The 115,343-nt window shown below is 60.7% G+C and carries 99 protein-coding genes and 2 tRNA genes (1 of these 101 running past the window's edge); 53 read left to right on the top strand and 48 right to left on the bottom strand.

Going from position 1 to position 115,343, the window contains the following annotated elements; translation table 11 throughout:
* On the bottom strand, window positions 1-294 hold the start of the coding sequence (locus tag V5E99_RS17380) for an HDOD domain-containing protein (protein WP_499803538.1). Its footprint begins 1,245 nt before the window's first position; only the first 294 of its 1,539 coding nucleotides appear in the window; the start codon lies at window positions 292-294; its stop codon lies beyond the left edge, outside the window.
* A 166-nt stretch (window positions 295-460) separates the two neighbouring features.
* Between V5E99_RS17380 and motA the strand changes: the two genes are divergently transcribed.
* From motA to V5E99_RS17365, 3 genes are all read left to right on the top strand, one after another.
* Window positions 461-1,312 carry a flagellar motor stator protein MotA gene (gene motA, locus V5E99_RS17375; RefSeq protein WP_499803537.1) on the top strand — a complete coding sequence of 284 codons (852 nt, stop codon included), beginning with the start codon at window positions 461-463 and terminating at the stop codon, window positions 1,310-1,312.
* A 3-nt stretch (window positions 1,313-1,315) separates the two neighbouring features.
* Entirely contained in the window at window positions 1,316-2,356 is a 1,041-nt protein-coding gene (gene motB / locus V5E99_RS17370; protein ID WP_499803536.1) for a flagellar motor protein MotB, read from the top strand.
* A 1,342-nt stretch (window positions 2,357-3,698) separates the two neighbouring features.
* Complete coding sequence (locus V5E99_RS17365; protein ID WP_499803535.1) at window positions 3,699-3,968, top strand: hypothetical protein; 270 nt, start codon at window positions 3,699-3,701, stop codon at window positions 3,966-3,968.
* A gap of 157 nt (window positions 3,969-4,125) precedes the next feature.
* Here the strand turns inward: V5E99_RS17365 and rsgA are convergent, their stop codons facing one another.
* Complete coding sequence (gene rsgA, locus V5E99_RS17360) at window positions 4,126-5,157, bottom strand: small ribosomal subunit biogenesis GTPase RsgA (protein ID WP_123510832.1); 1,032 nt, start codon at window positions 5,155-5,157, stop codon at window positions 4,126-4,128.
* Between the two features lie 107 nt (window positions 5,158-5,264).
* Here rsgA and orn point away from each other — a divergent pair, with 107 nt between their 5' ends.
* Window positions 5,265-5,807 carry an oligoribonuclease gene (orn, locus tag V5E99_RS17355; RefSeq protein ID WP_499803534.1) on the top strand — a complete coding sequence of 181 codons (543 nt, stop codon included), beginning with the start codon at window positions 5,265-5,267 and terminating at the stop codon, window positions 5,805-5,807.
* A 175-nt stretch (window positions 5,808-5,982) separates the two neighbouring features.
* Window positions 5,983-6,594, top strand: a complete 612-nt coding sequence (locus V5E99_RS17350; RefSeq protein ID WP_008153267.1) for a trimeric intracellular cation channel family protein — start codon at window positions 5,983-5,985, stop codon at window positions 6,592-6,594.
* A gap of 118 nt (window positions 6,595-6,712) precedes the next feature.
* Here V5E99_RS17350 and queG read toward each other — a convergent pair whose 3' ends face one another.
* On the bottom strand, window positions 6,713-7,777 hold the full coding sequence (gene queG / locus V5E99_RS17345; protein WP_499803533.1) for a tRNA epoxyqueuosine(34) reductase QueG: 1,065 nt from the start codon (window positions 7,775-7,777) through the stop codon (window positions 6,713-6,715).
* 63 nt (window positions 7,778-7,840) lie between these two features.
* On the opposite strand from queG, the gene V5E99_RS17340 reads away from it, so the two are divergent.
* From V5E99_RS17340 to V5E99_RS17285, 12 genes are all read left to right on the top strand, one after another.
* Window positions 7,841-9,340, top strand: a complete 1,500-nt coding sequence (locus V5E99_RS17340; RefSeq protein WP_499803532.1) for an NAD(P)H-hydrate dehydratase — start codon at window positions 7,841-7,843, stop codon at window positions 9,338-9,340.
* Window positions 9,328-9,798 carry a tRNA (adenosine(37)-N6)-threonylcarbamoyltransferase complex ATPase subunit type 1 TsaE gene (tsaE, locus tag V5E99_RS17335; RefSeq protein ID WP_213940951.1) on the top strand — a complete coding sequence of 157 codons (471 nt, stop codon included), beginning with the start codon at window positions 9,328-9,330 and terminating at the stop codon, window positions 9,796-9,798. The genes V5E99_RS17340 and tsaE overlap by 13 nt, the downstream gene beginning before the upstream one ends.
* 15 nt (window positions 9,799-9,813) lie before the next feature.
* Window positions 9,814-11,229: an N-acetylmuramoyl-L-alanine amidase gene (locus V5E99_RS17330; protein ID WP_499803531.1), complete on the top strand. Its 1,416-nt coding sequence runs from the start codon at window positions 9,814-9,816 to the stop codon at window positions 11,227-11,229.
* Window positions 11,226-13,136 carry a DNA mismatch repair endonuclease MutL gene (mutL, locus tag V5E99_RS17325; protein ID WP_499803530.1) on the top strand — a complete coding sequence of 637 codons (1,911 nt, stop codon included), beginning with the start codon at window positions 11,226-11,228 and terminating at the stop codon, window positions 13,134-13,136. Before V5E99_RS17330 ends, mutL begins: the two co-directional genes overlap by 4 nt.
* A complete protein-coding gene (gene miaA / locus V5E99_RS17320) occupies window positions 13,136-14,107 on the top strand; it encodes a tRNA (adenosine(37)-N6)-dimethylallyltransferase MiaA (protein WP_499803529.1) in 972 nt (323 codons plus the stop codon). The genes mutL and miaA overlap by 1 nt, the downstream gene beginning before the upstream one ends.
* Before the next feature lie 93 nt (window positions 14,108-14,200).
* Window positions 14,201-14,461, top strand: coding sequence for an RNA chaperone Hfq (gene hfq, locus V5E99_RS17315; protein WP_499803528.1), 261 nt, complete (start codon window positions 14,201-14,203; stop codon window positions 14,459-14,461).
* Between the two features lie 12 nt (window positions 14,462-14,473).
* Entirely contained in the window at window positions 14,474-15,775 is a 1,302-nt protein-coding gene (gene hflX, locus V5E99_RS17310) for a ribosome rescue GTPase HflX (RefSeq protein WP_499803527.1), read from the top strand.
* A 96-nt stretch (window positions 15,776-15,871) separates the two neighbouring features.
* Window positions 15,872-17,044, top strand: a complete 1,173-nt coding sequence (hflK, locus tag V5E99_RS17305) for an FtsH protease activity modulator HflK (protein WP_499803526.1) — start codon at window positions 15,872-15,874, stop codon at window positions 17,042-17,044.
* Complete coding sequence (gene hflC / locus V5E99_RS17300) at window positions 17,044-17,913, top strand: protease modulator HflC (protein WP_499803525.1); 870 nt, start codon at window positions 17,044-17,046, stop codon at window positions 17,911-17,913. The genes hflK and hflC overlap by 1 nt, the downstream gene beginning before the upstream one ends.
* A 315-nt stretch (window positions 17,914-18,228) precedes the next feature.
* The gene (locus V5E99_RS17295) at window positions 18,229-19,416 is read left to right on the top strand and encodes an ATP phosphoribosyltransferase regulatory subunit (protein WP_201200135.1); all 1,188 of its coding nucleotides are present in this window, start codon (window positions 18,229-18,231) and stop codon (window positions 19,414-19,416) included.
* Between the two features lie 54 nt (window positions 19,417-19,470).
* Window positions 19,471-20,763, top strand: coding sequence for an adenylosuccinate synthase (locus V5E99_RS17290; protein WP_499803524.1), 1,293 nt, complete (start codon window positions 19,471-19,473; stop codon window positions 20,761-20,763).
* 139 nt (window positions 20,764-20,902) lie between these two features.
* The gene (locus V5E99_RS17285) at window positions 20,903-22,837 is read left to right on the top strand and encodes a methyl-accepting chemotaxis protein (RefSeq protein ID WP_499803523.1); all 1,935 of its coding nucleotides are present in this window, start codon (window positions 20,903-20,905) and stop codon (window positions 22,835-22,837) included.
* Between the two features lie 88 nt (window positions 22,838-22,925).
* Here V5E99_RS17285 and V5E99_RS17280 read toward each other — a convergent pair whose 3' ends face one another.
* The 4 genes from V5E99_RS17280 to V5E99_RS17265 form a co-directional block, all read right to left on the bottom strand.
* A complete protein-coding gene (locus tag V5E99_RS17280; RefSeq protein WP_499803522.1) occupies window positions 22,926-24,482 on the bottom strand; it encodes an ABC transporter permease in 1,557 nt (518 codons plus the stop codon).
* A complete protein-coding gene (locus V5E99_RS17275) occupies window positions 24,482-25,492 on the bottom strand; it encodes an extracellular solute-binding protein (protein ID WP_499803521.1) in 1,011 nt (336 codons plus the stop codon). Before V5E99_RS17275 ends, V5E99_RS17280 begins: the two co-directional genes overlap by 1 nt.
* Window positions 25,493-25,804: 312 nt before the next feature.
* Window positions 25,805-25,891 (bottom strand) — tRNA-Leu (locus V5E99_RS17270).
* A gap of 166 nt (window positions 25,892-26,057) precedes the next feature.
* Window positions 26,058-26,144 (bottom strand) — tRNA-Leu (locus tag V5E99_RS17265).
* 226 nt (window positions 26,145-26,370) lie between these two features.
* Between V5E99_RS17265 and rnr the strand changes: the two genes are divergently transcribed.
* The 12 genes from rnr to V5E99_RS17205 all read left to right on the top strand — a co-directional run bounded on the left by rnr (window position 26,371) and on the right by V5E99_RS17205 (window position 43,746).
* On the top strand, window positions 26,371-28,992 hold the full coding sequence (rnr, locus tag V5E99_RS17260) for a ribonuclease R (protein ID WP_499803520.1): 2,622 nt from the start codon (window positions 26,371-26,373) through the stop codon (window positions 28,990-28,992).
* Complete coding sequence (gene rlmB / locus V5E99_RS17255) at window positions 28,989-29,750, top strand: 23S rRNA (guanosine(2251)-2'-O)-methyltransferase RlmB (RefSeq protein WP_499803519.1); 762 nt, start codon at window positions 28,989-28,991, stop codon at window positions 29,748-29,750. The genes rnr and rlmB overlap by 4 nt, the downstream gene beginning before the upstream one ends.
* 331 nt (window positions 29,751-30,081) lie before the next feature.
* The gene (rpsF, locus tag V5E99_RS17250; RefSeq protein ID WP_007939579.1) at window positions 30,082-30,504 is read left to right on the top strand and encodes a 30S ribosomal protein S6; all 423 of its coding nucleotides are present in this window, start codon (window positions 30,082-30,084) and stop codon (window positions 30,502-30,504) included.
* 28 nt (window positions 30,505-30,532) lie between these two features.
* Window positions 30,533-30,763: a 30S ribosomal protein S18 gene (gene rpsR, locus V5E99_RS17245; protein ID WP_002551829.1), complete on the top strand. Its 231-nt coding sequence runs from the start codon at window positions 30,533-30,535 to the stop codon at window positions 30,761-30,763.
* Between the two features lie 36 nt (window positions 30,764-30,799).
* On the top strand, window positions 30,800-31,693 hold the full coding sequence (locus V5E99_RS17240) for a hypothetical protein (RefSeq protein WP_499803518.1): 894 nt from the start codon (window positions 30,800-30,802) through the stop codon (window positions 31,691-31,693).
* A 19-nt stretch (window positions 31,694-31,712) separates the two neighbouring features.
* A complete protein-coding gene (gene rplI, locus V5E99_RS17235; protein ID WP_054044100.1) occupies window positions 31,713-32,159 on the top strand; it encodes a 50S ribosomal protein L9 in 447 nt (148 codons plus the stop codon).
* Window positions 32,160-32,277: 118 nt separating this feature from the next.
* The gene (gene dnaB / locus V5E99_RS17230; protein WP_499803589.1) at window positions 32,278-33,663 is read left to right on the top strand and encodes a replicative DNA helicase; all 1,386 of its coding nucleotides are present in this window, start codon (window positions 32,278-32,280) and stop codon (window positions 33,661-33,663) included.
* A 218-nt stretch (window positions 33,664-33,881) separates the two neighbouring features.
* Window positions 33,882-36,188, top strand: coding sequence for a YgiQ family radical SAM protein (locus V5E99_RS17225; protein ID WP_499803517.1), 2,307 nt, complete (start codon window positions 33,882-33,884; stop codon window positions 36,186-36,188).
* Window positions 36,189-36,491: 303 nt separating this feature from the next.
* The gene (locus tag V5E99_RS17220; protein WP_499803516.1) at window positions 36,492-39,767 is read left to right on the top strand and encodes a transglutaminase family protein; all 3,276 of its coding nucleotides are present in this window, start codon (window positions 36,492-36,494) and stop codon (window positions 39,765-39,767) included.
* 88 nt (window positions 39,768-39,855) lie between these two features.
* Window positions 39,856-42,342, top strand: a complete 2,487-nt coding sequence (locus tag V5E99_RS17215) for a circularly permuted type 2 ATP-grasp protein (protein ID WP_499803515.1) — start codon at window positions 39,856-39,858, stop codon at window positions 42,340-42,342.
* Window positions 42,342-43,232, top strand: a complete 891-nt coding sequence (locus V5E99_RS17210; RefSeq protein ID WP_499803514.1) for a transglutaminase family protein — start codon at window positions 42,342-42,344, stop codon at window positions 43,230-43,232. Before V5E99_RS17215 ends, V5E99_RS17210 begins: the two co-directional genes overlap by 1 nt.
* A 136-nt stretch (window positions 43,233-43,368) precedes the next feature.
* Window positions 43,369-43,746, top strand: coding sequence for an NUDIX hydrolase (locus V5E99_RS17205; protein ID WP_499803513.1), 378 nt, complete (start codon window positions 43,369-43,371; stop codon window positions 43,744-43,746).
* Between the two features lie 73 nt (window positions 43,747-43,819).
* Here V5E99_RS17205 and V5E99_RS17200 read toward each other — a convergent pair whose 3' ends face one another.
* Both V5E99_RS17200 and V5E99_RS17195 read right to left on the bottom strand, forming a co-directional pair.
* The gene (locus V5E99_RS17200; RefSeq protein ID WP_018928487.1) at window positions 43,820-44,011 is read right to left on the bottom strand and encodes a hypothetical protein; all 192 of its coding nucleotides are present in this window, start codon (window positions 44,009-44,011) and stop codon (window positions 43,820-43,822) included.
* 68 nt (window positions 44,012-44,079) lie between these two features.
* Window positions 44,080-44,661 carry a cytokinin riboside 5'-monophosphate phosphoribohydrolase gene (locus V5E99_RS17195; protein WP_499803588.1) on the bottom strand — a complete coding sequence of 194 codons (582 nt, stop codon included), beginning with the start codon at window positions 44,659-44,661 and terminating at the stop codon, window positions 44,080-44,082.
* Between the two features lie 349 nt (window positions 44,662-45,010).
* Between V5E99_RS17195 and azu the strand changes: the two genes are divergently transcribed.
* A complete protein-coding gene (azu, locus tag V5E99_RS17190; RefSeq protein ID WP_499803512.1) occupies window positions 45,011-45,457 on the top strand; it encodes an azurin in 447 nt (148 codons plus the stop codon).
* Window positions 45,458-45,643: 186 nt separating this feature from the next.
* Window positions 45,644-46,774 carry a hypothetical protein gene (locus V5E99_RS17185; RefSeq protein ID WP_499803511.1) on the top strand — a complete coding sequence of 377 codons (1,131 nt, stop codon included), beginning with the start codon at window positions 45,644-45,646 and terminating at the stop codon, window positions 46,772-46,774.
* A 56-nt stretch (window positions 46,775-46,830) separates the two neighbouring features.
* Here V5E99_RS17185 and nadE read toward each other — a convergent pair whose 3' ends face one another.
* From nadE to V5E99_RS17170, 3 genes are all read right to left on the bottom strand, one after another.
* Window positions 46,831-47,658, bottom strand: a complete 828-nt coding sequence (gene nadE, locus V5E99_RS17180; RefSeq protein ID WP_499803510.1) for an NAD(+) synthase — start codon at window positions 47,656-47,658, stop codon at window positions 46,831-46,833.
* A gap of 4 nt (window positions 47,659-47,662) precedes the next feature.
* The gene (pncB, locus tag V5E99_RS17175; protein WP_499803509.1) at window positions 47,663-48,886 is read right to left on the bottom strand and encodes a nicotinate phosphoribosyltransferase; all 1,224 of its coding nucleotides are present in this window, start codon (window positions 48,884-48,886) and stop codon (window positions 47,663-47,665) included.
* Between the two features lie 226 nt (window positions 48,887-49,112).
* Entirely contained in the window at window positions 49,113-50,015 is a 903-nt protein-coding gene (locus V5E99_RS17170) for a LysR family transcriptional regulator (protein ID WP_499803508.1), read from the bottom strand.
* A 174-nt stretch (window positions 50,016-50,189) separates the two neighbouring features.
* Here V5E99_RS17170 and amaB point away from each other — a divergent pair, with 174 nt between their 5' ends.
* The 9 genes from amaB to V5E99_RS17125 all read left to right on the top strand — a co-directional run bounded on the left by amaB (window position 50,190) and on the right by V5E99_RS17125 (window position 61,385).
* Entirely contained in the window at window positions 50,190-51,680 is a 1,491-nt protein-coding gene (amaB, locus tag V5E99_RS17165) for an L-piperidine-6-carboxylate dehydrogenase (RefSeq protein ID WP_499803507.1), read from the top strand.
* Window positions 51,681-51,815: 135 nt separating this feature from the next.
* On the top strand, window positions 51,816-53,099 hold the full coding sequence (gene amaA, locus V5E99_RS17160; protein ID WP_499803506.1) for an L-pipecolate oxidase: 1,284 nt from the start codon (window positions 51,816-51,818) through the stop codon (window positions 53,097-53,099).
* 363 nt (window positions 53,100-53,462) lie between these two features.
* Window positions 53,463-54,596 (top strand): branched-chain amino acid ABC transporter substrate-binding protein, encoded by a 1,134-nt coding sequence (locus V5E99_RS17155; protein WP_499803505.1) that lies wholly within the window; start codon window positions 53,463-53,465, stop codon window positions 54,594-54,596.
* A 167-nt stretch (window positions 54,597-54,763) separates the two neighbouring features.
* The gene (locus V5E99_RS17150; protein WP_027921961.1) at window positions 54,764-55,678 is read left to right on the top strand and encodes an ABC transporter permease subunit; all 915 of its coding nucleotides are present in this window, start codon (window positions 54,764-54,766) and stop codon (window positions 55,676-55,678) included.
* 3 nt (window positions 55,679-55,681) lie between these two features.
* Window positions 55,682-56,965, top strand: coding sequence for a high-affinity branched-chain amino acid ABC transporter permease LivM (gene livM, locus V5E99_RS17145; protein ID WP_499803504.1), 1,284 nt, complete (start codon window positions 55,682-55,684; stop codon window positions 56,963-56,965).
* Window positions 56,962-57,834, top strand: coding sequence for an ABC transporter ATP-binding protein (locus tag V5E99_RS17140; RefSeq protein WP_499803503.1), 873 nt, complete (start codon window positions 56,962-56,964; stop codon window positions 57,832-57,834). Before livM ends, V5E99_RS17140 begins: the two co-directional genes overlap by 4 nt.
* An 8-nt stretch (window positions 57,835-57,842) precedes the next feature.
* Window positions 57,843-58,547, top strand: coding sequence for an ABC transporter ATP-binding protein (locus tag V5E99_RS17135; protein ID WP_499803587.1), 705 nt, complete (start codon window positions 57,843-57,845; stop codon window positions 58,545-58,547).
* 960 nt (window positions 58,548-59,507) lie between these two features.
* Complete coding sequence (locus V5E99_RS17130) at window positions 59,508-60,278, top strand: SDR family oxidoreductase (RefSeq protein ID WP_499803502.1); 771 nt, start codon at window positions 59,508-59,510, stop codon at window positions 60,276-60,278.
* A 201-nt stretch (window positions 60,279-60,479) separates the two neighbouring features.
* Window positions 60,480-61,385, top strand: a complete 906-nt coding sequence (locus V5E99_RS17125; protein WP_499803501.1) for a cation diffusion facilitator family transporter — start codon at window positions 60,480-60,482, stop codon at window positions 61,383-61,385.
* 131 nt (window positions 61,386-61,516) lie between these two features.
* On the opposite strand, the gene V5E99_RS17120 is transcribed toward V5E99_RS17125, so the two are convergent.
* The 7 genes from V5E99_RS17120 to V5E99_RS17090 form a co-directional block, all read right to left on the bottom strand.
* Window positions 61,517-62,653 (bottom strand): AGE family epimerase/isomerase, encoded by a 1,137-nt coding sequence (locus V5E99_RS17120; protein ID WP_499803500.1) that lies wholly within the window; start codon window positions 62,651-62,653, stop codon window positions 61,517-61,519.
* 201 nt (window positions 62,654-62,854) lie between these two features.
* A complete protein-coding gene (locus V5E99_RS17115) occupies window positions 62,855-63,427 on the bottom strand; it encodes a HupE/UreJ family protein (RefSeq protein ID WP_499803499.1) in 573 nt (190 codons plus the stop codon).
* A 29-nt stretch (window positions 63,428-63,456) separates the two neighbouring features.
* Window positions 63,457-64,071 (bottom strand): urease accessory protein UreG, encoded by a 615-nt coding sequence (gene ureG / locus V5E99_RS17110; RefSeq protein WP_499803498.1) that lies wholly within the window; start codon window positions 64,069-64,071, stop codon window positions 63,457-63,459.
* 22 nt (window positions 64,072-64,093) lie between these two features.
* Window positions 64,094-64,768: an urease accessory protein UreF gene (locus V5E99_RS17105; protein ID WP_499803497.1), complete on the bottom strand. Its 675-nt coding sequence runs from the start codon at window positions 64,766-64,768 to the stop codon at window positions 64,094-64,096.
* Window positions 64,765-65,265, bottom strand: a complete 501-nt coding sequence (gene ureE, locus V5E99_RS17100; RefSeq protein WP_499803496.1) for an urease accessory protein UreE — start codon at window positions 65,263-65,265, stop codon at window positions 64,765-64,767. The genes V5E99_RS17105 and ureE overlap by 4 nt, the downstream gene beginning before the upstream one ends.
* A gap of 252 nt (window positions 65,266-65,517) precedes the next feature.
* A complete protein-coding gene (locus V5E99_RS17095; RefSeq protein ID WP_499803495.1) occupies window positions 65,518-66,150 on the bottom strand; it encodes a TetR family transcriptional regulator in 633 nt (210 codons plus the stop codon).
* A gap of 156 nt (window positions 66,151-66,306) precedes the next feature.
* Window positions 66,307-66,735 (bottom strand): hypothetical protein, encoded by a 429-nt coding sequence (locus V5E99_RS17090; protein ID WP_499803494.1) that lies wholly within the window; start codon window positions 66,733-66,735, stop codon window positions 66,307-66,309.
* A 386-nt stretch (window positions 66,736-67,121) separates the two neighbouring features.
* Here V5E99_RS17090 and V5E99_RS17085 point away from each other — a divergent pair, with 386 nt between their 5' ends.
* Window positions 67,122-69,197, top strand: a complete 2,076-nt coding sequence (locus V5E99_RS17085; RefSeq protein WP_499803493.1) for an AsmA family protein — start codon at window positions 67,122-67,124, stop codon at window positions 69,195-69,197.
* 97 nt (window positions 69,198-69,294) lie between these two features.
* Here the strand turns inward: V5E99_RS17085 and V5E99_RS17080 are convergent, their stop codons facing one another.
* Complete coding sequence (locus tag V5E99_RS17080; protein WP_499803492.1) at window positions 69,295-69,825, bottom strand: ferritin-like domain-containing protein; 531 nt, start codon at window positions 69,823-69,825, stop codon at window positions 69,295-69,297.
* A 260-nt stretch (window positions 69,826-70,085) separates the two neighbouring features.
* On the opposite strand from V5E99_RS17080, the gene V5E99_RS17075 reads away from it, so the two are divergent.
* Entirely contained in the window at window positions 70,086-70,976 is an 891-nt protein-coding gene (locus V5E99_RS17075) for an alpha/beta fold hydrolase (RefSeq protein ID WP_499803491.1), read from the top strand.
* A gap of 91 nt (window positions 70,977-71,067) precedes the next feature.
* Here the strand turns inward: V5E99_RS17075 and V5E99_RS17070 are convergent, their stop codons facing one another.
* On the bottom strand, window positions 71,068-71,955 hold the full coding sequence (locus V5E99_RS17070) for a DMT family transporter (RefSeq protein WP_499803490.1): 888 nt from the start codon (window positions 71,953-71,955) through the stop codon (window positions 71,068-71,070).
* A gap of 98 nt (window positions 71,956-72,053) precedes the next feature.
* Between V5E99_RS17070 and V5E99_RS17065 the strand changes: the two genes are divergently transcribed.
* The 3 genes from V5E99_RS17065 (at window position 72,054) to V5E99_RS17055 (ending at window position 74,406) form a co-directional block, all read left to right on the top strand.
* On the top strand, window positions 72,054-72,842 hold the full coding sequence (locus V5E99_RS17065; RefSeq protein WP_499803489.1) for an AraC family transcriptional regulator: 789 nt from the start codon (window positions 72,054-72,056) through the stop codon (window positions 72,840-72,842).
* Between the two features lie 72 nt (window positions 72,843-72,914).
* Window positions 72,915-73,220, top strand: a complete 306-nt coding sequence (locus V5E99_RS17060) for a PsiF family protein (RefSeq protein ID WP_499803488.1) — start codon at window positions 72,915-72,917, stop codon at window positions 73,218-73,220.
* A 172-nt stretch (window positions 73,221-73,392) separates the two neighbouring features.
* Window positions 73,393-74,406, top strand: coding sequence for an AI-2E family transporter (locus V5E99_RS17055; RefSeq protein WP_499803487.1), 1,014 nt, complete (start codon window positions 73,393-73,395; stop codon window positions 74,404-74,406).
* 110 nt (window positions 74,407-74,516) lie between these two features.
* Here the strand turns inward: V5E99_RS17055 and V5E99_RS17050 are convergent, their stop codons facing one another.
* Window positions 74,517-75,791: an Hsp70 family protein gene (locus tag V5E99_RS17050; RefSeq protein ID WP_499803486.1), complete on the bottom strand. Its 1,275-nt coding sequence runs from the start codon at window positions 75,789-75,791 to the stop codon at window positions 74,517-74,519.
* A 298-nt stretch (window positions 75,792-76,089) separates the two neighbouring features.
* Between V5E99_RS17050 and V5E99_RS17045 the strand changes: the two genes are divergently transcribed.
* A complete protein-coding gene (locus tag V5E99_RS17045) occupies window positions 76,090-77,046 on the top strand; it encodes a DnaJ C-terminal domain-containing protein (protein WP_499803485.1) in 957 nt (318 codons plus the stop codon).
* Window positions 77,047-77,073: 27 nt separating this feature from the next.
* Window positions 77,074-77,379 carry a chaperone modulator CbpM gene (locus V5E99_RS17040; protein ID WP_499803484.1) on the top strand — a complete coding sequence of 102 codons (306 nt, stop codon included), beginning with the start codon at window positions 77,074-77,076 and terminating at the stop codon, window positions 77,377-77,379.
* A 149-nt stretch (window positions 77,380-77,528) separates the two neighbouring features.
* Here the strand turns inward: V5E99_RS17040 and V5E99_RS17035 are convergent, their stop codons facing one another.
* Entirely contained in the window at window positions 77,529-78,653 is a 1,125-nt protein-coding gene (locus V5E99_RS17035) for a sensor histidine kinase (protein ID WP_499803483.1), read from the bottom strand.
* A gap of 233 nt (window positions 78,654-78,886) precedes the next feature.
* Here V5E99_RS17035 and V5E99_RS17030 point away from each other — a divergent pair, with 233 nt between their 5' ends.
* Window positions 78,887-84,151, top strand: a complete 5,265-nt coding sequence (locus V5E99_RS17030) for an NEL-type E3 ubiquitin ligase domain-containing protein (protein WP_499803482.1) — start codon at window positions 78,887-78,889, stop codon at window positions 84,149-84,151.
* Window positions 84,152-84,206: 55 nt separating this feature from the next.
* On the opposite strand, the gene ureC is transcribed toward V5E99_RS17030, so the two are convergent.
* From ureC to cbiE, 25 genes are all read right to left on the bottom strand, one after another.
* Entirely contained in the window at window positions 84,207-85,913 is a 1,707-nt protein-coding gene (gene ureC / locus V5E99_RS17025) for an urease subunit alpha (protein WP_499803586.1), read from the bottom strand.
* A gap of 147 nt (window positions 85,914-86,060) precedes the next feature.
* Window positions 86,061-86,366, bottom strand: coding sequence for an urease subunit beta (locus V5E99_RS17020; RefSeq protein WP_030128285.1), 306 nt, complete (start codon window positions 86,364-86,366; stop codon window positions 86,061-86,063).
* Complete coding sequence (locus V5E99_RS17015) at window positions 86,363-86,899, bottom strand: GNAT family N-acetyltransferase (RefSeq protein WP_499803481.1); 537 nt, start codon at window positions 86,897-86,899, stop codon at window positions 86,363-86,365. The genes V5E99_RS17020 and V5E99_RS17015 overlap by 4 nt, the downstream gene beginning before the upstream one ends.
* A 6-nt stretch (window positions 86,900-86,905) precedes the next feature.
* The gene (locus V5E99_RS17010) at window positions 86,906-87,439 is read right to left on the bottom strand and encodes a GNAT family N-acetyltransferase (RefSeq protein ID WP_499803479.1); all 534 of its coding nucleotides are present in this window, start codon (window positions 87,437-87,439) and stop codon (window positions 86,906-86,908) included.
* Between the two features lie 9 nt (window positions 87,440-87,448).
* A complete protein-coding gene (ureA, locus tag V5E99_RS17005) occupies window positions 87,449-87,751 on the bottom strand; it encodes an urease subunit gamma (protein ID WP_033055605.1) in 303 nt (100 codons plus the stop codon).
* Between the two features lie 149 nt (window positions 87,752-87,900).
* Window positions 87,901-88,740, bottom strand: a complete 840-nt coding sequence (locus tag V5E99_RS17000) for an urease accessory protein UreD (protein WP_499803478.1) — start codon at window positions 88,738-88,740, stop codon at window positions 87,901-87,903.
* 30 nt (window positions 88,741-88,770) lie between these two features.
* Window positions 88,771-89,469, bottom strand: a complete 699-nt coding sequence (gene urtE / locus V5E99_RS16995; protein WP_169371835.1) for an urea ABC transporter ATP-binding subunit UrtE — start codon at window positions 89,467-89,469, stop codon at window positions 88,771-88,773.
* Window positions 89,470-89,656: 187 nt separating this feature from the next.
* A complete protein-coding gene (urtD, locus tag V5E99_RS16990; RefSeq protein ID WP_499803477.1) occupies window positions 89,657-90,499 on the bottom strand; it encodes an urea ABC transporter ATP-binding protein UrtD in 843 nt (280 codons plus the stop codon).
* A gap of 23 nt (window positions 90,500-90,522) precedes the next feature.
* The gene (gene urtC, locus V5E99_RS16985) at window positions 90,523-91,602 is read right to left on the bottom strand and encodes an urea ABC transporter permease subunit UrtC (protein WP_499803476.1); all 1,080 of its coding nucleotides are present in this window, start codon (window positions 91,600-91,602) and stop codon (window positions 90,523-90,525) included.
* Window positions 91,602-93,098 (bottom strand): urea ABC transporter permease subunit UrtB, encoded by a 1,497-nt coding sequence (gene urtB / locus V5E99_RS16980; protein WP_499803475.1) that lies wholly within the window; start codon window positions 93,096-93,098, stop codon window positions 91,602-91,604. The genes urtC and urtB overlap by 1 nt, the downstream gene beginning before the upstream one ends.
* 131 nt (window positions 93,099-93,229) lie before the next feature.
* Window positions 93,230-94,495 carry an urea ABC transporter substrate-binding protein gene (gene urtA / locus V5E99_RS16975; RefSeq protein WP_499803474.1) on the bottom strand — a complete coding sequence of 422 codons (1,266 nt, stop codon included), beginning with the start codon at window positions 94,493-94,495 and terminating at the stop codon, window positions 93,230-93,232.
* Window positions 94,496-94,850: 355 nt separating this feature from the next.
* Window positions 94,851-95,861 (bottom strand): FecCD family ABC transporter permease, encoded by a 1,011-nt coding sequence (locus V5E99_RS16970; RefSeq protein WP_499803473.1) that lies wholly within the window; start codon window positions 95,859-95,861, stop codon window positions 94,851-94,853.
* Window positions 95,858-96,805 carry an ABC transporter substrate-binding protein gene (locus V5E99_RS16965; RefSeq protein WP_499803472.1) on the bottom strand — a complete coding sequence of 316 codons (948 nt, stop codon included), beginning with the start codon at window positions 96,803-96,805 and terminating at the stop codon, window positions 95,858-95,860. Before V5E99_RS16965 ends, V5E99_RS16970 begins: the two co-directional genes overlap by 4 nt.
* On the bottom strand, window positions 96,802-97,590 hold the full coding sequence (locus V5E99_RS16960; RefSeq protein ID WP_499803471.1) for an ABC transporter ATP-binding protein: 789 nt from the start codon (window positions 97,588-97,590) through the stop codon (window positions 96,802-96,804). Before V5E99_RS16960 ends, V5E99_RS16965 begins: the two co-directional genes overlap by 4 nt.
* Before the next feature lie 140 nt (window positions 97,591-97,730).
* Window positions 97,731-99,851: a TonB-dependent receptor gene (locus V5E99_RS16955; RefSeq protein ID WP_499803470.1), complete on the bottom strand. Its 2,121-nt coding sequence runs from the start codon at window positions 99,849-99,851 to the stop codon at window positions 97,731-97,733.
* A gap of 151 nt (window positions 99,852-100,002) precedes the next feature.
* Entirely contained in the window at window positions 100,003-101,382 is a 1,380-nt protein-coding gene (locus V5E99_RS16950; protein ID WP_499803469.1) for a PepSY-associated TM helix domain-containing protein, read from the bottom strand.
* 165 nt (window positions 101,383-101,547) lie between these two features.
* Window positions 101,548-103,623 (bottom strand): TonB-dependent copper receptor, encoded by a 2,076-nt coding sequence (locus V5E99_RS16945; RefSeq protein WP_499803468.1) that lies wholly within the window; start codon window positions 103,621-103,623, stop codon window positions 101,548-101,550.
* Between the two features lie 162 nt (window positions 103,624-103,785).
* A complete protein-coding gene (locus tag V5E99_RS16940; RefSeq protein ID WP_499803467.1) occupies window positions 103,786-104,214 on the bottom strand; it encodes a DUF2946 domain-containing protein in 429 nt (142 codons plus the stop codon).
* Between the two features lie 21 nt (window positions 104,215-104,235).
* The gene (locus tag V5E99_RS16935) at window positions 104,236-104,715 is read right to left on the bottom strand and encodes a copper chaperone PCu(A)C (protein ID WP_499803466.1); all 480 of its coding nucleotides are present in this window, start codon (window positions 104,713-104,715) and stop codon (window positions 104,236-104,238) included.
* A gap of 48 nt (window positions 104,716-104,763) precedes the next feature.
* Window positions 104,764-105,162, bottom strand: coding sequence for a DUF2946 domain-containing protein (locus V5E99_RS16930; RefSeq protein WP_499803465.1), 399 nt, complete (start codon window positions 105,160-105,162; stop codon window positions 104,764-104,766).
* Window positions 105,163-105,260: 98 nt separating this feature from the next.
* On the bottom strand, window positions 105,261-105,551 hold the full coding sequence (locus V5E99_RS16925; protein ID WP_499803464.1) for an addiction module antidote protein: 291 nt from the start codon (window positions 105,549-105,551) through the stop codon (window positions 105,261-105,263).
* A 3-nt stretch (window positions 105,552-105,554) separates the two neighbouring features.
* Entirely contained in the window at window positions 105,555-105,857 is a 303-nt protein-coding gene (locus V5E99_RS16920) for a type II toxin-antitoxin system RelE/ParE family toxin (RefSeq protein ID WP_499803463.1), read from the bottom strand.
* Between the two features lie 190 nt (window positions 105,858-106,047).
* Window positions 106,048-106,770, bottom strand: a complete 723-nt coding sequence (locus tag V5E99_RS16915) for a cobalt-precorrin-6A reductase (protein ID WP_499803462.1) — start codon at window positions 106,768-106,770, stop codon at window positions 106,048-106,050.
* Window positions 106,767-107,864, bottom strand: a complete 1,098-nt coding sequence (locus tag V5E99_RS16910; RefSeq protein WP_499803461.1) for a cobalt-precorrin-5B (C(1))-methyltransferase — start codon at window positions 107,862-107,864, stop codon at window positions 106,767-106,769. The genes V5E99_RS16915 and V5E99_RS16910 overlap by 4 nt, the downstream gene beginning before the upstream one ends.
* On the bottom strand, window positions 107,857-109,068 hold the full coding sequence (gene cbiE, locus V5E99_RS16905) for a precorrin-6y C5,15-methyltransferase (decarboxylating) subunit CbiE (protein WP_499803460.1): 1,212 nt from the start codon (window positions 109,066-109,068) through the stop codon (window positions 107,857-107,859). Before cbiE ends, V5E99_RS16910 begins: the two co-directional genes overlap by 8 nt.
* 144 nt (window positions 109,069-109,212) lie before the next feature.
* Between cbiE and cobG the strand changes: the two genes are divergently transcribed.
* The 5 genes from cobG to V5E99_RS16880 all read left to right on the top strand — a co-directional run.
* On the top strand, window positions 109,213-110,520 hold the full coding sequence (gene cobG / locus V5E99_RS16900) for a precorrin-3B synthase (RefSeq protein WP_499803459.1): 1,308 nt from the start codon (window positions 109,213-109,215) through the stop codon (window positions 110,518-110,520).
* Complete coding sequence (locus tag V5E99_RS16895; protein ID WP_201255641.1) at window positions 110,513-111,139, top strand: precorrin-8X methylmutase; 627 nt, start codon at window positions 110,513-110,515, stop codon at window positions 111,137-111,139. Before cobG ends, V5E99_RS16895 begins: the two co-directional genes overlap by 8 nt.
* A complete protein-coding gene (locus V5E99_RS16890) occupies window positions 111,136-111,870 on the top strand; it encodes a precorrin-2 C(20)-methyltransferase (protein ID WP_499803458.1) in 735 nt (244 codons plus the stop codon). The genes V5E99_RS16895 and V5E99_RS16890 overlap by 4 nt, the downstream gene beginning before the upstream one ends.
* Entirely contained in the window at window positions 111,858-113,573 is a 1,716-nt protein-coding gene (gene cobJ, locus V5E99_RS16885) for a precorrin-3B C(17)-methyltransferase (protein WP_499803457.1), read from the top strand. The genes V5E99_RS16890 and cobJ overlap by 13 nt, the downstream gene beginning before the upstream one ends.
* Window positions 113,574-113,921: 348 nt before the next feature.
* The coding region (locus V5E99_RS16880) for a TcdA/TcdB catalytic glycosyltransferase domain-containing protein (protein ID WP_499803456.1) at window positions 113,922-115,343 on the top strand (1,422 nt) is incomplete at its 3' end.

The following is a 115,343-nucleotide window of genomic DNA, read 5'->3' as shown; positions in this document are numbered from 1 at the left end:
TTCTTCGGCGCGCTTCAAACCGAGGCGATTGAGCGCCACTTCGAGATTTTCCGCAGGCTCGGTCATGCTGCCATGGGTGTGGCGGTTGGCCTCGCGAATCACGCTCAAGGCCAGGGCCGGGCTGTCCTGAATCAGGTCGGCGATGTCGCGCAACGAGCTGCGGTTATTGCGAATGGCAGAGCAGACACGGTCGTGACTCTCTTGCGGAACCGGCAGGCGCACGCCATCGAGAAGCTTGACCCAGCCTTCAAGAGTGGTCGGTTTTTGGGTTGGAACGTTCGTTTCGTAAGCCATGGCTGGACAGGATCATCATTGGCTGTAAACACGCCCGGCGCGGGCTAAATTGGCTTTTCGCCTGAACTGGCTATAGTCTGGCGCAGTTTTGCCGATAAGTAGAAGAAGAGATTTTTTAACTTCCGAATATGACCTTGAACCCGACTCAGTAAGTACTCTCCTACCTATGGCTAAAATTATCGGCATCATCGTCGTATTCGCGAGCGTGCTCGGCGGATACGTGCTCTCCCACGGCAAGATTGCCGCCCTGATCCAGCCCTTCGAGGTGATGATCATCGGTGGTGCGGCCCTTGGCGCATTCCTGCAGGCCAACCCCGGTTACATGACCATGCACGTGCTCAAGAAATCCTTGGGCATGTTCAGTTCGCGCTTTAGCCACACCTTCTACCTCGAAGTGCTGGGCCTGATCTACGAGATCCTCAACAAGAGCCGCCGCGAAGGCATGATGGCCATTGAAGGCGACATCGAAGATGCCTCGGCCAGCCCGATCTTCGCCAAGTACCCGTCGGTGATCAAAGACGAACGCATGACCGCGTTCATCTGCGACTACTTGCGCATCATGTCCTCCGGCAACATGGCGCCCCATGAGCTGGAGGGCCTGTTCGACATGGAGCTCTACAGCCTCAAGGAAGACCTGGAACACCCCTCCCACGCGGTGAACGGTATCGCCGACGCCATGCCCGGCTTCGGTATCGTGGCGGCGGTATTGGGGATCGTGGTGACCATGGCCTCCCTGGGCGAAGGCGATCAGAAGGCCATTGGTATGCACGTGGGTGCGGCACTGGTCGGGACCTTCTTCGGTATTCTCGCGGCGTACGGTTTCTTCGGTCCGCTGGCCCACTCCCTGGCCCACGATGCCAAGGAAGAACTGAACGTCTACGAAGCCATCAAAGCCTCGCTGGTCGCCTCGGCGTCCGGCATGCCGCCATCGCTGGCGGTGGAGTTCGGGCGCAAGGTTCTGTATCCGGCGCACCGTCCTAGCTTCGCTGAGCTGGAACAAGCGGTTCGCGGTCGTTAAGTCATGGAAAATAACCAGCCGATAATCATCAAGCGCGTCAAGCGCATCGCCGGCGGGCATCACGGGGGCGCCTGGAAAATCGCCTTCGCTGACTTCGCGACGGCGATGATGGCGTTCTTCCTGGTGTTGTGGCTGCTGTCCACCGCCACGCCGGAACAGAAGATCGCCATCGCCGGTTACTTCAAAGACCCGGTCGGCTTCTCCGAAAGCGGCACGCCGTACATCATCGACCTGGGCGGCACGCCGACCCTGGCGCCGGAGAACACCCTCAACCCCGAGGTGAAATCCCAGCCGCAGCCGGACAAAGTGACCGTCGACACCGATCAGGTCGAAGGCATGGCCGAGCAGGTCGAGAAAGAACGCCTGGAACTGCTGCTGCAAGAACTGCAAAACAAGGTCGAAGAAAATCCGCAACTGCAGAAGTTCAAGGACCAGATCCTGTTCGAGATCACGCCGAACGGCTTGCGCATCCAGATCATGGACGCAGACAACCGGCCGATGTTCGACTCGGGCTCGGCGCGTCTGAAGCCGTACTTCGAAGACATCCTGCTGGCCATGGCCGACACCATTAAAGCGGTGCCGAACAAGATCAGCATCAGCGGCCACACCGACGCCAAGCCGTACACCGGCACCGGTGATTTCGGTAACTGGGAATTGTCGGCCAACCGTGCCAACGCGGCTCGCCGCGCCTTGGTGGCCGGTAGTTATCCGGACTCGCAGGTGGCGCGGGTGGTCGGTTATGCCTCGTCGGCGTTGTTCGATCGGGAGCATCCGTTTAACCCGGTCAACCGTCGTATCGACATCGTCGTGCTGACCAAGAAGGCCCAGGCCGCCATCGAAGGTTCGCAAGGTGCAGAACCGACGCCGACACCGGGGCAGGGCGCTCCGGGTGAGGCACCGCCAGCACCGGCCGACCCGAATGCCTTGCCGGCGGACAAACAACCGGTGCCGGCCCATGAGCTTCGCGAGCGGTTGAATCTGTTCGAGGATGCGGCGCCGAAGCCGGGTGATCCGGCCAAACCGGCAGAACCGCCGAAGAAGTAAGGCACAACAATCAAGCCGACAGCGATGTCGGCTTTTTTGTGGGGTTTTCATTTTCAGCGTGGGCACGATCCCTGTAGGAGCGAGGCTTGCCCGCGAAGACGGCTTGGTAGCCGACCCATCTTTTGCAGATGTACATCGAACACTTTGTGCGAGCTTGCTCGCGATGGCTTTGTGTCAGGCGGCGGAGATTTTAAGGCTGGTGTACATATCCATTCCTGCGGTAACGGCCGCCTAGGGTTTCGCTCTTACAGCGAGTCACTTTGGAAAAGCCCCAAAGTAACCAAAGCGCTCTTGCCCCTGTCGTTCGGTGCCTCGCCCAGGCTCGGCATGCCCTCGCTCCGGTCCTGCTCCGTGGGCCCGCCGCCATCGGCCATTCATGGCCGGGGGCGGCTAACCCGGCATCCTTGCCGGGTTGCCCACTACGCAGAACCTCCACTCGGCCTCTCGAGGGGGCGTGCACCGCAACCGCACCGCGAGGCGGCCTGAGAGCCGACCTGACTGCGGGGCGCGCGTTCTCCTGATCCATTTTCAGCGTGGGCACAGTCCCTGTGGGAGCGGGCTTGCTCGCGAAGGCGGCCTGGTAGCCGACCTGTCTCTTGCAGATGTGCACCGATCAAATTGTGGGAGCGAGCTTGCTCGCGAATGCTTTTTGTCAGGCGACGAGGATTGTGAGGGTGGTGTACATATCCATTCCTGCGGTAACGGCCGCCTAGGGTTTCGCTCTTACAGCGAGTCACTTTGGAAAAGCCCCAAAGTAACCAAAGCGCTCTTGCCCCTTTCGTTCGGTGCCTCGCCCAGGCTCGGCATGCCCTCGCTCCGGTCCTGCTCCGTGGGCCCGCCGCCATCGGCCATCCATGGCCGGGGGCGGCTAACCCGGCCTCCATGCCGGGTTGCCCACTACGCAGAACCTCCACTCGGCCTCTCGAGGGGGCGTGTACCGCAACCACACCCCGAGGCGGCCTGAGAGCCGACCTGACTGCGGGGCGCGCGTTCTCCTGATCCATTTTCAGCGTGGGCACGACCCCTGTAGGAGCGAGGCTTGCCCGCGAAGACGGCTTGGTAGCCGACCCATCTTTTGCAGATGTACATCGATCGAGGTGGGAGCGAGCCTGCTCGCGAAGGCGGCCTGATAGCCGACCTGATGTTTGGGGTGTGTGTTTTCCTGTTGGAAGCGGTTTGCTGGTGAGATTGGGAGTTGTAGGAACGGTCTGAAATTGCGTTCCGGGGTTCTCAGTCGTGCAGGCTTCTGCCTATAGTTTCGCCATCGCCGACAAGTTGGTGATCGACTTTAGCCGGTCGAAATTCAGATGAACCTTTCGACAATCAACGGAGTTTTGACCCCATGGCTAAGTACCACCCGCTCCAAGGCAATTTCAGCGTCGGCCCGACGCTGTACATCGACACCGAAGCTAAAGTTTCCGACCTCCTCGAAACCGCCACCCACCGAATCAAAGCCGCCCGCAATCTGCTCAACAGCGTCACCTGCCTGTGCATCAAAGACGCCGAAGGTCACGACCTGGAGCATTTCGCCAATGCTGCGCATATGTTGATTCAGGATGGCTGTGACGCCTTGGATGCGTTGGGTTGGAAGCTGGAAAAAGCAGTGCTATGAAAACCAGAAAGCCGCGAGATGATCGCGGCTTTTTGGTGTGGCACTTAAACCCCTGTGGGAGCGGGCTTGCTCGCGAAAGCGGTAGGTCAGTCAACGGTGATGTTGAAGCTGATGGCCCCTTCGCGAGCAAGCTCGCTCCCACAGGTTTTGTGGCGGTCTAGTAACTGGTTTCCGGCAGGCTGGCGATGATCGACCGATAGCTATTCATCCGCTGCTGCTGCACACGCCCGTCTTCCAACGCCTTGAGCAGTGCACATCCCGGTTCACGATCATGTTTGCAGTCGCGGAAGCGGCAAGTACCGATCAAATCATTGAACTCGATGAAACCCGCTTCAACGTCGGCACGGCTGACGTGGCCCAGGCCGAATTCGCGGATGCCCGGGGAGTCGATCAGTTCGCCGCCGCCCGGGAAGTGGAACAGTCGCGCGGTGGTCGTGGTGTGCGTGCCCTGGCCGGACAGTTCGGACAACGGGCCGACGCGGGTTTCGACTTCCGGCAGCAGGCTGTTGACCAGCGACGATTTACCGACGCCGGACTGACCAACGAACACGCTGATGCGCCCGTCCAGTTGCTCCTGCAATTGCTCCATGCCGTTGCCGTGGTGGGCCGACACTTCCAGCACCGGGTAGCCGAGCGTGCGGTAGACCGCGAGCAAGGCATTCAGGGCCGGGGCGTTCTGTTCGTCGATCAGGTCGAATTTGTTGAGCAGCAACAGCGGACGAATCCCGGCGTGCTCAGCAGCGACCAGATAACGGTCGATCAGGTTGGCGTGGGGCTCGGGCAGCGGGGCGAAGACGATGACGATCATGTCGACGTTGGCCGCTACGGGTTTGAGCTGGCCACGGCTGTCCGGGCGGCAGAGTTCAGTTTTGCGCGGCAGTTGCGCCACGATCACACCGATGCCCTGGTTGCCGGCACGCCAGACCACCTGATCGCCGGTCACCAGCGCGGGCAGGTTGGCGCGCAAGTGGCAGCGGAACACCTGGCCGGCCAAATCGCCATCGAGGGCTTCGACTTCGACCTGCACACCGAAGTGCGCGATCACAAGGCCCGTCTGTTCCGGACCCAGGTCGCCGCCCTCAAGTGCCTCGACAGCCGAGGACTCGCGTTTGGCGGCGCGGGCAGCGCGTTCGCCCTGAATCTTTTCGATGCGCCAGTTTTGACGACGATTGAGTTGGCGTTTGGCCATGGGTGTTCCGTATCAAGAATGCAGCGATTAGGTAAAACGGCCGCGAGTTTAGCACGCCCCGCGACTTGCCTAGGCTAAACTGCGCAGCATTGCCTAGGAGCCGACACATGCAAAACCCGCAGAATCTGATCTGGATCGACCTGGAAATGACCGGTCTGAACCCTGATACCGACGTCATCATCGAGATGGCGACCATTGTCACCGACAGTGACCTGAACACTTTGGCTGAAGGCCCGGTGATCGCCATTCATCACAGCGACGCGATCCTCGCGGGCATGGACGAGTGGAACACCCGTCAACACGGCGGTTCGGGCCTGACTCAACGGGTTCGCGACAGCCGCATCAGCATGGCCGAAGCCGAAGCCGAGACCATCGCCTTCCTGGAAAAATGGGTGCCGAAGGGCAAGTCGCCGATCTGTGGCAACAGCATCTGCCAGGACCGTCGCTTCCTTTATACGCACATGAAAGCCCTGGAAAGCTACTTCCACTACCGCAACCTCGACGTGTCGACCCTCAAAGAGTTGGCCGCACGCTGGGCGCCGGACGTGCGCGACAGCTTCAAAAAGGGCAGCACGCACCTGGCCCTGGACGACATCCGCGAATCGATCGCCGAGCTGCAGCACTACCGCAAGCATTTCATCAAGTTCTGACGTTAGAACACGACCCCCGTAGGAGCTGCCGCAGGCTGCGATCTTTTGATCTTGAAAATCAAAATCAAAAGATCGCAGCCTGCGGCAGCTCCTACGGGGGTCTCGTTTCGGCTGCCCTCTTTTGGTGCCGCCGCGAAATGGCTAGACTGCGCGCCTTCCTGCCAGGACCGCCACCATGTTGCTGATGCTCTACCTGATCGCCATTACCGCCGAAGCCATGACCGGTGCCCTGTCCGCTGGCCGTCGCGGCATGGACTGGTTTGGCGTGGTGTTGATCGCCTGCGTTACGGCATTGGGCGGCGGCTCGGTGCGCGACGTACTGCTCGGCCATTACCCGCTGACGTGGGTCAAACACCCGGAATACCTGGTGTTGACCTCGGTCGCGGCGATGTTCACGGTCTTCGCCGCCCGCTGGATGCGTCACTTGCGTTCGCTGTTCCTGGTGCTCGACGCCGTGGGCCTGGTGGCGTTCACGCTAATCGGCTGCATGACCGCCCTGGAAATGGGCCACGGCATGCTGGTGGCGTCCGTCAGCGGCGTGATCACCGGAGTGTTTGGCGGCATCCTGCGCGACATCTTTTGCAACGACATCCCGCTGATCTTCCGTCGTGAGCTCTACGCCAGCGTCTCGTTCGCGGCGGCATGGTGCTACATGCTCTGCATTTATCTGCAATTACCCGGCGAGCAGGCGATTTTGATCACGCTATTCGGTGGCTTCTTGCTGCGATTGCTGGCGATCCGCTTTCACTGGGAAATGCCAAAATTCGTCTACAACGACGAAGCCTGAACCACGCCCAGCCCCCGCAGGACTGTATGACTGTAGGAGCTGTCGAGTAAAACGAGGCTGCGATCTTTTGACCTTGTTTTTAAGATCAAGATCAAAAGATCGCAGCCTTCGGCAGCTCCTACGCCACGCCGTGTTGTTTCAGGGCCCACTCGACATGTTCACGGACCAATTCCGACGGGTATTCCCTGCGCGCCTTCAACGCCTCCAACACCGGAATACTCGACGGCGCATTGCCCAGCCCGACTGCCAAATTGCGCAACCAACGCTCATAACCGGCCCGGCGTAACGGCGAACCTTCGGTGCTGCTGAGAAACCGCTCCTCGTCCCACATGAACAGTTCTGCCAGTTCAGCGTTGTCCAGGTTATGCCGTGGCTTGAAATCGCTTTCCCCGGACGGACGGGCGAAGCGGTTCCACGGGCAGACGATCTGGCAGTCGTCGCAGCCGAACACCCGGTTGCCGATCAACGGTCGCAAGTCTTCCGGGATCGCACTTTTCAGTTCGATGGTCAGGTAGGAAATGCAGCGCCGGGCGTCGAGCACATAAGGGCCGACGAAGGCGTTGGTCGGGCAAATGTCCAGGCACGCGGTGCAGCGGCCGCAGTGTTCGGTGCTGTGGGGCGGGTCTTCGGGCAGCGGCAGGTCAACAAAGAGTTCGCTGAGGAAGAAGTAACTGCCAGCCTTGCGATTCAAGACCAGGGTGTTTTTGCCGATCCAGCCAAGACCGGCCTTCTCGGCGATGGCTTTTTCCAGCACCGGGGCGCTGTCGACGAAAGCGCGGAAACCGAAGGGGCCGATCTCGGCCTGAATTTTATCCGCCAGTTGCTGCACACGTTTACGGATCAATTTGTGGTAATCGCGGCCCAAGGCATAACGGGACACGTAGGCTTTTTCCGGTTGGGCGAGTAATTGCGCCATTTGCGTGTCGCCGGGCAGGTAGTCCATGCGCAGGGAAACTACACGCAGCGTACCGGGCACCAGCTCTTCCGGATGCGAGCGTTTGCTGCCGTGGGCGCCCATGTAGTCCATTTCGCCGTGGTAGCCGGCGGCGAGCCAGCGCTCCAGGTGCTGCTCATGCTCGGCGAGGTCCAGGCCGCTGATGCCGACTTGCTGAAAGCCCAGCTCGCGGCCCCAGTCCTTGATGGATTGGGCGAGGGCAGGCAGGTCTGTGGTAATTGCGGGCATGAGGCGAGAGAAACCGGAGCTGAGGTGCGTATAATTCTGCCAGACATCGGAGCCCGAAGACGTATGCCGCACACTAAAGATGATTTACCCGACGCGCTGTACAGCGCCGCGCAAGTGCGAGGGCTCGATGCGAGCCTGATCGCGGCTGGCACGCCGGGCTTCGAATTGATGCAGCGCGCGGCCCGGGCAACCTGGCGCGCGCTGGTTCGCCAATGGCCGACGGCCAGCGAACTGACCGTGCTGGCCGGACACGGCAATAACGCGGGTGACGGTTATCTGGTTGCGCTGCTCGCCCATCGGGCCGGGTGGCAGGTTCAAGTGCTGGCGGTCGGTGAGCCCTCGCGTTTGCAGGGTGATGCCGCGTTGGCTTATGCCGAAGCTACTTCCGAAAAAGTCTCTATAGAAGCCTGGAGCGCCAGCGCCGAACTGCGCGGCGTCGTGCTGGATGCGTTGCTCGGCACCGGCCTGACCGGCGAAGTGCGTGAGCCTTTCGCCAGCGCCATCGCCGCAATCAACACCAGCGGTTTGCCGGTCGCGGCGGTGGATATCCCGTCGGGGCTGTGTGCCGATACCGGTCGCATTCTCGGCGCAGCCGTTCGGGCTGATCTCACGGTGACCTTCATTGGTCTGAAGTTGGGGCTTTTCACCGGTGATGCGGCGGATGTGGTTGGTGAGTTGGTCTTTAACGATCTGCACGCCGATCCGCAGCTGATCGAGAGCGCTGCCATCACTGCCCGACGTCTGACGACCGGTAATCTTCCACGTCTGGGCACTCGGCCGCCCACCTCCCATAAAGGCAAGTTCGGCCATGTGCTGCTGATCGGCGGTGATCGCGGATTTGGCGGCGCGATCCTGTTGAGCACGCAAAGTGCGTTGCGCAGCGGCGCGGGCATGGTGTCTGTCGCCACGCGCAGCGAGCACGTCGCGGCGGCGTTGGCGAGAATCCCGGAAGCCATGGTGCTGGGCACTTCGTCGGCTAATCAGTTGATGGGTTTGTTGGAAAAAGTTTCCGTGTTGGTGGTAGGGCCGGGGCTCGGTCAGGGCGGTTGGGGGCGCAGTCTACTGTCCGCCGCTGCCAACGCGCCGCTACCGCAAGTCTGGGACGCCGATGCGTTGAATATGCTGGCCGAAGAGCAAGTAAGCTTGCCCAAGGATTGCGTGATCACCCCGCATCCGGGCGAAGCGGCGCGTTTGCTCGGGATCAGCACCGCCCAAGTCCAGGCTGATCGCCCTGCCGCCGCTCACGCGTTGAGCAAAAAATACACCGCCGTCGTGATTCTGAAAGGCGCCGGCAGCCTGATCGCCAGCCCTGATGGGCGCCTGGCGGTGTGTCATCAGGGCCATCCAGCGATGGCCACGGCGGGTTTGGGCGATGTGCTGGCCGGTCTGGTCGGTGCGTTGCTGGCCCAGGGCATGGCGGCGTTCGATGCCGCTTGCCTGGCGGTCTGGCTGCACGCCAATGCCGGCGCGCAACAAGGTAAATCGGGCCGTGGGCTGGCGGCCAGTGATCTGATCCCGGCCATTCGTCAGTTGTTGGAGGAGCAAGCACCGTGTCTGAAGTAACCCTGTACCTGGCTGATGAAGAGGCGATGACCGCATTCGGTGCTCGCATAGCGCAAACCACCCAAGGGCATGGTCTGATTTTTCTTGAAGGTGATCTGGGCGCAGGGAAAACCACGCTGTCCCGGGGCATCATCCGTGGCCTGGGGCATGTGGGGGCGGTAAAAAGTCCGACGTTCACTTTGGTCGAACCCTACGAGATCGGCGACATCCGCGCTTTCCATTTCGACCTGTATCGACTGGTCGATCCGGAAGAGCTGGAGTACCTCGGCATCCGCGATTACTTCGACGACGATGCCATGTGTCTGATCGAATGGCCCCAGAAGGGTGCAGGCTTTTTGCCAAAGCCCGACCTGACCATTACCATTAGCCCGCAAGACAGCGGGCGTTCGCTGAAAATTTTGTCCCAGGGCTCGCGTGGCGAGTCGTGGTGTGCCGCTTTGGCATTGGAATCCAATTAAATGATGGGGTCAGGTATGCGCTTTCGCGCGATGGTAGCTGCCGTAGGATTGTTGTTTTTGGCGGTGACCGTCGACGCTGTGGCCGATTCGAAGGTCAACAGCGTTCGCCTGTGGCGAGCTCCGGATAACACACGACTGGTGTTCGACCTCACGGGGCCGGTGCAGCACAGCGTTTTCACCCTGACCTCCCCGGATCGGCTGGTCATCGACATCAACGGCGCGACCCTCGGCGCGCCGCTCAAGGTCAACACTTCCAACACCCCGATTACCGCCATGCGTTCGGCCCAGCGCACGCCGACCGACCTGCGGGTGGTCATCGACCTGAAAAAAGCCGTCACGCCGAAAAGCTTCGTCCTGCCGCCAAACGCCCAGTATGGCAATCGCCTGGTGGTCGATCTGTTTGATAGCGCCGAAGCCGCCGCCCCGATTCCGCCGACGCCGACCAACGTCGCGACCGTGGACCCGGTGCCGGTCACTCCAATCGATCCGCCGGTAAAACTGCCGCCCGCTCCGGCCGGCAAGCGCGACATCATTGTGGTGATCGATGCCGGCCACGGCGGCGAAGACCCGGGTGCTTCGGGTTCGCGTGGTCAGCATGAGAAAGACCTGGTACTGGCCATCGCCCGTGAATTGCAGCGTCAGGTCAACGGCATGAAAGGCTTCCGCGCCGAGCTGACCCGTACCGGTGACTACTTCATCCCGTTGCGTGGCCGTACCGAAATCGCCCGCAAGAAAGGCGCCGACCTGTTCGTCTCGATCCACGCCGACGCTGCGCCTTCTGCGGCGGCTTTCGGCGCATCGGTGTTTGCCTTGTCTGATCGCGGCGCGACCTCTGAGACCGCCCGTTGGCTGGCCGACAGCGAAAACCGTTCTGACTTGATCGGTGGCGCCGGCAGCGTCAGCCTCGACGACAAGGACCGGATGCTGGCGGGCGTGTTGCTCGACCTGTCGATGACCGCTTCACTGACGTCCAGCCTGAACGTTGGCCAGAAAGTCTTGAGCAACATCAGCCGGGTCACGCCGTTGCACAAACAACGGGTGGAGCAAGCCGGGTTTATGGTGCTGAAATCGCCGGATATTCCGTCGATCCTGGTGGAAACCGGGTTTATCTCCAACGCCAACGAAGCGGCGAAGTTGTCCGGTGCGAGCCACCAGCAGGCCCTGGCGCGTTCGATCAGCGCCGGTGTTCGCCAGTTCTTCCAGCAGAATCCACCTCCGGGCACCTACATTGCCTGGCTGCGTGATTCCGGCAAGATCGCCCAAGGCCCGCGCGACCATCGTGTCAGCCCGGGCGAGACACTGGCGATGATTGCCGTGCGTTACCAGGTGTCTCCGGCGACCCTGCGCAGCGCCAACAACCTGAAAAGCGATGAGCTTAAAATCGGCCAGACCTTGACGATTCCTGGCACCGAACTGGCGGCTAAAGAATGAACCAGGTGCTGACCAGTACCGCTCGCATCGAGCTGCTCAGCCCGCGACTGGCGAACCAGATTGCCGCCGGTGAGGTGGTTGAGCGCCCGGCATCGGTGATCAAGGAGCTGCTGGAAAACAGCCTCGACTCCGGCGCCCGGCGTATCGATGTCGATGTCGAGCAGGGCGGCGTGAAGCTGTTGCGGGTGCGCGACGATGGCAGTGGCATTTCCGCCGATGACCTGCCGCTGGCGCTGGCGCGACACGCCACCAGCAAGATTCGCAACCTTGAAGACCTTGAACAGGTGATGAGCCTCGGGTTTCGCGGCGAGGCCCTGGCGTCGATCAGCTCCGTGGCGCGCCTGACCCTGACGTCCCGCACCAAGGACGCCGATCAGGCCTGGCAAGTCGAAACCGAAGGCCGGGACATGGCGCCCCGGGTGCAACCGGCGGCTCACCCGGTGGGCACCTCGGTGGAAGTGCGCGACCTGTTCTTCAACACCCCGGCCCGGCGCAAGTTTCTCAAAACCGAAAAAACCGAATTCGATCACCTGCAAGAAGTGATCAAGCGCCTGGCCCTGGCGCGTTTCGACGTGGCGTTTCATTTGCGCCACAACGGCAAGACCATCCTCAGCCTGCACGAGGCCCACGACGACGCGGCCCGTGCCCGGCGTGTGGCGGCGATTTGCGGCTCGGGGTTCCTGGAGCAGGCGCTGCCAATCGAAATCGAGCGCAATGGCCTGCATTTGTGGGGCTGGGTCGGGTTGCCGACGTTCAACCGCAGCCAGGCCGACTTGCAGTATTTCTTTGTGAATGGCCGTGCGGTGCGCGACAAACTGGTGGCCCACGCGGTACGCCAGGCCTATCGCGATGTGCTGTTCAACGGCCGCCACCCGACGTTCGTGCTGTTTTTCGAAGTCGATCCGGCGGGCGTGGACGTCAACGTGCACCCGACCAAACACGAAGTGCGTTTCCGTGACGGGCGCATGGTCCACGATTTCCTCTACGGCACGTTGCACCGCGCCTTGGGCGATGTGCGGCCGGAAGATCATCTGGCCGCGCCGGTTGCGACGGCTATCGTCCGGCCGACCGGGCTCGACGCCGGTGAGTTCGGCCCCCAAGGCGAAATGCGCCTGGCGGCCAATGCGTTGCTGGAACAGCCTCAAGGGCAGCCGACCTTTAATACGGCGGCGGGCTCGGGCGCTGGCGCCGGTTATCAATATCAGTACACGCCAAAGCCTCAGTCCGGCGTGCCGGTTGCTGAAGCGCAAGCGGCGTATCGCGAGTTTTTCGCGCCGTTGCCGGAAGCCAATGCGGTTGCGTTACCGGCCGGGCAGGACGACATTCCGCCGCTGGGTTATGCGCTGGCGCAGCTCAAGGGCATCTATATCCTCTCGGAAAATGCCCAAGGCCTGGTGCTGGTGGACATGCACGCCGCCCACGAGCGGATCATGTACGAACGCTTGAAAGTCGCCATGGCCAGCGAAGGCCTGAGCGGCCAGCCGCTGTTGGTGCCCGAATCCCTGGCCGTGAGCCAGCGCGAAGCCGATTGCGCCGAAGAGAACGTGGCATGGTTCCAGCGCCTGGGCTTTGAATTGCAACGCCTCGGCCCGGAAACCCTGGCGATCCGGCAGATCCCGGCGTTGCTCAAGCAGGCGGAAGCCAACCGTTTGGTCAGCGACGTACTGGCCGACCTGATGGAATACGGCACCAGCGACCGGATTCAGGCACACCTCAATGAATTGCTCGGCACCATGGCCTGCCACGGCGCGATCCGGGCCAATCGGCGTCTGGCGTTGCCGGAAATGAATGGCCTGCTGCGGGACATGGAAAACACCGAACGCAGCGGACAATGCAACCATGGCCGACCGACCTGGACCCAATTGGGCCTGGACGATCTGGACAAACTGTTCTTGCGCGGTCGTTGATGAGCCAGCTCCCTCCAGCGATTTTCCTGATGGGCCCGACCGCTGCGGGCAAGACCGACCTGGCCATTGAACTGACCAAGGTCCTGCCGTGCGAGCTGATCAGTGTCGATTCGGCGCTGGTCTATCGCGGCATGGACATCGGCACCGCCAAGCCTTCCAAAGAGCTGCTGGCGGAATTTCCGCACCGTTTGATCGATATTCTCGACCCGGCGGAAAGCTATTCCGCAGCGGATTTTCGTCGTGATGCCCTTGAAGCCATGGCCGAGATCACTTCGCGCGGGAAAATTCCGCTGCTTGTAGGCGGCACGATGCTCTACTACAAGGCTTTGGTCGAAGGCCTGGCGGAAATGCCGGCGGCTGAACCGGAGGTTCGCGCGCACATCGAAGAAGAGGCTGCACGCCTTGGCTGGCAAGCCCTGCACGACCAATTGGCAGTGATTGACCCGGTCTCGGCGGCGCGAATTCACCCGAACGATCCCCAGCGCCTGAGTCGAGCGCTGGAAGTTTATCGCGTGAGCGGTCAGAGCATGACCGAGCTGCGCCTGCGACAATCTGCGCAAAGTACTGAAGCAGCCGCTTCGGGACTGCAACAATTGCCCTATACTGTCGCGAACTTGGCCATCGCTCCGGCAAATCGCCAGGTGCTGCATGAGCGCATTAAACAAAGATTCACAAATATGTTGGAACAGGGATTCATCGACGAGGTCGTAGCCCTGCGTACGAGAAGTGACCTGCATTCAGGGTTGCCGTCTATACGCGCTGTAGGGTACCGACAAGTCTGGGATTACCTGGATGGCAAGCTGACGCAAGCCGAGATGCAGGAGCGTGGAATCATTGCCACGCGCCAATTGGCAAAGCGCCAGTTCACCTGGCTGCGCAGTTGGGCTGATTTACACTGGTTGGACAGCCTCGATTGCGACAATCTGCCGCGCGCCTTGAAATACCTCGGGACCATCTCCATATTGAGCTGAGTCCTTGCAATTGCCGTCTATCCTTGGGGGTGTGACGGCCGAAGCCATCTGATTACCTATTTTTTATATTGAATCCTTAAAGGAGTGCGGCACATGTCAAAAGGGCATTCGCTACAAGACCCTTACTTGAATACTTTACGTAAAGAGAAAGTTGGGGTGTCCATCTACCTGGTTAACGGGATCAAACTGCAAGGCACGATCGAGTCTTTCGACCAGTTCGTTATCCTGCTGAAAAACACCGTCAGCCAGATGGTTTACAAGCACGCTATCTCGACAGTGGTACCGGTTCGTCCAATTCGCCTGCCTAGCGCAGCTGAATCCGAAGCAAGTGACGCTGAGCCAGGTAACGCCTGATAGGAGTCTCCTTTGTTCTTTGAGCGCCACGGTGGTGGTGAACGAGTGATCCTTGTTCACTTGGACGGACAGGACCCTGAGGCGCGCGAAGATCCGCAGGAGTTTCAGGAATTGGCTAATTCGGCAGGCGCCGAGACCGTTGCGTTTTTTAACGTGCCGCGTCATCGGCCAACCGCCAAATTCCTGATTGGCAGCGGCAAGGTCGAGGAGCTGCGCGACCTGGTCCATGCCGAAAAGGCCGATCTGGTCATCTTCAATCACATCCTCACGCCCAGTCAGGAACGTAACCTCGAACGTGTTTTCGAGTGTCGCGTGATCGACCGTACCGGTCTGATTCTCGATATTTTCGCCCAGCGCGCCCGTACCCATGAAGGCAAGCTCCAGGTCGAACTGGCTCAGCTTGATCACATGAGCACCCGGCTGGTTCGAGGCTGGACCCACCTTGAGCGTCAGGGTGGCGGTATCGGTATGCGTGGTCCGGGTGAAACCCAGCTGGAAACCGACCGCCGTTTGCTGCGGGTTCGCCTGCGACAGATCAAGGGCCGGCTGGAAAAAGTGCGCAGTCAGCGCGAGCAGTCGCGACGCGGCCGTACCCGTGCGGATATTCCTACCGTGTCTCTGGTGGGGTATACCAACGCCGGCAAATCCACGCTCTTCAATAACGTGACGAAATCCGACGTGTACGCGGCTGACCAGTTGTTCGCCACGCTGGACCCGACCTTGCGCCGTCTGGAACTGGACGACCTGGGGCCGATTGTCCTCGCCGACACAGTGGGTTTCATCCGCCACTTGCCGCACAAACTGGTCGAGGCATTTCGGTCTACGCTCGAAGAGTCGAGCAACTCGGACTTGCTGTTGCACGTGATTGATGCGGCCGAACCGGATCGCATGTTGCAGATCGAGCAGGTGATGGTGGTGCTGGGCGAGATCGGAGCCCAGGACTTGCCGATCCTCGAGGTCTATAACAAACTCGATTTGCTTGAAGGCGTTGAGCCACAAATCCAGCGCGACGAAAACGGCAAGCCCCAACGGGTCTGGCTGTCGGCGCGCGATGGCACGGGTCTGGAATTGCTTGAGCAAGCCATTGCCGAGTTGCTGGGTGGTGATTTGTTTGTGGGCACCTTGCGCTTGCCGCAACGTTTTGCTCGACTGCGTGCGCAGTTTTTCGAACTTGGTGCGGTGCAGAAAGAAGAACACGACGAAGAAGGCACCTGTCTGCTGGCCGTTCGCTTGCCTCGAATCGAGTTGAATCGACTGGTTAGTCGCGAAGGTCTGCAGCCGGTGGATTTCATCGAGCAACACACTTTGCAATAAAAGCCTCAAAAAGCGGTTGTGCCGCGGTGACGGGCATTCTGTAGCATTGGTCGGCGCGCCGTGGGTGCGTCTTTGCTTTATCAGATGGAGAGCGCTATGGCTTGGAATGAGCCGGGTGGCAACTCGAATAATCAGGACCCTTGGGGTGGCAAGCGCCGTAATAACGGCGACCGCAAGGGACCACCGGATCTCGACGAGGCCTTCCGAAAGCTGCAGGAAAGCCTGAACGGGTTGTTCGGTGGTGGTAAAAAACGCGGTGATGACGGCGGTGGTTCGGGCAAGAGTGGCGGCTTCGGCGGCCTGCTCGGCATCGGCCTGGTCGTGCTGGCGGCCGTGTGGCTGTACAGCGCGGTCTACGTGGTCGACGAGCAGGAGCAAGCCGTCGTGCTGCGCTTCGGCAAGTACTACGAAACCGTCGGCCCGGGCCTGAACATCTACTTCCCGCCGATCGACAAGAAGTACATGGAAAACGTGACGCGTGAGCGTTCGTACACCAAGCAGGGCCAGATGCTGACCGAAGACGAGAACATCGTCGAAGTGCCGCTGACCGTGCAGTACAAGATCAGCAACCTGCAGGATTTCGTGCTGAACGTCGATCAGCCGGAAATCAGCTTGCAGCAAGCGACCGACAGCGCCTTGCGCCATGTGGTGGGTTCCACCGCCATGGACCAGGTCCTGACCGAAGGTCGTGAGTTGATGGCCAGCGAAATCAAGGAGCGTCTGCAACGCTTCCTCGATACCTATCGCACCGGTATTACCGTCACCCAGGTCAACGTACAGAACGCAGCGGCACCGCGTGAAGTCCAGGAAGCCTTCGATGACGTGATCCGCGCCCGTGAAGACGAGCAGCGTTCGCGCAACCAGGCTGAAACCTACGCCAACGGCGTCGTGCCGGAAGCCCGTGGTCAGGCCCAGCGTATCCTTGAAGATGCCAACGGCTACCGTGACGAAACGGTATCGCGCGCCAAGGGTGAAGCGGATCGCTTTACCAAACTGGTGGCCGAGTACCGTAAAGCTCCTGAAGTCACCCGCGAGCGTCTGTACCTGGACACCATGCAGGAAGTCTTCACCAACACCAGCAAGGTTCTCGTGACCGGCAACAAGAATGGCCAGAGCAATCTGCTGTACTTGCCGCTGGACAAGATGATCGACAGCGGTCGCAGCACCGGCGCCCCGGTAACGGGCGCGGCAGCCAGCAGCAATGAAGCGAATGCGCGTGCAGCAGCGGATCTGCAACAACAGCAAGCACGTACCAGGGAGAGTCGCTGATGAGCAATAAATCGCTGATCGCCCTTATTGTCGGCGTCGTCGTGGCGATCGCTGCCTGGAACTGCTTCTACATCGTGGCTCAGACCGAGCGTGCGGTGTTGCTGCAGTTCGGTCGCGTGGTCCAGGCTGATGTTCAGCCGGGTCTGCATGTGAAAGTGCCTTACGTTAACCAGGTGCGTAAATTCGACGCACGTCTGATGACGCTGGATGCACCGACGCAACGCTTCCTGACGCTGGAAAAGAAAGCCGTCATGGTCGATGCCTTCGCCAAGTGGCGCGTGAAAGATGCCGAGCGCTTCTACACCGCGACCTCCGGCCTCAAGCAGATTGCCGACGAGCGTCTTTCCCGTCGTCTGGAATCGGGCCTGCGTGACCAGTTCGGTAAACGCACCCTGCATGAAGTGGTTTCCGGTGAACGTGACGCGCTGATGGCTGACATCACCGCTTCGCTGAACAAGATGGCGGAAAAAGAGCTGGGCATCGAAGTGGTCGATGTTCGGGTCAAGGCCATCGACCTGCCGAAAGAAGTCAACCGCAGCGTGTTCGAGCGTATGAGCACCGAGCGTGAGCGTGAAGCTCGCGAGCACCGCGCCAAGGGTAACGAGCTGGCTGAAGGCATCCGTGCCGACGCCGATCGTCAACGCCGCGTGTTGCTGGCCGAAGCCTATCGTGAATCCGAAGAGGTTCGCGGTGACGGTGATGCCCAGGCTGCTGCGATCTACTCCAAGGCTTACGGCCAGGATCAGGAGTTCTACGGTTTCTACCGTAGCCTGCGTGCCTACCGTGAAAGCTTCGCGAACAAAACCGACGTCATGGTCCTCGACCCAAGCAGCGACTTCTTCCGTTACCTGGAAAAAGCCAAGCCTTGATACGACGTTGACCTGAATCATCCCCCGCCTGGCGGCTAAAACCTGCGGCGGGGTGATCCTTTGGGAAAACGTGTGTATGATGCGGCAGCCGGGAAATTCCCGGCTTTTTTGCGTCTGCACGTTTGATTGCGGTTTTTAAGCAGGCGCCCGAGTTGAATGACTCGACAGGTTTTTCGAGGAAAGTGATTGGCGAAGCCGGTTTCAGGCTTTTCGCCACGTCGTTCATGCGCGTGGTTTGCGCATGAGCCGATCATTTTCTGCTTCACTCAAGGCTCGGCCGAGGGCTGGCCGCCCGGATCATAGGGGAATGGCGTAATGGCGACGGTAGACCGCTGGCTGCTGCCAGATGGCATCGAAGAAGTACTGCCACCAGAAGCGGCGCGCATTGAAGTAGCGCGCCGTCAGGTGTTGGATCTGTTCCAGAGCTGGGGTTACGAGTTTGTCGTGACTCCCCATATCGAGTACCTGGAATCCCTGCTGACCGGCGCGGGCCAGGACCTGGATCTGCGTACCTTCAAGGTCATCGACCCGCAATCGGGCCGGCAGATGGGGTTCCGGGCGGACATCACGCCGCAAGTGGCGCGCATCGATGCGCACACCCTGCGTCGCGAAGGTCCGAGCCGTCTGTGCTATGCGGGCAGCGTGCTGCATGCTCAACCGCGTGCCTTGTCGTCGTCGCGCAGCCCGATCCAGTTGGGCGCCGAGTTGTACGGCGATGCCAGCCCGAGCAGCGATGTGGAAGTCATCAGCCTGATGCTGGCCATGCTGCAACTGGCCGACGTGCCGGACGTGCACATGGACCTCGGGCATGTCGGCATCTACCGTGGTTTGGCTCGCGCCGCCGGTTTGTCCGGTGAAGTCGAGCAACAGTTGTTCGACGCATTGCAACGCAAGGCCATCGACGAGGTCATTACCTTGACCGAAGGCCTGCCCGCCGATTTGTCGGGCATGCTGCGTGCGCTGGTCGACCTGTGTGGCGGCCGTGAAGTGTTGAGCGCTGCCCGTGAGCGTCTGGCCAATGCGCCGGCGCCGGTGCTGGCTGCGCTGGAAGACTTGTTGGCGATTGCCGACCGTCTGTCCACACGCTTCCCGGAACTGCCGCTTTATTTCGACCTGGGCGAGTTGCGCGGCTATCACTACCACACCGGTGTGGTGTTCGCGGTGTTTGTACCGGGTGTTGGCCAGTCCATTGCCCAGGGCGGTCGTTACGACGACATCGGCGCTGACTTCGGTCGCGCCCGTCCGGCAACCGGCTTCTCCACCGATTTGAAAACCCTGGTGACCCTGGGGCGTGCTGAGATCGAGCTACCGTCTGGCGGTATCTGGATGCCTGACAGTACGGATGCGGCACTCTGGCAGCAGGTTTGCCAGTTGCGCAGTGAGGGTCAGCGTGTCGTTCAGGCTTTGCCTGGGCAACCATTGGCCGCCGCCCGTGAAGCGGACTGCGACCGGCAATTGATTCAGCAGAACGGGCTTTGGCAAGTATTGCCGCTGGCTTCTTGAGTTTTCCTGCCGGCGGCTGCCGGCACCAAGTTTGCGCGAATGAGGACAAGTGTTATGGGTAAGAATGTCGTAGTCCTGGGCACCCAATGGGGTGATGAGGGCAAAGGCAAGATCGTTGATCTGCTGACCGAACATGCTGCCGCCGTAGTGCGCTACCAAGGTGGCCACAACGCGGGTCACACCCTGGTGATCGACGGCGAGAAAACCGTCTTGCACCTGATCCCGTCGGGCGTGCTGCGCGAAGGCGTGCAGTGCCTGATCGGCAACGGCGTGGTGGTTGCACCAGACGCTCTGTTGCGCGAGATCATCAAGCTGGAAGAGAAAGGTGTACCGGTGCGCGAGCGCCTGCGTATCAGCCCTTCCTGCCCGCTGATCCTGTCCTACCACGTCGCGCTGGACCAGGCCCGTGAAAAGGCCCGTGGCGAGCTGAAGATCGGCACCACCGGTCGTGGCATCGGCCCGGCTTACGAAGACAAAGTTGCCCGTCGCGGCCTGCGCATCGGTGACCTGTTCCATCGTGAACGTTTCGCCGCCAAGCTGGGCGAGTTGCTGGATTACCACAACTTCGTCCTGGTCAATTATTACAAAGAGCCAGCCATCGACTTCCAGAAAACACTCGACGAGTGCATGGAATACGCCAAGCTGCTCAAGCCGATGATGCTCGACGTCACCGCCGAGCTGCACGAGCTGCGCCGCGCTGGCAAAGACATCATGTTCGAAGGTGCCCAAGGCTCCCTGCTGGACATCGACCACGGTACTTACCCGTACGTCACCAGCTCCAACACCACCGCGGGCGGCATTGCCACCGGTTCGGGTTTCGGTCCGATGTACCTGGATTACATCCTCGGCATCACCAAGGCCTACACCACTCGCGTCGGTTCGGGTCCGTTCCCGACTGAGCTGTTCGACGACGTTGGTGCGTTCCTGGCCAAGCGTGGCCACGAGTTCGGCGCTACCACCGGCCGTGCCCGTCGTTGCGGCTGGTTCGATGCCGTCATCCTGCGTCGCGCTATCGACGTCAACAGCATCTCGGGCCTATGCCTGACCAAGCTGGACGTGCTGGACGGTCTGGAAACCATCAACATCTGTGTTGGCTACAAGAACCAGGATGGTGCAGTGATCGACGCACCGACCGACGCCGACAGCTACATCGGCCTCGAACCTGTGTACGAAGAGATGCCAGGCTGGACCGAATCCACCGTCGGTGCCAAGACCCTTGAAGAGCTGCCGCAAGCCGCTCGCAACTACATCAAACGCGTCGAAGAGTTGGTCGGTGCGCCGATTGACATTATTTCGACGGGCCCGGACCGCAACGAAACCATCGTTCTGCGTCACCCGTTCGCTTAATAAGTCGTTGATGTAAAACACAAAGGCCCCTTAATCGGGGCCTTTGTCGTTTATGCCTGTTGGGCGGCACGACCCTTGCTGTGATTATCGCTTCTGGCGTGCCATCAATTTAATGGCGTCAAAGCAGAGGGATATTCCCGTGTCAGCCATTCTCTCACTGTTACAAAGCCGACTTCTGCGGCCCGTGTTCGTTACCCTTGGTATCGCCCTTTTGGTGCAAGTGCTGGTGGCCGTCGCCCTGACCCGGAGCACAGTCACTGCGCTGGAAGCCGACTTGGGTGTGCGCCTGGGTGCCGACAGTCAAAAACTCTCTGGCGAACTGGAGCAGGCGGGGCGTGAAGTCACGTCGAGCCTCGACAGCTTGTCCACCAATACCCGTCAGCGACTCGCCGCCGGTCTTTCTTCGCGTCTGAAGGACGAACAGGCGCAGTTGCGTACGACATTGGAAAAAGACCTGAAGGACTCCGCCAATGATATGGCGCAGCTTCTGGCCTCGGTCGCCCCCCGCGCCATGTGGGACAGCGACGTTCCAACCTTGTCCGAATTCGCTCGTCGGGCCCAGCGCAATCCGAACGTGTTGTTCGTGATCTACGACGATGCCACCGGCCAGCACCTGACGCGCTATTTGAATCGCGAGAACCCGATCAACAAAGCGCTGCTGGAAAAAGGCCAGGGCGAACGCGCACTGGACAAAGTGCTGGATGCGGCGAAGAACGATCCGTCGGTCTACTACCTCGAAGCTTCAATCAGCCCCAATGGCGTGGAGATCGGCAAGGTCCTGATGGGCGTCTCCACCGCGTCCGTGGAAGTTGATCTGGCGGCCCTCGACAAGCGCTTCACCGCGCTGATTGCCAGCAGTGATCAGCTGGTCGGCGACAGCCTCAAAGGCGCGGCGGCGGACAGTGCGGCCGCGATGGGCGCGCGTCTGAAATCGGCGCAGTCCACGGCATCTGAAATGCAGGCCAACACCACCAGCACCGTGCAGGAAGCGGCGGGCACCTTGCGCTGGCGCATCGGCATGGGCCTGGCGGGCGTGGGTTTCGGCGTGTTGCTGTTGCTGGCGATAGTGTTGGGTCACCGGGTGGTTAACCGCTTGAAGATGCTGATCAGCGCCATGGACGATCTGGCGGCGGGTGAGGGCGACCTGACCAAGCGCGTGCAGATCAGCAGCAAGGACGAAATCGGCGATATGGCCTCGGCGGTCAATCGCTTTGTGGATAAGTTACAGCCGATCGTCCGTGAGGCGGGCGATGTGGCTCAGCGTACCGGCGTGGAAATCGGCGCCATGACCTTGCGCAATGCCGGGGCTGATGCGGCGGCCGGTATGCAGCGTGATGAAGTGGCCGAGAGCCTGCGGGCGTTGTCGCAGATGGCCGATGAGGCGCAGTCCGAAAGCCATGCGATGCAGGCAGCCTTGCAGCAAGTGGTGGACATTCGTTCGGCCACCGATGAAAACACTCGGACCTCGGCGAAGGTCGGCAGTCTGATCGAGGCGTTGGCCGGGCAAGTCGACACCGGGGCGAAGGTGATCGAGCGTCTGGCGCAGCAAAGTGAACAGATTGAAGTGGTGCTGACGGTGATTCACGGGATCGCCGAGCAAACCAACCTGCTGGCGCTGAACGCGGCCATCGAAGCGGCGCGGGCCGGCGAGACCGGTCGCGGCTTTGCCGTGGTAGCGGACGAAGTGCGGGCGCTGGCGAGCAAGACTCAGAGCTCAACCGGCGATATCCAGGCGCACATCGTTGCCTTGCAGCAAGGGGCGCGTGAGGCGGTGGCGGCGATTGGTCAGGCCGGGCGTCAGGCGAGCGAAGGGTTGCTGGTGTTGCGTGACAGCGCACGGTTGCAGCAATCGGTGCAGGTCTCGGTCGAGCAGGTGCATGCGGCGATTGGTCTGGCGACCCAGGCAGCGGCGCATCAGGCGCAGGGTGCGCAGGCTGTGCGGGGGCGGGTTGAAACCATTCATGCTCAGGCTGAGAAAGCGGCTCAGGCAGTGGTGGAGACCACGGCCAGCGGCAAGGTGCTGGATGGGTTGGCGGCGCAGTTGAAGGCGAGCCTGGGGCAGTTCAGGGCCTGAGATCAAAAGATCGCAGCCTTCGGCAGCTCCTACGTGGGGATTCGCATTTCCCTGTAGGAGCTGCCGAAGGCTGCGATCTTTTGCTTTATCAACGGCTCAAATACATCCGCGTCGTTAACAGGTACACCGGCAACCCCGACACCAGAATCAACAGCGCCGCATAAGGCGCTGCCGCCGCAAACTCCACGTTCGCGGTATGCGCCCAGACTTCCGTCGCCAGGGTGTTCAACCCGGTTGGGCTCAATAGCAGCGTTGCCGTCAGCTCCTTCATCGCATCCAGAAACACCAACGCAAACGCCGCACCCAATGCCGGAAAGATAATCGGCAAGGTCACCCGGCAAAACGCACTGAACGACGACGCACCCAGCGTGCGAGCGGCCTCTTCCAGTTGCGGTGCAGCCTTGTTCAGCGCGGTGCGAATCGGTGCTTGAGCCAGCGGCAGAAACAGCAACGCATAAGCAATCAGCAACAACATCGACGTCTGGTACAGCGCCGGCACATAGTGCAGGGCGAAATACACCAGGGTCAGGGCAATCACCAGGCCTGGCAGCGCGTGCAGCAGATACGGCAAACGCTCGGCCCAAATCGCCAGTTGACCTTTGTAGCGCACCACCAGCAGCCCCACGGGCACCGCCAGCACCAGACACAATGCCGCGCCGCCCAGCGAGAGCGCCAGTGACGACAACAGCGCTTCGCTGATCGCCGCCACCGGGAACGCTGCTGACGAGCCGACCGCCAGCCAGTACGCCAGCATCCCCAAGGGAATGCCGCTACCAATGATCGCCAGTGCCAGGCAATAAATCTGTCCAGCCGCTGCCCAGGGCCCCAATCGAACCTGTTCCGCACGCCGCGCCGCGCCCTGGCCGGTGCGCACATGACGACCTTTGCCGCGTATCCGCAACTCAAGCCACAGCAGCACCAGACACAGCGCCAGCAGTACGGCCGAAAGCATGGCGGCATTGGCGTTGCTGAATTCCAGTTCGAATTGCTGATAGATCGCCGTGGTGAACGTCTGCAAGCCGATGATCGACAGCGCGCCGAACTCCACCAGCATGTGCAACGCAATCAGCAGCGAGCCGGCCAACAGCGACGGCCAGAGTAGCGGCAGGGTGATCCGGAAAAACACGCCCCAGCGATTCTGCCCCAGGGTGCGGGCGGACTCTTCCAGCGACGGATCAAGATTGCGCAGCGTCGCCGCCACCGGCAGAAACACCAGCGGATACTTGGACAGGGTCATCACCAGAATCGCCCCACCCAAACCTTCGAAATGCGCGCTGAGGGACACCCAGGTAAAGCTGCTGACAAACGCGGGCACGGCGAACGGCAGGCAGAGGATCACGCCCCAGATTCGCCGGCCCTTCAGATTGCTGCGTTCCAGTAGCCATGCCAGCGACAAACCGATCACGCCGCACGCCAGGGTCACGCCAATCATCAACGACAGCGTGTTGCGCAGCAGGCCAAACACATACGGTCGCCACAGCAAATGCAACGCCTCGGCCCAGCCTGCTTGCCAGGCCTTGAGCCCGACATAGGCCAACGGCAACAGGCTGAGGGCTACCAGCAATAACACCGGCAGCACCAGCCAGATCGACGGCCGTTTGCGCCGAGGTGTGTAGCCCCCGCGAGCGGATAGCGAGGCGCTCATCAGTTCAAGCCAACGTCACGTTCCAGGTCCAGGGCTTCTTCGGCGTTGCCGAGGTCGGCCGGAGTGACTTTCGGCGCTTCAAGTTCGTTGAACGGCTTGAGTCCGCGATCCGATTCCATGCCGTTGTGCAGCGGGTATTCGGCGGTGGTCTGGGTGATTACGCGCTGACCTTCTTCGCTGGCCATGTAGGCGAGCAATTGCTGGGCTTCTTTTGGATGTTTGCTGGATTTCAGCACGGCAGCGCTGGAAACGGTGATTAGGCCGCCGACGTCGCCACCTGTGAAGTAATGCAGTTTCGAGTCGAGCTGGCCTTTTTCGCGTTGCAGGGCGAACCAGTAATAGTTGTTCACCAGCACCGTCGCGACTTCACCGTTTTCCACGGCTTTGAGGGCAACCATGTTGTTGCTGTAGACCTTGCCGAAGGCGCGCAGGCCGGTCAGCCATTCTTCGGCGGCGTCCATTCCGTGGGTCTTGATGATCGCCACGGCCTGCTCTTGGAACGCGCCGCTGCTTGGCACGAAGCCGACTTTGCCTTGCCATTTCGGATCGGAGAACTCCATCACCGATTTAGGCAGGTCTTTTTCGTCGACCAGTTTCGGGTTGAAGGCGACCACGCGGACCCGGGCGGTGATGCCGATCCAGGTGCCATTGCCTGCGACGTAATCCTTTGGCAGGACGGCGAGGGTGGCGGCGTCGGTCTGGGCCAGCAAGCCTTGTTCGCCGAGTTTGTTCAGCGGCGGCGATTCTTCGGTGTAGATCACGTCAGCGGGGGAGCGATCGCCTTCTTCGACGACCTGGCTGGCGAGCTGGTTGCTGCTGCCCTTGCGCACGTTAACGTGAATCCCGGTCTTGGCTTCAAAGGCTTTGGCGACGGCATCGCCGACTTCTTTGTGTTGACCGTTATAGAGGGTCAGGGAAGCCGTGTCGGCGGCTTGGGTGAGGGGAGTGGCGAGAGCCAGGCCGAGGAGGGTAGAGATCAGGCCACGGCGCAGGGTATTTCGAAACATCATTCGCAGGGTTCCTCACTGTCGCATTGCAAAAACTTGCAACAATGATAAACGATATTGTTTCTCAAGTGCGCCTTGCGGGGCTGGCGAGGCTCTGCTAGAGCGGCCAGTGTTGATCCCCGTAGGAGCTGCCGAAGGCTGCGATCTTTTGACTTTGATCTTTTTACAAATAACATCAAGATCAAAAGATCGCAGCCTTCGGCAGCTCCTACGGGAGGTGGGTCTTTATCTTGGTGGGATTTTTGAACGCCAGAAACGCAAAAACCCGCTTTCGCGGGTTTTTGTGAAATTTCAGATCGACTCTGAAATTTGAATTGGTGCCCAGAAGAAGACTCGAACTTCCACGACCTTGCGGTCACCAGCACCTGAAGCTGGCGTGTCTACCAATTTCACCATCTGGGCAGTATCAGCAACGTTGCCGCTGTTGATGTGGCGCACTATACGGAGAGCTTTTAAATCTGTAAACCCCTGATTTAGTTTTAATAAATCAGAAGCTTAGAATGCAAAAAACCCGCTTTCGCGGGTTTTTGTGTGAGCCTTGAAATTGATCTAATCTCAAGCTCGAAATTGGTGCCCAGAAGAAGACTCGAACTTCCACGACCTTGCGGTCACCAGCACCTGAAGCTGGCGTGTCTACCAATTTCACCATCTGGGCAGTATCGGCAGCGCTAGTGCGTCGTCGATGGCGCGCACTATACGGAGCGTCTTTTTAACTGTAAACCCCTGAGGTCAAAAAAACCTGGAATATTTCGCCAGTGGCATTTAATTCAGCTTCGCGGTGTCAATAAAGGGCTTTAGATGGGCTGTCACAGCCTGAAATTTCCCGTTTCATTACGCCTATGCCAAACTAACCCGCATATAGACAAGGTGAAAACTCTCTAATGGCCGATTGGCAGTCCCTCGATCCCGAGGCCGCTCGTGAAGCGGAAAAATATGAAAACCCTATTCCTAGCCGCGAACTGATCCTTCAGCACCTTGCTGATCGAGGTTCGCCTGCTAACCGCGAGCAACTGGTCGAAGAGTTTGGTCTGACCACAGAAGACCAGATCGAAGCCCTGCGCCGCCGCCTGCGCGCCATGGAGCGCGACGCTCAACTCATCTATACCCGTCGCGGCACTTATGCGCCGGTGGACAAGCTCGACCTGATCCTGGGCCGCATCAGCGGTCACCGTGACGGTTTCGGCTTCCTCGTCCCGGACGACGGCAGTGACGACCTGTTCATGAGCCCGGCGCAAATGCGCCTGGTGTTCGACGGCGACCGTGCCCTGGCGCGGGTTTCCGGCCTGGACCGTCGCGGTCGCCGCGAAGGCATGATCGTCGAAGTGGTGTCCCGTGCTCACGAGACCATCGTCGGCCGTTACTTCGAAGAGGGCGGTATCGGCTTCGTGGTCGCGGATAACCCGAAGATCCAGCAAGAAGTGCTGGTCACCCCGGGCCGCAACGCCAACGCGCAGATCGGTCAATTCGTCGAAGTGAAGATCACTCACTGGCCGACGCCACGCTTCCAGCCGCAAGGCGACGTGGTTGAAGTCGTGGGTAACTACATGGCGCCGGGCATGGAAATCGACGTTGCCCTGCGCGCGTACGATATCCCGCACGTATGGCCTGAGGCGGTGTTGAAAGAAGCCGCCAAGCTCAAGCCTGAAGTCGAAGAGAAAGACAAAGAGAAGCGCATCGACCTGCGCCATCTGCCGTTCGTGACCATCGACGGTGAAGATGCGCGCGACTTCGATGACGCTGTTTACTGCGAATCCAAGCCCGGCAAGCTGCGCCTGTTCTCCGGTGGCTGGAAGTTGTACGTGGCGATTGCCGACGTCTCCAGTTACGTGAAGATCGGTTCGGCCCTGGACAACGAATCCCAGGTTCGCGGCAACTCGGTGTACTTCCCCGAGCGCGTCGTGCCGATGCTGCCTGAGCAACTGTCCAACGGCCTGTGCTCGCTGAACCCGCATGTCGATCGCCTGGCCATGGTTTGCGAGATGACCATCTCCAAATCCGGCGAGATGACTGACTACTGCTTCTACGAAGCGGTGATTCACTCCCACGCTCGCCTGACCTACAACAAAGTCAGCGCGATGCTGGAAACGCCGAAACTCACCGAAGCACGTCAGCTTCGTGGCGAGTACACCGACGTTCTGCCGCACCTCAAGCAGCTTTACGCACTGTACAAAGTGTTGCTGGGCGCTCGTCACGTGCGTGGCGCGATCGATTTCGAAACCCAGGAAACCCGGATCATCTTCGGTACCGAGCGCAAGATTGCCGAAATCCGTCCGACCGTGCGTAACGATGCGCACAAACTGATCGAGGAATGCATGCTGGCGGCCAACGTGGCCACGGCTGAATTCCTGAAGAAACACGAAATTCCTGCGCTGTATCGCGTACACAACGGTCCGCCACCGGAGCGTCTGGAAAAACTGCGCGCCTTCCTGGGTGAGCTCGGCCTGTCCCTGCACAAAGGCAAGGACGGCCCGTCGCCGAAGGATTACCAGGCCTTGCTGGCGAGCATCAAGGACCGTCCGGATTTCCACCTGATCCAGACCGTCATGCTGCGTTCGTTGAGCCAAGCGGTGTACAGCGCCGATAACCAAGGCCACTTCGGCCTGAATTACGAAGCCTATACCCACTTCACCTCGCCGATCCGCCGCTACCCGGACTTGCTCACGCACCGGGCGATCCGCAGCGTCATCCATTCGAAGCAGGACACCCCGCACGTTCGCCGTGCCGGTGCGATGACGATTCCGAAAGCGCGCATCTATCCGTACGACGAAGCGGCCCTGGAGCAACTCGGCGAGCAATGCTCGATGAGTGAGCGCCGTGCCGATGAAGCGACCCGCGATGTGGTGAACTGGCTCAAGTGCGAGTTCATGAAAGACCGCGTGGGCGAGTCGTTCCCGGGTGTGATCACTGCGGTGACCGGTTTCGGCCTGTTCGTCGAGCTGACCGATATCTACGTCGAAGGCCTGGTGCACGTCACCGCGCTGCCGGGGGATTACTACCACTTCGATCCTGTGCACCACCGTCTCGCCGGTGAGCGTACCGGTCGCAGCTTCCGCCTCGGCGACACCGTTGAAGTGCGCGTGATGCGCGTTGACCTCGACGAACGCAAGATCGACTTCGAGATGGCTGAAAAAACCATCAGCGCGCCGATCGGTCGCAAGAAGCGCGGTACTGAAACAACCGCTCCGGCCGGCAAAACCGCCGCAGAACCGGCCCCGGCAAAAACCGGTCGTCGTCCTGCCAAGGAAAAAGCCCCGGAAGCCTATCGCCCAAGCGATGCGGCGGCAAAAAACGCCGAGCTGCGCAAAAGCCGTGAACTGAAACAGGCATTGCTGTCTGAAGCGAAAAGCGGCGGTAAAGCGGCGTCTGGGGGAAAGACCGGACGGTCGGCGCCTGACAAGGCTCCCGGCAGCAAACCGAGCAAACACCGTAAAGGCCCGCCAAAAGCGGGTTCGGCTCCAGCTGCCAAAAGCGGCGGGGCACGTAAACCTAAGGCCAAGTCATGAGTCAGTTGGAAAAAATCTACGGCGTACATGCGGTAGAAGCGTTGCTGCGTCACCACCCGAAACGCGTCAAGCAGATCTGGCTGGCTGAAGGCCGCAGCGAGCCGCGTGTACAGGCGCTGATCGCGCTGGCGAGTGAAAATCGCGTGCCCGTCGGCAACGCTGAGCGTCGTGAACTCGATGCCTGGGTTGATGGCGTGCACCAGGGTGTGGTGGCGGACGTGAGTCCGAGCCAGGTCTGGGGCGAGGCGATGCTCGACGAGTTGCTGGATCGCTCCGAAGGCGCGCCGCTGTTGCTGGTGCTCGACGGCGTGACCGACCCGCACAACCTCGGCGCTTGCCTGCGCTCGGCCGATGCGGCCGGTGCGCTGGCGGTGATCGTGCCGAAGGACAAGTCAGCCACGCTGACCCCGACGGTACGTAAAGTGGCCTGCGGCGCGGCGGAAGTGATTCCGTTGGTCGCCGTGACCAACCTGGCGCGCACCCTGGAAAAACTCAAGCAGCGCGGCTTGTGGGTTGTCGGTACGGCGGGCGAGGCTGAGCAGAGTCTGTATCAGCAAGACATGACCGGCCCGACCATCCTGATCATGGGCGCCGAAGGCAGCGGCATGCGTCGCCTGACCCGCGATCTGTGCGACTACCTGGTGCACTTGCCGATGGCCGGCAGCGTCAGCAGCCTCAACGTTTCCGTGGCGACCGGTGTGTGCCTGTTCGAGGCTCAGCGCCAGCGTAGCGTCAAGGCTGCCACCAAAAAGTCCTGATACAACGCCGGCCCCGTAGGAGCTGCCGAGTGAAACGAGGCTGCGATCTTTTGATTTTGGTTTTTTAGAAGATCAAAAGATCGCAGCCTCGTTTCACTCGGCAGCTCCTACGGGTCAGCATCCAGTCGCCGAGCAGGTGTTCGGCTTGGACCTCCGGTGATTGTTCAAATAATCACCAATTGCCTTGCGCCCTTTCTGTCCCTTCTCTACAATTGCGCCCCTTGCTGTGACGGCAGGCACGCATGTGTCTATCGCCGGCAAGTCCATAAGTGTCATTCACTCCTTGTCTGACCGTTTTTGAACGGCAGGCTACAACCCGTAAGGAGCATTCATGCGTCATTACGAAATCATCTTTTTGGTCCACCCGGATCAAAGCGAGCAAGTCGGCGGCATGGTAGAGCGTTACACCAAGCTGATCGAAGAAGACGGCGGCAAAATCCACCGTCTGGAAGATTGGGGCCGTCGTCAACTGGCCTACGCAATCAACAATGTTCACAAGGCTCACTACGTGATGCTGAACGTTGAATGCACTGGCAAGGCCCTGGCCGAGCTGGAAGACAACTTCCGCTACAACGATGCAGTGATCCGTAACCTGGTCATCCGTCGCGAAGAAGCCGTTACCGGCCAATCCGAGATGCTCAAGGCTGAAGAAAACCGCAGTGAGCGCCGTGAGCGTCGCGACCGTCCTGAGCACTCCGACGCCGAAGGCGTTGACAGTGATGACAGCGACAACAGCGATAACGCTGACGAGTAATCCACGGACCTTTTAAGGAGCCTATCAAATGGCACGTTTCTTCCGTCGTCGTAAATTCTGCCGCTTCACCGCTGAAGACGTGAAAGAGATCGATTACAAAGATCTCAACACTCTGAAAGCTTATGTATCCGAGACCGGCAAAATCGTTCCAAGCCGCATCACCGGTACCAAAGCACGTTATCAGCGTCAGCTGGCCACCGCTATCAAGCGCGCCCGCTTCCTGGCCCTGCTGGCCTACACCGACAGCCACGGCCGCTGAGACCGGGCAGTCGACACGTAGCAAAGGATTGAATGCATGCGCGCCATAGCTGAGTTCATCATGCGCGGCCGTATGCAGGCCACTCTGGTAGTGGCCGGATGCGCGACATTGCCGTTGTTGTATTGGTTGGGTGCTGCCGCAGGTTGCCTTGTGCTTCTGCGGCGCGGATTGAAGGACGCCATTGGCGTACTTGCTCTGGGACTGCTGCCGGCCTTGGCCTGGTGGCTTTACGCGGACGACCCACGGGCACTTCTGGTGCTGCTGGGGTCTTCGAGCCTTGCGTTGGTTTTGCGCGCAAGCGAGTCCTGGAACCGCGTGCTGCTGGTCAGCATAGCGATGGGAGTGGTGTTTGCAGTGGTGCTGGGGACAGCTTTTGCTCCCCAAATCGAGATGCTGGCGCAGGCCTTGATAAAGGTCATGCCGTCGCTACTCGGTGATGTCTACCAGAAGTTGTCGGTAGATGAGCAAGCGCGTTTCGCGTCCCTGATTGCACCCGTCCTGACCGGCCTGATTGCGGCCTTGTTGCAAATCGTCAGTGTGCTGAGCCTGCTTGTCGGGCGCTACTGGCAGGCGTTGTTGTACAACCCGGGTGGTTTTGGTCGCGAGTTTCGCGCCATCCGATTCCCGCTGGGGCTGGCGATGTTACTGCTGGCGTTCATGCTGCTGGGGCCGAACTTCGGTTCCCAGTTGGCGATGTTGACGCCGTTGTGCAGTGTACCGCTGGTGTTCGCCGGGCTGGCCCTGATTCACGGGCTGGTGGCGCAAAAGCGACTGGCCAGGTTCTGGCTGGTGGGGTTGTACGTGACGCTGTTGCTGTTTATGCAGCTGATCTATCCGTTGCTGGTGGTCTTGGCCATCGTCGACAGCCTGATTGATTTTCGCGGTCGTCTGGCGCCGAAAGACGCCGATAGCGCGAACGGTGAAGGTTAAAAGTTAAGAGGATTTTCACATGCAACTGATCCTTCTGGAAAAAGTCACCAACCTGGGCAACCTGGGTGACAAAGTGAACGTTAAGGCTGGTTACGGTCGTAACTACCTGCTGCCTTACGGCAAAGCTACCGCTGCGACCGCTGCCAACGTGGCTGCGTTCGAAGAGCGTCGCGCTGAGCTGGAAAAAGCCGCAGCAGATCGTAAAACTTCGGCTGAAAACCGCGCCGCCCAACTGGCTGAGCTGGAAGTGACTATCACTGCCACCGCTGGTGACGAAGGCAAGCTGTTCGGTTCGATCGGTACTCACGACATCGCTGATGCACTGACCGCCTCTGGCGTTGAAGTTGCAAAAAGCGAAGTTCGTCTGCCGAACGGCACCATCCGCAACGTAGGCGAATTCGACGTAGCCGTGCACCTGCACGCTGAAGTTGAAGCCACCGTACGCGTTGTCGTGGTAGCAGCTTAAGCAACACTTGATCGGCTGGCGGCTTGTCCGTCAGACGGTTAACATCGGGCACGATCCTGTTTACAGGTCGTGCCCTTTGTCTTTCTGAAACCCCAAATTCCAAGTGGCCATGAACGATATCTCCGCTCCTGAGCAATATGATCTGCAAACCGCTTCCCTGAAGGTGCCGCCGCACTCCATCGAGGCCGAACAGGCCGTGCTCGGTGGGTTGATGCTGGACAACAACGCCTGGGAACGCGTGCTCGATCAAGTGTCGGACGGCGATTTTTATCGGCATGACCACCGCCTGATCTTCCGTGCAATCGCCAAACTGGCGGACATGAACTCGCCAATCGACGTCGTGACCCTGGCCGAGCAATTGGACAAGGAAGGTCAGACTTCGCAAGTCGGCGGCCTCGGCTACCTCGGTGAACTGGCGAAAAACACGCCGTCCGTCGCCAACATCAAGGCCTATGCCCAAATCGTTCGTGCGCGGGCAACCTTGCGCCAGTTGATCGGCATTGCCACCGAAATCGCCGACAGCGCCTTCAACCCTGAAGGTCGTTCTGCCGAAGAGATTCTCGACGAAGCCGAACGGCAGATCTTCCAGATCGCCGAGGCCCGGCCAAAAACCGGCGGCCCGGTGAGCGTGAATGACCTGCTGACCAAGGCCATCGACCGCATCGACACCTTGTTCAACACCGACAACGCCATTACCGGCCTGTCCACCGGTTACACCGACCTCGACGGCATGACCAGCGGCTTGCAGCCGTCCGACCTGATCATCGTCGCCGGCCGTCCATCGATGGGTAAAACCACCTTTGCGATGAACCTGGTGGAAAACGCTGTGTTGCGCAGCGACAAGTGCGTTCTGGTGTACTCGCTGGAGATGCCAGGCGAATCGCTGATCATGCGTATGTTGTCGTCCCTGGGGCGCATCGACCAGACCAAGGTCCGGGCCGGTCGCCTCGAAGACGATGATTGGCCGCGCCTGACCTCGGCGGTCAACCTGCTCAACGATCGCAAGCTGTTTATCGACGATACCGCCGGTATCAGCCCCTCGGAGATGCGTGCGCGGACCCGTCGCCTGGTGCGTGAACACGGCGACGTCGCCCTGATCATGATCGACTACCTGCAGTTGATGCAGATCCCCGGTTCGGGCGGCGACAACCGGACCAACGAGATTTCCGAGATCTCCCGTTCCTTGAAGGCCCTGGCCAAGGAATTCAACTGCCCGGTGGTGGCGCTGTCCCAGCTCAACCGCTCCCTGGAACAACGGCCGAACAAACGCCCGATCAACTCCGACCTCCGGGAATCCGGAGCGATCGAGCAGGATGCTGACGTGATCATGTTCGTGTACCGGGATGAGGTGTATCACCCGGAAACCGAGCACAAAGGCATCGCCGAAATCATCATCGGTAAACAGCGGAACGGCCCGATCGGTACGTCACGCCTGGCGTTCATCGGCAAGTACACCCGTTTCGAAAACCTCGCGCCGGGCAGTTACAACTTCGACGACGAGTAAGTTGTGTAGTGCCTGACGGGGCCTCTTCGCGGGCAAGCCTCGCTCCTACAGGTCGTGTGTCGTTCACGAAATTGTGATTCAACATAGACCTGTAGGAGCGAGGCTTGCCCGCGAATGGGCTCGACACTAATTTCCGACCATTGCAGTCGGAATTGGTTATTTTTTGTGCTATATTCCGCGCCCGCGAAATTCAATGAAAGCCAACACCGGTTATCGACATGATGCAAGCAGCCAAGCCGTTATTTGACTATCCCAAGTACTGGGCCGAATGTTTCGGGCCAGCGCCATTCCTGCCCATGAGCAGGGAGGAGATGGATCAGCTCGGCTGGGATTCCTGCGACATCATCATCGTCACCGGTGATGCGTACGTTGACCATCCGTCGTTCGGCATGGCGATCATCGGCCGGCTGCTGGAGTCCCAGGGCTTCCGCGTCGGGATCATTGCCCAGCCGAACTGGCAGTCCAAAGACGACTTCATGAAGCTCGGCGAGCCGAACCTGTTTTTCGGTGTCGCGGCCGGCAACATGGACTCGATGATCAACCGCTACACCGCCGACAAGAAAATCCGTTCCGATGACGCCTACACCCCCGGTGGCCTGGCGGGCAAACGTCCGGATCGCGCGAGCCTGGTCTACAGCCAGCGCTGCAAAGAGGCCTACAAAAACGTGCCGATCGTGCTCGGTGGCATCGAAGCTTCCCTGCGCCGTATCGCCCACTACGATTACTGGCAGGACCGGGTGCGCAACTCGATCCTGATCGACGCCTGCGCCGACATCCTGCTCTACGGCAACGCCGAGCGGGCGATTGTCGAAGTCGCCCAGCGTCTGTCCTACGGGCACAAGATCGAAGACATCACCGACGTGCGCGGCACCGCGTTCATCCGTCGTGACACGCCGAAAGACTGGTACGAAGTCGATTCCACGCGCATCGACCGTCCGGGCAAGGTCGACAAGATCATCAACCCGTATGTGAACACCCAGGACACTCAGGCCTGCGCCATCGAGCAGGAAAAAGGTCCGGTTGAAGATCCGAGCGAAGCCAAGGTCGTGCAGATCCTGGCCAGCCCGAAGATGACTCGCGATAAAACCGTGATTCGTCTGCCGTCGGTTGAAAAAGTCCGTGGCGACGCCGTGCTCTACGCTCACGCCAACCGCGTGCTTCACCTGGAAACCAACCCGGGCAACGCCCGTGCGCTGGTGCAGAAGCATGGCGAAGTCGACGTCTGGTTCAACCCGCCGCCGATTCCGATGACCACCGATGAAATGGACTACGTGTTCGGCATGCCTTACGCACGGGTTCCGCACCCGGCGTACGGCAAGGAAAAGATTCCGGCCTACGACATGATCCGTTTCTCGGTGAACATCATGCGTGGCTGCTTCGGCGGCTGTACCTTCTGCTCGATCACTGAGCACGAAGGCCGGATCATCCAGAACCGTTCCGAAGAGTCGATCATTCGCGAAATCGAAGAGATCCGCGACAAGGTCCCAGGCTTCACCGGCGTCATTTCCGACCTCGGCGGCCCGACCGCGAACATGTACCGCATCGCCTGCAAGAGCCCGGAAATCGAATCCGCGTGCCGCAAGCCATCGTGCGTGTTCCCTGGCATCTGCCCGAACTTGAACACCGACCACTCGGCGTTGATTCAGCTGTATCGCAGCGCCCGTGCCTTGCCGGGTGTGAAGAAGATCCTGATCGCTTCCGGCCTGCGCTACGACCTCGCGGTCGAGTCGCCGGAATACGTTAAAGAGCTGGTGACCCACCACGTCGGCGGTTACTTGAAGATCGCCCCGGAACACACCGAGGAAGGTCCGCTCAACCAGATGATGAAGCCGGGCATTGGCAGCTATGACAAGTTCAAGCGCATGTTCGAGAAGTACACCAAGGAAGCCGGGAAAGAGCAGTACCTGATTCCGTACTTCATCGCCGCTCACCCGGGCACCACTGACGAAGACATGATGAACCTGGCCCTGTGGCTCAAGGGCAACGGCTTCCGCGCCGACCAGGTGCAGGCGTTCTACCCGTCGCCGATGGCCACCGCCACCGCGATGTATCACTCGGGCAAGAACCCGCTGCGCAAGGTCACTTACAAGAGCGACGCCGTGACCATCGTCAAGAGCGAAGAGCAGCGTCGTCTGCACAAGGCGTTCTTGCGTTATCACGACCCGAAAGGCTGGCCGATGCTGCGTGAAGCGCTGACCCGCATGGGCCGCGCCGATCTGATCGGGCCGGGCAAGACCCAGTTGATCCCCTTGCATCAACCGGCCACCGACAGCTACCAGAGCGCCCGTCGCAAGAACTCGACGCCGGCTGGCAGCCATAAAGTGGCGGGCGAGAAGACCACCAAGATCCTGACCCAGCACACCGGTTTGCCGCCGCGTGCCAGCGATGGTGGTAACTCGTGGGACAAGCGTGAACAGGCCAAGGCTGCGGCGTTCGCCCGCAACCAACAGGCTGCCAAGGACCGTAAGGATGCGGCCAAAGGCAAGGGGCCCAAGCCTGCACGTAAGCCGGTCGTGCCGCGTTAAGCGCTGACGGCTGATAACAGAACGCCAACCTTCGGGTTGGCGTTTTGCGTTGTGGATCAAGATCAAAAGATCGCAGCCTTCGGCAGCTCCTACGGGGGTATGCATTCCAACTGTAGGAGCTGCCGAAGGCTGCGATCTTTTGATCTTCGCCACATTTACGTGCAAACCGCCCAAACCAATTTCCCGCATCGCCCGATTTTGGTGCTGTACTGCCCTGAGCAAACCTGTGAAAGCGCCAGTCCTGTGTGATGGCATAAGTCTTGCGCGCTTTCGAATACGCTTTTGGCTCGCAGGAGGCACGCCGTGTCGATTCATGTCGCATTGCATCACGTCACCCATTACCGCTACGACCGCGCCGTCGAGCTCGGTCCGCAGATCGTTCGCCTGCGCCCGGCGGCCCACAGTCGCACGCGGATTTTGTCCTACGCGCTGAAAGTCTCGCCGGAGCAGCACTTCATCAACTGGCAACAGGACCCCCAGGGCAATTACCTGGCGCGTCTGGTGTTCCCGGAAAAAACCGATGAGCTGCGGATCGAAGTCGACTTGGTGGCGGAGATGGCGGTGTTCAATCCGTTCGACTTCTTCCTGGAGCCTTACGCGGAAAAGATCCCGTTCACCTATGCCGCCGACGAGCGCAAGGAACTGGCGCCGTACCTGGAAACCTTGCCCCTGACCCCGAAATTCAAGGCTTACCTGGACGGCATCGACCGCACGCCGCTGCCGAGCGTGGATTTCCTGGTGGCGCTCAACCAGCGTCTGAGCGAAGACATCGGCTACCTGATCCGCATGGAGCCCGGCGTTCAAACCCCCGAACACACCCTCGAACATGCCTCCGGCTCCTGCCGCGATTCGGCGTGGTTGCTGGTGCAATTGCTGCGCAACCTCGGGTTGGCGGCGCGGTTTGTCTCCGGTTATTTGATCCAGTTGACCGCCGACGTCAAAAGCCTCGACGGCCCCTCGGGCACGGAAGTGGACTTCACCGACCTGCACGCCTGGTGTGAGGTCTATTTGCCCGGTGCGGGCTGGATCGGCCTGGACGCGACGTCAGGGCTGTTTGCCGGTGAAGGACACATTCCGTTGGCCTGTAGTCCCGATCCGGGCTCTGCGGCACCGATCAGTGGCTTGGTGGAACCTTGCGAGTGCGAATTTACCCACGAAATGTCCGTGGAACGGATTTGGGAAGCACCTCGGGTAACAAAACCCTACACCGAGGACCAGTGGCTGGCGATCCAGGCACTGGGTCGGCAGATCGATGCCGACCTGCTGGAAGGTGACGTGCGCCTGACCATGGGCGGTGAACCGACGTTCGTTTCCATCGACGACCCGGACGGCGCCGAGTGGAACACCGCCGCTCTGGGGCCGGACAAACGTCGTCTGTCCGCCGAGCTGTTCCAGCGCATGCGCAAACACTACGCGCCCAAAGGCCTGGTGCATTTCGGTCAGGGCAAGTGGTATCCGGGCGAGCAATTGCCGCGCTGGTCGCTGAACTGTTACTGGCGTCGTGATGGTGTGCCGATCTGGCGCAACAGCGCGCTGATCGCCGATGAGCAGGAAGACTACGGCGCCACTGGCGAGCTGGCCGGGCGGTTTCTGTCGAGTGTCGCTGAGCGCCTGAAAATTCCGACACGTTTTGTGTTCCCGGCCTACGAAGACAATTTCTATTACCTCTGGCGCGAAGGCACGTTGCCGCTGAACGTCAGCGCCGAAGATTCACGTCTGGAGGAACCGCTGGAGCGCGCGCGTCTGCGCAAAGTCTTCAGCCAGGGCCTGGACAAGGTTATCGGCCAGGTCCTGCCACTGGCGCGCACCGCCAAGGGCGATCAATGGCAGAGCGGCCGCTGGTACCTGCGTGACGAACACTGCCGGTTGGTGCCGGGGGATTCGCCGCTCGGTTATCGCTTGCCGCTGGGGTCGCAGCCGTGGGTGAAGGCGGCGGAGTATCCGTTCATCCATCCGACCGATCCGAATCAGGATTTTGCGGAGCTGCCGAAAACCGCTCAATTGCAAAGCCACGGCGAACCGGCCGTCACGGATGACCGGGTGCCAGAGATCGACGAGTCCGCCGACTGGCTGACCCGCACCGCGTTCTGCGCCGAAGCGCGGGAAGGGCGGTTGTACCTGTTTATGCCGCCGCTGGAGCGGGTTGAGGATTACCTGGAACTGGTCGCTGCGATCGAGGCGACCGCCGAAGAATTGCATTGCCCGGTGTTGCTGGAAGGCTATGAACCGCCGAGCGATCCGCGCCTGAGCAACTTCCGCGTCACCCCGGACCCGGGCGTGATCGAAGTCAACGTGCAGCCGTCCGCTTCCTGGGATGAACTGGTTGAACGCACCGAGTTTCTGTACGAGGAAGCACGCCAGACCCGGTTGACCACCGAGAAATTCATGATCGACGGTCGACACACCGGTACCGGCGGCGGTAACCATTTCGTACTGGGGGGGGCGACTCCGGCGGACTCACCGTTCCTGCGCCGTCCCGATCTGCTGCGCAGCCTGATCAGTTACTGGCATAACCACCCGTCGTTGTCCTACCTGTTTTCCGGACTGTTCATCGGCCCGACGTCCCAGGCGCCACGGGTGGACGAGGCGCGTAACGACTCGCTGTACGAGTTGGAAATCGCCTTTGCCCAGATGCCGAAACCGGGCGAAGAGTGTGCGCCTTGGCTGGTGGATCGCTTGCTGCGTAACTTGCTGATCGATGTCACCGGCAACACTCACCGCGCCGAGTTCTGCGTCGACAAACTCTATTCGCCGGACGGCGCCACTGGACGTCTCGGTTTGCTGGAGCTGCGAGCGTTTGAAATGCCGCCCCATGCGCGCATGAGCCTGGCGCAGCAGTTGCTGCTGCGGGCACTGGTGGCGCGGTTCTGGCGCGAGCCGTATGCGCCGCCGAAACTGGCGCGTTGGGGCACCGAACTGCACGATCGCTTCCTGTTGCCGCACTTTATCGAGCAGGATTTCGCCGACGTCATCGTCGATCTGAATGCCGCCGGATACCCGGTGCGGGCCGAATGGTTTGCCGCGCACCTGGAATTCCGCTTTCCCAAGGTCGGCGATTACGCCGTCAGCGGGATCGAACTGGAAGTGCGTCAGGCCCTGGAGCCTTGGCACGTATTGGGCGAAGAGGGGGCGGTCGGCGGCACGGTGCGTTACGTGGATTCGTCCCTGGAGCGTTTGCAGGTCAAGCTCACGGGCCTGGCGCCGCAACGTTATTTGCTGACCTGCAATGGCATTCCGGTGCCGTTGCAGCCGACCGGCCGGGTCGGCGAGTTCGTGGCGGGCGTGCGCTTCCGCGCCTGGCAACCGTTCAACTGCCTGCAACCGACCATCCCGGTCCACGCCCCGCTGGTGTTCGACCTGCTCGACACCTGGATGGAGCGTTCGCTGGGCGGCTGTCAGTACCATGTCGCCCATCCGGGCGGGCGCAACTACGACAGCCTGCCGGTGAACGCCAATGAAGCGGAGAGCCGGCGGATGGCGCGATTCTTCCGAATCGGACACACGCCAGGGAAACTTCCTATACCCAACGTGACGATTAACGACGAGCTGCCGATGACGCTCGATTTGCGACGTTTTTAAGCCCTACGCGACGCTCGGATTTTTCGTCTATCCGGGCGTCATGAGCCTGCGTTAGTCTGACCGTACTTTGTTGTCTGCCGAGCTTTCCATGCCTGACCTGCTTGACCGTTACCCGCTGACAGCGGGCACCTACCACGAACTGCTCGACGACAGCGGCGCGGTGCGCCCGCACTGGCGTCGGCTGTTTGACCAATTGCAACGCAGCACCCCAGCGCAACTGGTGCAGCGCCAGGCTTTGCTGACTCGGCAAATCCAGGAAAACGGCGTGACCTACAATGTTTACGCCGACCCCAAGGGCGCTGATCGTCCGTGGGAACTGGACCTGTTACCCCATGTGATTGCGGCGGATGAGTGGCAGCATCTGTCCGCCGGGATTGCCCAGCGGGCACGCCTGTTGAACGCTGTTCTGGCGGATTTGTATGGCCCGCAGCGTTTGATCGCTGAAGGCCTGCTGCCAGCGGAACTGGTGTTCGGCCACAACAACTTCCTCTGGCCGTGTCAGGGCATTGCGCCACCCGACGGGGCCTTTTTGCATCTGTATGCCGTGGACCTGGCGCGCACGCCTGATGGCCGCTGGTGGGTCACGGCGGACCGGACCCAGGCGCCGTCCGGTGCCGGTTATGCGCTGGAAAACCGCACCATCGTGTCCCGGGCATTTCCCGAGTTGTACCGGGATTTGAAAGTGCAGCACCTGGCCGGGTTCTTCCGCACCTTGCAGGAAACCCTGGCGCGCCAGGCACCGAGCGACGATGAAGCACCGCTGGTGGTGCTGCTGACCCCCGGACGCTTCAACGAAAGCTATTTCGAACATTTGTACCTGGCGCGCCAGCTCGGTTATCCACTGGTGGAGGGCGGCGACCTGACGGTTCGCGACGCCACCGTCTACCTGAAAACCCTGAGCGGTTTGCGCCGTGTCCACGCGATCATGCGTCGGCTGGACGATGACTTCTGCGACCCGCTGGAGCTGCGCACCGACTCGGCCCTCGGCGTGCCGGGGCTGCTCGAAGCCGTGCGCCAGGGCCGGGTGCTGGTGACCAACGCGCTGGGCAGCGGTGTACTGGAATCCCCGGGGCTGCTGGGCTTTCTGCCGAGGATCAATCAATTCCTGTTTGGCGAAGAACTGATCCTGCCGTCCATCGCGACCTGGTGGTGCGGTGAGGCGCCGGTGCTGGCGCAGGCCCTGGAAAAACTCCCGGAATTGCTGATCAAACCGGCGTTCCCGTCCCAGAGCTTCGCACCGGTCTTTGGCCGTGATCTGAGTGAAAAACAGCGTGAAGCACTGGCTGAGCGCATGCAGGCGCGGCCATATGCCTATGTGGCGCAAGAACTCGCGCAGCTCTCCCATGCGCCGATCTGGCAGGCCGAGGACGGTCATCTGCAACCGCGAGCTATCGGCATGCGTGTGTATGCAGTGGCCAGTCAAGAGGGTTACCGAGTGTTGCCCGGCGGTTTGACCCGGGTCGCTGCCGACGCCGATGCCGAAGTGGTCTCGATGCAGCGCGGTGGCGCGAGCAAGGACACGTGGGTGCTCGGCGAGCGGGCGCCCAGCGGCGAACAATGGAAAACCCAGCGTCCGATCGGTGTCCACGACCTGGTTCGGCGTGATCCGTACTTGCCATCGCGGGTGGTCGAGAACCTGTTCTGGTTCGGCCGTTATTGCGAGCGTTGCGATGACAGCGCGCGATTACTGCGGGTCATGCTGGCGCGCTACGTCGATGGCGATGACCCGCAAGCGCTGGAAGCGGCGGTCGATCTCGGTGAACGGCTGAACCTGTTGCCCGAAGAAGGCGAATTGCCGGAACGCTTGCTCGCGGCTTTGTTGGGCGATGACTGGCCATTCAGCCTGCGCTCCAACCTGCAACGCTTGCAGTGGGCGGCCTCGCAGGTTCGCGGCAAGCTCTCCCGGGAAAACTGGCAGGCGCTGGTGGAGTTGCAGCGCGAGGCCATGGAACTGGAAACCGAAGAACCGGATTTCGGCGAGTTGATGGATTTCCTCAACCGCTTGGTGATGTCTCTGGCCGCGCTGTCCGGTTTTGCCCTGGACGACATGACCCGGGACGAAGGCTGGCGTTTCCTGATGATCGGGCGGCGGATCGAGCGCTTGCAGTTTCTCAGCGGCAGCCTCGCGGCGTTTCTGCGCGGTGCCGGGGCTTTCGATCAGGCCGGCCTGGAGTGGTTGCTGGAGCTGGGCAACAGCAGCATCACCTACCGCTCGCGGTATTTGGCGGTGGCGCAATTGATCCCGGTGCTCGACCTGTTGCTGCTGGATGAACAGAACCCCCACGCGGTGCTGTTCCAGTTGAAACTGGTGACTCGCACGTTGAAACGCCTGAACGACGATTTCGGCGCCCCACGGGAGGCGTGCCTGCCGCAATTGGTCGAGCGTTTGGCGAATTTCGACCTGGGTTGTCTGGAGAACTCGCTGTTTGGCGAGGCCAGTGTTCACGCGGCCGTCGAGGGGCTGGCCGATCTGCTGCAAGAGATCGCCGATTCCAGCGGCCAGGTCTCCGATCGCCTGGCCTTGCGCCATTTTGCCCATGTCGATGATGTCAGCCAGCGCACGGTGTCCGTCTGATGAATGCCCGTTACCAGATTTTCCACGACACTCATTATCACTACGACAGCCCGGTGTCCCTCGCCCAGCAACTGGCGCACTTGTGGCCGCGTGCCTGCACCTGGCAACGCTGCACGGCCCAGGCGTTGTTGATCAGCCCTGAGCCGACGACCCGCCGCGATGAGCTGGATGTGTTCGGCAACCCGCTGACCCGTCTGGCCTTCGAGCGGCCTCACGATGAGCTGCTGGTGAACGCCCAACTGACGGTCGAAGTGTTGGGCCGGCCGGTTCTGGACTTCAATCAATCCCCGGCCTGGGAAGAAACCCGCAATGCGCTGACCTACAGCAGTCAGCCGCTTTCCCCGCAGTTGCTGGAAGCGTGTCGCTATCGTTTCGAATCGCCGTACGTGCATTTGAAACGCAACTTCGTCGATTTTTCCGAAAGCTGTTTTCCACCGGGCCGGCCGCTGCTGTTGGGCGTCCAGGCGTTGATGGAGAAGATTTTCAGCGAGTTCACCTTTGATGCCGAGGCCACCCAGGTGGCCACGCCGTTGGTGGAAGTGCTGGAGCGTCGGCGTGGTGTCTGCCAGGACTTCGCGCACCTGATGCTCGCGTGTGTGCGCTCGCGGGGACTGGCGGCGCGCTATATCAGCGGCTATCTGCTGACCCAGCCTCCGCCGGGGCAACCACGGATGATTGGCGCCGATGCGTCCCATGCCTGGGTTTCGGTGTTTTGCCCGGTGCTTGGGTGGGTGGATTTTGACCCGACCAACAACGTGCAACCGGCGCTGGAACACATCACCTTGGCCTGGGGCCGGGATTTTTCTGATGTGTCGCCGTTGCGTGGGGTGATTCTTGGCGGCGGTAATCATGATCCGGAAGTGCGGGTCACGGTGATGCCGCTGGATTAACACCTTGCTTAAGGTGTTTGGTGATGGGGAAATTGCCAGGATCGCAGCCTTCGGCAGCTCCTACGGGGGCCGGTGCTTCATGCAGGAGCTGCCGAAGGCTGCGATCTTTTGATTCTGCTGTGAAAGGAGATTTCCGATGTTCCCGGTTTCCATCAAAGGCGTCCTGCAATCCCCCGAAGGCCTGGTCGTGTTGATGCTCAACGAGCGCGACGAATGGGAACTGCCCGGCGGGCGAATTGAACTGGGCGAGACGGTTCCGGATTGCCTGGCACGGGAAATCGCCGAGGAACTGGATGTCGAGGTGGAGGTGGGCGAACCGCTGGATTCGTATCTGTTCGAGGTGATCCCTGGCAAACACGTGTTTATCTCGACCTACCGCTGCCAGTTACTGGGCGGTTTTATGCCGACGATCAGTCATGAGCACAAGGAGATCGGGCTGTTTGATCCGGCGCGTTTGCCGGCCAACTTGCCCAAGGGGTATCGCGATTCGATTCAAAAAGCGTTGGGCCTGTGAGGGTCAGCAGCAAGGCTGCTGACCCTGGACACAGATCCGGTGAGCCTGATCAGATCATCGGGCTCTGAGGGTCTCAGGCGTCGGGCGCCTGATCTTTCGGTGCTTCAACATCGTCTTCTGCCGCCACTTCGCCTTCTGCATCCGGGTTCAGTGCTGCTGCTTCTTCTTCAGCTGTAGCTTTCTTGCGCTGAAGCTTTTCCTCTTTCTTCTGCTCCTTGGCCAAGTCTCTCTGACGTTTGGCGAAGGAATAATTAGGTTTAGCCATGGGCGATCCTCTGGGGTCGAAGGTGAGGTTGAGCGGCGCATATTCTGCCCTGTATCGGTGCCTAGCCGTTAGCTGGGTTTTTGCTCGGCCCATTTTGGCTGGACCGAAGGTTGCCAGGCGTCCAGGGCATCGAGCAGGATTTGCGGCGATTCGCTCACTTGCAGCATGTCACGGTGTGGTGCGCGAACGAAGCCTTCGCCGACGATATGATCAAGAAAAGCGGTCAATTGGCCGTAGAAACCGTTCACTTCGAGCAAACCCAGCGGCTTGCCGTGGTAGCCGAGCTGGCCCCAGGTCCAGACTTCGAACAGTTCCTCCAGCGTGCCCAGGCCGCCGGGCAAAGCGATAAACGCGTCGCTGAGTTCCGCCATCCGGGCCTTGCGCGCGTGCATGCCGTCGACCACTTCCAGGCGCGTCAGGCCACTGTGGCCGATTTCCTTGTCTTTGAGGCTTTGCGGGATGATCCCGATCACTTCGCCGCCGGCCGCGAGGGCGGCATCCGCCACGATCCCCATCAGCCCGACGGCGCCGCCGCCATAGACCAGGGTCAGCTTGCGCTCGGCCAAGGCTCGCCCCAAGGCGACAGCCGCTTCACGATAAGCCGGGTGGGTGCCAGTGCTGGCACCGCAAAATACACAAACGGACGCTATAGACATGCCTTACTCCAGGGTCAGGATGGCCACAGAGTAAAGGCAGGAAAGCGGCGCTCCAAGGGTTAAACCTCGCGTTGAGGTGTTTCATAGGTGCCGCTGGCGCCACAAGCGTAGGCGGCGAGCAAACTGCACAACAGGCTGTTGATGGACATGACAGACGCTCCGTCTAAGTGATTAGGCCTTGAGGATAGGGCCGGCCCAGACGTCTGGCTGTTAGATTGTTTCGATGAGTGTCATAGCCCGAAAGTTGTATACAATTTTTGATTCAGGTCATAGGAACTTGCGAAGTTTTCAGGCAGTCTTCTGTCCATTCGCGTTTTCGTAAACCCTGCCTTGGAGATTCACCATGTTTGCCAAACTAGTTGCGGTATCCCTGCTGACGCTGGCCAGCAGTCAATTGATGGCCGCAGAGTGCAAGACCACCATCGACTCCACTGACCAGATGTCCTTCAACAGCAAGGCCATTGAAATCGACAAGAGCTGCAAGACCTTCACCGTTGAGCTGACCCACTCCGGCAGCCTGCCGAAAAACGTCATGGGCCATAACTGGGTGTTGAGCAAAACCGATGACATGCAGCCGATCGCGACCGCTGGCATGGCTGCCGGCATCGACAAGAACTACCTGCCGGAAGGTGACGCACGCATCATCGCTCACACCAAAGTCATTGGTGCTGGCGAGACTGACTCCGTGACCTTCGACGTGTCGAAACTGGCGGCTGGCGAAAGCTACGGTTTCTTCTGCTCGTTCCCGGGCCACATTTCGATGATGAAAGGTACGGTTACTCTGAAATAGCATTTGCTGGATCGTGAAAAAGACGCCCGAGAGGCGTCTTTTTTTTGCCTGTCCGTCAGATGCCATTGGTCTGAAAGGTTGTGGGACCTGTTATTTATGACAGTAGGCAACGGCTGAAATCGTGGCGTTCAATCTCTCTTAAGTTCGCCGCATATTGCGGCGATGCCATAAAGAGAGCGCCTGATCATGAGTAAAAAACACGTTGTACCAGCCATACAATCGGTAACAGATCCCGAAGGTAATGCGGTTAGAGACAACGGCATTACCAATTTCACCACGCTGCACCTGGAAGGAGCCGCAGGTGTGGGGGCTGACGTCGAGGTTATTCTCGGCGGGAACGTTGTGGCGACAGTTGCGGCAAAAGAGGGCCATTGGAAATATGTCCTGGAAAATCTGGACAGAGGACGAATCCACAGGATTTGGGTGAGGAGCGATGGCGAGGACTCGCGTCACTGGACGGTCACGGTAGACGCCAAAGAGATCGAAAAACCCCTGATTACGAAGGTGTTGGACTGGGACGGAAATCTGGTTCCAGACGGGGGATCAACCGACGCCACCACGCTTGAGCCAAGTGGCACAGCCGATGTTGGCGCCTCTGTGAGCGTGTATGTCGATGGGTTACTTCAAGCTGCGGCCTATGCTTCCGACGGTACGTGGAGGGCCCAAGTTCATGGCTTGGGCATGAATGCTTACCATGCGATCCAGGCAAGCGCCAACAATCGCTGGTCTAACATCTGGAACGTCACGGTGGGAGTCGTGCACGGTGCGGCGTGGATTACAGCGATCAGAGACGCTGACGGTTATGACATACCCTACGCAGGTTATACCGCTTCGACGACGGTAGACATCGTAGGCAAAGCCCCACCACATCAGCCCGTCACCGTTTTCACCAATGCCAGTCATGAAGTCTCTGTGATTGCAGACGCCGAGGGCCTCTGGAGCACTCGTCTGGCAGGCCTGTCTGAGCAGCTCTATATCGTCACGGTGTCTGATTCCGTTGGCTCCCACGACCGCAGATTTATCTGCGTGGATGCACGTCTGCCAATCATCAGGCTGGCGAAAGACTCGAAGGGCAACCCTATTCCCATCAACGGCTCGACGAGGGATCGTTCGGTCGTATTAACCGGGACAGGCGCGGCGGGAGAGGTACTGACTCTTCAAAACAGAACGGTTGTAGTCGGCAACCCGAGGGTCAACGACGACGGCGTTTGGGCATGGCCAGTCTCGGATCTGTCGGACGCTATTCATGTGTTCCGGGTATCGGGGAGCTATGGCGGCGGGCTAGTTCCGCACGATTACCATTTCCGCGTGCATTGAACACAGCGCCTGCCTTCGGCATTCATAGAATGCTGAAGGCAGTTTGCTGTTTCGGCTTACGGCGCTAACGGCATCACCCGCTTGTGATGCGTCTTCTTGTACGTATCAAAAATGATCTTGAACGCTTCCTCACGCACTGGCTCGCCGTGCAGGAACGCATCGATCTCGGCGTAGGTGACGCCGTGGGACGCCTCGTCCGGTTTGCCCGGCGACAGGTCTTCCAGGTCGGCGGTCGGGACTTTTTCCACCAGCGATTCCGGCGCACCGAAGCTGCGGGCAATCGCCCGGACCTGGTTTTTCACCAGGCCACTGAGCGGTGCCAGGTCGCAGGCGCCGTCACCGAACTTGGTGAAGAACCCCATCACTGCTTCCGCCGCGTGGTCGGTGCCGATCACCAGGCCATGGGCCGCGCCGGCGATGGTGTACTGGGCGACCATGCGCATCCGCGCCTTGGTGTTACCGAGTACGAAATCCACCGACACCGCGTGCTTGCCTTCGAACGCCGCGACCTCACTGGCCAGGGATTTGACCGCCGGGCCGATGTTCACCGTGTGGCGCTCGTCCGGGGCGATGAAATCCACTGACGCCTGGGCGTCGTGTTCGTCGAATTGCGTTTCGTACGGCAGGCGCACGGCGATGAACTTGTAGCTGTCATCACCGCTGCGGGTACGCAATTCGCTCATGGCACGCTGGGCCAGGAGGCCGGCGGTCAGGGAATCGACACCGCCGCTGATGCCCAGCACCAGGGCCTTGAGCCCGGAATTGACCAGGCAATCCTGGATAAAGGTAATCCGCCGGGCGACTTCAGCCTCGAGGGCCGCTTGATCGGCGAATGGCGGCTGAACCTTGAGCTGATCAGCAATCTCACGCTGTACGGCTTGCATGAATTCACTCCTTGCTAGAAATACTGGAAAGGGCAGGTACTTTGAAAACATGTCGCAAATAGGCGACGAAATTCGGGTCTTTGCAGTGAGTCTTGCCAGGCTCGTCGGAGATCTTCGCCACCGGTTGGCCGTTGCAGGCGGCCATTTTAAGCACGATGCTCATCGGTTCGACACCCGGAATATCACAGGTCAGGTTGGTGCCGATGCCGAAGCTGACATTGATCCGCCCCCGCAGCGCGCGGAATATCTCCAGGGACTTGGGCAGCGTCAGGCTGTCGGAGAACACCAGGGTCTTGCTCATCGGGTCGATGCCGAGCTTGTGGTAATGGGCGATGGCTTTTTCCGCCCACAGCACCGGATCACCGGAGTCGTGGCGCAAGCCGTCGAAGAGCTTGGCGAAATACAGGTCGAAATCGCTGAGGAAGGCATCGGTGGTGATGCAGTCGGTCAGGGCGATCCCCAGTAAGCCGCGATACTCGCGAACCCAGCAATCGAGCGCGGCGATCTGGCTGTCGATCAGCCGTGGGCCGAGTTGCTGATGGGCCATGATCCACTCGTGAGCCATGGTGCCCAAGGGTTTCATGTCCAGCTCCCGGGACAGGTGCACGTTGCTGGTGCCGACGAAACGCCCGGGGAAATCGTGCTTGAGCACGTTCACCACTTCTTCCTGCACGCGGTACGAAAACCGGCGGCGGGTACCGAAATCGGCGACCTGCAATTCGGATAATTCATCGCTGCTGGCATTGGCGGTCAGCCAGTCGAACTTGCGATAGAGCTGCTCGCGCGCCTTTTCCAGGACGACTTCCCGGTAGCGATAGCGGTTACGCACTTCGCTGACGATCGCCAGCATCGGCACTTCAAACAGAATCACATGCAGCCACGGCCCGCGCAGGCGGATGAACAACTCGCCGTTCTCAATGCCGGTGTGGACGTAGCGCAGGTTGAAGCGGAACAGCCCGAGAAAGCGCAGGAAATCCGGCTTCATGAAGCTGATGCGCTCCAGGAAACTCAACTGATCGGCGCTCAGGCTCAAATCGGCGAGGCGCTCGAACTGATAGCGGATCTCCGCCAGGTACGGGCGCAGATCCTCACTGTTACGGCAACGAAACTCCCATTCGACTTCCACGTTAGGGTAGTTGTGCAGCACCGCCTGCATCATCGTCAGTTTGTAGAAGTCGGTGTCGAGCAGGTTCTGCACGATGCGATCGCCAAATACGCTCTCGCTCATAACGGGATTCTCCATGCTGGCCGCGACCCGTGGTCGCGACGTTTCAGCTATTTCAATGAATGGGGCTAGTGGCGCATATCAGCGGCCGTTATTGCCAGCAATTTCTGCATCAGCGCGCAATGCTTCCGTAGGAGCTGTCTCGTGAAACGAGGCTGCGATCTTTTGATTTTGCTTTTTTTAAGATTAAAAGATCGCAGCCTCGTTTCACTCGACAGCTCCTACGGGGTTATTCGGTGGGATTGTCGATCTGCTCCAGCATCCACTTCACAAAGTCGCGCACCTTGGGCACTTCCGCCGAGTGTTCGGGGTAGGCCAGGTAATACGCGTCGCTGCTGGGCATCGCATGTTTCCAGGGTATGACCAGTTTGCCGTCGGCCAATTCCTCTTCCACCAGGAACCGTGGCAACAACGCCACGCCGCAGCCAACCTGGGCGGCACGAATGCACATATAAAAGGTTTCGAAGCGCGGGCCGTGGTAGCTGTGTTCGGTGTGGTAGCCCTGGCTGTCGAACCAGTCGTGCCAGGCCTGGGGCCGCGAGGCGTTTTGCAGCAGGACCAGGTCGGTGAGTTGCGTCGGGTCGGTGAACGGCGTGTCCGGCAGGCTGCCTGGTGCGCAGACCGGCACCAGTTCCTCGCCGAACAGTTTCAGGCTTTCAGTGCCGGGACGTGAGCCTTGGCCGAAGTAGAACGCCAGGTCGCTGCGACCTTGCAGCAAGTCGTCGGCCTCCTGTTCGCTGCACAGATCCAGGTGAATCGATGGATGACGCAGGCGCCAGCCCTTCAGGCGCGGCACCAGCCAGCGTGCGCCGAAGGTTGGCGGCGTCGAGACGCGCAGGACTTCGGTATCGCCGCCGTAGGAACGCAGGTAATGGGTGGACATTTCCACCTGCGTGAGGATTTTTCGTACCTCCACCAGGTACAAATCACCGGCCGGGGTCATTTGCAGGCGTCGGCGCACCCGGCGGAACAGCAGGTGTTGCAGCAACTCTTCGAGTTGCGCGACCTGTTTGCTGACGGCGCTCTGGGTCAGGTTCAGCTCTTCGGCGGCCCGGGTGAAGCTCAAATGCCGGGTCACGGCCTCGAAACACTGGAGTGCGGTGATCGACGGCAAGTAGCGTTTGTTCAGCATGGGTGGTCCTTTTTCGACTTACTTTGTTGCCAGCAATGCGAAGCATGAATAAACGGAATGATATCTCGCTTAATGGTCGTTTGTTGGCTCGTCTCCGGGGCGCTACAACTACAGGTCTGATCAGCCGTGAAATTCCGGCTGCACGATTTCCGTTTTCTGCTTGAGGAGTGACCCATGGTTGCCGCATTGCTTGATCGTCTAGGTGTGAACCCGGCCCTGTACCAGAACGGCAAAGTGCCGGTGCATTCGCCGATCGATGGCAGCCAGATTGCCAGCGTTAACTGGGAAGGCGCGGCGGAAGTCGAGCAGCACATCAGTCGCGCAGATCATGCGTTCGAATTGTGGCGCAAGGTTCCGGCCCCGCGCCGTGGCGAATTGGTCCGTCAACTGGGCGACATCCTGCGTGAATACAAGGCCGATCTCGGTGAACTGGTCTCCTGGGAAGCCGGCAAGATCACCCAGGAAGGTCTGGGCGAAGTTCAGGAAATGATCGACATCTGCGATTTTGCCGTCGGTCTGTCCCGTCAGTTGTACGGTTTGACCATCGCTTCCGAGCGTCCGGGCCACCACATGCGCGAAACCTGGCACCCGCTGGGCGTGGTCGGCGTGATCAGTGCGTTCAACTTCCCGGTGGCCGTCTGGGCCTGGAACACCGCGCTGGCGCTGGTGTGCGGCAACCCGGTGATCTGGAAACCGTCGGAGAAAACCCCGCTGACCGCCCTGGCCTGCCAGGCGCTGTTCGATCGCGTCCTGAAAAACTTCAGCGACGCGCCGCCGCACCTGAGCCAAGTGATCATCGGCGGCCGCGATGCTGGCGAAGCGCTGGTGGATGACCCGCGTGTCGCGCTGATCAGCGCCACCGGCAGCACCCGTATGGGCCGCGAAGTGGCGCCGAAAATCGCCGCACGTTTCGCCCGCAGCATTCTGGAACTGGGTGGCAACAACGCGATGATCCTCGGCCCAAGCGCCGACCTGGACATGGCCGTTCGCGCCATCCTGTTCAGCGCCGTCGGCACCGCCGGTCAGCGCTGCACCACCCTGCGTCGTCTGATTGCCCACGAATCGGTGAAGGAAGAAATCGTCACGCGCCTGAAAGCCGCGTACTCCAAGGTTCGCATCGGCAACCCACTGGAAGGCAACCTGATCGGTCCGCTGATCGACAAGCACAGCTTCGACAACATGCAGGACGCGCTGGAACAGGCCCTGAGCGAAGGCGGCCGGGTGTTTGGCGGCAAGCGTCAACTGGAAGACAAATTCCCGAACGCTTACTACGTGGCCCCGGCCATCGTCGAAATGCCTGAGCAAAGCGACGTGGTCTGCCACGAAACCTTCGCACCGATTCTTTACGTGGTCGGCTACACCGATTTCGCCGAAGCCCTGCGCCTGAACAACGCCGTGCCACAAGGCCTGTCGTCGTGCATCTTCACCACTGACGTGCGCGAAGCCGAGCAGTTCATGTCGGCGGTGGGCAGCGACTGCGGCATCGCCAACGTCAACATCGGCCCGAGCGGTGCCGAGATTGGCGGCGCGTTTGGTGGCGAGAAAGAAACCGGTGGCGGCCGCGAGTCGGGCTCCGATGCATGGCGCGGCTACATGCGCCGCCAGACCAACACCGTGAACTATTCGCTGGAGTTGCCGTTGGCTCAAGGCATTACGTTCGACTGATAAAAAAGGTGTGCCTGAAAAGATCGCAGCCTTCGGCAGCTCCTACGGGACTTTGCCTGGCTGCGGTTTTGTAGGAGCTGCCGAAGGCTGCGATCTTTTTGGCGGCTTGGTTGGGTTTCTGATTGGAGTCTGGCAATGCCGTTACGCGAAGAGTGTCTGTGGGAAAAACTGACGCCACAAAGGCCCGACAATGCGGCGCTCAGGGGTGAAGTGAAGGTCGATGTCTGCGTCATCGGTGCCGGTTTCACCGGGCTGTCGGCGGCGGTGCATTTGCTGGAAGCGGGTAAAAGCGTGTGCGTGCTGGAAGCCCATCGCGCTGGCCATGGCGGGTCCGGGCGCAACGTCGGGCTGGTCAACGCCGGGATGTGGATTCCACCGGACGAGATCGAAGCCGGGTTCGGCGAAGCGGTGGGCAGTCAGCTCAACCGCATGCTCGGTGCGGCACCGTCCCTGGTGTTCAGCCTTGTGGATAAGTACAACATCGATTGCCAGCTCCGCCGCGAAGGCACGCTGCACATGGCGCACAACGCCCGCGGCGAAGCGGACTTGCGCAGTCGTGAAGAACAATGGAAACGCCGTGGGGCGCCGGTTGAATTGCTGACGGGCCAAGCCTGCGAGCAAGCGACCGGGACCAAAAAAATCGCCGCCGCGCTGCTGGATCGGCGTGCTGGCACACTCAACCCGATGGGCTACACCACCGGGCTGGCCAAAGCGGCCATCAACCTCGGTGGCCAACTGTTCGACCATTCCCCGGTGACACGGCTTGAACGTCAGGGCCAGCGCTGGTCGGTGCAGACCGATCAGGGCTCGGTGCTCGCCGATCAGGTGGTGATCGCGTCCAACGCCTACACCGAAGGCGACTGGACCGAACTGCGGCGCAATTTCTTTCCCGGTTATTACTACCAAGTGGCCTCGGTGCCGCTGACCGAAGACGCTGCGCAGCAGATTTTGCCCGGTGGCCAGGGTTCCTGGGACACCCGGCAGGTACTCAGCAGCATCCGTCGTGACAAGGACGGGCGCTTGTTGCTCGGCAGCCTCGGCAACGGTAATCAAAAACCGACCTGGTTCCTGAAGGCCTGGGCCGATCGGGTTCAACAGCACTACTTTCCGTACCTCAAACCGGTTGAATGGGAATGCACCTGGACCGGTTGCATCGCGTTTACCCCTGATCACCTGATGCGCCTGTTCGAACCGGCGCCCGGAATAGTGGCAGTCACCGGTTACAACGGCCGGGGTGTGACCACGGGGACGGTGGTCGGTAAGGCGTTTGCCGACTATTTGTGTAACGGAAATCCTCAAGCGCTACCGATTCCGTTCGCGCCGATGCAGCCGCTGGCGGGTGTCGGGCTGCGCAGTTGTCTGTATGAGGCCGGTTTTTCGCTGTATCACGCGGGCCAGTGCCTGCGAATCGTCATCTGATTGTTGAAATATGTTGCTGGAAGCGGCGCTTTTTCGCGCAGCGACTAGCCTGTAATGGTGCGGGTTGTAGCAGTTGCGCACCAGCAGTGTGCACTTCGGTGACGCACGTTGTTACAGGCCGGTTGCACGTCGTTTAACGCTGCGGTTGCAATGATGGCGCGTGCGGGTTGCGCCTTTTAAAAAAATTGGTTTCACCTCCCGCGGTTTAGACGGTTGCACGCCCAATGAAAATGGGAACGAAACAGTCGAAATAATAAGAAAGCAGCGACTTTTTGAAGAATAAAAAACCGATGGCACGGCCCTTGCTCTGAGCATTCAGAGAAGTCGCAGTGCCAACTAAAAAAAACCTTGGAGCACCACCTCATGTCCCAGACGTTTTACAAGAAAGGCTTTCTGGCCCTCGCAGTGGCAACTGCCTTGGGTGTTTCTGCGTTTGCACAAGCCGATGTGAAAATCGGTGTGGCAGGTCCAATGACTGGCGCCAACGCGGCATTTGGCGAGCAGTACATGAAGGGTGCACAGGCAGCGGCCGATGCGGTCAACGCGGCCGGCGGCGTCAACGGGGAAAAAATCGTACTGGTCAAGGGCGATGACGCCTGCGAACCGAAGCAGGCTGTGACGGTCGCCAAGGACCTGACCAACCAGAAAGTCGCCGGCGTGGTCGGTCACTTCTGCTCGTCGTCGACCATCCCGGCCTCCGAGATCTACGACGAAGCGGGCATCATCGCAATCACTCCAGGGTCCACCAACCCACAGGTTACCGAGCGCGGCCTGAGCGCCATGTTCCGTATGTGCGGGCGTGACGACCAGCAAGGCATCGTGGCCGGCGACTACATCGTCGACGTGCTCAAGGGCAAGAAAGTCGCGGTCATCCACGACAAAGACACCTACGGCCAAGGCCTGGCAGATGCCACCAAGGCGCAGTTGATCAAGCGCGGCGTGACCCCGGTGATCTACGAAGGCCTGACCCGTGGCGAAAAAGACTTCAGCGCCCTGGTGACCAAAATCCGCGCGGCTGGCGCCGACGTCGTTTACTTCGGCGGTCTGCACCCAGAGGCCGGTCCACTGGTTAAACAACTGCGTACCGAAGGCCTGAAAGACGTGAAATTCATGTCCGACGACGGCATCGTGACCGACGAACTGGTGACCACCGCTGGCGGCCCGCAATACGTCGACGGCGTGCTGATGACCTTCGGCGCCGACCCGCGCCTGCTGCCAGACAGCAAAACCGTTGTGGATGACTTCCGCAAAAAAGGCACCGAGCCAGAAGGCTACACCCTGTACGCCTACGCTTCGGTTCAGACCCTGGCCGCTGCGTTCAACGGTGCCAAGTCCAACAAGGGCGAAGACGCTGCCAAATGGCTGAAAGCACACCCGGTCAAGACCGTGATGGGCGAGAAGACCTGGGACAGCAAGGGCGACCTGAAAGTCTCTGACTACGTGGTTTACCAGTGGGACAAGGAAGGCAAATACCACCAGCTTGAAAAACAGAAGTGATATGACCTGACGGCCCGGCGCCTTGTGCGCCGGGCCGTCAACGAACATGTCCGTGCAGTACCTGTCTTTTCTCGTAGAGCTGCACACAACCGTGTTGCACTGGCGGCTGAACCCCGGTCCGTTGCAATCCGCTTCTGTGCAGTCTCTCAAATGCGTGAGATTGCGTTATGGATGGTATTTTCCTGCAGCAACTGGTCAACGGCCTGACCCTCGGGTCGGTCTATGGCCTGATCGCCATCGGCTACACAATGGTCTATGGCATCATCGGCATGATCAACTTCGCCCACGGCGAGGTTTACATGATTTCCGCTTACCTCGCGGCAATCAGTCTGGCTCTGCTGGCTTACTTCGGTATTGAATCCTTCCCTTTGCTGATGCTCGGCACACTGGTCTTCACCATCGTCGTTACGGCGGTGTATGGCTGGGTCATCGAGCGTGTCGCCTACAAACCGCTGCGCAACTCCACACGACTGGCACCGCTGATCAGCGCCATCGGTATTTCGCTGATCCTGCAAAACTATGCACAGATCGCCCAGGGCGCTCGCCAACAGGGTGTTCCAACCCTGCTGACCGGTGCATGGCGTGTTGAAGTGGGCACGGGCTTCGTCCAGCTCACCTACACCAAAATCTTCATTCTGGTTGCAGCCTTCGTCGGTATGGGCCTGCTGACCTACGTCATCAAGTACACCAAGCTCGGCCGCATGTGCCGCGCCACCCAGCAAGACCGCAAGATGGCCTCGATCCTGGGGATCAACACCGACCGCGTGATTTCCTACGTGTTTATCATCGGTGCCGCGATGGCGGCCCTGGCCGGCGTGCTGATCACCATGAACTACGGCACGTTCGACTTCTACGCAGGTTTCGTCATCGGCATCAAAGCGTTCACTGCAGCGGTACTCGGCGGGATCGGCTCGCTGCCTGGCGCGATGCTCGGCGGGATCATCCTCGGGATCTCCGAGTCGTTGTTCTCAGGTTTAGTGAATTCGGATTACAAGGACGTTTTCAGCTTCTCGCTGCTGGTTCTCGTATTGGTCTTTCGGCCTCAAGGCCTGCTCGGCCGTCCTCTTGTGTCGAAGGTGTAAGCGATGTCTTCAACCACTAAAAAAACCATTGATGTCAAAAGAAGCCTGGTTGACGCGATTCTTGCCGGCCTCGTAGCCCTGATAGTGTTCGGCCCGATTGTCGGTGTGGTCCTTGAGGGCTACAGCTTCAACCTGCAACCGACCCGAGTCGCCTGGCTGGTCGCGATTGTCATGGCTGGCCGTTTTGCCCTGAGCCTGTTCCTGCAATCGCCCAAGGGTTTGAAAATCCTTGAAGGCTTTGAAACCACCGGCTCCGGGGTTCATGTACTGCCGCCCGATTACAAAACCCGTTTGCGCTGGGTCGTGCCGCTGGTGATCGTGATTGCCGTGGTGTTCCCGTTCTTCTCCAACTCCTACTTGCTGGGCGTGGTCATCCTTGGGTTGATCTACGTGCTGCTGGGCCTGGGGCTGAATATTGTGGTCGGCCTGGCCGGCCTGCTCGACCTCGGTTACGTGGCGTTCTACGCCATCGGCGCCTATGGTCTGGCGCTCGGTTATCAATATCTGGGGCTGGGTTTCTGGACGGTGCTGCCGCTGGCGGCGATCACTGCGGGGCTGGCCGGTTGCATCCTCGGTTTCCCGGTACTGCGCCTGCACGGTGACTACCTGGCAATCGTGACCCTGGGCTTCGGTGAAATCATTCGCCTGATCCTCAACAACTGGCTGTCCCTGACCGGTGGCCCGAACGGGATGCCGGCGCCATTGCCGACGTTCTTCGGTCTCGAATTCGGTAAACGCGCGAAGGATGGCGGGATACCGTTCCACGAGTTCTTCGGCATCGCCTACAACCCGGACGTGAAGTATTACTTCATCTATGCGGTGTTGTTCCTGGTGGTTTTGGCCGTGCTGTACGTCAAGCATCGCTTGACCCGCATGCCGGTCGGTCGCGCTTGGGAAGCCTTGCGCGAAGATGAAATCGCTTGCCGCTCCATGGGCCTGAACCACGTGCTGGTCAAGCTCTCGGCATTCACCATCGGTGCCTCGACCGCTGGTTTGGCGGGTGTGTTCTTTGCGACTTACCAAGGCTTCGTCAACCCGACCTCGTTCACCTTCTTCGAATCGGCCCTGATCCTCGCCATCGTGGTGCTCGGCGGCATGGGCTCGACCATCGGCGTGGTGATTGCAGCCTTCGTGCTGACTGTTGCCCCGGAATTGCTGCGTGGCTTCGCGGAATACCGCGTGCTGCTGTTCGGCGTGCTGATGGTGTTGATGATGATCTGGCGCCCGCGCGGCCTGATTCGGATCAGCCGCACCGGTGTGACCCCTCGTAAAGGAGTAGCGCCATGAGCGAAGTCGTACTCTCGGTCGAGAAGCTGATGATGCACTTCGGCGGCATCAAGGCGCTTAGCGATGTCAGCCTCAAGGTCCACCGCAATTCGATCTTCGCCTTGATCGGCCCTAACGGCGCCGGCAAGACCACGGTGTTCAACTGCCTGACCGGTTTCTACAAGGCCTCGGGCGGCAAGATCGAACTCAATGTGCGCGGGGAGCAAACCAACGTCATCCAGTTGCTGGGTGAATCGTTCAAACCGGTGGATTTCGTTTCGCCGAAATCCTTCTTCAGTCGGCTGTATTACAAGATGTTCGGCGGTACCCACTTGGTGAACCGCGCCGGCCTGGCCCGTACGTTCCAGAACATTCGCCTGTTCAAGGAAATGTCGGTGCTGGAAAACCTGCTGGTGGCCCAGCACATGTGGGTCAACCGCAACATGCTGGCGGGCATCCTCAACACCAAGGGTTACCGCAAGGCTGAAAGCGATGCCCTGGACCATGCCTTCTATTGGCTGGAAGTGGTGGACCTGGTGGACTGCGCCAACCGTCTGGCCGGCGAGTTGTCCTACGGGCAGCAACGTCGTCTGGAAATCGCCCGGGCCATGTGCACGCGGCCGCAGATCATCTGCCTCGACGAACCGGCCGCCGGCCTCAACCCTCAGGAAACCGAAGCGCTGAGCGCGATGATCCGGCTGCTGCGCGACGAGCACGATCTGACCGTGGTGCTGATCGAACACGACATGGGCATGGTAATGAGCATTTCCGACCACATCGTGGTGCTGGACCACGGCATCGTCATCGCCGAGGGCGGGCCGGATGCCATTCGTAACGACCCGAAAGTGATTGCCGCCTACCTGGGCGCTGATGAAGAGGAATTGGTATGAGTCAACCGATCCTCGAACTCAAGGACCTGGACGTGTTCTACGGGCCGATCCAGGCCCTGAAGAAAGTTTCGCTGCACATCAACGAAGGCGAAACGGTCAGCCTGATCGGCTCCAACGGTGCCGGCAAGTCGACCCTGCTGATGTCGATCTTCGGCCAGCCACGGGCGGCTGACGGGCAGATCATCTATCAGGGTGTGGACATCACCCACAAGTCGTCCCACTACATCGCGTCCAACGGCATTGCGCAGTCGCCGGAAGGGCGGCGGGTGTTTCCCGACATGACCGTCGAGGAAAACTTGTTGATGGGCACCATCCCGATTGGCGACAAATACGCCAAGGAAGACATGCAGCGCATGTTCGAACTGTTTCCACGGCTCGAAGAGCGGCGGACTCAGCGGGCGATGACCATGTCCGGCGGCGAACAGCAAATGCTCGCCATCGCCCGTGCGCTGATGAGCCGTCCGAAGTTGTTGCTGCTCGATGAACCAAGCCTGGGGCTGGCGCCGATTGTGGTGAAACAGATCTTCGCGACCCTGCGGCAACTGGCAAGCACCGGCATGACCATCTTCCTGGTCGAGCAGAACGCCAACCACGCGCTCAAGTTGTCGGATCGGGCGTACGTGATGGTCAACGGCGAGATCCGCCTCACAGGCACCGGCAAGGAGCTGCTGGTGAACGAGGAAGTGCGGAACGCTTATCTCGGCGGGCACTAACCCTTAGAGCCCATAAAAAACGCCCTGACGAACTCAGGGCGTTTTTTTATGCCCCCAGGTTTTTGGAGGAACTGGTCGGAGCCTGTAGGAGCTGTCGAGTGAAACGAGGCTGCGATCCCTTGATCTTGCCTTTAAGAAGCAAAATCAAAAGATCGCAGCCTTCGGCAGCTCCTACGCAGAGCCCGTTCATGGGCGAAATGGAAATTGTGGAAAACAATATTCACAAGCTCTTAAAGCGCGACATAAAGCCGCTGCAAATAGTTGTTTTGTCACGGTTTTGACTTGTCCCCGTTTGCTGTGGAACTGGCTGTGAATAACGTGGGAGTAGCTGGCTGAACGCCTTTTAAACCGTGGCTTGCAGGGTTGTGGTTGTTTTTTGACCAGGCGTTTTTGCCGGACCAAAAGCCACCGTTGTCAACCTTTTTGTTAGCGGTAAAAACCAGCGAAAACGCTGCCGGCAAGCCTGTGGATAAGTCTGTGGTTAAACTCTGGAAAGACTCGGCTGAGGGCCGTGGTTACTGGCTTGCCGCCATCGTTGGTTCAAGCGCTGAATCGTGCAAAACGCCATGGGCTACACGGTGAGACTTCAAGGGTCAAGCTAAAAACTTTCTGAACGGCCCGCAAAGCCTTATGCACAGCGGGTTGCAGGTTTTGCACTTGCCCCCAAAGACTGTGGACCGGCCTGTGGATAACGTGCGCGCACATGGCTACAAGCCACGGCGAGCAAGGCGTTGCCATGGTTGATCAATTTTCAACCAGAAAACACCCTCCGTGTAGGAGCCGCTGAAGGCTGCGATCTTTTGATCTTGCCTTTGCTTCAGCGGTGTTTGTGGGAAAAAGATCGCAGCCTTCGGAGATTCCTACGCGGGGGAGTGGTTGCCGGTGAAGGCGTGGCCGGGCATGCTGGCGGCTGATTTTCTATTCCAATGGCTGTCGATCAGCCGAAGCAAGGAGAACACGATGTCCAACACCCTGTTTATCACCGGCGCGACCTCCGGTTTTGGCGAAGCCTGTGCCCGACGTTTTGCCGAGGCTGGCTGGAAACTGGTGCTGACAGGCCGTCGTGAAGAGCGCCTCAACGCGCTGTGCGCCGAGTTGTCGAAGCAGACTGACGTCCATGGCCTGGTGCTCGACGTGCGTGACCGCAAGGCCATGGAGGAGGCGATTGCCAACCTGCCGCCATCCTTCGCCAAACTGCGCGGACTGATCAACAACGCCGGCCTGGCCTTGGGCGTGGACCCGGCGCCCAAGTGCGACCTGGACGACTGGGACACCATGGTCGATACCAACATCAAAGGCCTGATGTACAGCACTCGCCTGCTGCTGCCGCGCCTGATCGCTCATGGTCGCGGCGCCGGCATCGTCAACCTCGGCTCCATCGCCGGCAACTACCCGTACCCGGGCAGCCACGTGTATGGCGCGAGCAAGGCGTTCGTCAAACAGTTCTCCCTGAACCTGCGCTGCGACCTGCAAGGCACGGGCGTGCGCGTCAGCAACATCGAACCGGGCCTGTGCGAAAGCGAGTTCTCGCTGGTGCGTTTTGCGGGTGACCAGGAGCGTTACAACGCGACCTACGCGGGTGCCGAGCCGATCCAGCCGCAGGACATCGCCGATACGATTTTCTGGGTGCTCAACGCCCCGGCGCACATCAACATCAACAGCCTTGAGCTGATGCCGGTGAGTCAGACCTGGGCTGGTTTTTCCATTGAGCGCAATGGTGGCAAGGCTTAAGACCCGGTAACGGCCATCGCGGGCAAGCCTTGCTCCTACAGGATTTGTGTCGTGCTCATTTGCGGCGAACGACACAAATCCTGTAGGAGCAAAGCTTGCTCGCGATGGGGCCAGGTCAGGCAAAACTGGACATTAAGGTAGACTCCTCCCCCAACAACCCCACCGCACCCTGCGGTTTTCAAGGTTTTCAGAGGAGGCTACGTGAGTAACCGAGGTGAGCAGTCGCTGCTCAAGCAATCGACCATCCTGATGTTCGCCGTGGCGATCGCCGGGATCGTCACCGGTTTTGTTTCGGGTGCCCAATCCATCCTGTTCGATGGTTTTTTTTCGTTGATCGCGACCTTTATCAAGGTCCTGATGCTGATCACCGCCAAACTCATTGCCAAAGAAAGTAACCACCGTTTCCAGTTCGGCTTCTGGCACCTGGAGCCGATGGTGTTGCTGATCGAGGGCAGTTTCCTGTTTCTGATCGCGATCTATGCCTTTCTCAACGGCGTGTTCGGAATCATCAATGGCGGCCGCGAGATCGAACTCGGGCTGGTGATCATCTATGCGGCGGTGTTTACCGTGGTCGAGTTTGCGTATTTCTTCTACGTTCGCCATCGCAACCGCAAGCTCAAATCGACGCTGATCCAGTTCGACAACATCAGTTGGCTGGTGGACGCGATGCTGTCGGTGGGGCTGTTGGTAAGTTTTCTTACTGCGCTGCTGCTCAAGTCTCAGGGGTATGGCCAGTGGGCGGTGTATGTCGACCCCTTGATCCTGATTCTGCTGGCCCTGAGCATGCTCGCGCCGGCCTTCAAGATCCTGCGCCCGGCGTTGCGTGATGTGCTGGGGATCGCCCCGGATCAACTGGACGACAAAGTGCGCCAGGTAATGGACGCGGCCAAGGTCGAGCATGGTTTCGATGACTACATCTCCTACGTGCAGAAGCACGGACGGGCGCGGTTTATCGAGATTCATGTGGTGTTGCCGGCGGATTACCGACTGGAGAACGTCGGGCAGTTGGACGAGTTGCGCGAGGAGATTTCCGCGAAGTTGGGCAAGGCGGATGCGGCGCGATGGCTGACCATCAGTTTTACCGGGGACAGGAAGTGGATTGCCTGATTAATCGTTGATCGTTTTGAGGGCCTCTTCGCGGGCAAGCCTCGCTCCTACGGGATTTGTGTCAAACCGCGAAAATGCGAACGGCACAAGACCTGTAGGAGCGAGGCTTGCCCGCGATGGCGATCTATCAGTCAGCGCAAATACTCGACCAACCCGCGATAGCACGTCGCCAAGTGGTAAGGCGTGGTCGAAGGCATGTCGTTTCGGCTGACTTCGCCTTCTTCATCACGACATTCATACCAGCCACCCGCATGCAGAAAGCGCTGCTGCAACGCTTGCAATTGGCGCAGCACGGCGGCTTCGCTGTCGGGCCGCAAGGTCAGTGCCCGCAGGTATTCGGCCTGGGCCCAGATGCGCTGGGTGCTGTCGCGAGGACGGCGTGGATCGCTGTTCAGATCGAGCATGGCCCGCACCGCGCCATTGTGGTCGATCACCCCCAATTGCTCGGTGTAGCCGAACGCACGGCTCAAGGAGCGATGCAGTTTGCTATCGCGCAACAGCGGTGAGGATTCCAGCAGGAAATACCATTCGAACTGATGGCCCGGTTCAAACCAGTTATCCACAGCCCCCAGCGGTTTCTCCATCAAGACGCCTTCCTGCGGGACGATGAATTTTTGCTGCATCCCGGCGCACAGGGCTTGCAGGCGGTTCTGCACGGCGAGGTCCTCACGCACCGACAGCGTGGCAAGGAAGGCCTCGGCCAGGTGCATCAATGGATTCTGCAACGGCCCGGTCTTGAGCGACGACCAGTCACGGTCCAGGCAGGCTTCGTACAGACCGTCGTCCGTGGCGAAGCGTTGAGCGATGACTTCCAGGGCGGCGTTGAGCACCGACTCCACCAGCGGTTCGCGAACCTTGCCCCAGTAATGGGCGCAGGCGAACAGGATGAAGGCGTGGGTGTAGAGGTCTTTGCGCTGATCCAGCGGCGCACCTTGCGGGTCGATGCTGTAGAACCAACCGCCGTGCTCGGCGTCGTGGAAATGCTGCTGCAAGGACCGGAACAACGCCGCTGCTCGAATTTGCGCTTCGGGCACTTCACCAATCAGGCTGGAAAACAGGTACAGCTGACGGGCGCAGGCCATGGCCCGATAGCGTTGCGGTGGCAGCGGTTGGTGTTCGGCGTCCAGGGCTTCGTACGGCAGCGCCATGTCGGCGTTCCAGCCGGGAACTTGCCAGAGCGGCACGATCACCTTCAGGAAGTGCTGTTGCACCGAGGCGAACAGGGCGGTCAATTCAGGCTGGGAAGCAGAGCGGGAAACAGGCGGCATTGGCTGGCGTCGTCACGGCAGGGGCGATTGCGCGACATGTTAGCAGAGAGGCCGGCCATAGAGAGGCGGTGTCTGTCAGGCCGCCATCGCGGGCAAGCCTCGCTCCTACAGGTTATGCGTCGTGCGCATCATTTGCGAACGACACACAACCTGTAGGAGCGAGGCTTGCCCGCGAAGAGGCCCGACCAGGCGATAGAGAAATCAGCCCGCCAACAACCAGACCCCGGTCGCCGCCGAAGCCGCGCCCGCCACACGAATCAACGGCGCGGCAGCCTGAGGCAACACGCGAACCACGGCGTAACCCAAGCCATGCAACGCCGCCGTCGCCGCCACAAATCCTGCGGCATACGCCCAAGGGCTCGACATGTCCGGCAATTCCAAACCATGCGCCACACCATGAAACAGCGCAAACAACGCCGTCGCCCCCACCGCCACAACCAACGGCGGACGCACCGCCAGCGCCACCGCCAGGCCCAACGCCAATACCGACGCCGCAATCCCGCTTTCCAGCGCCGGCAGGTTCAGCCCTTCAAAACCCAGCACACCGCCGATCAGCATGGTGCCGACAAACGTGCACGGCAGCGCCCAGCGCGCCGCGCCTTTCTGCTGCGCGGCCCACAAACCCACCGCGACCATTGCCAGCAAGTGGTCGATGCCGCTGATCGGGTGGCTGATGCCGGCGATCAAACCGTTATCGCCATGCCCCGGGTGGGCGAAGGCGATGGCCGGGGTCAAGAGCAGGGCCAGGGCGCCCAGGATGCGTTTGAGTGTCATGGATGAGCTTCCTTGTGGATAAGTCGTGATCAGGCGGCGGTCAGCAGGCCCTGGCGTTCGATAAAGGCAATGATGTCTTCCAGGCCCAGGCCGGTTTTCTGGTTGCTGAAGACAAATGGTTTGCCGTTGCGCATGCGTTTGGTGTCGCTGTCCATCAACTCCAGCGAGGCACCCACCAACGGGGCCAGGTCGACTTTGTTGATTACCAGCAAATCGGATTTGCAGATTCCCGGCCCGCCCTTGCGCGGCAGCTTGTCGCCGGCGGACACGTCGATCACGTAGATCGTCAGGTCGGACAGTTCCGGGCTGAACGTCGCCGAGAGGTTGTCGCCACCGGATTCAACGATGATCAGGTCCAGCCCCGGAAAGCGCCGGTTCAACTGGTCCACGGCTTCAAGGTTGATCGAGGCGTCTTCGCGGATCGCCGTGTGCGGGCAGCCGCCGGTTTCCACGCCGATGATGCGTTCAGGCGCCAGGGCTTGGTTGCGCACCAGAAAATCGGCGTCTTCGCGGGTGTAGATGTCGTTGGTCACGACCGCCAGGTTGTAGCGATCGCGCAGGGCCAGGCACAGGGCCAGGGTCAGGGCGGTTTTACCGGAACCGACCGGACCGCCGATGCCGACGCGCAGAGGTTGTGTGTTCATGTGATTCTCCAAAAATAAGGCCCTAGGAACGGAACAGACGGCTGTACTGGCGCTCATGGGCCATGCACGCCAAGGACAGGCCAAACGCGGCGCTGCCGTAGTGTTCGGGGTTGATGTGAGTGGCGTGCTGCTGGGCTTCTTGCAACAACGGCAGCAATTGGCTGGTCAGGCGTTGCGCGGCTTGCTGGCCCATGGGCAGGGTTTTCATCAACACCGCCAATTGGTTTTCCAGCCAGCTCCACAGCCACGCGGCCAAGGCATCCTGTGGACTGATCCCCCAGGCACGAGCGGCCAGCGCCCAGCCGAGGGCCAGGTGTGGTTCGGGGCGTTGATCGAGAAAGGCTCGGGCCGGCTCATCGAGTTCGGGCAAACCGTTGAGCAGTTGCTGCAACGAATAACCCATCTGTCGACTTTCCTGATGCAGTTCGCGGGTTTCGCGGCTGGCGCGATGCTCCTCGCAGCGTTGCAGCAGTTCGGCCCAGTTTTCGTCGGCAGCGGCCACGCAATGAGCGAGCAGCAACGGTGCCTCGAAACGGGCGAGATTGAGCAACAACTGATCACTGATCCAGCGTCGTGCGCTGTCGGCATCGGTCACCCGGCCGTTATCCACCGCCATTTCCAGGCCTTGTGAATAGCTGTAGCCGCCAATCGGCAATTGCGGACTGGCCAGGCGCAGCAGCGCCCAGGCTGGATTCATAAGCGCACGCCGAACTGGTGGAGTTTCGGCGGATAGTTGAAATCTTCGTCGCCGTGACGCGAGTGATGATGGCCGCCACCGTAAGCGCCGTGTTCCGGCTGGAACGGCGCTTCGATGTTTTCGACGTTGGCATCCAGCTGTTCGAGCATGGCTTTGAGCACGTAATCGTCGAGCAGGCGCAGCCAGCCATCGCCGACTTGCAGGGCGACGTGGCGGTTGCCCAGGTGATAAGCGGCGCGGGTCAATTCGAAGGCGTTGGCGCAGGTGACGTGCAGCAATTGTTCGGGGCGGGCGCAAACACGGACGATGCGCCCGTCTTCGGCCTGTAGGCATTCGCCGTCATACAGCGGTGGCTGACCACGCTCCAAAAACAACCCGACGTCTTCCTGCTCGGCACTGAAACAGCGCAAACGGCTTTTGCTCCGGGCTTCGAAGGTCAGGTGTAGCTCGGCGGCCCAGACGGGTTGAGGGTCGATTCTGCGATGAATCACCAGCATCGGAAAGCTTCCAGCAAAGGACAATGCTCAGGCTAGAGCAAGGGGCTTGCCAATCGGGCGATACGTAGGAAAACCCTGTCGGAGCTTAGTGGTTGTTTCAGGATGTTGCAGGGTTTTGGGTCATGTTGGTGCGCGGGGGATTGTTCATGCACTGATTTGCGGCGCACAAAAAAGATCGCAGCCTTCGGCAGCTCCTACGGAGGAATGCGATCCCCGTAGGAGCTGCCGAAGGCTGCGATCTTTTAAGGCGGACTACTCGGTACTGCCAAGCCCCTGCCAATGTTTCAAGCCAATAAAGATAAAGCGCAGTTGCTGGGTGATCTTCGCCTGAGGCGTCAGATGCTCCGGCAACGCTTCAACCGGCGGATCGATAATGTCCGGCAGCGTCGCAAACACGCTTTTAACGATCAGGTCAGCCATGACATTCAACCCGGCGATGTCCAGGTGTTGCAGCTTGGGCATCAGCGACAGGTCAGAGGCCAGGTCGGAACTGATGTCTTCGCGCAAACGGCCAATGGCCTGACGCACCGGCATCGAGCCGCCGTACTGTTCGCGAGCCAGAAACAGAAACTGCGAGCGGTTGGCGCTGACCACGTCGAGAAAGATCCGCACCGACGCATCAATGATGCCGCCCATGACGAATTCGTTGTGGCGTACCAAACGGATGGTTTCGCGGAAGGTCTGGCCGACTTCGCTGACCAGCACCAGGCCCAGTTCGTCCATATCGGCGAAATGCCGGTAGAAACCGGTGGGCACGATCCCGGCGGTTTTCGCCACTTCGCGCAGGCTCAGGCTGCCGAATCCTCGGCCGCATTCCATCAAATGGCGGGCGGCGTCCATCAGGGCGTTGCGGGTCTGTTGTTTCTGTTCGGCGCGGGGCAGCATCGCAAGGGTGTTTTCTGGACAGGACAGCGACGCACTCTAGCAAATCGGCTTTGCCGGCGTCGAACGGGGATCAGGATTCTAGCGAGGTTGTGCGGCGGATATAAAAGTCAAAAGCCCAATCCGCAGATTGGGCTTTTTTTCAGGGCCGCCATGGGCTTAGCTCACAGCGCTGTTGCGTTCGATTACACGGTCACCACCACCTTCAGCGAGGGTTTGGCCTTGTGGGGTGCGGTCTGCGCCGTCGGCAGCGAGGGTCTGGCCTTGTGGGGTGCGATCTGCGCCGTCAGCAGCGAGGGTCTGGCCTTGTGGAGTGCGGTCTGCGCCGTCAGCAGCCAAGGTCTGGCCTTGTGGGGTTTTGTCGTAGCCGTCTTGGGTGATCAAGCCTTTTTCTTTCAGGCGATCATTACCACCTTCGGCCAGGGTCTGACCTTGTGGGGTGCGATCCGAACCATCGGCTGCGACGGTTTGGCTGAATACCGAGTGGCTGTCTTTGACTTGCGGTGTGGCCTGATCAGCGGCTGGCAGAGCAAAAGCGGTGCTGGCTAGCATCGAGAGGGTCAGGCTAAGCAGTAATTGGCGTTTCATGATGGGTTGCTCCTTGGGGGGGCGATAAAGTGGGTACGAGGGCAATGCTACTCTTGATAAGTCGATACAAAAGTTCATAAACGCAATGGTAATAATCAACAGAATTGATTGTTCCGTGCGGGCGCTCTAGAACGGGCGTTTCCGGCGGGCCGTTTTGCACCGCGGTGGGTATTTTCGACCCATTGGTGCCGCACAAAAGTGCGGGGCGGTAACGCTGGAGACGGGCGCAGTGTGTCGCCGATGGATTATTTGAGGGTTAAGCGGTATTTCGGTTAAACCTGCGGGCCATTTTCCAGTCGTACATTCCATAGCAGGCCGGTTCGGGCCTAACGTTTCAAACGTGCGTCGCAGTCAGGGCGCTCAGTCGTATTCAGGAGCCCTGTGCAATGACGCGCACTTCAAAAGTTTTCACCTGGACCTTCGCCACGCTTGTTGTGTTGCTGGCGATACTGGTGCTGATCATCGTGTTCTTCGATTGGAACCGGATCAAACCGCCACTCAACGCCAAAGTCTCCGAAGAGCTGCACCGCCCGTTCGCCATTAATGGCAACCTCGCGGTGGTCTGGCAGCGCGAACCTGATGAGGGCGGCTGGCGGGCCTGGGTGCCGTGGCCGCACGTGGTGGCCGAAGACTTGAGCCTGGGCAACCCGGACTGGTCGAAGCAACCGCAGATGGTCACGCTCAAGCGCGTCGAGTTGCGCCTCTCGCCCCTGGCTTTGCTGGCTCAGCGTGTGGTGATCCCGCGCATTGACCTGACCGAACCGAACGCCGACCTCCAGCGCCTGGCCGATGGCCGCGCCAACTGGACCTTCAAATTCGACCCCAAAGACCCGAACGCCGAGCCGTCGAACTGGGTGGTGGACATCGGCGCCATCGGTTTCGACAAGGGCCACGTGACCCTCGACGACCAGAACCTGAAAACTCAACTCGACGCGGTGATCGATCCGCTGGGCAAACCGATTCCCTTCAGCGATATCGTCGGCGACAAAGCCGCGAAAACCGCCATCGAGAAGGGTGGAGCACCCCAGGACTACGCCTTCGCGATCAAGGTCAAAGGTCAATACCACCAACAGAAACTCGCCGGTGAAGGCAAGATCGGCGGTCTGCTGGCGTTGCAGGACGCGGCCAAGCCGTTTCCGCTGCAAGCCCAGGTCAAGATCGCCGACACCAGCGTCGAGCTGGCCGGTACCCTGACAGACCCGCTGAACCTTGGCGCTCTGGACTTGCGCCTGAAACTGGCCGGCAGCAGCCTGGCGAACCTTTATCCGCTGACTGGCGTCACCCTGCCGGCCTCGCCGCCCTACGCTACCGATGGTCACTTGACCGCCAAGCTGCACGACGCGGCCGGCGCGCAGTTCCGCTATGAAGGCTTCAACGGCAAGATCGGTGACAGCGATATTCATGGCGACCTGGCTTACGTCGCCAGTCAGCCACGGCCCAAACTCAGCGGCGCGCTGGTTTCCAATCAATTGCTGTTTGCCGACCTGGCGCCGCTGATCGGCGCCGACTCCAACGCCAAGCAGAAGGCCCGTGGCGGTGAAAGCAAGCAGCCGGCCGACAAGGTCTTGCCGGTGGAAGAGTTTAAGACCGAGCGCTGGCGGGATATGGACGCCGATGTCGAATTCACCGGCAAGCGCATCGTCCACAGCGAAAAACTGCCGTTCACCGATCTCTATACGCATCTGGTGCTGACTGATGGTCTGCTCAGCCTGGAGCCGCTGCGTTTCGGCGTGGCCGGCGGCAAGCTCGATGCGCAGATCCGCCTCAATGGCCGTGCCGAACCACTGGAAGGTCAGGCGAAACTCACTGCTCGGGGTTTCAAGTTGAAGCAACTGTTCCCGACCTTCGAGCCGATGAAAACCAGTTTCGGCGAGCTGAACGGCGACGCCGATATCAGCGGTCGCGGCAACTCGGTGGCCAAGTTGCTCGGCGGGGCCAACGGCACGCTGAAAATGCTGATCAACGACGGCGCCATCAGTCGCGAATTGATGGAACTGGCGGGGCTCAACGTCGGCAATTACGTGGTCGGCAAGATCTTTGGCGACAAGGAAGTGAAGATCAACTGCGCGGCAGCGGACTTCGATATCAAGACTGGCCTGGCGACCACGCGGTTGTTTGTCTTCGACACCGAGAACGCGATCATCTACATCGATGGCACCGCGAACATGGCGACCGAGCAACTGGACCTGACCGTCACCCCGGAATCCAAAGGCTGGCGGTTGATTTCCCTGCGTTCGCCGTTGTACGTACGGGGCAAGTTCATCAAGCCCGACGCGGGGGTGAAAGCGGTGCCGCTGTTGCTGCGCGGGGCCGGGATGGTGGCGCTGGGCGTGATTGCGGCGCCTGCGGCGGGGTTGTTGGCGTTGGTGGCACCGAGTGGCGGCGAGCCGAACCAGTGTGCGCCGTTGCTGGAACAGATGAAGGCGGGCAAGGCACCGGTGACCGTGAAGCCTACCAAATAAGAGCAGATCAAAAGATCGCAGCCTTCGGCAGCTCCTACAGGGAACGCGTTCGCATGTAGGAGCTGCCGAAGGCTGCGATCTTTTTTGCTGTTAAGGCTTAAAGGTCTTTCAGGATGTCAGCCATGTCATCGGCATGCTCTTCTTCCTGGGCCAAAATGTCTTCGAAGATGCGCCGGGTGGTCGGGTCCTTCTCGCCAATGTACTGAATGATCTCGCGGTAGCTGTCGATGGCGATCCGCTCGGCGACCAGGTCTTCGTAGACCATCTCCTTGAGGTTTTTGCCGGCCACGTATTGCGCGTGGGAGTTTTTCGACAGCAGGTCGGGGTTGAACTCCGGTTCGCCGCCCAATTGCACGATGCGCTCGGCCAAGCGGTCGGCGTGTTCGCTTTCCTGGTTCGCGTGTTCCAGAAACTCTTCGGCGGCGACATGGGCTTTCAAGCCGTTGGCCATGAAGTAGTGACGCTTGTAGCGCAACACGCAGACCAGTTCGGTGGCCAGCGATTCGTTGAGCAGGCGCAGCACTTCGTCGATATCGGCGCTGTAGCTTTCGGTCACGGCGCCGTTTTCGACGTTTTTACGGGCCCGCTCACGCAGGGTGGTTACATCAGACAAATGCATGCCGCTCATCTCGATCTCCTGGAGGCTAATCCGGTTGACGTCACGCCTCTGGGGACGTGATCGCTACTTAAGGTGTGAGTAATGAGCGTTGCGAAAAGTTTTATGCAATTGAGCGAGTGGTCAGGGTGTTGACGGGCTGTCGCCGTAGTGGGGGTTGAAGTAAAGCGCGAGTGGCGGCTGTCATAGACTGGTCATCTTCGCTGGGGATGCTTGGCTGATGTCTTGCATCCCGCCTTGCGTCACCTCACCGATTACAAGGATGTCCGCCCATGTCGCAAGGTTCCGCCACGCGTTACCCGCTGGTGCTGGTCCCCGGAATGCTCGGGTTTATCCGTTTGGTGCTGTACCCGTACTGGTACGGGATCATCTCGGCGCTGCGCCGGGGTGGGGCGACTGTGGTGGCGGTGCAGGTGTCGCCGCTCAACTCCACGGAGGTGCGGGGCGAGCAGTTGCTGGCGCGTATCGACGAGATCCTGCGCGAAACCGGCGCCGAAAAGGTCAACCTGATCGGCCACAGCCAGGGCTCGCTGACGGCGCGCTATGCCGCCGCCAAGCGCCCGGACCGAGTGGCCTCGGTGACGTCGGTGGCCGGGCCCAATCACGGCTCGGAACTGGCGGATTACCTGCACAAACACTACCCGGCGGACAGTGCAAAGGGCCGTGTACTCGCCTTCTTGCTGCGGATGATCGGCGCGGTGATGAGCCTGCTGGAAACCGGTTATCGCGGGCCGAAACTGCCGGTGGATATTCACGCCTCCCATGAATCCCTGACCACGGCAGGCGTGGCGCTGTTCAACCAGCGTTATCCACAGGGCTTGCCGCCAACCTGGGGCGGGCACGGCCCGGAAGAGGTCAACGGTGTGCGCTATTACTCGTGGTCCGGGACCTTGCAGCCGGGCAAGACTGATCGCGGCGGCAATCTGTTCGATGGGACGAATCGCAGTTGCCGCTTGTTCGCCAAAACCTTCGTGCGCGAAACCGGGCATTGCGACGGAATGGTCGGGCGTTACAGCTCGCACCTGGGGACGGTGATTGGCGATGAATACCCGATGGATCACTTCGACATTGTTAACCAGTCGCTGGGGCTGGTGGGGAAGGGCGCGGACCCGGTGCGGTTGTTTGTCGAGCATGCGGCCCGCCTGAAAGCGGCAGGCGTTTAGACCGCGTCATCGTTCATCGTGGGCAAGCCTTGCTCCTACGGTTTAGCGTCGATCCGTTGCAGGAGCAAGGCTTGCCCGCGATGGCGATCGATCAAGCGACGACGATTTTGCGGCCCAACACCGTCGTCCACCGCTCCGAAAGAATCACCCCGCTCAACGTCAACACCCCGCCGACCAGGTGATACAGCGCCAACTGCTCATGCAGCACCACCGCCGCGATCAGCGCGGTAATCAACGGCAACAGGTTGAAAAACAGCGTGGTGCGGCTCGGGCCCAGGCGCACCACGGCTTGCATCCACGCCAGTGGCGCGATCATCGAGGCCAGCAGGCAGGCATAAAGCACCAGCGGAATGTTTTGCAAGGTCGGGCCGATTTTCGGCGAGATCACAAACAGCGGAAACAGCACCAGCACCGCCACCCACACCTGCATATACAACAACACCAGCGGTGGCAGGCGCAGCTGCCATTTTTTCAGCAGCGTGCTGTAGATCGCGTAGGCCAGGGTCGCGATCAGCATCATCGCGTCACCCATGTTCACCCCGTGCTCCAGCAACGCGCCGAGGCTGCCGGACGACACCACCACCAGCACGCCGGCAAACGACAGTACCGCCCCGGCTAAGGCGCCGGCGGTCAGGCGTTGGCCGAGGCTGATCATGGCGATGGTCAGGGACATCAGCGGCATCAGCGACAGGATGATGCCCATGTTGGTGGCGGAGGTCAGGCTCGCGGCGAAATACGCCAGGCTCTGATACACCGCCATGCCGAGCACGCCGAGGATGAAAATCTTGCCCAGGTTCGGGCGGATCAGCGGCCAGTGGGCGATCACCGGTTTGAGCATGAAAGGCGTGAACAGAATCCCGGCGAGCAGCCAGCGGTAGAAACCGATCTCTGCGGGGAAAATCGCGCCGGCCGACATCTTGGTGATCACGGTGTTGCCGGCCCAGATGAAAATGGCCAGCAGGGGATACGCGTATTGCATGAGGGAAAAACCAGAACGTTGATGAGCGGCAATTATCCGCCTGTCTGGATGCAAGCCTATACTGCGATCCAGACAATCGGCCCCGGATGACGGACAGCATGAGCAGCAAACACATCGATCTGCTGGATTTCAGCGAATTGCCGGCCCCGGTGTACTTCCGCTACGCCGACTTCGACACCCACGAATACGCCTCGGCCCACCGCCATCCGTGGGGCACGCTGGAATATTCGGCCAACGGCGTGTTGCACATGGAAATCGGCAACAGCCGCTTCATGTCGCCGCCGCAGTACGCGGTTTGGGTGCCGCCGCAGACCGAACACAGTTTCTACAGCAACCAGCCGATCAACTACCGTGCGGTGTGCTTGGCGCCGTCGATATGCCGGGACTTGCCGCAACAGGCCTGCACCCTGGCCATCAGCGACATCCTTAAAGCCATCCTCAAGGATTTCGCCGCCCGGGACGTGAAAATCCCGGAGCGCGAAACCGATGTGCGTCTGGCTCAAGTGTTGGTGGATCAGCTGCAACAAGCGCCGGAGCACGCCTGTTATTTGCCCTACGCCAGCAACCCTGGGCTGCTCGGGATACTTGAAGCGTTGCAGGCCGAGCCAGGGGATAACCGGCCATTAGCTGACTGGGCGGCGCAGATTCATGTCAGCGAACGGACCCTGGCCCGGCAGTTCGTGCGTGAGTTGGGCATGAGTTTCGGCGAGTGGCGGCAACGCCTGCGCTTTCTCGCGGCCATCGAAGCGCTGGACAGCCAGCGCAGCATTCAGGACATCGCGTTCGACATGGGCTACAGCACCGGCTCGGCATTTATCGCGATGTTTCAGCGCCAGGCCGGGTGCACGCCGGAACAGTATCGACGCAGCCATTTAGAGATCAGGTGAAGGTGTAACGGGCTTTGTCTACACTTCAGGGCGAGGCCGCATCCATCGGTGCGGCAACAAGGAGAAAACTCCATGAAGATGTTGCGTGTCCCTTTGTTGATGATCGGTTTGCTGCTCTGCTCCCAGGGCTTCGCCGCCACGGCCCAACAGAACAAAATGACCACCTGCAATGCCGACGCTACCGCGAAAAGCCTCAAGGGCGATGAGCGCAAAACATTCATGAGCACCTGCCTCAAAGCCGCGCCGGCCGCCAATGACGCCAAAGTCCTGACCCCGCAGCAAGAAAAAATGAAAACCTGCAACGCCACCGCCGCCACTCAGGCGCTGAAGGGCGATGCGCGCAAAGCCTTCATGAGTGATTGCCTGAAGAAAAAATAAAGATCAAAAGATCGCAGCCTTCGGCAGCGCCTACATGAGACCGTGACCCCTGTAGGAGCTGCCGCAGGCTGCGATCTTTTCGCCGCGACACCGTTCGTGAGTCATCCGCTCGCTTCACCGCCGGAACGCTGGCAGACTGCCCATCCTTTTACGCCGTTCGTTTTGAGGCTGTATGCCAACGTTTTCTCAACGTCACGTCTTGCTGTTAATCAGTTGGGTCATCATCTTCGGTGGTTTGCTACTGGTCATCCCTTTGCGCCTGCTGCCGAGCCTGCTGGCCGGGTTGCTGGTGTTCGAACTGGTCAACATGCTCACGCCGCAATTGCAGCGGTTGATCGAAGGCCGCCGCGCCCGTTGGCTGGCGGTGGCGTTGCTGGGCACGTTGGTGGTCAGCGTGCTGGCGCTGATCTTCGCCGGCGCCATCAGCTTTTTGCTGCACGAAGCGGAAAACCCCGGGGCTTCCCTCGACAAATTCATGGGCGTGGTCGACCGCGCGCGCGGGCAATTGCCGCCGTTCATCGACGCCTACCTGCCCGCCAGCGCGGCCGAGTTCCGGGTGGCCATCGGCGAATGGATGAGCAAACACCTCAGCGACTTGCAACTGGTGGGCAAGGACGCGGCGCACATGTTCGTGACGCTGCTGATCGGCATGGTGCTGGGCGCGATCATCGCCCTGCAACGGGTGCCGGACGTGACCAAGCGCAAGCCGCTGGCCGCCGCGTTGTTCGACCGTTTGCACCTGTTGGTGCAAGCCTTCCGCAACATCGTGTTCGCGCAGATCAAGATTTCCCTGCTTAACACCTTCTTCACCGCGATCTTCCTCGCGGTGATCCTGCCGATGTTCGGCATCAAGCTGCCGCTGACCAAAACCCTGATCGTGCTGACCTTCCTGCTCGGTCTGTTGCCGGTGATCGGCAACCTGATGTCGAACACGCTGATCACCATCGTCGGTTTGTCGCTGTCGATCTGGGTCGCGGTGGCGGCGCTGGGTTACCTGATCTTTATCCACAAGCTCGAATACTTCCTCAACGCGCGCATTGTCGGCGGGCAAATCAGTGCCAAGTCGTGGGAGTTGCTGCTGGCGATGCTGGTGTTCGAAGCCGCGTTCGGCCTGCCGGGGGTGGTGGCGGGGCCGATTTATTACGCGTATCTGAAGAGCGAATTGAAGCTGGTGGGGATGGTTTGATCAGGTCGATGTGTATTGCCTGATCTGGCCTCTTCGCGGGCAAGCCTCGCTCCTACAGGGGATCGCGTAGGAGCGAGGCTTGCCCGCGAAGGACGCAACTCGGTGCTGGATCAGTCCATCGAACCGTAACGCTTCATGGCTTCAATCGCCAAGCCACTGCCGATGCTGCCAAAGATGTTGCCTTCCACATGCCGCGCGTTCGGCAGCATCGCCGAAACGCTGTTGCGCAGCGCCGGAATCCCGCTCGAACCACCGGTGAAGAACACCGTATCGACCTGATCAACCCGCACGTTGGCATCGGTCAGCAACTGCGTGACGCTGTTGCGCACCCGTTCCAGCAGGTTGTCGATGGCCGATTCGAACAAGGCGCGGGTCAGTTCCACGCTCAGGCCTGGCTCGATGCGGTCCAGCGGCACGTGACGGCTGTCGGCGTGGGTCAGCTGGATCTTGGTTTCTTCCACTTCCATGGCCAGCCAGTGGCCGGCGCGCTGGTCGATCAGCTTGAACAGGCGATCGATGCCGCCCGTGTCTTCGATGTCGTAGCGCATGCTGCCCAGGGCCAGGGTCGATTTCTGCGAGTACACCGAGTTGATGGTGTGCCAGGTCGCCAGGTTCATGTGGTGGCTGGTGGGCATGTAGGCGCCACTCTTCATCCGGCTGCCGTAGCCGAACAGCGGCATCATGCCTTGCAGGCTCAGTTGCTTGTCGAAATCGGTCCCGCCGATGTGCACGCCGCCGGTGGCGAGGATGTCATCGTGACGGTTGTCGTGCTCGCGGCGCTCAGGGGACAGGCGCACCAGCGAGAAGTCGGACGTACCGCCGCCGATGTCGACGATCAGCACCAGCTCTTCTTTTTCGATGGTCGACTCGTAGTCGAATGCGGCCGCAATCGGCTCGTACTGGAACGACACGTCCTTGAAGCCAATGGCCCGGGCCACGTCGACCAAGGTGTTTTCGGCTTCCTGGTCGGCCATTTCATCGTCATCGACGAAGAACACCGGACGCCCCAGCACCACTTCATCGAATTCCCGACCGGCGGCGGTTTCGGCGCGCTGCTTCAACTGGCCGATGAACAGGCCGAGCAGGTCCTTGAACGGCATCGCCGTGCCGAGGACGCTGGTGTCATGCTTGATCAGCTTGGAACCCAGCAGGCTCTTGAGCGAGCGCATCAGCCGGCCTTCGTAGCCTTCCAGGTACTCGTGCAGCGCCAGCCGGCCGTAGACCGGGCGGCGTTCTTCGATGTTGAAGAAGACCACCGAGGGCAGGGTGATCTTGTCGTCCTCCAGCGCGATCAGCGTTTCCATGCCGGGGCGCAGCCAGCCGACGGTGGAGTTGGACGTGCCGAAGTCGATACCGCAGGCACGGGCCGGAGATGCGTTTTTCATGTCTTTCGAGTTCCGGTTAAAAAACGGCCGCGCAGTGTATGCCAGTGCGGCGCAGATTCGAAGGCCGACTATCCGCTAAATCACCGCGAATAGCGCCTTGATAAGCTGGCGACATGCCCCAAACTTGTTTGCATTGGCCCTGGCAGCCATCCGGCGGTCGCAAGAACCGCCGTCCGCTGCCGATAAACTTCTGATGCGCTGCCCGGTCACAACCTTGAGATCGGTCAACCTGGCGCCTGCAAATGCGCGCATGCTGCCGGTGGTGGCGCGATTTTGATAACGGATGGTGATTCCCGCGATGGACTTCAAAGACTATTACAAGATTCTCGGTGTGGAACCGACCGCAGACGATAAGACGATTAAAGCCGCCTATCGCAAGCTGGCCCGCAAGTACCACCCCGACGTCAGTAAGGAAAAGGACGCCGAGGCCAAGTTCAAGGACGCCTCGGAGGCCTATGAAGCGCTGAAAAGTGCCGACAAGCGCGCCGAGTACGACGACTTGCGCAAATACGGCCAGCATGGTCAACCGTTCCAGGGCCCGCCAGGCTGGCAGGGGCGTGGAGGCGCCGCTGGCGGCGGTTTCGGTGGCGGTCAGGACACGGGCGATTTCTCGGACTTCTTCAGTTCGATCTTCGGCAACCGTGGGCCTGGTTTTGGTGGTGGAGAGTCGCGTCGCAGTACCGGACGTCGAGGGCAAGACGTGGAAATGGAACTACCGATTTTTCTGGAAGAAACCCTTTCGAACGAATCGAAGAAGGTCACCTTCCAGGTGCCGCAGTACAACGCGGCCGGCCAGCACGTCAGCAACACCAGCAAAAGCCTGAACGTGAAAATCCCGGCGGGCGTGACCGATGGCGAGCGTATCCGCCTCAAGGGCCAGGGCGCCCCGGGTGTCGGTGGCGGCGCCAATGGCGACCTGTTCCTGATCATCCGCTTCGCGCCGCACCCTAAATTCGACGTCGAAGGCGAAAACCTGATCATCACGCTGCCGCTGGCACCGTGGGAACTGGCGCTGGGTACTGAAGTGGCGGTGCCGACCCTGACCGGCAAGATCAACCTCAAGGTCCCGGCCGGCAGCCAGAACGGCCAGCGCATGCGCGCCAAGGGCCATGGCCTGCTGAACAAGAAGGGCGAACGTGGCTACCTGTTCGTGCAGTTGAAAGCCGTCATGCCGAAAACCCCGGACGATGAGGTCAAGGCGTTGTGGCAGGAACTGGCGAAGAAAGCCGCTTTCGACCCGCGAGAAAACTTTTGATCCGCTAGAACCCTGGAGCTACTGACTATGAGCAGTCCCCTGATCGTTCAACTGGACATGGCAGAATTCTGTGAGGCGACCGAGTTGTCGGACGTCTACGTGATCGAAATCGTCGAACACGGCATCCTCGAACCTCAGGGCGCACTGCCCAAGGACTGGCGTTTCAACGATTACGAACTGGCCCTGGCCAAGCGCGCCGCCAAGCTGCGGCGCGACCTGGAGCTGGAATGGGAAGGCGTCGCCCTGGCGCTGGATCTGCTCGAAGAGGTCCAGCAATTGCGGGCCGAAAACCGCATGCTCAAGCAGCGACTTGGGCGGCTGGTCGTCGAATAACACCCTCTGTAGGAGCTGCCGAAGGCTGCGATCTTTTGATCTTGTCTTTGATCTTTGGCGCCCGACAGGCCAATGAAAATCAAGATCAAAAGATCGCAGCCTTCGGCAGCTCCTACCCCCGGGGGGGGATCCGTTGTGAGCCGGTGCTGTCAGACCTGGCGCGGTAACACCACCATAAACACCGTGCCATCGACCTCATTGGAACTGACTTCTATCGTTCCGTGATGCGCATCAACCACTTGCCTGACGATAAACAAACCGAGCCCCAGGCTGGTTGACGGCTGCCCGAGTTCTTCGTCGGCGCTGCGCACCAGTGGATCGAAAATCGTACTGATCGCGTCTTCCGGGATCGGTACGCCATTGTTATGCACCGACAGGCGCACCGCCTCGGCCTCGCCGCTGAGGGTGACGGTGACGTCGCGCTTGTCCGAGCCATGCTGCAACGCGTTGCCAATCAGGTTTTGCAATAGTTGATCCAGCCGCCCGGCGTCCCAGACCCCTTGGGTATCACCCGTCACCTTGAGCGTTGGATCGCACTCCGGGTTGCCGGCGCAGGCTTGGGCGATGGCCTCGCGGGCGGCCTCGGCCAGGTCCATGGCCACCGGCTCGATGGGCAGGCTCTTGCCCAGTCGGCTGCGCACCAGTTCCAGCAAGTCGCTGACCATCACCGCCATGTGCCGGGTGCCACGCTTGATGTGTTGCGCGCAGAGCAGGGCGTCGCCTTCAAGGTTGGCTTTGCGCAGCAGCATCTCGGTCGACAGGCTCACTGCCTGCAAGGGCGCCCGCAGATCGTGGCCGAGGATCGCCAGGAAGATGTCCCGCGAGTGCGTGACCTGCTCGGCATAGGCTGCGGTGGACTCGGCCAGGGCTTGGTCGATGGCTTCGTTGAAACGGATCATGTCCTGGAAATAGGCCATGTCCGGCGACGCCAGGCTGTTGACCCACCGACGAATCACGCAGGCACGCAGGTGACGGAATTCGGAGGTCATCTGCACCAGATCAAACCCGACGTTGTGCCGCAACTCGCCATGGCTGGCGGCGGCCTGATCGAGGCTGGGGGATTTCTCCGGGCCGTCACCCTTGGCCTTGGCGGCCTGCTCCTGGGCGGTCTGGGCGGTGGTCATGTCCCGGGCGGCGGCCAGCAGGATCGATCGCGCATGATCGCGCAGCGTGACGCGGTCCAACGGCTCGTCGGCCGTCAGGTCGCGGGCAAACTGCTCCCACTCGTCAACGATATGATCAACCTCTACCACAATGAATTCGCTTAAGCGCATGGAGCAGAATCCTGAGCAGGGATGGCGGACAGTGATGCGCATCTTAGCGCCTTACCGGTCAGGTAAACACTGCCGATCTGCGTTGGGCAGGTGCGGTACTTATGTATAGCCGACTACTCAATTGTTGAAGGGTCGGCAACGTTTCCCTGAGGTTAACCCGGCAGTTTTTGAATTATTGTTCATCGTCGATGTTCGCTAGCCTGACGCTTCAAATAATCATGGACGATTGTGCTATGTCAGACGTGCAAACAGGGGCGCCGGCCCTTGATCCAGAGAACACCGGGCAGGGGCCGCATGGCCAACGTGTCAGGCAAACCATCCTTAACTCGAAAGCGCTGATGCCCGCCGACCGCTGGATAAGTGAGGCGCCCGCCCAGGGCGGCTTTCCCGAATGGTACCTAAAGGCGCGAAAAATCGATCGCGACCAGCTCAAGGAGCTATTTGGTCGCCGTTGGTTGTTACAGGGGCAACTTGAAGGGTTGACCGGTCAGTTGCAGCAGGATGTTCGACAGTTTGCCGAACCACTTTTAACGAACGCCTTGAAAGAAACCTTGAAGGTCGAACTGGATGTCCGTACCGCCCAACTGCGCTTATATGTTCCCGACACGTTAATACTGGGGATCAGCAGCGGTGCATTTCATTCCCGGCACATGACCTTGCTGGACGCGGCCCTGCACAACTTCGAAGCCCGCGAAGCCGAAACCGACGCGTTCGGCGACGGCTCCGGCGTGTTTACCCTCGACGCCGAGGGTGCACCGCTGCGGCATTCCCTGAGCGTGGCGCGGTTTGTCACCCTGTGTCGGCAACTGGACCTGGGTGCGCAATACCAGGCGCATCTCAAGCAAGTGTTCCTGCCCGATGCGGCGTCCGCGAAAGAGACGCTGCACCAACAATCCGTGGACAGCGCCAAAGCCGCGTTCAAACTCGCGGCGCTGACCGCGTACCTCAAGGGCGACATCACCTCCCACGCCTTCAGCCAGATGCTGGCGGTGCACGACGCAAAACCCGGGCGCGCCTTGTATGGCGCGCCGATGCTCAATCACCGGTTGTCGCTGATGGGGTTTCGGCTGAGCGGCATCACCCTGTTCAGTGCCGTGGCCGAGCCGACCTGGGTCAAGAACGCCGTGGACGAGATGACGTCTCCGGCCCTGAAGGCGCTGCTCGATGTTTCGAACTCCGTGCCTTTTCTGCCCAGTCAGGACCTGGAGCGATTCAAGCTGCTCAAGGCGTTTTTCGCCAATGGCCCCAAAGGCCTGTCCGAGGAACTGGCGCGTCGTCAGGACACCTACAACCAGAGCCGATTGGTGGGGCATCTGGTCGTTTACATCCCGGATGATCCCGACCATCCCCTGAAGGAATACGCATCGTTCACTGAGTTCATGACCACCCTGACCGGCCAATTGATCCGCGCCGATTACCAGGCGTTTTTCAGCCGATTTGTCGCGCAGAAAGACAAGGGATTGTTCTTCGCCAGAGCCAACGAACGCTTCAAGACCTTCAAATGGCAGCAGCGCAAACCCCTGGACATGGGCCCCTGGTGGCGTGAAACGGCCGTCGAGAATCCCGACCCCGAGCCCATCACCAATCCGTTGACCGGCGACCTGTGGCTGAGCGTTTTCAACGAACGCCGGGCCAAACTCATTGCCGACGCCCGACAGATTGCCGTGCCCACCGGTGACGAAGACGCCAAAAGTCGCTGGGAGCGCCTGACGAGCTACCTCGGCATTGGCTGGAACATCTTCAACTTTGCCGCGCTATTGGTGCCGGGTCTGGGAGAGGCCATGCTCGGCATCATGGCTGCGCAATTGCTGGAGGAACTGGTCGAAGGCGTCGAGGACTGGAGCAAGGGCGACCGCGACGAAGCGTCGGGCCACCTTCTCTCGGTACTGATCAACGGCGCGCAGTTGGCGATGATGGGCGCCGGCCACGTCTTGCCCAAAACCGGTTTGACGCCGATCCAGCCGTCGCCGGTGTTCGATGGCCTGCAAGCGGTGGAACTGCCGAGTGGCAAGCCCAGCCTGTGGAACCCCGACCTCACGCCTTACCAGCACGGCAAACCCTTGGACAAAGAGGTAAGCCCCGATGCCCTGGGCCTGCATCGGCAGGATGGCGACGTTGTCTTGCCGCTTGAGAACGCCCGCTACCGAGTCAGCGCCGACCCGGCCACCGGTGAATACCGTATCGATCACCCGAGCCGACCCGACGCCTACAAACCCCGGCTCGCACACAACGGCGCCGGGGCCTGGCGCAGCGAGCTGGAGCGGCCGCTGATGTGGGACGACGACAAAGTCTGGCAGCGCCTGGGCCATTCGCTGAATGAGTTGCCCGCCGCCCGCCAAGCGCAGGTGCGCACGGTCAGCGGTGTGGATCACACCGCCCTGCGGCGCATGCACGCCGAGGGGGAACGCCCGCCACCGCTGCTCAGCGACACGCTCAAGCGCTTTCGGATTTACACCGAGGCGCAGGACGTCAGCCAACAGATCCTCGACAACCGGATGAGCGATGCACTGGAAGGCTTTCTGCCGAGCTTTGTCACCGAACTGCCGGGGTGGCCCGCGAATCGCGCCATCGAGTTGTTTGAAGGGCCCGGGTTGTCCGGCGAGTCGATCACCTACGGCCATGTCGACGCCACGGCGGCGCAGACGATCAAGGTCAGTCGTGCGCAGTTACGCAGCGGGCAACTGCCCGAACTTGTGCTGGATGCGCTTCAGGAACCTGAAGTGCGCGACATGCTGGGCACGCGGCTGTCCACCGACCGAGCCGCGCGCCTGGATGCACTGCGCGCACGCCTGGCCATGCATGCCGGACGACAAACCCGGCGTCTGTTCGATTCGCTGTACAACGCCAGCGAGCGGACGAACGAGGCCAGCCTGAGACTGCTTCAGCAGGCGTACCCCAACCTGCCGGGCAGTGTCGGTGAAACGCTGTTGCGCCAGGCGAGCGCCGAGGAACTGAGGTTCATCGAGCAAAAAGGTCGCGTACCCCTGCGCCTCAAAGCCCAGGCTCGCCAGGCGCTGCACGAGGTGCGGGTGGTGCGGGCGTATGAGGGCTTGTACCTGGGCGACCTGGCCAGTACCGATACCCAGCGTCTGGCGCTGCACAGCATCGAGGCGTTGCCGGGTTGGTCCGACAGGGTGCGGATCGAGGTCCGACGTTTGTCGTTCAACGGTGAGTTGAGTGACAGCCTCGGACGCGCCGATGCGCCAATCCGCAAAGTGCTGGTGCTCAATGACGAAGGCAAGTTCGAAGCGCGCGATGGGCAGGATCAGCATCTGCACGGCGCCGACGAGCTGTACGGCGCTGTGCTGCATGCCTTGCCCGATGCCGAGCGCAAGGCGTTGGGCTACGAGATCAATCAGGGCACGCAACTCAAGGACGCCGTACAGCGCCAACCCCTGGCCCATGAGCGGTTCGCCGAGATCCTGCAGGACGCGCCCGTGCGTAAGCCGGCCTACGACCCGCAGACCATGAAGTTGCGGGGCGGGATGCAGGGTTATCGACATGTGCCGAGTGGAACCAGCGCACGTTATCGCGCACGGCATCTTTATCCCGGTTTCTCCGAGGCCGATCTCGACAGGTTGATAGCGGAGTTTTATCAACGCGGCATCTCCTACGAACGGCAAATCGGAGACCTGGAAAAAGAGTTCAGCGATCTGAACAACACCCTGCAACGCTGGGTGAACTCCAGGACCAAGGCGTTTCGTTTCAGCCCGACGGGGATCGCGGAATGGACCGCGCGCAACGAAATTGCCCGAAGGCTGGTGCGCTGCTGGCAACGGATCGGCCCACGGGGCATCGAGGCCGTCGGCGAGGCCCATCCCCAGCACCTCGACCTCAGCGGTTGTGGGCTCGGTGATCACCTGACGCCGCTGCCACCGCTGAGCGCCAACTTCAAACATGTCACCAGCCTGAGCCTGCGCAACAACCGCCTGCACATCGGCCAGATGGGATTTTTGCAAGCCTTTGATCGCGTCCGCTCACTGGACCTGGGGAGCAACCTGTTGAATCACCTGCCCTCGGTGATTGGCGACATGCGTTACCTCACGGAGCTGATGCTGGGGGATAACCGAATCGAGCTGAGCGAGACCGCCGTGGTCCGCCTGCGAAAGCTCACGCGCTTGCGCGCCTTGTCATTGTCCGGCAACCCGATCCGGCGGTTGCCCGATATCAGCCGGATGCCGCGCATGCAGGTGCTGGTGCTGCACAACACCGGCATTGAAACCTGGCCCGTGGGCCTGTTCGCCAGCCCCCGGCCACGCAATATTTTCATCGACATGACCCACAACCCCATTCGCCGCTTACCCGACGTTGCGCCCGGCTCGTTCCGTGCTGAACTGATCGCCAGGACCCATGTCAGTCGCGGGCCGCGCTGGATGTCGGCCCAGATCCTGGAGCGCTTGAGGCTGTATATCGAATCGGTGGGCATGGACCCGGAGCGGCCCTATCCGCCCCGAGGCACGCTGGACAGTACGCAGTGGGCCGAAGGCATGTCCGATGCGCAGCGGAAGCGGCGCCTGGATATCTGGGAAACGCTGGAAGACGAGTGGGGCTCAGAGCCCTTTTTCAATCGTATCCGGGGCCTGACCGAAACCGCCGACTTCAGGGCCTCGGGTCGTTATCGCATCGACCTGACCAGCAAAGTCTGGCGGATGCTGGAGGCCATGGGCGAAAACGCCGAACTGCGGGAAAAACTCTTCGCCGAAGCCTTGTTGCCGACTGAGTGCGTGGACGGGCTGACCCAGGTGTTCAACGCCATGGGCATCGAAGTGTTGATCCACGAGGCTTACCGGTTGGCCAATCCCGATCTGATTGAAGCCGAACTGGTGGCGCTGGCCCGGGGCCGATCACGGTTGCGGCAACTCGACGCCATCGCCCGGCGCCGGGTTTCCGAGCGTTTGGCGGCCAAGGAAACGTTTCGACGTCTCGATGCTAACGGCGAAGTGGTCGGGACCATCGATGTGGTGGAAGTGCACCTGGCCTACATGACTGATCTGGCCAAGCGACTCGACTTGCCATGGCAGGCGCGGGGCATGCAGTTTCGCGCGATTGCCGGCGTGAGCGAGGCGATGATCGAAGCCGCGTATGAGCGGGTGCTGGCGCTGGAAGAAGGTGATCTGTTGCGCGATGCGATTGCCGAGCAGCCGTTCTGGAAAACCTGGGTCGAGACCACGTACGCCGAAGACTTTGACGTTCTCAAGCGCCGGGTGGATTGGATCACGGCCTACAAAGTCGCCATGGATGAACGCGCCGTTGAAGGTCTGGCGCCCGAAGAAATTGCGCGTCTGGATCAGCAACTGACCGAGCTGGCCCAGGCGTTGGGCAAACCACTGGGCGAGGTCGCGCCGGGGCAAATCATGACCGACGCGGCGTATGACGCCGAACTCAACAGCGCCATCGAGGAGATGGATAACTTGCTCAAAACCCTGACCCAGCAAGCCATGGATCGGGCCAGGTTGACGCGCGTTGAACTGCCGTTCGAGGTTGATCTGCAGCCTTGAGATCAATGCAAAAAAACCTGTGGGCGGTTCGCCCCCACAGGTTTTCTGTATCGCGTCAGAACAGAAAGTAGCGCTGGGCCATCGGCAGGGTTTCTGCCGGCTCGCACCACAGCAACACCCCGTCAGCCTTGACCTGATAGGTCTGCGGATCGACGTCGATGTTCGGCAGGTAATCGTTGTGGATCAGGTCGGTTTTCTGCACCTCGCGACACCCTTTGACCACGGCGATTTTCTTCTTCAACCCCAGGGCTTCGGGCAATCCGGCGTCCTGGGCCGCCTGGCTGATAAAGGTCAGGCTGGTGGCGTGCAACGAGCCGCCGTAACTGGCGAACATCGGGCGGTAGTGCACCGGTTGCGGGGTCGGGATCGAGGCATTGGCGTCGCCCATCAGGCTCGCGGCAATCGCGCCACCCTTGAGGATCAGCGTCGGTTTCACGCCGAAAAACGCCGGGCGCCAGAGCACCAGGTCGGCCCATTTGCCCACTTCGATCGAGCCCACTTCATGGCTGATGCCGTGGGTGATCGCGGGGTTGATGGTGTACTTGGCGATGTAGCGTTTGGCGCGGAAGTTGTCGTTGCCCTCGCCGTCGCCCGGGAGCGCGCCGCGCTGTTTTTTCATCTTGTCGGCGGTCTGCCAGGTGCGGGTGATGACTTCGCCGACGCGGCCCATGGCCTGACTGTCGGAGCTGATCATCGAGAACGCGCCGAGGTCGTGAAGGATGTCTTCGGCGGCAATCGTCTCGCGGCGGATACGGCTTTCGGCGAACGCCACGTCTTCGGCAATGCTCGGGTCCAGGTGGTGGCAGACCATGAGCATGTCGAGGTGTTCGTCGATGGTGTTGCGGGTGAACGGCCGGGTCGGGTTGGTTGAACTCGGCAATACGTTCTTGAAGCCGCAGGCCTTGATGATGTCCGGCGCATGGCCGCCGCCCGCGCCTTCGGTGTGGTAGGTGTGGATGGTGCGGCCCTTGAACGCGGCGAGGGTAGTTTCGACGAAACCGGACTCGTTGAGGGTGTCGGTGTGGATCGCCACTTGCACGTCGTATTGGTCGGCGACACTCAGGCAGTTGTCGATACTGGCGGGGGTGGTGCCCCAGTCTTCGTGCAGCTTCAAACCAATCGCGCCGGCCTTGACCTGCTCGATCAACGGCTCCGGCAGGCTGGCGTTGCCCTTGCCGGTGAGGCCGATGTTCATCGGGAACGCGTCCGCCGCTTGAAGCATCCGCGCCAGGTGCCAGGGCCCGGAGGTGCAGGTGGTCGCGTTGGTGCCCGTGGCCGGGCCGGTGCCGCCGCCGATCATGGTGGTGACGCCGCTCATCAGCGCTTCTTCGATCTGCTGCGGGCAGATGAAGTGAATATGGGTATCGATGCCGCCGGCGGTGAGGATCATGCCTTCGCCGGCGATGACTTCGGTGCTGGCGCCGATGGCGATGGTGACGTTCGGTTGCACGTCCGGGTTGCCGGCCTTGCCGATGGCGGCGATGCGCCCGTCCTTGAGGCCGACGTCGGCTTTGACGATGCCCCAGTGGTCGATGATCAGGGCGTTGGTGATCACTGTGTCGACCACTTCGGCGGCGAGCAACTGGCTTTGGCCCTGGCCATCGCGGATGACTTTGCCGCCGCCGAACTTCACTTCTTCGCCGTAGGTGGTGAAGTCTTTTTCCACTTCGATCCACAGCTCGGTATCGGCCAGGCGCACCTTGTCACCGACGGTGGGGCCGAACATGTCGGCGTAGGCTTGTCTCGAGATTTTCATGCGCATGCCTTGGAAATTAGTTGAATGGGAGATCGCATTCGCGGGCAAGCCTCGCTCCTACAGGGGTCGTGTCGAATCATGATTGCGCGAACGACACATGACTTGTAGGAGCGAGGCTTGCCCGCGAAGAGGCCGGTACAGGCTGCATAAAACCTAAAGGTCACCCATGATCCGACCGGCAAACCCGAACACCCGGCGATGCCCGGCCAGATCGACCAATTCAACTTCCCGGCTCTGCCCCGGTTCGAAGCGCACGGCGGTGCCGGCCGGGATGTTCAGGCGCATGCCACGGCTGGCGGCGCGGTCGAAGGTGAGGGCGTCGTTGGTTTCGAAAAAGTGGTAATGCGAGCCGACCTGGATCGGCCGGTCACCGCTGTTGGCCACTTTCAGGCTGAGGGTGCGGCGGCCGACGTTGAGTTCGATGTCGCCGGGCTGGATCTGGTATTCACCGGGAATCATCCATTCGCTCCTTGCAGAATCTTGTAGTAGAGGGCGGTCGGCCGGTAGTTGCCGGCCGGGTCGCAGGCGTAGTCGGGGATTTCCCCGGCGCGGGTGTAGCCCAGCGCCTTGTAGAAGTCTTCGGCGGGGGAGCCGGCCTCGGTGTCGAGGTAGAGCATGCCGCGCTTGTGCTGGCGGGCGGCGAGCTCCAGGGCACTCATCAATTGCTGGCCGAGGCCGCGACGGCGGGCGTGCTCGCGCACCAGCAGTTTCTGCACTTCGGCGCGGTTCAGGCCGTTGGCTTTCTGGCACAGGGTCAGTTGCACACTGGCTTGCACCTGTTCGTCCTTGACCACCACCCACAGCAGCACGTTGCCTTGGTTCAGGTTGGCCTGGACCTCATCGAAATGGGCCCGGGCCTGAGTCGCGTCGAGGTCGGCCATGAAACCGACGCTGGCGCCATACCCCACGGCGTCCAGCAGCAAATCGATCAAACCCTGGCGATAGTGCGCAAAGCTTTCAACATTGACGCGGCGCAGTTGGGCGGCGTTCATCAGGTGTCACTCCTTGTTGGCAAGCGGCGGCTCCGCGCCTGGGTTGAGGGTCAGTTGCATGAAGGTCAGGTCCAGCCAGCGACCGAACTTGGTGCCCACCTGGGGCATCTGCCCGGTGATCACAAAACCGGCGCGTTCATGCAGACGAACAGAAGCGGCATTGCCGCTTTCGATGGCGGCGACCATCACATGCTTGGCGCAGCCCTTGGCGCGCTCGATCAGCACGCTCATCAATTGCGGGCCCAGACCGTTGCCGCGCTGGTCGCTGCGCACGTAGACCGAGTGCTCCACGGTGTGGCGAAAGCCGTCGAACGGCCGCCAGTCACCGAATGAAGCGTAGCCCAGCACGGTGTTCTCAGCGTCGACGATCACCAGGATCGGATACCCCTGGGATTGCCGGGCGCTGAACCACGCCTGGCGGTTGCCCAGGTCCACGGCTTGTTCGTTCCAGATCGCCGTGGTGTTGAGCACCGCGTCGTTGTAGATGTCGCGGATCGCCGGCAGGTCGGCGTGCAGGGCATCGCGAATGAGATAAGGCATGGCGTGGCCTCAGGCAATCGGTTGGTGGACGGTGACCAGTTTGGTGCCGTCGGGGAACGTCGCTTCAACCTGGATCTCCGGGATCATTTCCGGGATGCCTTCCATCACTTGTTCACGGCTCAGCAGGGTGGTGCCGAAGTGCATCAACTCGGCCACGGTGCGACCGTCACGGGCGCCTTCGAGCAGCGCGGCGGAGATGTAGGCCATGGCTTCCGGGTAATTGAGTTTCACGCCGCGAGCCAAACGCCGCTCGGCGACGAGGCCGGCGGTGAAGATCAACAGCTTGTCTTTTTCGCGTGGGGTCAGGTCCATCGTTGGAATCCATTTTTGGCAGAATGAAAATCGTAGGAGCTGCCGAAGGCTGCGATCTTTTGATCTTGACCTTCAAAAGGCCAGGATCAAAAGATCGCAGCCTCGTTTCACTCGACAGCTCCTACACAGCTCCTACAGGGGATTGTGTTTCAGGTGCTCCATATTCTTGGGGGGACGGCTTCGCGGCCGAGCAGTGCAGGGCGGAGCAACCGCCACAACTCGATCAACCAACCCCGTGCCAACAACGCCTCACTGGCCAAACATCGCGCCACCAACAGCCCGGGCAACTGGGTCAGATCCCCGCGCACGTCGTTGGGCAATGAGCGACAGGTTTCCAGCAGTTCACTGTCGATCTCACCCGTCACCAACAACGTCGCAAACACCGGTTGCCCATCCAGGCCAATCGGCGAGTCGAGCAAACCGTCGGCCCCGACAATGCGCTGGCGTTCATGCCAGAGCAACTGGCCGTCGCGGCGAATATTCAGTTGAGCCTGAAAATGCCCAAGGTCGAACCGCTCGCCACTGGCCGGGCGACCCAGCGCCACCACGTCCCAGTAAAACAACCGTGCATCGCCCTCAAGCTCGATTGACGTGCTGAGTTCAGCCTGGGCCGCGCTGAAAATTATCGTTTCCTGGGGCAGCCATTCCAGTGTCGCACCGGCCGCCACTTTCAAGTCCAGCTGCTGATAAGCGGGGCCGGCGGCGCGATACCACTTGGCGGCGCCGGGGCTGGTGATTTGTGCCCAGGCGTCAGTGCCGACACTGGCCGAAATATCCAGCCGATCCCCCCCGGCAATCCCGCCCGGCGGGTGGACAATGATGTGCTGGCAGACCTCGGGGCCTTCGGCGTACAGGTGCTTTTGCACCCGCAGCGGGCCGAGGTGGCGGCGCTGGACCGGGCGCGTGGTGTCGCCGAAACGGGCGTAGCCCAGCTCCAGCTCGGCGTGCCAACTCGGGGTGAACAGCGTGATAGGGGCAGGTAAATTCATAATTTCTGATTATTGTCAGGACGCTACAGACTAGATCGTAACCAGCCCGCGCACACCTTCGGCTTCCATATTTTCCCCGCGCCCCTGTTGCACGATCTCGCCCCGGGACATCACCAGGTACTGATCGGCCAGTTCGGCGGCGAAATCGTAAAACTGTTCCACCAGCAAAATCGCCATGTCGCCGCGAGCCGCGAGCTTCTTGATCACCGCGCCGATTTCCTTGATCACCGACGGCTGGATGCCTTCAGTGGGTTCGTCGAGGATCAGCAAGCGTGGACGGCTGGCCAGGGCGCGGCCGATTGCCAATTGCTGCTGCTGGCCACCGGACAAGTCCCCGCCGCGCCGTTGTTTCATTTGCAGCAGCACCGGGAACAACTCGTAGATGAACGCCGGGACTTCCTTGGCTTCGCTGCCGGGAAAACGTGACAGGCCCATCAGCAGGTTTTCTTCCACGGTCAGCCGCCCGAAAATCTCCCGACCCTGGGGCACGTAGGCAATCCCGGCGTGCACCCGTTGGTGCGGCTTGAACGTGGTGATCGGCTTGCCTTCCCAATTCACCGCGCCTTCCTTGGACGGCAACAGGCCCATCAGGCATTTGAGCAGGGTGGTCTTGCCCACGCCGTTGCGCCCGAGCAGGCACGTGACTTCGCCGACCTTCACCTCAAACGAGAGGCCGCGCAGAATGTGGCTACCGCCGTAGTACTGGTGCAGTTTGTCGACTTGCAGCATTTCAAATTCCTTCTGTTGCACACGATCCCGCTCTTGATCTGCGTTGTAGGAGCTGTCGAGTGAAACGAGGCTGCGATCTTTTGATCTTGATCTTGATCTTTTCTGGTGTCGCTAAAGATCAAAAGATCGCAGCCTCGTTTCACTCGACAGCTCCTACCAGCTCCTACCAGCTCCTACAGAGTGCGTGTTACCGGCCTAAATACACTTCGATCACGCGTTCGTTTTCCTGCACTTGTTCCAGCGACCCTTCGGCCAGCACGCTGCCCTGGTGCAGCACGGTGACGTGGTCGGCAATCGAGCCGACGAAGCCCATGTCGTGTTCCACCACCATCAGCGAATGCTTGCCGGCCAGGCTTTTGAACAGCTCGGCGGTGAATTCGGTTTCGGCGTCGGTCATGCCCGCCACCGGCTCGTCGAGCAGCAGCAATTGCGGGTCTTGCATCAGCAGCATGCCGATCTCCAGAAACTGCTTTTGACCGTGGGACAACAAACCCGCCGGGCGATTGACCGAGGTGGTCAGGCGAATGGTTTCCAGGACTTCGGCGATGCGATCGCGCTGTTCGCCGCTCAGGCGCGCCCGCAGGCTGGCCCACACCGACTTGTCGGTTTTCTGCGCCAGCTCCAGGTTTTCAAACACGCTCAGCGCTTCGAACACCGTCGGTTTCTGAAACTTGCGGCCAATGCCGGCCTGGGCGATTTGCACTTCGCTCATCAGCGTCAGGTCCAGGGTTTCACCGAACCAGGCCTTGCCGTGGCTCGGCCGGGTCTTGCCGGTGATCACGTCCATCAGCGTGGTTTTGCCCGCGCCGTTGGGGCCGATGATGCAGCGCAATTCGCCGACGCCGATGTACAGGTTCAAAGCGTTCAATGCCTTGAAGCCATCGAAACTGACGCTGATGTCTTCCAGGGTCAGGATGGTGCCGTGGCGCGTATCCAGACCGGGGCCGGCACGTTGGCCGAAACCAATACTGTCGCGGCTGGTGCCGGCATCCTTGTTCGGTTCCACCGGGAAAAAGGCTGGTTCGAGCATAAATTCCGCCGTCGCTGTGACTCTCATTGTTCGCCCCTTTTCTTCAGCAGACCGATCACCCCTTTGGGCAGATACAAGGTCACGACGATGAACAGGGCTCCGAGGAAGAACAGCCAGTATTCCGGGAACGCCACGGTGAACCAGCTCTTCATGCCGTTGACCACCCCGGCGCCGAGCAACGGCCCGATCAGTGTGCCGCGACCGCCGAGGGCCACCCAAACGGCGGCTTCGATGGAGTTGGTCGGCGACATTTCGCTCGGGTTGATAATCCCCACTTGCGGCACATACAGCGCACCGGCCAAGCCGCACAACACCGCGCTCAACACCCACACAAACAGCTTGAAACCACGCGGGTCATAGCCGCAGAACATCAGCCGGTTTTCCGCATCGCGCAACGCGGTCAGCACGCGGCCAAACTTGCTCTGCGCCAGGCGCCAGCCGATAAACAGGCTCGCCACCAGCAACACCACCGTGGCAAAAAACAACATCGCGCGGGTCCCCGGTTCGGTAATGCCAAACCCGAGAATCGTGCGGAAATTGGTAAAGCCGTTGTTGCCGCCAAACCCGGTTTCGTTGCGGAAAAACAGCAGCATCCCGGCGAAGGTCAGGGCCTGGGTCATGATCGAGAAATACACGCCTTTGATCCGCGAGCGGAAGGCGAAGAAGCCGAACACCAACGCCAGCAATCCCGGCGCCAATACAACGAGACACATGGCCCAGAGGAAGCTGCTGGTGCCGGTCCAGTACCACGGCAATTCGGTCCACGACAGGAAGGTCATGAACGCCGGCAAGGCATCCCCCGAGGCCTGGCGCATCAGGTACATGCCCATGGCGTAGCCGCCGAGGGCGAAGAACAAACCGTGACCGAGGGACAACAGCCCGGCGTAACCCCAGACCAGATCCAGCGCCAGGGCGACGATGGCGTAGCAAAGAATCTTGCCCACCAGCGTCAGCGTATAGGCCGAGACGTGAAACACGCTGTCCGGCGACAGCAACGACAACAGCGGCAGCGCCAACAGCAAAACCAGAATGACCGCACCGACGGCAATCGTGACTTTGGGGCCGGCCTTTTGTGTGGCCGTGAGCATCAGGGGCTGGTTCATCAGTCGATCACCCGTCCTTTCAGTGCGAAGAGGCCTTGCGGACGTTTCTGGATAAACAGAATGATCAGCGCGAGGATCAGGATCTTGCCGAGTACGGCACCGATTTGCGGTTCGAGAATTTTGTTCGCAATGCCCAAGCCAAACGCGGCCAGGACACTACCGGCCAACTGGCCGACACCTCCGAGCACCACCACCAGGAACGAGTCGATGATGTAGCTCTGGCCGAGGTCCGGGCCGACGTTGCCGATCTGGCTCAGCGCCACGCCGCCGAGGCCGGCGATGCCCGAGCCGAGGCCGAAGGCGAGCATGTCCACGCGCCCGGTGGGCACGCCGCAGCACGCCGCCATGTTGCGGTTTTGAGTGACCGCACGCACGTTCAGGCCGAGCCGGGTTTTGTTCAGCAGCAGCCAGGTCAGCACCACCACAAACAGCGCAAACGCGATGATCACGATGCGGTTGTAGGGCAACACAAGATTCGGCAGCACTTGAATCCCGCCCGACAACCACGCCGGGTTGGCCACTTCAACGTTCTGCGCGCCGAACACCAGACGCACCAGTTGAATCAGCATCAGGCTGATGCCCCATGTCGCGAGCAAGGTTTCCAACGGGCGGCCGTAGAGGTGACGAATCACCGTGCGTTCCAGCGCCATGCCGATGGCAGCGGTGACGAAAAACGCCACCGGCAAGGCGATCAGCGGGTAGAACTCGATGGCTTGCGGGGCGAAGCGCTGGAACATCAGCTGCACCACGTAAGTCGAGTAAGCGCCGAGCATCAGCATCTCGCCGTGGGCCATGTTGATCACGCCGAGCAGGCCGAAAGTGATCGCCAATCCAAGGGCCGCGAGCAGCAGGATCGAACCCAGCGACATGCCGCTAAAGGCTTCACCCAGAATCTCACCGATCAGCAGTTTGTGTTTGACCTGAGCGAGGCTGGTTTCGGCGGCGGTGCGCACGCCGGCATCGGCTTCGACGCCGGGTTCAAGCAAGCCTTCGAGGCGCGTGCGGGCCAACGGGTCGCCGGTCTCACCGAGCAAACGCACGGCGGCGAGGCGCACGGCCGGGTCGGTGTCTACCAGTTGCAGGTTGGCCAGTGCGAGGCTCAGGGCCGCGTGAACGGTTTCATCTTTTTCGCCAGCCAGTTGCTGGTCGAGGAATTTCAGCTGCGCCGGTTTGGCGCTTTTTTGTAATTGCTGCGCAGCGGCCAGACGGATTTTTGGATCGGCGGCGAGCAATTGGTGGCTGGCCAGTGCGGTGTCGATCAGACCTCGCAGGCGGTTATTCAGACGCAGGGTTTTCGGTTGGCCGTCGACGGTCAGTTCGCCTTGTTGCAGGGCGTTGATCAGTTCGACACGGACCGGATCGGGCTGCGCGGCCCAGGTTTCCAGGAGTTTGGCTTGCTGCACCGGATTGGCGGCGACGAAGTCTTCGGCGTCCCCGGCATGGGCGGCCATCGGCAACAGCAGCGCGATGGCGAGGAGTAAACGATAAAGGGACATGGCGACGTCCTGAAAGGCGATGAGGAACCTCGTAGGAGCGAGGCTTGCCCGCGAAGGGGACCTCAAAGCCGCCAAAAGCTTCGCGGACAAGCCTCGCTCCTACAGGTTTCGTGTGAGTGCAGTCAGGTGCCTCAGTTGCTCTTCACCGCGTAATCCGGCTTCTTGTCGTTGCCATCGATAAACGGGCTCCACGGCTGGGCGCGGATCGGCCCTTCGGTCTGCCACACGACGTTGAACTGACCGTCGGCCTGAATCTCGCCGATCATCACCGGTTTGTGCAGGTGGTGGTTAGTCTTGTCCATGGTCAGGGTGTAACCCGATGGCGCGGCAAAGGTCTGGCCGGCCAGGGCTTCGCGAACCTTGTCGACGTCAGTGGATTTGGCTTTCTCCGCCGCTTGCGCCCACATGTGGATGCCGACGTAAGTGGCTTCCATCGGGTCGTTGGTCACCGCTTTGTCGGCGCCCGGCAGGTTGTGTTTCTTGGCGTAGGCTTTCCAGTCCGCGACAAACTTCTTGTTCACCGGGTTCTCAACCGATTCGAAGTAGTTCCACGCCGCGAGGTTGCCCACCAGCGGCTTGGTGTCGATGCCGCGCAGTTCTTCTTCGCCCACCGAGAACGCCACGACCGGAACGTCGGTGGCTTTCAGGCCCTGGTTGGCCAGCTCTTTATAGAACGGCACGTTGGAGTCGCCGTTGACCGTGGAGATAACGGCAGTCTTGCCACCCGCCGAGAATTTTTTGATGTTGGCGACGATGGTCTGGTAATCGGCGTGACCGAACGGGGTGTAGACCTCTTCGATGTCTTTGTCCGCTACACCTTTGGAGTGCAGGAACGAGCGCAGGATTTTGTTGGTGGTGCGTGGGTAAACGTAGTCGGTGCCGAGCAGGAAGTAACGCTTGGCGCTGCCACCTTCTTCGCTCATCAGGTATTCCACCGCCGGGATCGCCTGTTGGTTCGGCGCGGCGCCGGTGTAGAACACGTTTGGCGACATCTCTTCGCCTTCGTATTGCACCGGGTAGAACAGCAAGCCGTTGAGTTCTTCGAACACCGGCAACACCGATTTACGCGACACCGAGGTCCAGCAACCGAACACCACCGCCACTTTGTCCTGGGTCAGCAACTGCCGGCCCTTTTCGGCGAACAGCGGCCAGTTCGACGCCGGGTCAACCACCACCGGTTCCAGCATCTTGCCGTTGACGCCACCCTTGGCGTTGATTTCGTCGATGGTCATCAACGCCATGTCTTTGAGGGAAGTTTCGGAGATCGCCATGGTCCCGGACAACGAATGCAGGATACCGACCTTGATGGTCTCTGCGGCCTGGACAGTCCAGGTCATGCCCATCGCGGCAATGCTTGCCGTGAGTGTGAAAGCCTTGATCAAGCTGCGACGCTTCATTGTGCGATCTCCGTGAACATTAGTATTTTTTTTGATGGGCAGATGCGGACTACTGAAGGCTGTTTTGCAAGGGCTGTGCCCGGTCGGCAAAAGGTAAGGAAATGTCGTATTAGAGCGGTTGCGCGGGGATAGCGGCGCACCAGGAAGGAACGCCAAGGATGCGCTGGTGCGCCGAGATGCGCCACATTGGGGCGCAGACCACGATGATCGTTGTGTAGGCGCTCTGTACGCGCCGTGTAGGAGCTGACGAGTGAAACGAGGCTGCGATCTTTTGATTTTGATTTTTTAAGATGAAAAGATCGCAGCCTCGTTTCACTCGTCAGCTCCTACAACGAGACGTGCGGAATACGCTGGATCAGCGGCGGCGCATCAGGCCGATGAAGAACAATCCGCCGATGGCCGCAGTGGCAACGCCGATGGGCAGGTCTTCGGGGGCAATCAATGTCCTGGCCGCGACATCGACCCACACAAGGAACACGCTGCCCAGCAGAACGCAGACGGGCAGCAAACGGCGATGCTCAGCCCCGACCAGACGCCGCGCAATGTGCGGCACCATCAACCCGACAAACCCGATGGACCCGCTGATAGAAACAAGCACCCCGGTCATCAGCGAAGCGATCAAAAACACCCGCAACCGCACGGTGCGTGCATTCAAGCCCAGGGTCACCGCCGTCTGCTCACCCGCCATCAACGCATTCAGTGGCCGAGCCATCCCCAGCAGCAACACTAGCCCGAGCAACACACTGGCCGCCGGCACCGCCAGTAGTTCCCAGCGCGCCAGCCCGAGCCCGCCGAGCATCCAGAACATCACCGCCGAACTGGCCCGATGATCGCCCATGAACAGCAGCAAATTGGCAATCGCCATCATCACGAACGACACCGCCACGCCGCACAGCAGCAACCGGTCGCTGTCCAGCCGCCCGTTGCGGTTGGCGATCATCAGCACGATCAACATGCTCACCAACGCGCCGATAAACGCCGCAATCGGCAAGGTCAGCAACCCGACGATTTCCCCGACATGCAGCACCACGATCACCGCGCCCAAGGTCGCGCCAGATGTGACGCCCAGCAAATGCGGATCGGCCAGCGGATTGCGCGTCACCGCTTGCAGTACCGCACCGATCAGCGCCAGCCCGGCACCGACCAATGCGCCGAGCAACATGCGCGGCACCCGGATCAGCCACACGATATGTTCCTGTCCGGCGGCCCAGTCCGGCGCGCCGACACCGAGAATCTTGTGCAGCAAAATCCGCCACACCACGTCCACCGGCACCCGCGCCGGGCCGAAGCCCAAGGACACCACGCACGACACCAGCAACAGCGCGCCGAGAGCCGTCAGCAGCAAGGCATAGCGACGGTCGATCATTCGCCGTGGAACCCTTTGGCCAGGGTTTCCACCGCCAGCACGTTGTCGATTCCCGGTGTGGCTTGCACGTAGGGGATGACGATAAAGCGCTGGTTCTTGATTGCGTCCACCGATTGCAGGGCTTTGTTGTTGAGCAGAAATTGCTCCTTCTGCTCGGCGGTGACTTCGCCGTAATCGACGATCACGATCACCTGGGGATTGCGCTCGACCACGTTCTCCCAGTTGACCCGGGTCCAACTGGCCTCGACGTCATCCAGAATATTTTGTCCACCCGCCGCGTCGATCAGCGCTTGGGGCATGCCGAGGCGGCCGGAGGTCATGGCCCGGTCTTCGCCGCTGTCATAAAGAAAGACGCGGGGTTTGTCCGCCGGCAGATCCTTGCGCACTTCGGCCACTTGCGCATGCATCTGGGCAATCAAGGCGTTGGCGCGGTCCTGCACGTCGAAGATTTTGCCGAGGTTGCGCAGGTCGTTGTAGGTGTCGTCCAGGGTGGCGGCCGGGCGTTTCATCACGAAGGCGCAGGACTCGGTCAGCTCGTAGACGTTGATGCCCAACGGTTGCAGGGTTTGCGGGGTCAGGTCACCGCCCACGCGCATGCCGTAATCCCAACCGGCAAAGAAGAAATCGACGTTGGCGTTGAGCAGGGTTTCCACCGACGGGTACTTGGCCGCCAGCTCCGGCAAACCGTCGAGGATGGTTTGCATCTCGGGCGTCACTGACTTCCAACCCGTGACGCCGCTGTAGCCGGCCATGTGCGGTTTGAGGCCGAGGGCGAGCATCATCTGGGTCATGTTGATGTCGTGGCTGACCGCGTGTTGCGGCGCTTGCTTGAACGTCACGTCGCGGTTGCAACTCTGGACGGTCAGCGGGTATTGGGTCGCCTCGGCAGCGGCTTGGGCACTGCCCAGCAACAGAGCGACGCACAGCAGGGAACGCACAGTCATGGTTGGGTTATCCAGGTGATTCGGGGGTAGCCGTGGAGGGGGTGGTCATCAATCAACGCTTCGACGCCGAAGACGTCGCGCAGCAGCGGCGCGGTCAGGACTTCTTTCGGCGTGCCGCTGGCGACGATGCGGCCGTGGTTGATCACGTAGAGCCGATCGCAAAAAGCGGCCGCCAGGTTGAGGTCGTGGATGCTCGCCAGGGTGCCGATGTTCAGGCGTTTGACCCGTTGCAACAGCTCAAGCTGATAGCGCGGGTCGAGGTGGTTGGTCGGCTCGTCGAGGATCAGCAGTTGCGGTTGTTGCGCCAGGGCGCGGGCCAGTATCACCCGCTGCTTTTCCCCGCCGGACAGGGTGGCGAAGGCGTGGTTCTCGAAGCCGTTGAGGCCGACCGATTCCAGCGCCTGGGTGGCGAGGTTTCGGTCTTCGATCGTGTCGCCGTCGAACAAACCTTTGTGCGGTGTGCGGCCCATGGCGACGACTTCCTCGACGGTGAGGCCGAAGGCGTCGGGGAATTCCTGCAACACCACGGCGATGCGTTGCGCGCACCAGCGTGAGGATTGCTTCCAGACGTTGTGGTGATCGAGCCGGACCTCGCCGCTGTCGGGTTTGCTGAAGCGGTAGGCGCAACGCAACAGGCTGGTCTTGCCGCTGCCGTTGGGGCCGATCAACCCGACAAACTCACCGGCGGCCACGTGCAGCGAGGCGTCACGCAGTTGGAACTGGTGATGGCAGTGGCCTTGGCCCAGGGGTGTCCAGGCGAGGTGGGTGAGGTTCAGCGAGGTCATGCGTTTGCTCTAAAGGTTTTTGGTGTGGCTGATGACGTCATCGCGGGCAAGCCTTGCTCCTACAGGGTTATGGCGTACACATCGTGTTTGATCGACATATAGCCGTAGGAGCAAGGCTTGCCCGCGATGGCGTCCTTGAATCAAAAGGTGTAATCGGCGGTGACGAAAAACGACCGTGGTTCACCCAAAATCCACTGCTGCCCGTCATTGTATTGGCTTTGCGCATACGTCCGGTCAAACAGATTGTTCAGCTGCAACCCCAGCGTCGTATTCCGCAGCGCCTTCCAGGACAACGTGGCATCGACCACGGTGTAGCTCGGCAGCTCATGCTGGTTGGCCATGTCGGCATAACGCGCATCGACATAGCGCACACCGGCCCCGGCCTTCAGGTCATCGTTGAGCGCTTTGCTCAGCCACAGGTTGGCGGTGCGGCGCGGTACATCCGTGGGGCGATTGCCGTTGTACGACACGGTCTGGTCGTTGACCACCGCCGAAAAATCGTCGTACCTGGCTTTGACGATGGCGGCGTTGGCTTGCAGTTGCCAGGCGTTCGGCAGTTGCAGATCGAGGCTCGCTTCCAGGCCATTGGAGGATTGCTGGCCGACCTGCTGCTTGAGCGTCGGGTTGCTCGGGTCGTCGGTCAGCAGTTTCTTTTTGACGATGTGATAGGCCGCCAGGGTGAACTCGCCGCGTTGGTCCCAGAACATCTGCTTCACGCCGATTTCGGTTTGCTTCGCGGTGGCGAGGTCGTATTGTTGCTGATTCGGGCTCAGGGAAATCAAGCCGCCGACGCCGTCGGTGCTGGTGGCGTACTGGCCGTAGAACGATGTGTCCGGGGTCAGGGCAAACACCAGCCCGGCCTTCCAGTTATTACCGGTCAGGGTCTTGTCGCTTTGGCTGTCCTTGATCAAATCGGTTCGATCGACGTGCACGTAGTCGCGACGCACACCGGTCACCACGGACCAGCGCTCGCTCAGTTGCGTGCGGTTTTCGGCGAACGCGGACATCTGCTTGGTGGTGCTCTGGAACTGACTTTGGTACGGACTGGCACTCTCAAACCGACCCGGTTGCGGGTGATAAAGGTCCACCGGCTGCCCGTTCGCCAGTACGTCGTTGAACGGCGAATTGCTGTCGAGCTGGAAGCGGATGCGGTTGTAGTCCACGCCGGTCACGGTCTGGCTGTCGAGGCCGAACAGGGTGTGCTTGAAGGTGAACGTCTGGCGATCGCCGACCTGTTCCTGGGTGTGGCCGATGCCGTAGTAACCGCTGCGGCTGAGCTGCTGGGTGTCGCGGTTGAAGTTGTAGTTCTCGGCGTTCTGCCAGCGGCGTTGGGCCTTGAGGTAATACAGTTCGTTGCTTGAGCTGAGGTTGTCGGCGATCTGCCAGTCGCTGGTCAGCCGCGTCCATTGATCGTTGTAATGCTGCTTGTCGTTGCTGACGTTGTAGTTCTTGTCCCGCAGGCTGTCCTTGAAGTGGCCATTGATCAGCGGCGTGCCGAAATAATTCATCGGCGTTTGGTCGCCGTAATCGTGGGCCAGGGTGAACGCCAGATCGTCGGTCGCCTGCCAGCGCAGGGCGGCGCTGATGAAGTCGCTGGAGGCATCGCCGCGATCCACCCAGCCATTGCTGCGCAGGCGATTGAGGTTCAGGCGATAGCTCAGGGTATCGCTCAGCGAACCGCCGCTGTCGAAGGCTTGCTGCTGGCTGTCGTAGGAACCGTAGCCGAGGCGCAGGTGGTTCTCGATCTCGCCTTCGAAGGGTTTTTTCGGGATCACGTTGACCACCGCGCCGGTCGCGCCTTCGCCGTACAGCACCGACGCCGGGCCGCGCAGCACATCGACACGCTCCACCGACCAGGTATCGACCGGGAAGGTTACGGTGCCCATGCCGCTGTACATCCGGTTACCGTCATACAACTGCATCACCGAACCCTGCCCGGTAAAACCCCGCGCCGACAACGATGTCCCGCCATCGCCCGGCGTACCGGTGCGGCTGATGCCGGTGCTGCGTGACACCGCGTCCTGCACGCTGCGATCACCGCGCGCGCGGATTTGCTCGCCGGTCAGGCTTTCGACACTGGCCGGGGTTTCCATGGCCGTGAGGTTCAGGCGCGAGCCGGCGGTGGTTGGCGTGTTCAGGCTGACGGCTTCGTCGTCAACGGCGGTTGCGGTGATAGTGCCGGTGGGCAGTGTCAGCGGTTGTGCCTGGGCGTTGTGGGGCAGGGCCAGCAGGCAAAGGCTGGACAAGAGGTACTTGTTCATCGGGGCGGTGAATCACTTCTGCAAAAGAAAACCCGCAACAGTCCTGTCGCGGGCGGGGCGGATCGTTAGCGTTATGCAGTAACACTAAAAATGATCGGGAGATAAGCGCGCGAAGTCTACAGATCCCTCTAACGCACGCATCTCGCCTGGCTCATGATGAAGATGAGGCGGATTCAGTTTGCCGATTGAGCCGCGACAACAGCAACCGATCCAGCCCCCACACCACAATCAACGAAGCCCCCACCAACGGGAAAATCACCGCCAGTGCCAGCATGATCGCCACGCCGGTTTTCCATTTCGGCAGGTCGTGGCGCAGCGGTGGAACACCGAATTTGCCTTGGGGCCGACGCTTCCACCAGATCACCACGCCGCTGACCGCACTGAGCAGGATCATCAGGCAGATCAGCAACACGATGATCTGGTTGAACGGGCCAAACATCTTGCCTTCGTGCAGCATCACGCCGATTTCCGTGGCGCGGGCGACGCTGCCGTATTGCGCATAACGCACATCGGCGAGGACGTCGCCGGTGTACTGATCAACGTGCAGGGTGGCGTCGTTGCGCGGGTCATCGGCGAACACGGCGATGGTGAACACACCGGTGGCGGTGGTCGGCAGCGTGATGCTGTAACCGGGCTCGACCTTGCGCTGCACGGCGATGTTTTGCACGTCTTGCAGGCTGATGGTCGGCGCCGCTGGACCGACCGGCGCAGCGCCGTGGGCCATGTGTTCGGCGTGGTCGCCGGACATCGGCATCGGTGTGTTTTCCATGGCCCAGGGCACGGTCTGGCGGGTGGCGCTGTTGAGGCTGCGGGCCTCGACGTCGGATTTGGGCACGTTGTCCCACATCGCCGCCGGGAAGGTGTTCCAGACCTCGGCGTATTGCTTGCCCCAGAACCCGGTCCAGGTCATGCCGCTGAGCAGCATCACCAGCAAGAATGCCGCGCCCCAGAACCCGGTCACGGCGTGCAGGTCGCGCCACAAAATGCGTCCGCGACGGCTGAACCGTGGCCACAACACGCCGGCATATTGCCCGCGCGGCCACCACAGGAAGACCCCGGACACCACCAGCACCACGCCCCAGCCAGCGGCGAGTTCCACCAGCCGATCACCGACGGTGCCGATCATCAATTCACCGTGAATCGCCCGGGCGAGGGCTTGCAGATTCTTCTTGGCGTCTTGCTCGCCGAGGATGTCGCCGTGGTACGGGTCGATGAAAACGTTGAGCTCTTGAGCGCCGTTGATCACGACAAATTGTGCACTGCTTTCGGCGTTGACCGGCGGCAGGTATTGTTTGATCTGGCCCTCTGGATACGCGGCTTTCACCCGTTTGAGCAGGTCATCGGCGGACACGGTGTGATGCCCGGCCGGGACGTTCATCAGGCTGCCGTACATCAACGGGTCGAGTTGTGGTTTGAACAGGTAAATGATGCCGGTCAGGGCCAGCATCACCATGAACGGCGCGACGAATAACCCGGCATAGAAATGCCAGCGCCAGGCCAGGTTGTAGAAATTCGGTTTGGGCTGTTTCATCGGTTGTGCTCCGCTTTGGCGATAGGTGTTGTTTTTAAAAGATCGCAGCCTCGTTTCACTCGACAGCTCCTACGCAGCTCCTACGCAGCTCCTACACAGCTCCTACGGGGTGGACGTGTTCTTTGTAGGAGCTGCCGAAGGCTGCGATCTTTTGACTTTTTGTTGTTAGAAACTCATATCGACCTTGGTCCAGAGCGTGCGCCCCGGTTCGTTGATGGCTTGCGGGTCATTGGCCGGGTAGCCGAAACCGGCGTTGCCGGCCAGGTTCAGATGCTCGGCGTAAGCCTTGCCGAACAGGTTGTCGACGCCACTGCTGACCTTCCAGTTCTTGTTGATGCGGTACGCGCCGTTGAGCGAGAACACGCCGAAACCTGAGCTCTTGTCGAAGTCCTTGCCGACCACGTTGCCCTTGTTCTGGTCGATGCGGTTTTGCGCCGCGACCACGCGCCACAGCGCCCCGGCGCTCCAGTTGTCTTCGCTGTAGGTCAGGCCGAACCGCGCATCCAGCGGTGGCATTTGCGGCAGGGCCTTGCCGTCGCTGCTGTTCTTGCCCCAGGCGTAAGCCAGGGTCGCGTCGGCCTTCCAGTTGGAGGTCAATTTGTAGGCCGCGCCGAGTTCGCCGCCCATGATTCGCGCGTCGATGTTCTGCGCTTGCGAGGAGGTGCCCATCATTCCGGGGGTGTAGTTGAACAGGATGTAATCGCGCACCTGGCCGACGTAACCCGAGGCCCAGGCTTCGAGGTCGTCGGTCTTGTATTGCAGGCCGAAGTCGAACTGGGTGGTTTTTTCCGGCTTGATCGAATCGAAGGCATTCACCGAACCGGCGGGGCCGGCGTCGGGCGAAAACAGTTCCCAGTAATCCGGAAAGCGCTGGGCGTGACCGAGGCCGGCGTACAGCGTGGTCGGGCTGTCGGCCAGGTCATGCTCATAACGGACGAAGCCGCTGGGCAACGTGTCGGCACGGGTCTTGTCGGCGGTCGGGTTGGGCATGCTCATCATGCCGCTGTCGGTGGTCTGCCGATAATCCTTGGCGGTCGCACGGTCCACCCGCGCCCCGGTAATCACCCGGTCGCGGTCGGCGGCGTACCAGGTCAGTTCGCTGAACACCCCGTAGTTATGGAAGTCGGCGTCCTTGGTGTACGGCAGCTCTTTATAGGTGTCGATGCCCATGGCGCTGCGCTGGCGGTGTTCGTTGGTCTGGGCGTCGAGGCCGCTGATCAACTGCACATCGGCCCAATGCCAAGTGGCTTTGATCCGCGCGCCGAGGGTGCGGCGGTCGACGTTGGCAGCCATCGGCCCGGACATCATCCCGGTGCCGGAAGGCGTGCGCAGGGTGTAGTTGTCCATCACGTGGTCGGCGTAGTTGTAGTAGACCTGCGCCTCGACCTTATCCAGCACGTCGCCGATATTGGACTTTTCGAAGCGCAGCCCGAGGCTTTCGCGTTTGAACTGCGAACCGTCCATGCCACGCCCGGCGTAGCGCGCTTCGCCGTCGCCCTTGCCGGCGGTGAGTTCCAGCAGGGTGTCGGCGTCCGGGGTCCAGCCGACGGCGACGTCGCCATTCCACTTGTCGTAGCGCGACGCCACGGTGTCGTTGTTGCCGTCCTTGTAATCGTCGGAATGCGCGGTGTTGCCGATGACTCGTACATAGCCCAGCGATCCGCCGGCAGCGGCGTCCACCACTTTGTCGAAGCGGCCGTTGGAACCGGCCAGCACACTGGCATTCACCCGGGTGCCGAGCTCGCCGAAGTGTTCCGGTTCACGGTCGAACAGGATCGTGCCGGCAGAAGCGCCCGGGCCCCAGAGCACGGTTTGCGGGCCTTTGATCACGGTGAGTTTGTCGTAGGTTTCCGGCGAGATGTACGAGGTCGGTGCGTCCATCCGGCCGGGGCAGGCGCCGAGCATCATGCTGCCGTTGGTGAGGATGTTCAGCCGCGAACCGAACATGCCGCGCAGCACCGGGTCTCCGTTGGTGCCGCCATTGCGCACCAGGGCGAAGCCGGGAATGGTCTTCAGGTAATCGCCACCGTCGCTGGCCGGCACCGGTTGGCGCGGGTCCTTGGGGTTGGTGACGATGGTCAGCGGCGAACTCGGGGCGATGGCGGTGATGACCGTCGGGCTCAGTTCTTCGGTGTGGTCGGTGTGTTCATCGGCCAGCACCATCGGGGACAGCAAAACGCTGCAGAGGAGGGCGGTGGCATGGGTGCAACTCAAGCGTGTGTCAGCAGAAAACCTGGACATGACAATTTCCATCGAACAGTCGTAAACGACACGGCCGGCAACCTGCGCAATCCCTGTGGGAGCAAGCTTCTTGTGGCGAGAGGGCAAGCCTCCTCACCAAAAAAACTTGTTCCCACAGGTTGCTTTGGCTGCTTCTGAACCGTGTGAGATCGGGGGCGGTGTTTACGCGATGATCGGCGGGGCGCGGGTGCGGGCGCCGGGGAAGAACGCTTGCCGGGCATGGCCCAGGCGTGGGGAGGGTGGGGTGAAGGTGTTGGCGGGAGGTGTGTCGAATGCGGTGAATGCCTGGCCGCCGGTCAGCGCCGGGCAGTTGAAGAGCAGGCTGCAATAGCCGCATTTTTCCCAGATCGCGTGGTGTTCGGCTTTCGGCGGGCAGTGGTCTTTCGCCCGTTCACCGTGCCCGTCCATGCTCATGTCCATCGACATGCTCATGGACATGGACACTGAGGCGCGCTGATCCATCGGCATCGACTGAGAAATCAGTGGGCCGATAAAGATCATCAACATGGCGAACAGGCTGATCCAGCTGCCGCGTGTCAGGCTCAGGGGCTGACGGCGGGGCTTGGATGACCTGGCGCGAAGGGCGCGCATGGGCGTGTTCTACGCTGGCGACTATTGGGCGTGCTGGTGCGCTTGCATGCCGTCCGGGGCCTGCTTCTGCACCGCGACTTCAACCGTCACGTCGCCGGATTTTTCGAAGTGCATCGTCAGCGGGAAACGTTTGCCGTCGCGGAGCAGGCTGCGGTCTTTGAGGTCCAGCAGCATCACGTGATAAGCCATCGGCGCAAACGTGACATCGCCACCGGCCGGGATTTCAACGCTCGGCACCTGCTGCATTTTCATCAGGTCGTTCTGCATGACGTGCTCATGCAACTGGGCTTCTTTGGAAATCGGCGAATCGACGCTCAGCAGTCGGTCAGCGGTTTTGCCGTTGTTGTGAATCACAAAATACGCCGCCACGGTGGGCGCGTTCGGTGGCAACTCTTGCGACCACGGGTGGGCGATTTCGAGTTCGCCGGCCTTGTATTCGTGAGCATTGGCGAAACAGGCAGGCAGCAGCAACGCGGCCAGAACGATGAGTTTGTTCAACATGGCAGTTCTCCAGAACGATTCAAAACGCAGGTCAATTGCGAGAAGGAATCACACCAGAGGGGACGCACGGGGGTTGAGGCTGGGCCATTGCTGGCGCGGTGTGGGTGTGTCGAGTGAGGCGGCGGGCAGGCTTCGATTGGCCTCGAACCGCGCGAAATACAGCTGCGGCACATGCCCCGGCAACGCCATCAACGGTGCGGAGCCCGAGCAGCACCAGCAATGCTGCATGTTGGAATGATCGTCGTTTTGCGGGGCTTTCTGGTCGAGCGTCCCTAAGGAAATCGCCACCATTTTCGTGCCGCTGGACGTGCAGAAACTGCCCCACAGCAATTGCTCGGCGGGTGATTTCGCCGACTGCGCCATCGCTCCGGTCATCGGCATGGCGAGCATATTGAATAGCACTGCAAAGCAGGCGATCCAGGCAAATACGAGCCGTTGTCGGGACATGGGACAGATCCGGTTGAGTGGGCGATCAGGCGCGGCTATTTAGCCTGATCAGGGCCGATAAGTAAAAAAGCGGCCTGCGGTGTGGTGTCGCAGCGCCCTTAGAGAGCAACGGCGTGCAAACGCAGGCCCAAGGCTTTCATAACTTTCATGATAGTCGCGAATTCCGGATTGCCAGTGCTGCCCAACGCTTTGTACAGACTCTCGCGACCCAAGCCTGCATCGCGTGCGACCTGCGTCATGCCTTGGGCTCGAGCGATGTCGTTGAGCGCAGCGCGAATAAGAACGCCATCGCCTGCGTCTTCGTCAAAGCAAGCGTCCAGGTATGCGGCCATTTCTGCTGGTGTCTTGAGAAACTCGGCAGCATCGAAGCGGGTGAACTGTTCGGTCATGACTTACTCCTCATTACCGATGTTTTGCGCCATTTGAACGGCGCGTTTGATATCTCGTCTTTGAGTCGACTTGTCACCGCCGACCAACAGGAGATAAACCACTTCACCTCTGCGGGTGAAATATACCCTGTAGCCGGGACCGTAATGAACGCGCATTTCATGAACCGCCGACCCTACAGGCTCGCAATCACCAAAGCTTCCATGTTCGGCTGCTCGGAGCCTGGCGATGATACGAGCCTTGCCGATGGTGTCTTTTAATGAGTCGAGCCAATCGGCAAATGCTCGGGATCGTTCGAAGTCGATCATGTCGGGATCGTATTCCTTGGGATACAAGTTGGCAAGCCACGCTTTTGGGATGAGGCGTGCCGTCCCCATGAATGCGGGTGTGTTGACTTGATCGGGTTAGAGGAATCTGAATATAGAGTTGAAGCTATTGAGATAACTAGCCGGCCCCTTCCTGAAAAGTTGCCGGCTAATTCGCAGATTTCTGCAGATCTTAGGAATGATCTGACAAAGCTTTCAGTAGTTGCGCCACCGACCCCAACTCCCGATCAACCCTCGCCAACACCGGCCGCTTCAACACCAACACCGGCACTCCACGCTCCCGTGCCACTTCCAGTTTCGGTTCGGTGGCGGTGCTGCCGCTGTTTTTGCTGATGAGCACATCGATCTGTCGGCGCTCGAACAGTGCGCGCTCATCCTCGATCACAAATGGCCCACGGGCGCCGATGACTTCACAGCGTTCGTTGCCGGGGTAAACGTCGAGTGCGCGCAGGGTCCAGAATTGCCCGGGCGGGATTTCGTGCAGGTGCTGCAAGGGTTCGCGGCCGAGGGTGAACAGCGGTCGGCGAAAGGGCTTCAGCGCTGCGATCAATTCGGCCCAGTCGCTGACTTCCCGCCAGTCGTCCCCGGCTTGAGGTTGCCAGGCCGGGCGTCGCAAGGCCCAACACGGAATGCCGGTCAACTGCGCGGCGGTGGCGGCGTTCTGACTGATTTGCGCGGCGTAGGGATGGGTGGCGTCCAGCAGCAGTTCGATACCTTTATCGCGGATGAACTGCGCCAGCCCCTCCGCGCCGCCGTAACCACCGACGCGAACCTGACAGGTCAAATCCGTCGGCACCCGACCGACACCGGCCAGGCTGTAAATGTGTTCCGGGCCCAGCGTCCGGGCGATGGCCAGGGCTTCGGTAACGCCACCGAGCAACAACACACGTTTCATTGAAAAGCTCCCGCATGACCAACAATCCCACCCTGTCGATCAATCGCAAACACCTCGACCTGGACCTGCGCCGGCACCACGCTGCGAGCAAATGCCAACGCATGCCGACACACTTCATCACCCAGTGCGATTCCGACCGCACTGGCCATGGCCAACGCTTGTTGACTGGTATTCGCCTCGCGGATTGATTGCTGCAAAGCCTCATCAGCCCCAATCGCCGCCGCCCAGTCAGCCAGTTGCGGCAGGTCGATGCTCGAATGCCGACTGTGCAAATCCATGTGCCCGGCCGCCAGTTTGCTGATCTTGCCGAAGCCGCCGCAAATACTGAGCTTATCCACAGGCACTTTGCGCACATGCTTGAGCACCGCGCCGACGAAGTCGCCCATTTCGATCAGGGCGATTTCCGGCAGGTTGTAGACCCGGCGCATGGTGTCTTCGCTGGCGTTGCCGGTACAGGCGGCGATGTGCAGGTAGCCGTTGGTTTTCGCCACGTCGATGCCTTGGTGGATCGAGGCGATGTAAGCGGCGCAGGAAAACGGTCGGACGATGCCGCTGGTGCCGAGGATCGACAGCCCGCCGAGAATCCCCAGGCGCGGGTTCATGGTTTTCAGCGCCAGGGCTTCGCCGCCCTCGACGTTGACCGTGACCTCGAAACCGCCGCCGTAGCCAAGCTCCTGGGCGAGCAACGTCAGGTGATCGGTGATCATCTTGCGCGGCACCGGGTTGATCGCCGGTTCGCCGACGCTCAGCACCAGGCCCGGTCGGGTCACGGTGCCAACGCCACGGCCCGCGATAAAACGAATACCCGGCTCGGCGCTCAGCCGCACGTGGGAATAAAGCAACGCGCCGTGGGTCACGTCCGGGTCATCGCCGGCGTCCTTGATCGTTCCCGCCTCGGCGCCGTCATCGATGAGCCGACAGAACTCCAGGCGCATCTGCACCTGTTTGCCTTTGGGCAGGATGATCTCGACCGCGTCCGCATCCGTGCCGCTGAGCAGCAAACGCGCGGCGGCGAGGCTGGTGGCCGTGGCGCAACTGCCGGTGGTCAGGCCGCTGCGCAGAGGCGCGGGTTGTTCGGCGGTTTCGTCACGCATCGAATGGCTTCGTCACATCAAGCAAGGTGATTGGCAATGCCTGGCGCCAGGTGTCGAATTCGCCCAGAGGTTGGGCCTGGGCGATGTGGATGCGGGTCAGCTCGCCGCCGTGCCGTTCGCGCCAGGCCATCAGGGTCATTTCGCTTTGCAGGGTCACCGCGTTGGCGATCAGTCGGCCGCCGGGCTTCAATGCCGACCAGCACGCATCGAGCACACCGTCGCGGGTCACGCCACCGCCGATGAAAATCGCGTCCGGCGCTTCGAGCGCGGCCAAGGCGTGCGGCGCGCTGCCGCGAATCAATTGCAGGCCCGGAACGCCCAGGGCATCGCGGTTGTGTTCGATCAACGCTTGACGACCGTCGTCGGCTTCGATGGCCAATGCCCGGCAGCTCGGGTGCGCGCGCATCCATTCGATGCCGATCGAGCCGCTGCCGGCGCCCACGTCCCATAACAGTTCGCCGGGTGTCGGGGCGAGGCGGGCGAGGGTGATGGCGCGCACATCGCGTTTAGTCAGTTGGCCGTCGTGCCGGAAGGCTGTATCCGGAAGACCGGCCAGGCGCGACAGGCGCGGAGTGTGCGGTTCGGCGATGCAGTCGATGGCGATTACGTTGAGATCGGCAACGGCGGATAAGGTCCAGTCGCTGGCAACGGCGTCGATTCGTCGTTCAGCGTCGCCGCCCACGTGTTCCAGGACGGTGAACCGGCTCGGCCCGAATCCGCGTTCACGCAGCAGCGCCGCGATGGCCGCCGGGCTCTGCCCGTCATTGCTCAGCACCAGCAGGCGCACGCCGCTGAACAAGTGCGCATTCAGCGCCGCGATGGGGCGAGCGACCACGGACAGCGTCACCACCTCCTGCAACGGCCAGCCCATGCGCGCCGCCGCGAGGGCGCAGGAAGAAGGCGCCGGCAGGATCAGCATCTGCTCGGCAGGCACGTGCCGGGCGAGGCTGGCGCCGACGCCGAAGAACATCGGATCGCCGCTGGCCAGCACGCACACCGGCTCGCCATGACGCTCCAGCACCGGCGCCAGGGAAAACGGACTCGGCCACAACTGCCGCTGTCCACGAATGCACACGGGCAATAAATCCAGTTGGCGCTGGCCGCCAATGATCCGCGAAGCACCCAGCAGCGCCCGTCGGGCATTCTTGCCCAGGCCCTTGAAGCCGTCTTCACCGATTCCCACTACCGTCAGCCAGGGCGACATCTGCATTCCTTAAAAATAGTCCTCAAACGGACTGTTCCGACGGGCAGGCTTTTCATGCCGCCTGACAAAGCAGGCATAATACCGCGCCTTCGCCCGCGAAGCGCCTTCCCCACACTGCCGGTCGCCCCCTTGAACGAACGCCCGATGTCCACCGCCCTTCGCCCCTCGGCCTGCCCGGGGTTGCTGCGTATTGTCCAGGCGCTGGATGGCGGGATCTGCCGGATCAAGCTCAATGGCGGTTCGATCAGCGCCGATCAGGCTGACGCGGTGGCCGATGCGGCGCAGCGCTACGCTGGCGGCGTGATCGAGGCGACCAACCGCGCCAACCTGCAAATTCGCGGGATTGGTCGCGATGAGACGGCATTGATCGACAGCCTGCTGGCCGCCGGTCTGGGGCCACGCACGGCGGCGGGGGACGATGTGCGCAACCTGATGCTCAGCCCGAGCGCCGGGATCGACCGGCAGATGTGGCTCGATACGCGGCCGCTCGCCGAACAGATCCTCAACAGCCTGCAAAGCCACGAGCGCTTTCACGAACTGAGCGCCAAGTTCGCCGTGCAACTGGATGGCGGCGAAGCCCTGGCGATGCTCGAACATCATCACGACCTGTGGTTGAGCGCCGGCGAACAGGATGGCGAGTGCCTGTTGGCCTTCGGTCTGGCCGGTTCCCCGACGGATGCGCCGATCGGTGCGGTGCGTCTGCACAATGGTCACGCGTTGGTGGTGGCGGTGCTGGAGTTGTTCCTCGAGCTGGCGCGGCCCGAGCAGACGCGCATGCGTCATCTGCTGGCCGACTATCCAGTGGCCGGGTTCGTCGCGAAAGTGGCCGAACGGGTGCCGCTGGTGTCCCTTGCGTATTGGTTGCGTCCCACGTCCCCGGAGGCGCTGCACATCGGCGCGCACCCGCAGCGTGAGACCGGCCGCGTCTACGTCGGCGCGGTGCCGACCTTGGGCCGGCTCGATCCGACCATGCTGCGCGGCGCCGCAAAACTCGCCCGCGAATACGGCGATGGCTCGCTGCGCCTTACGCCGTGGCAAAGCCTGCTGCTGCCCGGCATTCACGAAGGCGATGCCGCCGAAGTTATCCACAACCTGGAAAGCCTCGGGCTGCGCTGTTCGGCAGACGAGGCCCTGGCGCACCTGATTGCCTGCACCGGTTCCGCCGGTTGCGGCAAAGGCCTTGCAGACACCAAGGCTGATGCCCTGCAATTGGCGGCGCTGCTGCAACGTCACGGGCAAATCCTCAATGTGCACGTGTCCGGCTGCCCGCGTTCCTGCGCCGCCGCGCACATTGCGCCAGTCACCTTGCTGGCGGTTTCACCCGGTCACTACGACCTCTATTTTCGCGATGCCGCGCAGCCGGGTTTCGGCGCGCTGCACGCACGCAACCTTACTATTGAAGCGGTCGCAGCCTTGCTCGACGCCCGCTCACGGAGCCCCCTAGATGCTTGATTACATCCGCGACGGTCAGGAGATCTATCGCAACTCCTTCGCGATCATTCGCGCCGAGGCCAACCTCTCGCGCATCCCGGCCGACCTGGAAAAACTCGCGGTGCGGGTTATCCACGCCTGCGGCATGGTCGAGGCCATCGACGGTCTGCAATTCTCCGAAGGCGCCGGCAAGGCCGGGCGCGATGCGCTGGCGGCCGGTGCGCCGATCCTCTGTGACGCGCGGATGGTCAGCGAAGGCGTGACCCGCGCGCGCCTGCCCGCCAACAATCAAGTGATCTGCACCCTGCGTGACGACAGCGTTCCAGAACTGGCCCGCGAGCTGGGCAACACCCGTTCCGCCGCCGCGCTGGAACTGTGGCGCCCGCATCTGGAAGGCAGCGTCGTCGTCATCGGCAACGCCCCGACCGCGCTGTTTTACCTGCTGGAGATGATCGACGCGGGCGCGCCCAAACCGGCGTTGATCCTCGGCTTCCCGGTGGGCTTCGTCGGCGCCGCCGAATCCAAGGCGATGCTCGCGGCAGACAGTCGCGGTGTGCCGTTCGTGATCATGCAAGGCCGGCTCGGCGGTAGCGCCATGGCCGCCGCCGCCGTCAACGCCCTCGCCACGGAGATCGAATGATGCAGCAACCTGGACGCTTGATCGGCCTGGGCGTGGGCCCCGGTGATCCGGAACTGATTACTGTCAAAGCCCTGCGCCTGCTGCGCGAATCGCCGGTGGTGGCGTACTTCGTCGCCAAGGGCAAGAAGGGCAATGCGTTCGGCATCATCGAAGCGCATCTGCAAGAAGCGCAGAACTTGCTGCCGCTGGTGTATCCGGTGACCACCGAAGCGTTGCCGGCACCGCTGTCCTACGAGCAAGTGATCAGCGATTTTTACGACACCGCTGCCGAACAGTTGGCCGAACATTTGGACGCTGGGCGCGATGTGGCGGTGATCTGTGAAGGCGATCCGTTCTTCTACGGTTCCTACATGTACCTGCACGATCGCCTCGCCGGGCGTTACGTCGCCGAAGTGGTGCCGGGTGTTTGCTCGATGCTCGGCGGCGCGTCGGTGCTGGGTTCGCCGCTGGTGTATCGCAATCAGAGCCTGTCGGTGTTGTCCGGCGTGCTGCCCCACGAAGAATTGAAACGACGCCTGGCCGATGCCGATGCGGCGGTGATCATGAAACTGGGGCGCAACTTTCCCAAGGTGCGCCAGGTACTGGAAGAACTCGGCATGGACGGTCGGGCGTTGTACGTCGAGCGCGCGACCATGGCCAACCAGAAAATCGTCCCGCTGGATGAAGTCGAACCTATGTCCTCGCCGTACTTCTCGCTGATCATCGTGCCCGGCGAACGGTGGCAAGGGTGACGGGCCGTCCGGCTCCGGCGATTGTCATTCTCGGTAATGGCAGCCTCGCCACGGCGCGCAAGATTCAGCAACGCTACCCGGACGCCGTGATCCACGGTCTGGCTGGGCGGGTTGACGGCGCCGACCACGACTATCAAGAATTCGGCGCAACCCTGCGCGAGCTCTATCAGCAGGACACGCCGATCATCGCCCTGTGCGCGGCCGGCATCGTCATCCGCACCCTGGCGCCGTTGTTGCTGGAAAAAGGCGCGGAGCCGCCGGTGCTGGCCGTGGCCGAAGACGGCAGCGCGGTGGTGCCGCTGCTCGGTGGCCTGGGTGGCGTAAACGTGTTGGCGCGGGAGATCGCGGCGGCGCTGGACGTTGCCGCCGCGATCACCACCAGCGGTGAACTGCGTTTCGGCACCTGCCTGCTCAACCCGCCCAGCGGTTATGCCTTGGGCGATCTGGAACTGGGCAAACGCTTCGTGTCGGACCTGCTCGCGGGTGAGTCGGTGCGTATCGAAGGCCCGGCGCCATGGCTGGCCGAGGCGCAGTTGCCGGAAGACCGGCAGGCGCGATTGGCTATTCATGTCGGTCATACCGAGCGTCAAGCCAATGCCAACGAATTGCTGATTTACCCGCGCAATGTGTTGGTGGCGGTGACGGCGCGGCCGGAGCTGGCCAGTATCGTTCGCAGCGCTTTGCATGAGGCGAACATTGCGCTGCCAGCGCTGGCCTGTGTGTTGGCGAGTGAAAGTGACATGGCCAATCCGGTGCTGCGCGAAGCGGCCCTGGAATTGGGTGTGCCACTGCGTTTCAGTGCTCGTTCCGGGACGGTGCTGGAGCAGGTGCGGGACACTCTGCCGTCGCTGCTGACGTCTATCGAGGTCAATGATTCGATGGCCATCGCAGTCGCCGCCCAACCGCTCGATCCAGGACTGATTGGCCGTCCTCGCGGTCGCCTGGCGGTGATCGGCCTCGGCCCCGGCGCCGCCGAACTGATGGTGCCAGCGGTCAAGGCTGAACTGGCCCTGGCCAACGATGTGCTGGGCTATGAAACCTACGTGCGCATGGCCGGCCCGTTCCGCGCCGATCAGGTGATGCACTGCACCGACAACCGCGAAGAAATGCAGCGCGCCTGTCACGCCTTTGAACTCGCGGCGTCGGGCCGCTCCGTGGTGGTGGTGTCGTCCGGCGATCCGGGCGTGTTTGCCATGGCAGCGGCGGTGCTCGAAGCCCTGCACGAATCCAGCGATGCGAACTGGCACAACGTGGACCTGGAAATCCTGCCCGGCGTGTCCGCGTCCCTGGCCACCGCTGCCCAGGCCGGAGCGCCGCTGGGTCATGACTTCTGCGTGATGTCGCTGTCGGACAACCTCAAGCCATGGTCGATCATCGAGAAGCGCCTCGACCTGGCCTGCGAGGCCGATCTGGCCCTGGCCTTCTACAACCCGATCTCCCGGTCGCGCCCGTGGCAGTTGGGTCGCGCGCTGGAGATCGTCGCGCAACACCGCAGCGCCGAAACGCCGGTGGTGCTCGGGCGTGACATCGGTCGCCCGGGCCAGACCTTGCGCGTGACCACCCTGGCGGACTTGACCCCGGATCAGGTGGACATGCGCACCATGGTGCTGATCGGTTCCTCCACCACCTGCGCCTTCCCTCGCGCCGAAGGTGGGGAGTGGGTCTATACGCCGCGTTGGTACGGTGATAAGCCTGCCGGCTGAATGACAACGCCTCTTCGGAGGCGTTTTTTATGAGTTTCTAATAGTAGATCCACGCATTGGTACGTCGATGGTTTCTATTGCTCTCGATAAAGTTTCAATGTATGTAGAAATTAATTGAATTTGTTTGGCTTTTTGAAAGTTTCTTGGTGGGTGATAAGTTCGCTTTGTCTGAAGTAATTGGTTGTTAGTGACTTGGTGAAGTTGTAACCAATAGCAAAAAATAATGTTGAGCGTATCTCTGTATTTGAAAACAAATGCAATGTCTTGTTGCATGGGTTTAAAAGTTGCGGGGGCTGTCAAATGTGCTCGGCTAATACATAAAAATGCTAAACAAGGAAGTTTCAGAAAGTGACTAATCGAGAAGAACCCCATGTGGATCAATACGTCGGCTTCGCCGAACTGTTTAAACGTTCCGATCTTGAACAGGCGCTGAAGCCCTACAAAGACACCGAACAGTACGCGGCCATTTTCAGGTATTACCGGGGTTGCATCGCCGCGGGTGATGACCAGGCGCTGCTGATGCCCTTGGGGCTGCTGCAAGAAGCACTGGCCTCACTGGTTCGCCCCGCCCGCCGACGCAGAGAGACGGATGAACCGCCGCCCCGGAACAAGATTGCGGAACTGGAGGATATCCACGAGGCGATCAAGGATTACGACACGCGGGTTACCCAGAGTGTCGACGTTCTGAAAAGCACGTTGCCTGAAGTCCCGCGCAAACTGCACTTTGTCTGGTTGGGCGGCGGTGTTGGCGATATTCAGCGCGACTATATCCAGATTTGGAAGCAGGTGATGTCCGGAGCGGGGCAGGAGTTAATGCTCTGGTATGACAGCGATGCATTGCTGGCCTACGAGACGAATCGAATCATTGTCGAGGCGGCCAAGGCCGATGCCATGGCGGCCGGCGCGATAGATAGCCCAACCTTTTATGAACTGGGTGATTCATATGTCGAACGGCTGAGACCGCTCAAGGAGCAACTCTTTACCCATATTCGCCAGTTGCAGGCGCAGGGGGTGAGCGCTGATGAGGCACGGATCGATCTTCTGGTCCGCGGTTATGGGCAAGACGAAACAAGGCTCAAGGCGCTGCGTGAGAAAAACCTGCGCAGTATTAAATTGTTGGGTGAGAAGGGAGTGCAGTTACGCGACCTGCAAGCCCTTGAAACACCGATGCGCCTGCAGGATGTTTACGAACGTGAAGTAAATTTGCGCGGTAATTTTGCCGGTGCCTCTGATGCGGTGCGTATTGAAGTTCTGTATATCGAAGGCGGCGCTTATACGGACGTGGATAATCTGCCACCGCTGGTGGAAAGTCTGGGTGGTGTTGATATCAGCAAGTTTACAGATTATCAGCGGTTAGGGGTCTTGCAGTTACTGCTCGATCATAATCCCGAATGGATTCCGGGCCGCGTGGCGTTGAGGGAGCGATATAAAAGTCAAATCGATAGTATTCCTGAGGAGCGACTTCCTGCTCTGGAAGCGTTCGCCAAAAAACGACCCGCAATGAATGAGGTTTTTCATGTCCCAGAAGAACGTGCTGTCCAATTGGATAGTTTGCGAGCTGCGGGCGTGAGCAACTCGGTGAATAACTCTTTTTTGATGGCGCATCCCGGCTCCGCCACCCTCGATGCCGTCATTAAACGTATCTTGCTCAATTACGAAGTGGTGAAAACGACAGAGCGCAGAATTATTGAACAAAATATTCCTTACTCCGATGCCAAAAAAATCCTTGAACTGGCATCAACGGTTGGGGCTGAGGTGTTTGGCTCGATA

The organism is Janthinobacterium sp. LPB2021202312-11-4, assembly GCF_037049705.1.
In the GTDB taxonomy this organism is placed as follows: Bacteria; Pseudomonadota; Gammaproteobacteria; order Pseudomonadales; family Pseudomonadaceae; genus Aquipseudomonas.
This window is presented reverse-complemented; position numbering and strand designations above follow the sequence as displayed.

What these genes read in the sequence shown, in the direction of transcription:
- motA (WP_499803537.1), top strand. Translation starts at nt 461, where the DNA reads ATGGCTAAAATTATCGGCATCATCGTCGTATTCGCGAGCGTGCTCGGC.
- motB (WP_499803536.1), top strand. Translation starts at nt 1,316, where the DNA reads ATGGAAAATAACCAGCCGATAATCATCAAGCGCGTCAAGCGCATCGCC.
- V5E99_RS17365 (WP_499803535.1), top strand. Translation starts at nt 3,699, where the DNA reads ATGGCTAAGTACCACCCGCTCCAAGGCAATTTCAGCGTCGGCCCGACG.
- rsgA (WP_123510832.1), bottom strand. Translation starts at nt 5,157, where the DNA reads ATGGCCAAACGCCAACTCAATCGTCGTCAAAACTGGCGCATCGAAAAG.
- orn (WP_499803534.1), top strand. Translation starts at nt 5,265, where the DNA reads ATGCAAAACCCGCAGAATCTGATCTGGATCGACCTGGAAATGACCGGT.
- V5E99_RS17350 (WP_008153267.1), top strand. Translation starts at nt 5,983, where the DNA reads ATGTTGCTGATGCTCTACCTGATCGCCATTACCGCCGAAGCCATGACC.
- queG (WP_499803533.1), bottom strand. Translation starts at nt 7,777, where the DNA reads ATGCCCGCAATTACCACAGACCTGCCTGCCCTCGCCCAATCCATCAAG.
- V5E99_RS17340 (WP_499803532.1), top strand. Translation starts at nt 7,841, where the DNA reads ATGCCGCACACTAAAGATGATTTACCCGACGCGCTGTACAGCGCCGCG.
- V5E99_RS17330 (WP_499803531.1), top strand. Translation starts at nt 9,814, where the DNA reads ATGCGCTTTCGCGCGATGGTAGCTGCCGTAGGATTGTTGTTTTTGGCG.
- mutL (WP_499803530.1), top strand. Translation starts at nt 11,226, where the DNA reads ATGAACCAGGTGCTGACCAGTACCGCTCGCATCGAGCTGCTCAGCCCG.
- miaA (WP_499803529.1), top strand. Translation starts at nt 13,136, where the DNA reads ATGAGCCAGCTCCCTCCAGCGATTTTCCTGATGGGCCCGACCGCTGCG.
- hfq (WP_499803528.1), top strand. Translation starts at nt 14,201, where the DNA reads ATGTCAAAAGGGCATTCGCTACAAGACCCTTACTTGAATACTTTACGT.
- hflK (WP_499803526.1), top strand. Translation starts at nt 15,872, where the DNA reads ATGGCTTGGAATGAGCCGGGTGGCAACTCGAATAATCAGGACCCTTGG.
- hflC (WP_499803525.1), top strand. Translation starts at nt 17,044, where the DNA reads ATGAGCAATAAATCGCTGATCGCCCTTATTGTCGGCGTCGTCGTGGCG.
- V5E99_RS17295 (WP_201200135.1), top strand. Translation starts at nt 18,229, where the DNA reads ATGGCGACGGTAGACCGCTGGCTGCTGCCAGATGGCATCGAAGAAGTA.
- V5E99_RS17290 (WP_499803524.1), top strand. Translation starts at nt 19,471, where the DNA reads ATGGGTAAGAATGTCGTAGTCCTGGGCACCCAATGGGGTGATGAGGGC.
- V5E99_RS17280 (WP_499803522.1), bottom strand. Translation starts at nt 24,482, where the DNA reads ATGAGCGCCTCGCTATCCGCTCGCGGGGGCTACACACCTCGGCGCAAA.
- V5E99_RS17275 (WP_499803521.1), bottom strand. Translation starts at nt 25,492, where the DNA reads ATGATGTTTCGAAATACCCTGCGCCGTGGCCTGATCTCTACCCTCCTC.
- rnr (WP_499803520.1), top strand. Translation starts at nt 26,371, where the DNA reads ATGGCCGATTGGCAGTCCCTCGATCCCGAGGCCGCTCGTGAAGCGGAA.
- rlmB (WP_499803519.1), top strand. Translation starts at nt 28,989, where the DNA reads ATGAGTCAGTTGGAAAAAATCTACGGCGTACATGCGGTAGAAGCGTTG.
- rpsF (WP_007939579.1), top strand. Translation starts at nt 30,082, where the DNA reads ATGCGTCATTACGAAATCATCTTTTTGGTCCACCCGGATCAAAGCGAG.
- rpsR (WP_002551829.1), top strand. Translation starts at nt 30,533, where the DNA reads ATGGCACGTTTCTTCCGTCGTCGTAAATTCTGCCGCTTCACCGCTGAA.
- V5E99_RS17240 (WP_499803518.1), top strand. Translation starts at nt 30,800, where the DNA reads ATGCGCGCCATAGCTGAGTTCATCATGCGCGGCCGTATGCAGGCCACT.
- rplI (WP_054044100.1), top strand. Translation starts at nt 31,713, where the DNA reads ATGCAACTGATCCTTCTGGAAAAAGTCACCAACCTGGGCAACCTGGGT.
- V5E99_RS17225 (WP_499803517.1), top strand. Translation starts at nt 33,882, where the DNA reads ATGATGCAAGCAGCCAAGCCGTTATTTGACTATCCCAAGTACTGGGCC.
- V5E99_RS17215 (WP_499803515.1), top strand. Translation starts at nt 39,856, where the DNA reads ATGCCTGACCTGCTTGACCGTTACCCGCTGACAGCGGGCACCTACCAC.
- V5E99_RS17210 (WP_499803514.1), top strand. Translation starts at nt 42,342, where the DNA reads ATGAATGCCCGTTACCAGATTTTCCACGACACTCATTATCACTACGAC.
- V5E99_RS17205 (WP_499803513.1), top strand. Translation starts at nt 43,369, where the DNA reads ATGTTCCCGGTTTCCATCAAAGGCGTCCTGCAATCCCCCGAAGGCCTG.
- V5E99_RS17200 (WP_018928487.1), bottom strand. Translation starts at nt 44,011, where the DNA reads ATGGCTAAACCTAATTATTCCTTCGCCAAACGTCAGAGAGACTTGGCC.
- azu (WP_499803512.1), top strand. Translation starts at nt 45,011, where the DNA reads ATGTTTGCCAAACTAGTTGCGGTATCCCTGCTGACGCTGGCCAGCAGT.
- V5E99_RS17185 (WP_499803511.1), top strand. Translation starts at nt 45,644, where the DNA reads ATGAGTAAAAAACACGTTGTACCAGCCATACAATCGGTAACAGATCCC.
- nadE (WP_499803510.1), bottom strand. Translation starts at nt 47,658, where the DNA reads ATGCAAGCCGTACAGCGTGAGATTGCTGATCAGCTCAAGGTTCAGCCG.
- pncB (WP_499803509.1), bottom strand. Translation starts at nt 48,886, where the DNA reads ATGAGCGAGAGCGTATTTGGCGATCGCATCGTGCAGAACCTGCTCGAC.
- V5E99_RS17170 (WP_499803508.1), bottom strand. Translation starts at nt 50,015, where the DNA reads ATGCTGAACAAACGCTACTTGCCGTCGATCACCGCACTCCAGTGTTTC.
- amaB (WP_499803507.1), top strand. Translation starts at nt 50,190, where the DNA reads ATGGTTGCCGCATTGCTTGATCGTCTAGGTGTGAACCCGGCCCTGTAC.
- amaA (WP_499803506.1), top strand. Translation starts at nt 51,816, where the DNA reads ATGCCGTTACGCGAAGAGTGTCTGTGGGAAAAACTGACGCCACAAAGG.
- V5E99_RS17155 (WP_499803505.1), top strand. Translation starts at nt 53,463, where the DNA reads ATGTCCCAGACGTTTTACAAGAAAGGCTTTCTGGCCCTCGCAGTGGCA.
- V5E99_RS17150 (WP_027921961.1), top strand. Translation starts at nt 54,764, where the DNA reads ATGGATGGTATTTTCCTGCAGCAACTGGTCAACGGCCTGACCCTCGGG.
- livM (WP_499803504.1), top strand. Translation starts at nt 55,682, where the DNA reads ATGTCTTCAACCACTAAAAAAACCATTGATGTCAAAAGAAGCCTGGTT.
- V5E99_RS17140 (WP_499803503.1), top strand. Translation starts at nt 56,962, where the DNA reads ATGAGCGAAGTCGTACTCTCGGTCGAGAAGCTGATGATGCACTTCGGC.
- V5E99_RS17130 (WP_499803502.1), top strand. Translation starts at nt 59,508, where the DNA reads ATGTCCAACACCCTGTTTATCACCGGCGCGACCTCCGGTTTTGGCGAA.
- V5E99_RS17120 (WP_499803500.1), bottom strand. Translation starts at nt 62,653, where the DNA reads ATGCCGCCTGTTTCCCGCTCTGCTTCCCAGCCTGAATTGACCGCCCTG.
- V5E99_RS17115 (WP_499803499.1), bottom strand. Translation starts at nt 63,427, where the DNA reads ATGACACTCAAACGCATCCTGGGCGCCCTGGCCCTGCTCTTGACCCCG.
- ureG (WP_499803498.1), bottom strand. Translation starts at nt 64,071, where the DNA reads ATGAACACACAACCTCTGCGCGTCGGCATCGGCGGTCCGGTCGGTTCC.
- V5E99_RS17105 (WP_499803497.1), bottom strand. Translation starts at nt 64,768, where the DNA reads ATGAATCCAGCCTGGGCGCTGCTGCGCCTGGCCAGTCCGCAATTGCCG.
- ureE (WP_499803496.1), bottom strand. Translation starts at nt 65,265, where the DNA reads ATGCTGGTGATTCATCGCAGAATCGACCCTCAACCCGTCTGGGCCGCC.
- V5E99_RS17095 (WP_499803495.1), bottom strand. Translation starts at nt 66,150, where the DNA reads ATGCTGCCCCGCGCCGAACAGAAACAACAGACCCGCAACGCCCTGATG.
- V5E99_RS17090 (WP_499803494.1), bottom strand. Translation starts at nt 66,735, where the DNA reads ATGAAACGCCAATTACTGCTTAGCCTGACCCTCTCGATGCTAGCCAGC.
- V5E99_RS17085 (WP_499803493.1), top strand. Translation starts at nt 67,122, where the DNA reads ATGACGCGCACTTCAAAAGTTTTCACCTGGACCTTCGCCACGCTTGTT.
- V5E99_RS17080 (WP_499803492.1), bottom strand. Translation starts at nt 69,825, where the DNA reads ATGAGCGGCATGCATTTGTCTGATGTAACCACCCTGCGTGAGCGGGCC.
- V5E99_RS17075 (WP_499803491.1), top strand. Translation starts at nt 70,086, where the DNA reads ATGTCGCAAGGTTCCGCCACGCGTTACCCGCTGGTGCTGGTCCCCGGA.
- V5E99_RS17070 (WP_499803490.1), bottom strand. Translation starts at nt 71,955, where the DNA reads ATGCAATACGCGTATCCCCTGCTGGCCATTTTCATCTGGGCCGGCAAC.
- V5E99_RS17065 (WP_499803489.1), top strand. Translation starts at nt 72,054, where the DNA reads ATGAGCAGCAAACACATCGATCTGCTGGATTTCAGCGAATTGCCGGCC.
- V5E99_RS17060 (WP_499803488.1), top strand. Translation starts at nt 72,915, where the DNA reads ATGAAGATGTTGCGTGTCCCTTTGTTGATGATCGGTTTGCTGCTCTGC.
- V5E99_RS17055 (WP_499803487.1), top strand. Translation starts at nt 73,393, where the DNA reads ATGCCAACGTTTTCTCAACGTCACGTCTTGCTGTTAATCAGTTGGGTC.
- V5E99_RS17050 (WP_499803486.1), bottom strand. Translation starts at nt 75,791, where the DNA reads ATGAAAAACGCATCTCCGGCCCGTGCCTGCGGTATCGACTTCGGCACG.
- V5E99_RS17045 (WP_499803485.1), top strand. Translation starts at nt 76,090, where the DNA reads ATGGACTTCAAAGACTATTACAAGATTCTCGGTGTGGAACCGACCGCA.
- V5E99_RS17040 (WP_499803484.1), top strand. Translation starts at nt 77,074, where the DNA reads ATGAGCAGTCCCCTGATCGTTCAACTGGACATGGCAGAATTCTGTGAG.
- V5E99_RS17035 (WP_499803483.1), bottom strand. Translation starts at nt 78,653, where the DNA reads ATGCGCTTAAGCGAATTCATTGTGGTAGAGGTTGATCATATCGTTGAC.
- V5E99_RS17030 (WP_499803482.1), top strand. Translation starts at nt 78,887, where the DNA reads ATGTCAGACGTGCAAACAGGGGCGCCGGCCCTTGATCCAGAGAACACC.
- ureC (WP_499803586.1), bottom strand. Translation starts at nt 85,913, where the DNA reads ATGCGCATGAAAATCTCGAGACAAGCCTACGCCGACATGTTCGGCCCC.
- V5E99_RS17020 (WP_030128285.1), bottom strand. Translation starts at nt 86,366, where the DNA reads ATGATTCCCGGTGAATACCAGATCCAGCCCGGCGACATCGAACTCAAC.
- V5E99_RS17015 (WP_499803481.1), bottom strand. Translation starts at nt 86,899, where the DNA reads ATGAACGCCGCCCAACTGCGCCGCGTCAATGTTGAAAGCTTTGCGCAC.
- V5E99_RS17010 (WP_499803479.1), bottom strand. Translation starts at nt 87,439, where the DNA reads ATGCCTTATCTCATTCGCGATGCCCTGCACGCCGACCTGCCGGCGATC.
- ureA (WP_033055605.1), bottom strand. Translation starts at nt 87,751, where the DNA reads ATGGACCTGACCCCACGCGAAAAAGACAAGCTGTTGATCTTCACCGCC.
- V5E99_RS17000 (WP_499803478.1), bottom strand. Translation starts at nt 88,740, where the DNA reads ATGAATTTACCTGCCCCTATCACGCTGTTCACCCCGAGTTGGCACGCC.
- urtE (WP_169371835.1), bottom strand. Translation starts at nt 89,469, where the DNA reads ATGCTGCAAGTCGACAAACTGCACCAGTACTACGGCGGTAGCCACATT.
- urtD (WP_499803477.1), bottom strand. Translation starts at nt 90,499, where the DNA reads ATGCTCGAACCAGCCTTTTTCCCGGTGGAACCGAACAAGGATGCCGGC.
- urtC (WP_499803476.1), bottom strand. Translation starts at nt 91,602, where the DNA reads ATGAACCAGCCCCTGATGCTCACGGCCACACAAAAGGCCGGCCCCAAA.
- urtB (WP_499803475.1), bottom strand. Translation starts at nt 93,098, where the DNA reads ATGTCCCTTTATCGTTTACTCCTCGCCATCGCGCTGCTGTTGCCGATG.
- urtA (WP_499803474.1), bottom strand. Translation starts at nt 94,495, where the DNA reads ATGAAGCGTCGCAGCTTGATCAAGGCTTTCACACTCACGGCAAGCATT.
- V5E99_RS16970 (WP_499803473.1), bottom strand. Translation starts at nt 95,861, where the DNA reads ATGATCGACCGTCGCTATGCCTTGCTGCTGACGGCTCTCGGCGCGCTG.
- V5E99_RS16965 (WP_499803472.1), bottom strand. Translation starts at nt 96,805, where the DNA reads ATGACTGTGCGTTCCCTGCTGTGCGTCGCTCTGTTGCTGGGCAGTGCC.
- V5E99_RS16960 (WP_499803471.1), bottom strand. Translation starts at nt 97,590, where the DNA reads ATGACCTCGCTGAACCTCACCCACCTCGCCTGGACACCCCTGGGCCAA.
- V5E99_RS16955 (WP_499803470.1), bottom strand. Translation starts at nt 99,851, where the DNA reads ATGAACAAGTACCTCTTGTCCAGCCTTTGCCTGCTGGCCCTGCCCCAC.
- V5E99_RS16950 (WP_499803469.1), bottom strand. Translation starts at nt 101,382, where the DNA reads ATGAAACAGCCCAAACCGAATTTCTACAACCTGGCCTGGCGCTGGCAT.
- V5E99_RS16945 (WP_499803468.1), bottom strand. Translation starts at nt 103,623, where the DNA reads ATGTCCAGGTTTTCTGCTGACACACGCTTGAGTTGCACCCATGCCACC.
- V5E99_RS16940 (WP_499803467.1), bottom strand. Translation starts at nt 104,214, where the DNA reads ATGCGCGCCCTTCGCGCCAGGTCATCCAAGCCCCGCCGTCAGCCCCTG.
- V5E99_RS16935 (WP_499803466.1), bottom strand. Translation starts at nt 104,715, where the DNA reads ATGTTGAACAAACTCATCGTTCTGGCCGCGTTGCTGCTGCCTGCCTGT.
- V5E99_RS16930 (WP_499803465.1), bottom strand. Translation starts at nt 105,162, where the DNA reads ATGTCCCGACAACGGCTCGTATTTGCCTGGATCGCCTGCTTTGCAGTG.
- V5E99_RS16925 (WP_499803464.1), bottom strand. Translation starts at nt 105,551, where the DNA reads ATGACCGAACAGTTCACCCGCTTCGATGCTGCCGAGTTTCTCAAGACA.
- V5E99_RS16920 (WP_499803463.1), bottom strand. Translation starts at nt 105,857, where the DNA reads ATGATCGACTTCGAACGATCCCGAGCATTTGCCGATTGGCTCGACTCA.
- V5E99_RS16915 (WP_499803462.1), bottom strand. Translation starts at nt 106,770, where the DNA reads ATGAAACGTGTGTTGTTGCTCGGTGGCGTTACCGAAGCCCTGGCCATC.
- V5E99_RS16910 (WP_499803461.1), bottom strand. Translation starts at nt 107,864, where the DNA reads ATGCGTGACGAAACCGCCGAACAACCCGCGCCTCTGCGCAGCGGCCTG.
- cbiE (WP_499803460.1), bottom strand. Translation starts at nt 109,068, where the DNA reads ATGTCGCCCTGGCTGACGGTAGTGGGAATCGGTGAAGACGGCTTCAAG.
- cobG (WP_499803459.1), top strand. Translation starts at nt 109,213, where the DNA reads ATGTCCACCGCCCTTCGCCCCTCGGCCTGCCCGGGGTTGCTGCGTATT.
- V5E99_RS16895 (WP_201255641.1), top strand. Translation starts at nt 110,513, where the DNA reads ATGCTTGATTACATCCGCGACGGTCAGGAGATCTATCGCAACTCCTTC.
- V5E99_RS16890 (WP_499803458.1), top strand. Translation starts at nt 111,136, where the DNA reads ATGATGCAGCAACCTGGACGCTTGATCGGCCTGGGCGTGGGCCCCGGT.